This window comes from Luteimonas sp. Soil_C_16, assembly GCF_057657295.1.
The window spans coordinates 451277-564806 of record NZ_JBDGIS010000002.1; the positions used below are offsets into that span (position 1 = coordinate 451277).

General features: G+C 68.5%; 102 protein-coding genes, 1 pseudogene and 1 riboswitch (2 of these 104 cut by a window edge). Of the genes and pseudogenes, 63 read left to right on the forward strand and 40 right to left on the reverse strand.

Translation table 11 applies throughout. The features are described from left to right. The 6 genes from AC3A5T_RS05845 to cls all read left to right on the forward strand — a co-directional run. Nucleotides 1-260 carry the 3' end of a DUF802 domain-containing protein gene (locus AC3A5T_RS05845; protein ID WP_487627762.1) on the forward strand. It extends 2092 nt beyond the left edge of the window, so 260 of the gene's 2352 nt are visible here — the last part of the coding sequence; its start codon lies off the left edge, out of view; it ends in the stop codon at nt 258-260. Beyond that, nucleotides 257-901 carry an OmpA family protein gene (locus AC3A5T_RS05850; RefSeq protein ID WP_487627763.1) on the forward strand — a complete coding sequence of 215 codons (645 nt, stop codon included), beginning with the start codon at nt 257-259 and terminating at the stop codon, nt 899-901. The genes AC3A5T_RS05845 and AC3A5T_RS05850 overlap by 4 nt, the downstream gene beginning before the upstream one ends. Next, nucleotides 891-1502, forward strand: a complete 612-nt coding sequence (locus tag AC3A5T_RS05855) for a DUF2894 domain-containing protein (protein WP_487627764.1) — start codon at nt 891-893, stop codon at nt 1500-1502. The genes AC3A5T_RS05850 and AC3A5T_RS05855 overlap by 11 nt, the downstream gene beginning before the upstream one ends. A gap of 316 nt (nt 1503-1818) precedes the next feature. Further along, entirely contained in the window at nt 1819-2055 is a 237-nt protein-coding gene (rpmB, locus tag AC3A5T_RS05860; protein WP_096209782.1) for a 50S ribosomal protein L28, read from the forward strand. An 11-nt stretch (nt 2056-2066) separates the two neighbouring features. Continuing rightward, complete coding sequence (rpmG, locus tag AC3A5T_RS05865; RefSeq protein WP_096296520.1) at nt 2067-2231, forward strand: 50S ribosomal protein L33; 165 nt, start codon at nt 2067-2069, stop codon at nt 2229-2231. A gap of 380 nt (nt 2232-2611) precedes the next feature. Continuing rightward, nucleotides 2612-4036, forward strand: a complete 1425-nt coding sequence (gene cls, locus AC3A5T_RS05870) for a cardiolipin synthase (RefSeq protein WP_487627765.1) — start codon at nt 2612-2614, stop codon at nt 4034-4036. A gap of 13 nt (nt 4037-4049) precedes the next feature. Here the strand turns inward: cls and AC3A5T_RS05875 are convergent, their stop codons facing one another. Continuing rightward, on the reverse strand, nt 4050-4592 hold the full coding sequence (locus tag AC3A5T_RS05875; RefSeq protein WP_487627766.1) for a DUF924 family protein: 543 nt from the start codon (nt 4590-4592) through the stop codon (nt 4050-4052). Nucleotides 4593-4698: 106 nt separating this feature from the next. Here AC3A5T_RS05875 and AC3A5T_RS05880 point away from each other — a divergent pair, with 106 nt between their 5' ends. After that, a complete protein-coding gene (locus AC3A5T_RS05880; protein ID WP_487627767.1) occupies nt 4699-5118 on the forward strand; it encodes a hypothetical protein in 420 nt (139 codons plus the stop codon). 234 nt (nt 5119-5352) lie between these two features. Here AC3A5T_RS05880 and AC3A5T_RS05885 read toward each other — a convergent pair whose 3' ends face one another. Continuing rightward, a complete protein-coding gene (locus tag AC3A5T_RS05885) occupies nt 5353-6129 on the reverse strand; it encodes an AMP nucleosidase (protein WP_332078069.1) in 777 nt (258 codons plus the stop codon). A gap of 176 nt (nt 6130-6305) precedes the next feature. On the opposite strand from AC3A5T_RS05885, the gene AC3A5T_RS05890 reads away from it, so the two are divergent. Further along, complete coding sequence (locus AC3A5T_RS05890) at nt 6306-7691, forward strand: amidohydrolase (protein ID WP_487627768.1); 1386 nt, start codon at nt 6306-6308, stop codon at nt 7689-7691. Continuing rightward, nucleotides 7688-8989 (forward strand): amidohydrolase family protein, encoded by a 1302-nt coding sequence (locus AC3A5T_RS05895; RefSeq protein WP_487627769.1) that lies wholly within the window; start codon nt 7688-7690, stop codon nt 8987-8989. Before AC3A5T_RS05890 ends, AC3A5T_RS05895 begins: the two co-directional genes overlap by 4 nt. A gap of 162 nt (nt 8990-9151) precedes the next feature. Here AC3A5T_RS05895 and AC3A5T_RS05900 read toward each other — a convergent pair whose 3' ends face one another. Both AC3A5T_RS05900 and acs read right to left on the reverse strand, forming a co-directional pair. Then, complete coding sequence (locus tag AC3A5T_RS05900) at nt 9152-9817, reverse strand: response regulator transcription factor (RefSeq protein WP_332078066.1); 666 nt, start codon at nt 9815-9817, stop codon at nt 9152-9154. A gap of 10 nt (nt 9818-9827) precedes the next feature. Next, nucleotides 9828-11786 (reverse strand): acetate--CoA ligase, encoded by a 1959-nt coding sequence (gene acs, locus AC3A5T_RS05905; RefSeq protein WP_487627770.1) that lies wholly within the window; start codon nt 11784-11786, stop codon nt 9828-9830. Nucleotides 11787-12007: 221 nt separating this feature from the next. Between acs and AC3A5T_RS05910 the strand changes: the two genes are divergently transcribed. Further along, nucleotides 12008-13384 (forward strand): DcaP family trimeric outer membrane transporter, encoded by a 1377-nt coding sequence (locus AC3A5T_RS05910; RefSeq protein WP_487627771.1) that lies wholly within the window; start codon nt 12008-12010, stop codon nt 13382-13384. Between the two features lie 173 nt (nt 13385-13557). Beyond that, complete coding sequence (locus tag AC3A5T_RS05915) at nt 13558-15219, forward strand: MFS transporter (protein ID WP_487627772.1); 1662 nt, start codon at nt 13558-13560, stop codon at nt 15217-15219. Between the two features lie 77 nt (nt 15220-15296). Here AC3A5T_RS05915 and AC3A5T_RS05920 read toward each other — a convergent pair whose 3' ends face one another. Further along, nucleotides 15297-16205, reverse strand: a complete 909-nt coding sequence (locus AC3A5T_RS05920) for a LysR substrate-binding domain-containing protein (RefSeq protein WP_487627773.1) — start codon at nt 16203-16205, stop codon at nt 15297-15299. A 126-nt stretch (nt 16206-16331) separates the two neighbouring features. On the opposite strand from AC3A5T_RS05920, the gene AC3A5T_RS05925 reads away from it, so the two are divergent. Beyond that, complete coding sequence (locus AC3A5T_RS05925) at nt 16332-17234, forward strand: NAD-dependent epimerase/dehydratase family protein (protein ID WP_487627774.1); 903 nt, start codon at nt 16332-16334, stop codon at nt 17232-17234. A gap of 21 nt (nt 17235-17255) precedes the next feature. Here AC3A5T_RS05925 and AC3A5T_RS05930 read toward each other — a convergent pair whose 3' ends face one another. Genes AC3A5T_RS05930 through AC3A5T_RS05940 form a run of 3 tightly spaced genes read right to left on the reverse strand, consistent with a single transcriptional unit; the run spans nt 17256 to nt 19429 of the window. After that, nucleotides 17256-17816 (reverse strand): hypothetical protein, encoded by a 561-nt coding sequence (locus tag AC3A5T_RS05930; protein WP_487627775.1) that lies wholly within the window; start codon nt 17814-17816, stop codon nt 17256-17258. Between the two features lie 27 nt (nt 17817-17843). Then, on the reverse strand, nt 17844-18206 hold the full coding sequence (locus AC3A5T_RS05935) for an EF-hand domain-containing protein (protein WP_487627868.1): 363 nt from the start codon (nt 18204-18206) through the stop codon (nt 17844-17846). Between the two features lie 14 nt (nt 18207-18220). After that, nucleotides 18221-19429 (reverse strand): DesA family fatty acid desaturase, encoded by a 1209-nt coding sequence (locus tag AC3A5T_RS05940; RefSeq protein ID WP_487627776.1) that lies wholly within the window; start codon nt 19427-19429, stop codon nt 18221-18223. 141 nt (nt 19430-19570) lie between these two features. Between AC3A5T_RS05940 and AC3A5T_RS05945 the strand changes: the two genes are divergently transcribed. Together AC3A5T_RS05945 and AC3A5T_RS05950 are read left to right on the forward strand one after the other, a co-directional pair. Further along, nucleotides 19571-20377, forward strand: a complete 807-nt coding sequence (locus AC3A5T_RS05945; protein ID WP_487627777.1) for an ABC transporter ATP-binding protein — start codon at nt 19571-19573, stop codon at nt 20375-20377. Between the two features lie 163 nt (nt 20378-20540). After that, complete coding sequence (locus AC3A5T_RS05950; RefSeq protein ID WP_487627778.1) at nt 20541-22592, forward strand: sodium-translocating pyrophosphatase; 2052 nt, start codon at nt 20541-20543, stop codon at nt 22590-22592. Nucleotides 22593-22837: 245 nt separating this feature from the next. Here AC3A5T_RS05950 and AC3A5T_RS05955 read toward each other — a convergent pair whose 3' ends face one another. Together AC3A5T_RS05955 and AC3A5T_RS05960 are read right to left on the reverse strand one after the other, a co-directional pair. Beyond that, nucleotides 22838-23374 (reverse strand): hypothetical protein, encoded by a 537-nt coding sequence (locus AC3A5T_RS05955; RefSeq protein ID WP_487627779.1) that lies wholly within the window; start codon nt 23372-23374, stop codon nt 22838-22840. Between the two features lie 260 nt (nt 23375-23634). After that, entirely contained in the window at nt 23635-25194 is a 1560-nt protein-coding gene (locus tag AC3A5T_RS05960) for a M91 family zinc metallopeptidase (protein WP_487627780.1), read from the reverse strand. Nucleotides 25195-25388: 194 nt separating this feature from the next. Here AC3A5T_RS05960 and ppa point away from each other — a divergent pair, with 194 nt between their 5' ends. Both ppa and AC3A5T_RS05970 read left to right on the forward strand, forming a co-directional pair. Then, entirely contained in the window at nt 25389-25919 is a 531-nt protein-coding gene (ppa, locus tag AC3A5T_RS05965) for an inorganic diphosphatase (RefSeq protein ID WP_487627781.1), read from the forward strand. Nucleotides 25920-26043: 124 nt separating this feature from the next. Then, nucleotides 26044-27141 carry an HDOD domain-containing protein gene (locus tag AC3A5T_RS05970; RefSeq protein ID WP_487627782.1) on the forward strand — a complete coding sequence of 366 codons (1098 nt, stop codon included), beginning with the start codon at nt 26044-26046 and terminating at the stop codon, nt 27139-27141. 304 nt (nt 27142-27445) lie between these two features. Here the strand turns inward: AC3A5T_RS05970 and AC3A5T_RS05975 are convergent, their stop codons facing one another. The 3 genes from AC3A5T_RS05975 to AC3A5T_RS05985 all read right to left on the reverse strand — a co-directional run bounded on the left by AC3A5T_RS05975 (nt 27446) and on the right by AC3A5T_RS05985 (nt 33792). Then, nucleotides 27446-30313 carry a TonB-dependent receptor plug domain-containing protein gene (locus AC3A5T_RS05975; RefSeq protein WP_487627783.1) on the reverse strand — a complete coding sequence of 956 codons (2868 nt, stop codon included), beginning with the start codon at nt 30311-30313 and terminating at the stop codon, nt 27446-27448. A 200-nt stretch (nt 30314-30513) separates the two neighbouring features. Beyond that, nucleotides 30514-31383: a helix-turn-helix domain-containing protein gene (locus AC3A5T_RS05980; RefSeq protein ID WP_487627784.1), complete on the reverse strand. Its 870-nt coding sequence runs from the start codon at nt 31381-31383 to the stop codon at nt 30514-30516. Nucleotides 31384-31491: 108 nt separating this feature from the next. Then, a complete protein-coding gene (locus AC3A5T_RS05985; RefSeq protein ID WP_487627785.1) occupies nt 31492-33792 on the reverse strand; it encodes a winged helix-turn-helix domain-containing protein in 2301 nt (766 codons plus the stop codon). 203 nt (nt 33793-33995) lie between these two features. On the opposite strand from AC3A5T_RS05985, the gene AC3A5T_RS05990 reads away from it, so the two are divergent. Further along, nucleotides 33996-34763 (forward strand): RNase A-like domain-containing protein, encoded by a 768-nt coding sequence (locus AC3A5T_RS05990; RefSeq protein WP_487627786.1) that lies wholly within the window; start codon nt 33996-33998, stop codon nt 34761-34763. Between the two features lie 15 nt (nt 34764-34778). Beyond that, the gene (locus tag AC3A5T_RS05995; protein WP_487627787.1) at nt 34779-35084 is read left to right on the forward strand and encodes a contact-dependent growth inhibition system immunity protein; all 306 of its coding nucleotides are present in this window, start codon (nt 34779-34781) and stop codon (nt 35082-35084) included. 73 nt (nt 35085-35157) lie between these two features. Here the strand turns inward: AC3A5T_RS05995 and AC3A5T_RS06000 are convergent, their stop codons facing one another. Together AC3A5T_RS06000 and thiC are read right to left on the reverse strand one after the other, a co-directional pair. Continuing rightward, nucleotides 35158-35754 (reverse strand): DUF4136 domain-containing protein, encoded by a 597-nt coding sequence (locus AC3A5T_RS06000; RefSeq protein WP_487627788.1) that lies wholly within the window; start codon nt 35752-35754, stop codon nt 35158-35160. A gap of 123 nt (nt 35755-35877) precedes the next feature. Then, nucleotides 35878-37755, reverse strand: coding sequence for a phosphomethylpyrimidine synthase ThiC (gene thiC / locus AC3A5T_RS06005; protein WP_487627789.1), 1878 nt, complete (start codon nt 37753-37755; stop codon nt 35878-35880). A 117-nt stretch (nt 37756-37872) separates the two neighbouring features. After that, nucleotides 37873-37968: riboswitch (TPP riboswitch) on the reverse strand. A 144-nt stretch (nt 37969-38112) separates the two neighbouring features. Here thiC and AC3A5T_RS06010 point away from each other — a divergent pair. From AC3A5T_RS06010 to thrC, 4 genes are all read left to right on the forward strand, one after another. Beyond that, nucleotides 38113-38265 (forward strand): hypothetical protein, encoded by a 153-nt coding sequence (locus AC3A5T_RS06010; RefSeq protein ID WP_487627790.1) that lies wholly within the window; start codon nt 38113-38115, stop codon nt 38263-38265. A gap of 88 nt (nt 38266-38353) precedes the next feature. Then, complete coding sequence (thrA, locus tag AC3A5T_RS06015) at nt 38354-40873, forward strand: bifunctional aspartate kinase/homoserine dehydrogenase I (protein ID WP_487627791.1); 2520 nt, start codon at nt 38354-38356, stop codon at nt 40871-40873. Continuing rightward, nucleotides 40870-41823 (forward strand): homoserine kinase, encoded by a 954-nt coding sequence (locus AC3A5T_RS06020; RefSeq protein WP_487627792.1) that lies wholly within the window; start codon nt 40870-40872, stop codon nt 41821-41823. The genes thrA and AC3A5T_RS06020 overlap by 4 nt, the downstream gene beginning before the upstream one ends. Continuing rightward, nucleotides 41820-43121: a threonine synthase gene (thrC, locus tag AC3A5T_RS06025; RefSeq protein ID WP_487627793.1), complete on the forward strand. Its 1302-nt coding sequence runs from the start codon at nt 41820-41822 to the stop codon at nt 43119-43121. Before AC3A5T_RS06020 ends, thrC begins: the two co-directional genes overlap by 4 nt. Nucleotides 43122-43202: 81 nt before the next feature. Here the strand turns inward: thrC and AC3A5T_RS06030 are convergent, their stop codons facing one another. Continuing rightward, entirely contained in the window at nt 43203-43568 is a 366-nt protein-coding gene (locus tag AC3A5T_RS06030; RefSeq protein WP_487627794.1) for a BON domain-containing protein, read from the reverse strand. 134 nt (nt 43569-43702) lie between these two features. On the opposite strand from AC3A5T_RS06030, the gene AC3A5T_RS06035 reads away from it, so the two are divergent. From AC3A5T_RS06035 to AC3A5T_RS06105, 15 genes are all read left to right on the forward strand, one after another. Continuing rightward, a complete protein-coding gene (locus AC3A5T_RS06035) occupies nt 43703-44779 on the forward strand; it encodes a DNA topoisomerase IB (RefSeq protein WP_487627795.1) in 1077 nt (358 codons plus the stop codon). A gap of 554 nt (nt 44780-45333) precedes the next feature. Then, complete coding sequence (gene ilvC, locus AC3A5T_RS06040; protein WP_487627796.1) at nt 45334-46329, forward strand: ketol-acid reductoisomerase; 996 nt, start codon at nt 45334-45336, stop codon at nt 46327-46329. Then, nucleotides 46329-48101, forward strand: a complete 1773-nt coding sequence (gene ilvG / locus AC3A5T_RS06045) for an acetolactate synthase 2 catalytic subunit (protein ID WP_487627797.1) — start codon at nt 46329-46331, stop codon at nt 48099-48101. Before ilvC ends, ilvG begins: the two co-directional genes overlap by 1 nt. After that, nucleotides 48085-48321: an ACT domain-containing protein gene (locus AC3A5T_RS06050; protein WP_332078040.1), complete on the forward strand. Its 237-nt coding sequence runs from the start codon at nt 48085-48087 to the stop codon at nt 48319-48321. The genes ilvG and AC3A5T_RS06050 overlap by 17 nt, the downstream gene beginning before the upstream one ends. Beyond that, nucleotides 48312-49241, forward strand: coding sequence for an aminotransferase class IV (locus tag AC3A5T_RS06055; RefSeq protein ID WP_487627798.1), 930 nt, complete (start codon nt 48312-48314; stop codon nt 49239-49241). Before AC3A5T_RS06050 ends, AC3A5T_RS06055 begins: the two co-directional genes overlap by 10 nt. Nucleotides 49242-49243: 2 nt before the next feature. Further along, entirely contained in the window at nt 49244-50410 is a 1167-nt protein-coding gene (locus AC3A5T_RS06060; RefSeq protein WP_487627799.1) for a threonine dehydratase, read from the forward strand. Further along, on the forward strand, nt 50407-51948 hold the full coding sequence (locus AC3A5T_RS06065; RefSeq protein WP_487627800.1) for a 2-isopropylmalate synthase: 1542 nt from the start codon (nt 50407-50409) through the stop codon (nt 51946-51948). The genes AC3A5T_RS06060 and AC3A5T_RS06065 overlap by 4 nt, the downstream gene beginning before the upstream one ends. 43 nt (nt 51949-51991) lie before the next feature. Next, nucleotides 51992-53419, forward strand: a complete 1428-nt coding sequence (gene leuC, locus AC3A5T_RS06070; RefSeq protein ID WP_487627801.1) for a 3-isopropylmalate dehydratase large subunit — start codon at nt 51992-51994, stop codon at nt 53417-53419. Beyond that, nucleotides 53419-54012, forward strand: coding sequence for a 3-isopropylmalate dehydratase small subunit (gene leuD / locus AC3A5T_RS06075; protein WP_487627802.1), 594 nt, complete (start codon nt 53419-53421; stop codon nt 54010-54012). The genes leuC and leuD overlap by 1 nt, the downstream gene beginning before the upstream one ends. Continuing rightward, nucleotides 54002-55081: a 3-isopropylmalate dehydrogenase gene (gene leuB / locus AC3A5T_RS06080; protein ID WP_487627803.1), complete on the forward strand. Its 1080-nt coding sequence runs from the start codon at nt 54002-54004 to the stop codon at nt 55079-55081. The genes leuD and leuB overlap by 11 nt, the downstream gene beginning before the upstream one ends. Nucleotides 55082-55184: 103 nt before the next feature. After that, nucleotides 55185-57023, forward strand: a complete 1839-nt coding sequence (gene ilvD, locus AC3A5T_RS06085) for a dihydroxy-acid dehydratase (RefSeq protein ID WP_487627804.1) — start codon at nt 55185-55187, stop codon at nt 57021-57023. A gap of 247 nt (nt 57024-57270) precedes the next feature. After that, nucleotides 57271-58302 carry an OmpA family protein gene (locus AC3A5T_RS06090; RefSeq protein ID WP_487627869.1) on the forward strand — a complete coding sequence of 344 codons (1032 nt, stop codon included), beginning with the start codon at nt 57271-57273 and terminating at the stop codon, nt 58300-58302. 49 nt (nt 58303-58351) lie between these two features. Then, entirely contained in the window at nt 58352-58741 is a 390-nt protein-coding gene (locus tag AC3A5T_RS06095; RefSeq protein WP_487627805.1) for a DUF6180 family protein, read from the forward strand. A 111-nt stretch (nt 58742-58852) separates the two neighbouring features. After that, entirely contained in the window at nt 58853-59077 is a 225-nt protein-coding gene (locus AC3A5T_RS06100; RefSeq protein WP_232137571.1) for an AbrB/MazE/SpoVT family DNA-binding domain-containing protein, read from the forward strand. Further along, nucleotides 59074-59466, forward strand: a complete 393-nt coding sequence (locus AC3A5T_RS06105) for a type II toxin-antitoxin system death-on-curing family toxin (protein WP_487627806.1) — start codon at nt 59074-59076, stop codon at nt 59464-59466. Before AC3A5T_RS06100 ends, AC3A5T_RS06105 begins: the two co-directional genes overlap by 4 nt. Before the next feature lie 18 nt (nt 59467-59484). Here AC3A5T_RS06105 and AC3A5T_RS06110 read toward each other — a convergent pair whose 3' ends face one another. Together AC3A5T_RS06110 and AC3A5T_RS06115 are read right to left on the reverse strand one after the other, a co-directional pair. Then, a complete protein-coding gene (locus AC3A5T_RS06110; protein ID WP_487627807.1) occupies nt 59485-62652 on the reverse strand; it encodes an efflux RND transporter permease subunit in 3168 nt (1055 codons plus the stop codon). A 49-nt stretch (nt 62653-62701) separates the two neighbouring features. Beyond that, on the reverse strand, nt 62702-63850 hold the full coding sequence (locus AC3A5T_RS06115) for an efflux RND transporter periplasmic adaptor subunit (RefSeq protein ID WP_487627808.1): 1149 nt from the start codon (nt 63848-63850) through the stop codon (nt 62702-62704). Nucleotides 63851-63924: 74 nt separating this feature from the next. Between AC3A5T_RS06115 and AC3A5T_RS06120 the strand changes: the two genes are divergently transcribed. The 3 genes from AC3A5T_RS06120 (at nt 63925) to AC3A5T_RS06130 (ending at nt 66781) form a co-directional block, all read left to right on the forward strand. After that, the gene (locus tag AC3A5T_RS06120; protein ID WP_487627809.1) at nt 63925-64602 is read left to right on the forward strand and encodes a TetR/AcrR family transcriptional regulator; all 678 of its coding nucleotides are present in this window, start codon (nt 63925-63927) and stop codon (nt 64600-64602) included. A gap of 137 nt (nt 64603-64739) precedes the next feature. Continuing rightward, on the forward strand, nt 64740-65402 hold the full coding sequence (locus AC3A5T_RS06125) for a protein-L-isoaspartate O-methyltransferase family protein (protein WP_487627810.1): 663 nt from the start codon (nt 64740-64742) through the stop codon (nt 65400-65402). Nucleotides 65403-65419: 17 nt separating this feature from the next. Further along, nucleotides 65420-66781: a TolC family outer membrane protein gene (locus AC3A5T_RS06130; RefSeq protein WP_487627811.1), complete on the forward strand. Its 1362-nt coding sequence runs from the start codon at nt 65420-65422 to the stop codon at nt 66779-66781. 9 nt (nt 66782-66790) lie between these two features. Here AC3A5T_RS06130 and waaA read toward each other — a convergent pair whose 3' ends face one another. Further along, complete coding sequence (gene waaA, locus AC3A5T_RS06135; RefSeq protein ID WP_332078026.1) at nt 66791-68131, reverse strand: lipid IV(A) 3-deoxy-D-manno-octulosonic acid transferase; 1341 nt, start codon at nt 68129-68131, stop codon at nt 66791-66793. A gap of 50 nt (nt 68132-68181) precedes the next feature. Between waaA and lpxL the strand changes: the two genes are divergently transcribed. Then, a complete protein-coding gene (lpxL, locus tag AC3A5T_RS06140; protein WP_487627812.1) occupies nt 68182-69090 on the forward strand; it encodes an LpxL/LpxP family Kdo(2)-lipid IV(A) lauroyl/palmitoleoyl acyltransferase in 909 nt (302 codons plus the stop codon). 169 nt (nt 69091-69259) lie between these two features. On the opposite strand, the gene AC3A5T_RS06145 is transcribed toward lpxL, so the two are convergent. From AC3A5T_RS06145 to AC3A5T_RS06170, 6 genes are all read right to left on the reverse strand, one after another. Next, the gene (locus tag AC3A5T_RS06145) at nt 69260-70615 is read right to left on the reverse strand and encodes an O-antigen ligase family protein (protein ID WP_487627813.1); all 1356 of its coding nucleotides are present in this window, start codon (nt 70613-70615) and stop codon (nt 69260-69262) included. Beyond that, complete coding sequence (locus tag AC3A5T_RS06150) at nt 70590-71711, reverse strand: glycosyltransferase (RefSeq protein ID WP_487627814.1); 1122 nt, start codon at nt 71709-71711, stop codon at nt 70590-70592. The genes AC3A5T_RS06145 and AC3A5T_RS06150 overlap by 26 nt, the downstream gene beginning before the upstream one ends. Nucleotides 71712-71733: 22 nt before the next feature. After that, nucleotides 71734-71925, reverse strand: a complete 192-nt coding sequence (locus tag AC3A5T_RS06155; RefSeq protein ID WP_159682038.1) for a zinc-finger domain-containing protein — start codon at nt 71923-71925, stop codon at nt 71734-71736. A gap of 60 nt (nt 71926-71985) precedes the next feature. Further along, a complete protein-coding gene (locus AC3A5T_RS06160; protein ID WP_487627815.1) occupies nt 71986-72666 on the reverse strand; it encodes a pirin family protein in 681 nt (226 codons plus the stop codon). A gap of 76 nt (nt 72667-72742) precedes the next feature. Continuing rightward, entirely contained in the window at nt 72743-73459 is a 717-nt protein-coding gene (locus tag AC3A5T_RS06165) for a YceI family protein (RefSeq protein ID WP_487627816.1), read from the reverse strand. Between the two features lie 81 nt (nt 73460-73540). Continuing rightward, nucleotides 73541-74128, reverse strand: a complete 588-nt coding sequence (locus tag AC3A5T_RS06170) for a malonic semialdehyde reductase (RefSeq protein ID WP_332078020.1) — start codon at nt 74126-74128, stop codon at nt 73541-73543. Between the two features lie 95 nt (nt 74129-74223). Between AC3A5T_RS06170 and AC3A5T_RS06175 the strand changes: the two genes are divergently transcribed. After that, entirely contained in the window at nt 74224-75201 is a 978-nt protein-coding gene (locus AC3A5T_RS06175; protein WP_487627817.1) for a mitochondrial fission ELM1 family protein, read from the forward strand. 66 nt (nt 75202-75267) lie between these two features. On the opposite strand, the gene gph is transcribed toward AC3A5T_RS06175, so the two are convergent. Further along, on the reverse strand, nt 75268-75942 hold the full coding sequence (gph, locus tag AC3A5T_RS06180; RefSeq protein ID WP_487627818.1) for a phosphoglycolate phosphatase: 675 nt from the start codon (nt 75940-75942) through the stop codon (nt 75268-75270). Nucleotides 75943-76082: 140 nt separating this feature from the next. Here gph and AC3A5T_RS06185 point away from each other — a divergent pair, with 140 nt between their 5' ends. Next, entirely contained in the window at nt 76083-76382 is a 300-nt protein-coding gene (locus AC3A5T_RS06185) for a DUF2218 domain-containing protein (protein ID WP_332078017.1), read from the forward strand. A 42-nt stretch (nt 76383-76424) separates the two neighbouring features. Here AC3A5T_RS06185 and AC3A5T_RS06190 read toward each other — a convergent pair whose 3' ends face one another. Next, nucleotides 76425-78056, reverse strand: coding sequence for a Na+/H+ antiporter (locus AC3A5T_RS06190; protein WP_487627819.1), 1632 nt, complete (start codon nt 78054-78056; stop codon nt 76425-76427). Nucleotides 78057-78180: 124 nt separating this feature from the next. Here AC3A5T_RS06190 and AC3A5T_RS06195 point away from each other — a divergent pair, with 124 nt between their 5' ends. From AC3A5T_RS06195 to AC3A5T_RS06210, 4 genes are all read left to right on the forward strand, one after another. Next, nucleotides 78181-80199, forward strand: coding sequence for a M3 family metallopeptidase (locus AC3A5T_RS06195; RefSeq protein ID WP_487627820.1), 2019 nt, complete (start codon nt 78181-78183; stop codon nt 80197-80199). A gap of 245 nt (nt 80200-80444) precedes the next feature. Further along, the gene (locus AC3A5T_RS06200; RefSeq protein ID WP_487627821.1) at nt 80445-81179 is read left to right on the forward strand and encodes a hypothetical protein; all 735 of its coding nucleotides are present in this window, start codon (nt 80445-80447) and stop codon (nt 81177-81179) included. A 79-nt stretch (nt 81180-81258) separates the two neighbouring features. Then, a complete protein-coding gene (locus tag AC3A5T_RS06205) occupies nt 81259-81630 on the forward strand; it encodes an EF-hand domain-containing protein (RefSeq protein WP_487627822.1) in 372 nt (123 codons plus the stop codon). Nucleotides 81631-81716: 86 nt separating this feature from the next. Then, entirely contained in the window at nt 81717-82220 is a 504-nt protein-coding gene (locus AC3A5T_RS06210; RefSeq protein WP_487627823.1) for a hypothetical protein, read from the forward strand. Between the two features lie 73 nt (nt 82221-82293). Here AC3A5T_RS06210 and AC3A5T_RS06215 read toward each other — a convergent pair whose 3' ends face one another. The 3 genes from AC3A5T_RS06215 to AC3A5T_RS06225 all read right to left on the reverse strand — a co-directional run bounded on the left by AC3A5T_RS06215 (nt 82294) and on the right by AC3A5T_RS06225 (nt 85618). Beyond that, on the reverse strand, nt 82294-82725 hold the full coding sequence (locus tag AC3A5T_RS06215) for a PepSY domain-containing protein (RefSeq protein ID WP_487627824.1): 432 nt from the start codon (nt 82723-82725) through the stop codon (nt 82294-82296). Between the two features lie 129 nt (nt 82726-82854). Beyond that, the gene (locus AC3A5T_RS06220) at nt 82855-84285 is read right to left on the reverse strand and encodes a UdgX family uracil-DNA binding protein (RefSeq protein WP_487627825.1); all 1431 of its coding nucleotides are present in this window, start codon (nt 84283-84285) and stop codon (nt 82855-82857) included. 52 nt (nt 84286-84337) lie between these two features. Next, nucleotides 84338-85618, reverse strand: a complete 1281-nt coding sequence (locus AC3A5T_RS06225) for a putative DNA modification/repair radical SAM protein (protein WP_487627826.1) — start codon at nt 85616-85618, stop codon at nt 84338-84340. 165 nt (nt 85619-85783) lie between these two features. Here AC3A5T_RS06225 and AC3A5T_RS06230 point away from each other — a divergent pair, with 165 nt between their 5' ends. Genes AC3A5T_RS06230 through AC3A5T_RS06245 form a run of 4 tightly spaced genes read left to right on the forward strand, consistent with a single transcriptional unit; the run spans nt 85784 to nt 90053 of the window. Continuing rightward, the gene (locus tag AC3A5T_RS06230; protein ID WP_487627827.1) at nt 85784-86596 is read left to right on the forward strand and encodes a cytochrome c oxidase subunit II; all 813 of its coding nucleotides are present in this window, start codon (nt 85784-85786) and stop codon (nt 86594-86596) included. Next, nucleotides 86593-89133, forward strand: a complete 2541-nt coding sequence (ctaD, locus tag AC3A5T_RS06235; protein ID WP_487627828.1) for a cytochrome c oxidase subunit I — start codon at nt 86593-86595, stop codon at nt 89131-89133. Before AC3A5T_RS06230 ends, ctaD begins: the two co-directional genes overlap by 4 nt. A gap of 29 nt (nt 89134-89162) precedes the next feature. Further along, the gene (locus tag AC3A5T_RS06240) at nt 89163-89501 is read left to right on the forward strand and encodes a hypothetical protein (RefSeq protein WP_487627829.1); all 339 of its coding nucleotides are present in this window, start codon (nt 89163-89165) and stop codon (nt 89499-89501) included. Between the two features lie 12 nt (nt 89502-89513). Next, complete coding sequence (locus tag AC3A5T_RS06245; protein WP_487627830.1) at nt 89514-90053, forward strand: DUF2231 domain-containing protein; 540 nt, start codon at nt 89514-89516, stop codon at nt 90051-90053. A 665-nt stretch (nt 90054-90718) separates the two neighbouring features. On the opposite strand, the gene AC3A5T_RS06250 is transcribed toward AC3A5T_RS06245, so the two are convergent. Next, nucleotides 90719-91219: a CopD family protein gene (locus AC3A5T_RS06250; protein WP_487627831.1), complete on the reverse strand. Its 501-nt coding sequence runs from the start codon at nt 91217-91219 to the stop codon at nt 90719-90721. Between the two features lie 113 nt (nt 91220-91332). On the opposite strand from AC3A5T_RS06250, the gene AC3A5T_RS06255 reads away from it, so the two are divergent. The 3 genes from AC3A5T_RS06255 to AC3A5T_RS06265 all read left to right on the forward strand — a co-directional run bounded on the left by AC3A5T_RS06255 (nt 91333) and on the right by AC3A5T_RS06265 (nt 94608). Then, nucleotides 91333-92250 (forward strand): cytochrome c oxidase assembly protein, encoded by a 918-nt coding sequence (locus AC3A5T_RS06255; protein WP_487627832.1) that lies wholly within the window; start codon nt 91333-91335, stop codon nt 92248-92250. Nucleotides 92251-92405: 155 nt separating this feature from the next. Further along, nucleotides 92406-93584, forward strand: coding sequence for a mechanosensitive ion channel family protein (locus tag AC3A5T_RS06260; protein WP_487627833.1), 1179 nt, complete (start codon nt 92406-92408; stop codon nt 93582-93584). A 28-nt stretch (nt 93585-93612) separates the two neighbouring features. Then, the gene (locus AC3A5T_RS06265; RefSeq protein ID WP_487627834.1) at nt 93613-94608 is read left to right on the forward strand and encodes an aldo/keto reductase; all 996 of its coding nucleotides are present in this window, start codon (nt 93613-93615) and stop codon (nt 94606-94608) included. 58 nt (nt 94609-94666) lie between these two features. Here the strand turns inward: AC3A5T_RS06265 and AC3A5T_RS06270 are convergent, their stop codons facing one another. Beyond that, nucleotides 94667-95647, reverse strand: coding sequence for a bile acid:sodium symporter family protein (locus AC3A5T_RS06270; RefSeq protein ID WP_487627835.1), 981 nt, complete (start codon nt 95645-95647; stop codon nt 94667-94669). A gap of 168 nt (nt 95648-95815) precedes the next feature. On the opposite strand from AC3A5T_RS06270, the gene AC3A5T_RS06275 reads away from it, so the two are divergent. Next, nucleotides 95816-96895, forward strand: coding sequence for an endonuclease/exonuclease/phosphatase family protein (locus AC3A5T_RS06275; protein WP_487627836.1), 1080 nt, complete (start codon nt 95816-95818; stop codon nt 96893-96895). Nucleotides 96896-96936: 41 nt separating this feature from the next. On the opposite strand, the gene AC3A5T_RS06280 is transcribed toward AC3A5T_RS06275, so the two are convergent. The 4 genes and pseudogenes from AC3A5T_RS06280 to AC3A5T_RS06295 all read right to left on the reverse strand — a co-directional run bounded on the left by AC3A5T_RS06280 (nt 96937) and on the right by AC3A5T_RS06295 (nt 100041). Continuing rightward, a complete protein-coding gene (locus AC3A5T_RS06280) occupies nt 96937-97305 on the reverse strand; it encodes a hypothetical protein (protein ID WP_487627837.1) in 369 nt (122 codons plus the stop codon). Between the two features lie 86 nt (nt 97306-97391). Next, on the reverse strand, nt 97392-97952 hold the full coding sequence (locus AC3A5T_RS06285; protein WP_487627838.1) for a DUF6630 family protein: 561 nt from the start codon (nt 97950-97952) through the stop codon (nt 97392-97394). Between the two features lie 299 nt (nt 97953-98251). Then, nucleotides 98252-98758, reverse strand: a pseudogene (locus AC3A5T_RS06290) (pyridoxamine 5'-phosphate oxidase family protein); the annotation flags it as partial. Between the two features lie 80 nt (nt 98759-98838). Then, nucleotides 98839-100041 carry an MFS transporter gene (locus AC3A5T_RS06295; RefSeq protein ID WP_487627839.1) on the reverse strand — a complete coding sequence of 401 codons (1203 nt, stop codon included), beginning with the start codon at nt 100039-100041 and terminating at the stop codon, nt 98839-98841. Between the two features lie 186 nt (nt 100042-100227). Here AC3A5T_RS06295 and AC3A5T_RS06300 point away from each other — a divergent pair, with 186 nt between their 5' ends. Genes AC3A5T_RS06300 through AC3A5T_RS06315 form a run of 4 tightly spaced genes read left to right on the forward strand, consistent with a single transcriptional unit; the run spans nt 100228 to nt 104769 of the window. Further along, complete coding sequence (locus AC3A5T_RS06300; protein ID WP_487627840.1) at nt 100228-100848, forward strand: flavodoxin family protein; 621 nt, start codon at nt 100228-100230, stop codon at nt 100846-100848. Then, nucleotides 100848-101555, forward strand: coding sequence for a DUF72 domain-containing protein (locus tag AC3A5T_RS06305; RefSeq protein ID WP_487627870.1), 708 nt, complete (start codon nt 100848-100850; stop codon nt 101553-101555). Before AC3A5T_RS06300 ends, AC3A5T_RS06305 begins: the two co-directional genes overlap by 1 nt. Before the next feature lie 36 nt (nt 101556-101591). Beyond that, nucleotides 101592-104429 (forward strand): PAS domain-containing protein, encoded by a 2838-nt coding sequence (locus AC3A5T_RS06310; RefSeq protein WP_487627841.1) that lies wholly within the window; start codon nt 101592-101594, stop codon nt 104427-104429. Nucleotides 104430-104460: 31 nt separating this feature from the next. Next, nucleotides 104461-104769, forward strand: coding sequence for a hypothetical protein (locus AC3A5T_RS06315; protein ID WP_487627842.1), 309 nt, complete (start codon nt 104461-104463; stop codon nt 104767-104769). Here AC3A5T_RS06315 and AC3A5T_RS06320 read toward each other — a convergent pair. Together AC3A5T_RS06320 and AC3A5T_RS06325 are read right to left on the reverse strand one after the other, a co-directional pair. Further along, entirely contained in the window at nt 104766-105785 is a 1020-nt protein-coding gene (locus AC3A5T_RS06320) for a serine hydrolase domain-containing protein (RefSeq protein WP_487627843.1), read from the reverse strand. The two genes, AC3A5T_RS06315 and AC3A5T_RS06320, sit on opposite strands and share 4 nt — an antisense overlap. Before the next feature lie 46 nt (nt 105786-105831). Further along, the gene (locus AC3A5T_RS06325) at nt 105832-106737 is read right to left on the reverse strand and encodes an NAD(P)/FAD-dependent oxidoreductase (protein WP_487627844.1); all 906 of its coding nucleotides are present in this window, start codon (nt 106735-106737) and stop codon (nt 105832-105834) included. A 117-nt stretch (nt 106738-106854) separates the two neighbouring features. Between AC3A5T_RS06325 and AC3A5T_RS06330 the strand changes: the two genes are divergently transcribed. The 3 genes from AC3A5T_RS06330 (at nt 106855) to dinG (ending at nt 110471) form a co-directional block, all read left to right on the forward strand. After that, the gene (locus tag AC3A5T_RS06330; RefSeq protein ID WP_487627871.1) at nt 106855-107304 is read left to right on the forward strand and encodes an Rrf2 family transcriptional regulator; all 450 of its coding nucleotides are present in this window, start codon (nt 106855-106857) and stop codon (nt 107302-107304) included. Nucleotides 107305-107404: 100 nt separating this feature from the next. Next, a complete protein-coding gene (locus AC3A5T_RS06335; RefSeq protein ID WP_487627845.1) occupies nt 107405-108205 on the forward strand; it encodes a DUF2884 family protein in 801 nt (266 codons plus the stop codon). A gap of 103 nt (nt 108206-108308) precedes the next feature. Beyond that, the gene (gene dinG, locus AC3A5T_RS06340; protein ID WP_487627846.1) at nt 108309-110471 is read left to right on the forward strand and encodes an ATP-dependent DNA helicase DinG; all 2163 of its coding nucleotides are present in this window, start codon (nt 108309-108311) and stop codon (nt 110469-110471) included. 139 nt (nt 110472-110610) lie between these two features. On the opposite strand, the gene dinB is transcribed toward dinG, so the two are convergent. Further along, nucleotides 110611-111675 carry a DNA polymerase IV gene (gene dinB / locus AC3A5T_RS06345; protein WP_487627847.1) on the reverse strand — a complete coding sequence of 355 codons (1065 nt, stop codon included), beginning with the start codon at nt 111673-111675 and terminating at the stop codon, nt 110611-110613. 123 nt (nt 111676-111798) lie between these two features. Here dinB and AC3A5T_RS06350 point away from each other — a divergent pair, with 123 nt between their 5' ends. Beyond that, nucleotides 111799-111978, forward strand: a complete 180-nt coding sequence (locus AC3A5T_RS06350) for a hypothetical protein (RefSeq protein WP_487627872.1) — start codon at nt 111799-111801, stop codon at nt 111976-111978. 6 nt (nt 111979-111984) lie between these two features. Here the strand turns inward: AC3A5T_RS06350 and AC3A5T_RS06355 are convergent, their stop codons facing one another. Beyond that, nucleotides 111985-113530: the 3' portion of a bifunctional acetate--CoA ligase family protein/GNAT family N-acetyltransferase gene (locus tag AC3A5T_RS06355; RefSeq protein WP_487627848.1), read on the reverse strand. The gene runs 1157 nt beyond the window's last position; 1546 of the gene's 2703 nt are visible here — the last part of the coding sequence; its start codon lies beyond the right edge, outside the window — the gene reads right to left on this strand; the stop codon is at nt 111985-111987.

Here is a 113530-nt window from a genome sequence, read left to right on the forward strand (position 1 = left end):
GCGTCGGCGCGGCGGAGGTCGCGAGTCTCGGCGAGGCCTTCGGCGCCGCGGTGGACGTGTTCGGCGAATCGAACCAGCAGCTCGCGACGCGCCTGCAGGGCATCGAGGACGCGCTGGAGAAATCGCTGGCGCGCAGCGACGAGCAATTGGCGTATTACGTGGCGCAGGCGCGTGAGGTGGTGGACCTCAGCGTGCTGGCGCAGAAGCAGATCATCGAAGACCTGCAGCAGCTCGGCGCAACGCGCGCCGCCACCGCATGAGCGTCGAGCTGGAAGGCGATCACGAATCGTTCGCGCCGATCTGGGCCGCGTTCGGCGACCTCATGTCGGTGCTGCTGGGCGCGTTCGTGCTGATCCTGGTCGGCGTGATCGGCGTGCAGCTGCAGCTGGAACTCAAGCTGGATGCGGAGATCGCCCAGCGCGAGGCCGAGACGCAGCGCCGCCAGACGCTGGAACAGGCGCTGGCCGCGCCGCTGGCCGCGGGCCGCATCACCCTGGTCGACGGCCGCATCGGGATCCGCGGCAGCGTGCTGTTCGCCGACGCGTCCGACCAGCTGCAGCCCGAAGGCCGCGAGCTGTTGCAGAGCCTGGCCGGGCCGCTGACCGAGTATCTGGCCTCGCGGGACGAGATCCTGATGGTCAGCGGCTTCACCGACGACCGTCTGGTGCGTGACGGCAACCGGTTCTCCGACAACCTGGAGCTCTCGGCGCAGCGCGCCTTGAACGTGACCCGCGGTTTGATCGCCGCAGGCGTCCCGGCCGAATCGGTGTTCGCCGCCGCGTTCGGTGCGCAGCAGCCGGTGGGCTCCAACGCGGATGCAGAAGGCCGCGCGCAGAACCGCCGCGTGGAGATGGCGCCGGTGCCGCGCCTGCAGGCCGCTGCCCAGCCCGATGGCCGCTGATCGCATCGACATCGACGCAGTGCTCGACGGCTGGCGTGCGACCGGCGCCGATCGCGTGAACCCGTTGCGCTTCCATCGCATCGCGGCTTTGCATCGGCGCGCATCGACGCTCGACGGTGCGGCGCAAGATGGGCTCGATACGAAGTTGACCTCGCTGGTCGATGCGTATGCGCGCGATGTCGAACGCAGATCGCGCGACGCGCACGGTTCGGCGCCGACGCGAAGTGCGCTGGGCACACTGGTCGACGGCATGACGGCACGCGCAGAGAGCGCAGCATCGAATGCGGTCTATCCCGAGCTGCCTGCCGTCGATGACTTCCGCGCGCTGTGGTCGACGCTGCGCACCGGCAGCCAGGTCCGCAAGTCGCTGGCGGAGGTGCCGACCGGCGCCGGCCCACTGAACTCGGCCGCCCTCGCCCATCGCGCACTGACCCTGATGGGCGGCCTGTCGCCGGAGTACCTGCGCCAGTTCCTGGCCTATGTGGACACGCTGTCCTGGCTGGAGACCCTGCAGGACGCCGGCGTGCTGACCGGCAAGGAGACCGCGCCAGCGGCGGGCGCGAAGCCCCGGGCGAAGCCGCGGGCACGCAAACGCGGCTGAACGGACCCGCTCGGTGCCTGTGGGAGCGCCCTTGAGCGCGATGGGCATCACCAGGAACGTCGCATCGCGCCCAAGGGCGCCCCCACGCAGGGCACGCGGCACCTGCTTCGGCCAAGGCCTTGCGCAGCAAGGGGAATTTCAGCAGAATGGCCGGCTCGTTGCGTCCAGCCCATGGCGACATGGCCTGACCTGCCTTCCGGAAGCGCGATTCCCGGCAGTGGTGCAACGAGAATTCCTTCCCGTACCGCGCGATGGCCACGCCATCGGGGCCGCCATCTCCCTGGCTAAGGGCGATTCCAATACTTCGAGGTGCGTAATGTCCCGAGTCTGCCAAGTCACTGGCAAGCGTACGACGCATGGCAACAACGTGTCGCATGCCATGAACAAGACCCGTCGCCGCTTCATGCCCAACCTGCATGAGCGTCGTTTCTGGGTTGCCAGCGAAAACCGCTGGATCAAGCTGCGTGTATCCACCAAGGCCCTGCGCACCATCGACAAGAACGGCATCGACGTCGTCCTCGCCGAGCTTCGTGCCCGCGGCGAAAAGGTCTGAGGAGTTAGAACATGGCAGGCAAGCGCGACAAGATCCGTCTGATTTCCTCGGCCAACACCGGGCATTTCTACACCACGGACAAGAACAAGAAGAACACCCCCGGCAAGATGGAGTTCAAGAAGTACGACCCCGTCGTCCGGAAGCACGTGATCTACAAGGAAGGCAAGATCAAGTGACGCAACGACCCGCGCTTCAGCGCGGCTGACGTTGCGTCATCCCGGCGCAGGCCGGGATCCAGTGTCTTCAAGCAGAACCCGCCGCGAGGCGGGTTTTGTGTTTGTGCGGCCCGCGCGCAACGCGCGTGGCTGCCGGTAGGTCATCCCCGCGAAGGCGGGGATCCAGCGCCTCCCTACAGAGCCCGCCGCAAGGCGGGTTTTGTGTGTCTGGGATTCGAGAATCTGGTGAAGGGCTCCAAGGCCCGCGCAGCGCACGCCCCTCACCCCAACCCCTTTCCCGGAGGGAGAGGGGCTCACGGCGCCAGCGCGATTCGAGAACTGCAGGCCCGGAGAAACCGGTTCACCCATCCCCGCCACACCCGCATGCCACACTCGAACGCATGTCGAATCACGACCTGCACATCGGCCTGTGGATCCTCGTGGCCGACTGGCTGATCCGGATCGCGGCCCTGCTGTGGATCCCCGCACGCACACGTCCGTCGGCCGCGCGCAGCTGGCTCCTGCTGATCGGCTTCGTGCCCTTGCTCGGACTCCCCGCCTATCTGCTGCTCGGCCATCCGTGGCTGTCCAAGCTGCGGCGCGAGCGGCAGGCGCGGGCGTCGCGGCTGATCCGTCAGCGGCAGACCCCGTTGACCGCATTGCGCTGGTGCCCGCCCGATGCGTTCTCCGCGCCCGCCGATGCCGCGCGGCTGGTGGAACGGCTGGGCGATTTCATGCCGACCAATGGCAACGCGGTCGAACTGCTCGACGATTACGCAGGCGCCCTGCAGCGCCTGATCGACGACATCGACGCGGCGACGCGCGAGGTGCACCTGCTCTATTACCTGATGCGCGACGACACCGCCGGCCGCGCGGTCGCCGCGGCACTCGAACGTGCGGCACGTCGCGGCGTGCGCTGTCGACTGCTGCTCGACGCGGTCGGCGCCAAGCCCGGACTGCGCGCGTTCCGGCGCCCGCTGCGCGATGCCGGCGTCAGCGTGCAGGCCACACTGGCCGGTGGCCTGGCATGGCGTCGCAGCGCGCGGATGGACCTGCGCAACCATCGCAAGATCGCGGTCATCGACGGCCGTCTCGCGCTGACGGGCTCGCAGAACCTCGCCGACCCGGACTTCGTGCCCGGCCATCCCAACCGCGAGGTCGTCGCGCGCGTGCGCGGGCCGGTGGTCGCGCAACTGCAGGCGCTGTTCGCCAGCGACTGGTACATCGAGACCGGCGAAGTGCTGGAAGTCGACGCGCCGCCGATCGCGCCCAGTGGCCAGGTGCCCGCGCAGTTGTTGCCGAGCGGTCCGGCGTATCCGTTCGAGAACGCGCGCGATGTGTTCGTCGCGCTCGTGCAGCGTGCGCGCCGGCGTGCGGTGCTGGTCACGCCCTACTTCGTGCCCGACGAGGCGACGCTCGGCGCCCTGCGTGTCGCCGCGTTGTCGGGCGTGTCGGTGCAGCTGATCCTGTCGGCGACCAATAACCAGCGCCTGACCGCGTGGGCGCAGGCCGGGTTCTACGACGAACTGCTCGCCGCCGGCGTGCGCATCGCGCTGTACCGGCCGCACTTCCTGCATGCCAAGCATCTGAGCATCGACGACGACATCGCGCTCGTCGGATCGAGCAATCTCGACATCCGCAGTTTCATGCTCAATGCCGAGGCCGGGCTGCTGTGCTTCGACGCCGGCGTCGTGGCGAGACTGCGCGAGATCGAGCAGGACTATCTGCGCGAGTCGGACGTGCTGGAAGCAGACGCGTGGGCGCGCAGGTCGACCTGGCGGCGCAGCGTCGAAGGCATCGCGCGCCTGGCGGATTCGTTCCTCTGACTGTAGCGGCGCGCTAGAAGCCGCCGCCTTCGTCGAGCCAGGTCTGCTCGTCCGGCGTATTGACACGACCGAGCGCGCGGTTGCGATGCGGAAACCGCCCGAAGCGTTCGATGACGTCGAGATGCGCCTGCGCGTACTTGCGGTACTCGGCGTTGTCGACGTCGGCGAACAGCGCGACCGAACGTCGCTGATCGGCCAGGTCTTCGGAATGCTCGAACGGCAGATAGACGAAACCGCGCAGGTCGGCATCGAAGCTGCGGTCGTGGCCGGCGTCGATCATGCGCTGCGCATAGTGGCGCGCGAGGCTGTCGGTCGCGAAGGCGTGTCCGCTGTCGCGGAAGATGTTGCGCGGAATCTGGTCGAGCAGGATCAACAGCGCGAGTCCGCCCTCGGCGGTCTCGAGCCAGTCTTCCAGCTCGCGACGGCCCGCGGCGAAGTGCGCATCGCGGAAGCGCTCGTCGCATTCGCGGTCGAAGGCATCGCCACCCTGGAACCATTTCTGCATGCCGGCCTGTCGCCAGAAGGCGACGACGTCATCGGGTGTGATCGTATCCATGGCGCGCAGACTAGCGCGGCCGTCCAGACCGCGCACCACGTGTCGTTTCGCCGCCACGGCACCCTATACTCGGCGCGATCATCCATCCCATCCATCGGAGTGCTCCATGACGCGTCGCCCGATCCGCCTGCTGCCTGCCCTGCTCGTCCTGTCCGGTGTGATGCTGCTGGCCGCCTGCCAGCGTGGAGACGCCGACAAGGCGCTGCTCGAAGCGCCGGCCGTCGGCGACCTCTACGCTGCGCAGCTCAGCGAGTTTTCCGACTACGAGTTCACCGACGACGCCGAGAAGCCGATCGATCCGGCCTACGGCCTGATGAAGGTCGTCTCCGCCGATGCCGCTGGCGTGGTGGTGATCACCGAGAACGCGGCCTCGGCCGAGAAGTCGGTGTCACGCAGCGACATCAAGGGCGATCTTTCGACGATCGAATTCGACGAGAGCGAGCAGATCCAGATCGCCAAGGCCGATCTGATCAAGGCGCACGCCGATGGTCTGATCTATGCGGTGAAGCGCCCCGCGGCGAACTGAGTGAGTCGCGGTGGTGGTACGAAAAAGCCCGGCGGATGCCGGGCTTTTTTGTGGGCGCGCGTTCGATCATTGTGTCGAGCCCCTCTCCCTCCGGGAGAGGATGGGGGTGAGGGCACTTTTCGATGTCCCTCACTACCTGCCCTCACCCGAAACGGCTGCGCCGTTTCGAGTTCTCCCGGAGGGAGAGGTGCCCAAAGCCCGAACGATCTCACCCTCTGGAGACGCTGCCCGGCGCTACTCGTCGAACCGCAGATGCCGCACCGACTTGCCATGCCGGCGGATCAGCTTCAGTGCTTCGATGCCGATGTTGATATGCCGCTCGACGAAGTCCGCGCTCACCAGTGCGTCCGATGCTTCGGTCTTGACGCCTTCGGGAATCATCGGCTGGTCGCTGACCAGCAGCAGCGCGCCCGATGGGATGCGGTTCGCGAAGCCGGCCGCGAACACCGTCGCCGTCTCCATGTCGATCGCCATGCAGCGCATCGCGCGCAGGCGTTCCTTGAACGCGGCGTCGTGTTCCCAGACGCGGCGATTGGTCGTGTAGACGGTGCCGGTCCAGTAGTCGTGGCCGAGATCGCGGATCATCGTCGAGACCGCACGCTGCAGGGCGAACGCGGGCAACGCCGGCACTTCGGGCAGCAGGTAATCGCTGCTGGTGCCTTCGCCGCGGATTGCCGCGATCGGCAGCACCAGATCACCGAGCTGGTTCTTGCGCTTCAGACCGCCGCACTTGCCGAGGAACAGCACCGCCTTGGGCATGATCGCCGACAGCAGATCCATCATCGTCGCGGCATTGGGGCTGCCCATGCCGAAGTTGATCATCGTGATGCCGTCCGCCGTGGCGCTGGGCATCGGCCGGTCGAGACCGACCACCTGGGCGCCGGTGAGCCGGGCGAAGTGATGCAGGTAACCGCTGAAATTGGTCAGCAGGATGTGTTCGCCGAACTGGTCCAGCGGCACGCCGGTGTAGCGCGGCAGCCAGTTCTCGACGATCTGTTCTTTTTCTTTCATCGTCTTCTTCTCCGTGTACGCGGCCATTCTCGCATGTGGCCCGCGGCGCTTCGCGGAACACGCCGCCGGTCCCAGCGCGCGCCGCACGGCCGCGGGTACACTCGGACGCTGTCGCACGCCGCCTCGCCGGCGTGCCGGGGAAATCCATCCGTCCACACGCTTTCGGGGAGTTACCGATGTCCCGCCTGTTGTCTGCCGCGCTCGCGGTCGCGCTTTTCGGTGGCTGCGCCACCACGTCCACGTCCGGCAAACCTGCCGCGTCGTCCGATACCTCGCATGTCGGTGCGACCGCCTATGCCAGCACCTATGCGCCGATCGCATCGGCGCCGGTGCTGATCACCAACGCCACCGTGCTGGTCGGCGACGGCCAGCGCCTGGAAGGCGCGGACGTGCTGCTGCAGGACGGGCGTGTCGCCGCGGTCGGTGTCGGCCTCGACGCACCGGCGAACGCGCAGCGCGTCGACGGCACCGGCAAGTGGGTCACGCCGGGCATCATCGACGTGCACTCGCATCTGGGCGTGTACCCGAGCCCGGGCGCCAGCGCGCACAGCGACGGCAACGAGATGACCGCGCCCAACACCGCGCAGGTCTGGGCCGAACATTCGGTGTGGCCGCAGGACCCCGGCTTTGGCGCGGCGCTCGCCGGCGGCGTGACATCGCTGCAGATCCTGCCCGGGTCGGCGAACCTCATCGGCGGCCGCGGCGTGACGCTGAAGAACGTCGCGGCGACGATGGTCACCGACATGAAGTTTCCCGGCGCGCCCTACGGACTGAAGATGGCCTGCGGCGAGAACCCCAAGCGCGTCTACGGCCAGAAGGGCGGCCCGGCGACGCGCATGGGCAACGTCGCCGGCTATCGCGCGGCGCTGATCGACGCGGCCGAGTACCGCCGCAAGCAGGCCGGCGATTCGCCGGGCAAGCGCGACCTCAAGGTCGAGACGATGGCCGGTGCGATGGATGGCGACATCCTCGTGCACATCCATTGCTACCGCGCCGACGAAATGGCGCAGATGCTCGATCTCGCGAAGGAATTCGACTTCAAGGTCGCCGCGTTCCATCACGGCGTGGAGGCCTACAAGATCGCCGACCGTCTCGGCGCCGAGGGCGTCTGCGGCGCGCTGTGGGCCGACTGGTGGGGCTTCAAGATGGAAGCCTTCGACGGCATCCAGGAGAACATCGCGATCGTCGACCGCGCGCCCGGTGGCTGCGCGATCGTGCATTCCGATTCCGACGAGGGCATCCAGCGCCTCAACCAGGAAGCGGCCAAGGTTATCGCCAGCGCACACCGCGCCGGCATCGAGATCACGCCCGAACACGCGATCCGCTGGCTCACCGAGAACGCCGCGAAATCGCTGGGCGTGCTCGACCAGACCGGCACGCTGACCGCGGGCAAGATGGGCGACGCGGTGCTGTGGAACGGCAACCCGTTCACCGTCTACGCGCTGGCCGAACAGGTGTGGATCGACGGCGCGCACGTCTACGACCGCTTCGATCCGGCGCGTCAGCCGGTGTCGGATTTCATGCTCGGCCAGGGCGCCGCCGCCAATGGAGGTGCCCGATGAGCCGCCGTCTGCCGCGCGCCATGGCGCGCCTGATCGTCAGCGGCGCGCTGCTCGCCGCCACCCTGCCGGTCGCCGCGCAGTCGGTGCTGATCCGAGGCGCGACCGTGCACACCGCCGGTCCGCAGGGTTCGTTGCAGAACACCGACGTGCTGGTGCGCAATGGCCGCGTGGCCGCGGTCGGCGCAGGCCTGGCTGCGGGTGACGCGCAGGTCGTCGAAGCCAACGGCCGTCCGCTGACGCCGACGCTGTTCGGCGGCGTGACCGGCATCGGTATCGAGGAAGTGTCCGGCGAGCGCGGCACGCGCGATGATCGCCTGTCGCTCGGCGAGACCAGCGACATGGCCGTGCGGCCCGAGTTCGACGTCACGCTGGCGTTCAATCCCGACTCGATCGTGATTCCGGTCGCGCGCGTCGAAGGCATCGGCTTCACCCTGATCTCGGCCGGCAGTGCGAGTTCGATCATCGGCGGCCAAGGCGCGGTGATGCGTCTCGACGGCAGCGTCGATCCCGCCGGCCCGAAGGTGCTGCATCTCTCGCTCGGCGCCGACGGCGCGGAGCAGAGCGGATCCTCGCGCGCGGCGCAATGGATGCTGCTCGACCAGCTGATCGACGAAGCGCGTGGCCGCCTGCCGGCCGACTCGCACGTCGCCGCGCTGACGCCGGCCGGCAAGCGCGCACTGGCGCCCTATCTCGATGGACGCGGCACGATCGTCGTCGGCGTCAATCGCGCGGCCGACATCCGCCAGCTGCTGCGCTGGTCGAAGCGCCACAACCTGCGCATCGCCATTCGCGGCGGCGCCGAAGGCTGGCGCGTCGCATCGGACCTCGCCGCGGCGAACGTGCCGGTGTTCGTCGATCCGCTGGTGAACCTGCCGTCGGACTTCGACCAGATCGGCGCGACGCTCGAGAACGCCGCGCGCCTGCAGGCCGCCGGCGTGCGCGTCGGCTTCGCCCAGGCCAGCGACGCCTCGCACAACGCGCGCAAGCTGCGTCAGCTTGCCGGCAACGCCGTCGCGCACGGTCTGCCGTGGGATGCAGGCCTCGCAGGCCTGACGCGGGTGCCGGCGGAGACGTTCGGTGTCGGCGACTCCATCGGCACGATCGCGGTCGGTCGGACCGCGGATCTCGTGCTGTGGTCGGGCGATCCGCTCGATGTCACCAGCACCGCCGACCAGGTGTGGTTCGACGGCCGCGCGATCGAAATGCGCTCGCGTCAGACGGAACTGCGGGATCGTTACCTGCGTCCGGCGACGCCGGCGAACGAGGGTGGGTTGCCGCGGGCGTATCGGAAGCGGTGATGTCTGGAGCCCTCCCCTGCTCGCGGGGGAGGGTTGGGTGGGGGCGAACCTTCGGACCTCGCCGAGCTTGAGTTCAAGCTGACCTTTGAAGACCCTCGTAACACGCGAGCAGATCGTTTGCCCCCATCCCGGCCTTCCCCCGCAGCGCGGGGGAAGGAGCATTCACCGCGCGTCCGCCGGAATTCCGTCCAGATCCGGATCGACCGCGAGCTTGCCGGCGATCAGCACCGCCTGCGTGCGGTTGGACGCGCCGAGCTTGCGCAGCACGGCGGTCATGTGCGCTTTCACCGTCGCTTCGGACACGCCGAGCTCGTAGGCGATCTGCTTGTTGAGCATGCCGTCGCCGAGCATCTGCAACACACGGAACTGTTGCGGGGTGAGATCGCGCAGGCGCGCGGCGACGTCGTGTTCGCCCGGGGACACGCCAGCGGCGGACGCGGCGGCTTCCGGCACGAAACGGTCGCCGTCGAGGACCTGTGCGACGGCGCGGGCCAGCGTTTCGGCATCGGCGGATTTGGGCACGAAGCCCGATGCGCCGTGATCGAGTGCACGGCGCATCACCGCCGGCTCCTCGCGCGCGGACACCATCAGCACCGGCAGTTGCGGGAACTGCGCGCGCAGATGCACCAGCGCGCTGAAACCGTGCACGCCAGGCATGTTGAGATCGAGCATCAGCAGGTCGGCATCCGGTTCGGATTCGACCATGGCGTACAGCGCATCGACGTTGTGCGCTTCACGCAGGCGCGCGTTCGGCACGGCGCGGGAGATCGCGCCGCGCAGTGCCTCGCGGAACAGCGGGTGATCGTCGGCAATCAGCAGGGTGGTCATTGAGTGAGCTTCATGCCTGCGGGATGTACCGCTCCTTGACCAGGGCGTCGACGACCGACGGATCGGCCAGCGTACTGGTGTCGCCGAGCTGGTCGGGTGCGTTCTCGGCGATCTTGCGCAGGATGCGACGCATGATCTTGCCCGAGCGTGTCTTCGGCAGACCCGGCGCCCACTGGATGTGATCCGGCGATGCGGTCGGGCCGATTTCGCTGCGCACGTGCTTGACCAGTTCCTTGCGCAGGTCTTCGCTGTACTCCTCGCCGGCCTTGAGGGTCACGTAGGCGTAGATGCCCTGGCCCTTGATGTCGTGAGGAAAACCGACGACCGCGGCCTCGGCGACCTTCGGATGCGCGACCAGCGCGCTTTCCAGTTCCGCGGTGCCGATGCGGTGACCGGACACGTTGATAACATCGTCGACGCGGCCGGTGATCCAGTAATAGCCGTCCTCGTCGCGGCGGCAGCCGTCGCCGGTGAAGTAGCTGCCCGGATACGCCTTGAAGTAGGTGTCGATGAAGCGCTGGTGGTCACCGTAGACGCTGCGCATCTGGCCGGGCCAGGAATCGGTGATGACGAGATTGCCCTCGGCTGCGCCTTCGAGGACGACGCCGTTGGCATCGACCAGCGCCGGCTGCACGCCGAAGAACGGTTTGGTCGCCGAACCGGGCTTGGTGTCGATCGCGCCGGGCAGCGGCGAGATCAGAATGCCGCCGGTTTCGGTCTGCCACCAGGTATCGACGATCGGGCAGCGGCTGTCGCCGACCACTTCGTAATACCAGCGCCAGGCTTCCGGATTGATCGGCTCGCCGACGCTGCCGAGCAGGCGCAGCGACTTGCGCGAGGTCTTCTTGACCGGCGCTTCGCCTTCGCGCATCAGCGCGCGGATCGCGGTGGGCGCGGTGTAGAAGATCGTGACCTGGTGCTTGTCGATGACGTTCCAGAAGCGCGAGACGTCGGGATAGTTCGGCACGCCTTCGAAGATGAGCGAGGTCGCGGCGTTCGCCAGCGGGCCGTAGACGATGTAGCTGTGGCCGGTAACCCAGCCGACGTCAGCCGTGCACCAGTACACGTCCTCGTCGCGCAGGTCGAAGATCGCCTCGTGCGTGTAGCTGGCGAACAGCAGGTAGCCGCCGGTCGTGTGCAGCACGCCCTTCGGCTTGCCGGTGGAACCGGAGGTGTAGAGGATGAAGAGCGGGTCTTCCGCGTTCATGCGCTCCGGTTCGCAGGTGTCGGGCTGGTCGTCGACGACGGCGTCGTACCAGCGGTCGCGCGGCATCTGCATGTCGACCGCGCCACCGGTGTGGCGCACGACTAGCACCGTCTCGACGGTATTGGTGCCCGGCAGTTTCAACGCCGCATCGACGTTCGCCTTCAGCGGCACCGACTTGCCGCCGCGCAGGCCTTCGTCGGCAGTGATGATGAGCTTGCTGCCGCAATCGGCGACGCGATCGGCGATCGAATTCGGCGAGAAGCCGCCGAAGACCACGCAATGCACCGCGCCGATGCGTGCGCACGCGAGCATCGCGACGGCCGCTTCGACGATCATCGGCAGATAGAGGGTGACGCGGTCGCCCTTGCCGACGCCGAGGTTGCGCAGCGCATTGGCGAGCTTGCACACGCGCGCATGGAGATCGCGGTAGCTGACGTGCAGCGCTGCGGTGTCGGGGCTGTCGCCTTCCCAGATCAGCGCGGTCTTGTCGCCCTTCGTCGCCAGGTGCCGGTCGAGGCAGTTGACGCTGACGTTGAGCTCGCCGTCCTCGAACCAGCGGATGCGGAAGTCCTGCAGGTCGTAGCTGACGTTGCGGATCTTCGTCGGTGCCTTGAACCAGTCGAGGCGCTTGGCAGCCTCGCCCCAGAACGCGTCCGGGTCCTGCACCGAACGCGCGTAATCGCGCGCGTAGGCCTCGGCGGTGATGGTGTCGGGACCGGCGAAACCGGCCGGCGCCGGATGGATTTCTGCGGGGTTGGACATCGGGAAGCCTCCGGGAACACGTCCGGCCAGTGTGCCGGATTCACCGGAGCGCCACGCTAGACCTTGGTCTAACCGGGGCGCGGCGGAGTATCGACCAATGGGGAATGGGCGTGCTCCGCTGCAACGTGCAGTCTGCGTGAAATGGATCGTGCCGCATTGGGCGCTCCACCCGTTCCGCCTTGCACCACTTGTTCACGCCATCCCTTGGGAGGGGAGACCCGATGACACAGATCAAACAGGTACGTCCGCGCCTTCTGGCAGCCGCCGTACTCGCCGCGCTCACCCTGCCCGGCGTCGCCTTCGCGCAGAGCGCCAAGGAACGCGAGCTCGAAGCGCGCGTCGCCCAGCTCGAAGCGATGGTCCAGCAGCTGGTGACGCAACAGCAGCAGACCGAAACCGTGGTGACCGAGGTCCGCACGGCCCAGGCCGCGCAGCCCGCCGCCCCCGTCGCCGTCGCCGGCACCGGCGCCGCCGCGCCGATCCAGACGACGACGATCACGCCGACCGCCAATCCCGGCACCAAGTTCACCGTGGGCGGCATGATCCGCACCGATGCGATGGTCACCAAGACCACCGACGGCGACATCGCCAAGGGCACCGCGGGCCGCGATTTCTACGTGCCCGGCGCGATCCCGGTCGGCGGCAATGCGCCCGACACCTATTCCGATGCGCATCTGAAGTTCTCGCGCCTGTGGTTCGACGCCAGCACGGTGCTCGATTCGGGCGACAAGCTCGGCGCGCGCGTCGAACTCGATTTCTTCGGCGGCGCGCTCGGCAATTCGGCGGCCACCAATACCTACGGTGCGACGCTGCGCCACGCCTACCTGACCTACAACAACTGGCTGGTCGGTCAGACGTGGTCGAACTTCATGGACACCAACGCGCTACTCGACGCGGTCGATTTCGTCGGCCCGACCGACGGCGTCGCTTTCGTGCGCCAGCCGCAGCTGCGTTACACCAGCGGCCCGTGGGTGGTGTCGCTCGAAAGCCCGGAAACCACCGTGCAGCCCTTCGGCGGCGGCGCGCGCGTGATCGCCGGCGACAACAGCGCGATTCCCGACGTCATCGCCCGCTACACCCACAAGGGCGACTGGGGCCACGTCAGCTTCGCGGGCATGGCGCGGCAGCTCAAGTACGAACCGGTCATCGGCAACGACAACACCGACACCGGCTTCGGTGCGCAGGTCAGTGGCCTGGTCAAGCTGGGTGACAGCACCGACATCCGCTACCAGGTCAGCGGCGGCGAGGGCATCGGGCGCTACATCGGTCTGGCCACGGTGCAGCAGGACGTGATCGCCGACGGCGCCGGCAACATCAATGCGCTGGGCGGCTGGGCGGGCTACTTCGGCCTGCGCCAGGTGTTCACCCCGAAGGTCCGCGGCAACCTGTTCTATTCGCGCTCGCAGTGGGACAACGACACCGCGTGGACCGGCCTGGGCGTGACCCGCAAGGTGCATTCGGTGCACGCGAACATGATCTGGTCGCCGGTGCCCAAGCTCGACTTCGGCGTCGAGGCGATCTGGGGCGAGCGCACGCTCGAATCCGGCGCCGACGGCGAGCTGATGCGCCTGCACACGATGGCCCGCTACTCGTTCTGATCCACCCGACAGGGACGGCCACGCGCCGTCCCTGTTGCGTTTCACCGCCGCGTGCGAGCGGCCCCCACCCGCACCACCGTCTGTTCCGCGACCGCATGCAGCACGTCTGACCGGGTCGCCGGCATTCCGCCGGCCCCGCACACATCACGAACGCTTCGGAGGGGAAGCTTCCCATGTCCAGCACGACCGCCAACCCGGCACCCAAGCCCGCGCTGACGAAGGGCCATAAAAAGGTCATCTTCGCGTCCAGCCTCGGCACCGTCTTCGAGTGGTACGACTTCTATCTGTACGGCTCGCTCGCGATCATCCTGTCGCGCCAGTTCTTCAGTGGCGTCAATCCGACCACGGGCATGATCTTCACCCTGCTGGCGTTCGCGGCCGGCTTCTTCGTGCGTCCGTTCGGCGCGGCCTTCTTCGGCAGCCTCGGCGACCGCATCGGCCGCAAGTACACGTTCCTGGTCACGATCATCATCATGGGCGTGTCGACGTTCCTGGTCGGCGTATTGCCCAGTTACGCGACGATCGGTATCGCGGCGCCAATCATGCTGATCGTGCTGCGTCTGGCCCAGGGCCTGGCGATGGGCGGCGAGTACGGCGGCGCAGCCACCTACGTCGCCGAACACGCCCCGCCGGGCAAGCGCGGTCTGTACACGGCCTTCATCCAGACCACGGCGACGCTCGGTCTGTTCCTGTCGCTGGCCGTGATCCTGCTGTGCCGCTGGCTTCTGGGCGTCGAAGCGTTCGAGGACTGGGGCTGGCGTCTGCCGTTCCTGGGTTCGATCGTGCTGCTCGGCGTGTCGGTGTGGATTCGCCTGCAGCTGGCCGAGTCGCCGTTGTTCCAGCAGATGAAGGCCGAGGGCAAGGGCTCCAAGCAGCCGTTCCGTGATTCGGTCAAGGGCGGCAACCTCAAGCTGATGCTGCTGGTGCTGTTCGGCGCCACCGCCGGCCAGGCCGTGGTCTGGTACGCCGGCCAGTTCTACGCGCTGTTCTATCTGCAGAGCATGCTCAAAGTCGATCTGACGGTGTCCTACCTGCTGATCGCGGCAGCGCTGCTGCTCGGCACGCCGTTCTTCCTGTTCTTCGGCTGGCTGTCGGACAAGATCGGTCGCAAGAAGATCATCATGGCGGGCTGTCTGATCGCCGCGATCTCCTACTTCCCGATCTTCAAGGGCCTGACCCACTTCGCCAATCCGGCGATCGAAGAAGCCGTGGCCACGTCTCCGGCCCTGGTGGTGGCTGATCCCAGCACCTGCAGCTTCCAGTTCAATCCGACGGGTACGCGCAAGTTCACCAGCTCCTGTGACGTGGCGACCGCCGCGCTCGCGAATGCCGGTGTGCCCTACAGCGTGGAAGCCGCGCCGGCGGGCACGCTGGCCGAGGTGCGCGTGGGCAGCAACAGTGTCGCGTCGTACGAGGCCGAAGGCCTGGCCGGCGATGCGCTCAAGACCCAGCAGGGCAGCTTCGGCACCGAACTGCGCGGCGCGCTCAATGCCGCGGGTTATCCGGAGAAGGCGGACACCGATCGCATCAACATCCCGATGACGATCTTCCTGCTGTGGATCCTGGTGATCTTCGTGACGATGGTCTACGGCCCGATCGCGGCGTATCTGGTCGAGCTGTTCCCGACCCGCATCCGCTACACCTCGATGTCGCTGCCGTACCACATCGGTAACGGCTGGTTCGGCGGCTTCCTGCCGGCGATCTCGTTCGCCCTGGTCGCGGCCACCGGCAACATCTACTACGGCCTGTGGTACCCGATCGGCATCGCACTGATGTCGCTGGTGATCGGCACGATCTTCCTGCGCGAAACCAAGGACGTCGACATCACCAAGTAAGTGCGGCACCCGCGCGGGACCACGTCTCCCGCGCGTTTTACCCGGACGCCGGCCCGCAAGGGCCGGCGTTCTTCGTTTCAGCGATCCGACGGTCGCGACGCATCGGCCAGCGACGCAGCCAGATGCTCGACGAACGCACGGATCCGCGACGACACGCCGGAGTTGCGGTAGTACACGGCGTGCACCTGCTGGCGCACGTCGAGTGTCTCGCTCGCGAGCACCTCCACCAGCCGCCCTGCGCGGCGATCGTCCTCGGTGGTGAAGTCGGACAGGCAGGCGATGCCCGCGCCCGACACCGCGAGCGCGCGCACGGTCTCGCCACTGGATCCGGCGATCGTCGGCACGATCGTCAAGGCCACGCCACCGGGGCCGTGCAGCGGCCAGACGTTGAGATGCGGCAGGCCGGTGAAGCCCAGCACGGCGTGATCGGCCAGTGCCGCGACCGATGCCGGCGTGCCATGCGCATCGAGGTAGTCCGGCGCGGCGAGCACCCGCAGCCGGCTGTCCATCAGATGCCGTGCGACGAGACTCGAATCCTTCAGCGCACCGACGCGGATCGCGATGTCGGTCCGATGCTCGAGCAGATCGATGGTGCGATCGCTGCTGGTGAGTTCCAGCGTGATCTTCGGATAGGCGGCACGGAACGCGGCGACGCGGGGCACCAGCACGTGCAACAGGAACGACGTCGCCGCATCGACGCGCAGCACACCCGACGGTCCGTCGCGCAATCCGCGCATGCGGTCCTCGGCAGCGTCCATGCGCGCGAGCACGTCGCGTGCGTCGTCGAGGAACGCGCGCCCTTCCTCGCTGAGCGCGATCCGCCGCGTGGTCCGCTGCAGCAGCGTCGTGTCGAGCTTGTCTTCCAGTCGACCCAGTGCCCGGCTGATGCCCGAGACCGTCTGTTCGAGCTGGCGTGCGGCCGCGGTGATCGAGCCGCTGTCGACGACGGTCACGAATGCCTGCAGTTCGTCCAGCGTGGTCTTCATGGCGATGTGCCGCAGCCGATCAGGCCTCGATTATTGACCGGAAATCAAAAGATATCTCCCGAATCGCCGGTTTCTGACCGCAATCGACACGCGCAGACTGGCCGCCTTCCCACATCGAGATCTCTCATGGACCTCTTCATCACCGGCGTGACCGGCTTCATCGGCGGCTCGCTCGCCACCGCCCTGCTGCAGGATGGCCACACGGTCCGCGGCCTGGTCAGATCACCGGACGCCGCGGCGCGGGTCGAAGCGCTCGGCATCGTGCCGGTGCTCGGCACGCTCGACGACCGCGAACTCCTGAGCACCGAAGCGCAGCGCGCGGACGCGGTCATCAACGCCGCCAGCAGCGATCACCGCGGCGCGGTCGACGCGCTGCTCGACGGACTGCGCGGCTCCGGCAAAGCCTTCCTGCACACCAGCGGGTCCAGCGTCATCGGCGACGACGTCGCGGGCAACGCGCTGTCGCCGCACGTCTTCGACGAGGACACGCAGCTGATCGTCGAAGCCGGCAAGCAGGCGCGTCATGCGGTCGACACCGCGATCCGTGCCGCCGCCGGCGACGGTGTCCGCAGCGTCGTGCTGTGCAACACGATGATCTACGGCAGCGGCACGGGCCTGGCGCGCGACAGCGTGCAGATTCCGCCGCTGGTGCAGCAGGCGCAGGCCAGCGGCGTGGTGCGTATCGTCGGCAGCGGCGTCAACCGCTGGTCGAACGTGCACATCGAGGATGTCGTCGCGCTGTACCGCCTCGCGCTCGCGAACGCACCCGCCGGCGCGTTCTACTTCGTCGAGAACGGCGAAGCGTCCTACGCGGAACTGGGCGCGGCGATCGCGACGCGGCTCGGACTGGGACCGGTCGAATCCTGGACCGTCGCGCAGGCTGCGCAGGTCTGGGGCGAGGGCCATGCGCGCTATTCGTTCGGCTCCAACAGCCGCGTCCGCGGCCCGCGCGCGCGCTGCGAGCTGGGCTGGGCACCGCGCCACGACTCGGTGACGCGCTGGATCGAAACGGAAATGCCGCTGGATTGAAACCGGCGCAACGCGGTCCGATCAGCGTTCGCTCGGCACAATTTCGATGCGCAGCGCGTGCCACACCAGCCCGATGAACACGAGCAACGCGGCGAATGGATAGGCCGCCGCCACGCTCGAGACCAGTTGTGCGACGAGGGAATCGTCGCGCAGCGGTGCGAGCGAAAGCACCCACACATCCGCAACCACGACGAGCGCGCCCATCGCCAGCACGACGCCCCGCGCAAACGGGGACGCGAGCGTGCGCGACAGATGCCAAGCGGGCAGCAGGTACAGCAACGACAGCACGGCCGTCCACGGCGCCACCGCGTCCAGCAGGGCGCGCGACTGCGAGGCGTCGCCGGGATGTCGCATGTGGCCCCAGAACGGACTGAGGAATCCGATCAGATTCACTAGAAGCACCGTGCCGAGCAGCGCGACGAGCAACCAGCCGATGGCGCGGCGCAGATGCGCGAGATGCGTCATGTCTTCCTCCCTGGAGCGGACCGGATCGATCACCGCCCGAGGATAGCAACGTCGGTTCCGGCCGCCAGGACGCGAATGGTGCGCAGGCGCCATCGAGCGCACGCCGCTCGCATCCATCGCGCGATCGTGCGGGAGAACGCGCCGCTACTTCTGCGGCGGTGCCGCCAGCTCGCGCGCGTCGAGATAACCGTCGCGATTGGTGTCCTGCCGGTTGAACGTCGCGGCGAGCTTGGCCATGTGTTCGGCCAGCGTCACTGGCCGGCCCTTGCCGCCCGGCAGCTCATCGGCCGTCAGCACGCCATCGCCATTGCGGTCCATCTGGTCGAAACCGTATCGCATCCATGCCTGGTACTCGGCGAGCGAGACACGGCCATCGCCATCGGTGTCCATGTGCTTGAGATACTCGGACGTGCGCGTGACCTGCGCGCCGGCGGTGACGGCGATGAGCGCGCACACCGCACACAGCAAGCGGCCGGCCCGCTGCAGGACCGGCCGTCGTCTTGCGATCACAGCGTGCGGTTTCAGGCGTGCGCGCTCTGCAGCGAATAGCCCTTGAGCCGGGCCGAATACTCCTGCAGCGCGCGGATGCCGCTGGCCTCGGCCTCGCGGCACCAGACCTGCAGGTTGTGCAGCGCTTCGCTGGCGTTCTGCGACCGTGCTTCGAGCAGCGCGGTCAGGCGCGCGCGATGTTCGACCAGCGTGCGGATGCGCGGGCGCTGGTCGACCCACTGCTGCAGTTGCTGGCGCGCGTCGGGCTGCAGCCAGCGACCATCGTCGACCAGTCCCTTGCGCAGCTTGCGCGGCAACAGCGCGCGCAGACGCGCACCGGCGGCCTGCGCTTCTTCGCGCAGCGCGGGCTTGAGCACGTTGCGCTGGTAATCGGTCATCGCCTGGAACCGGTGCGCGAGCAGCGCGCGCATGGTGTCGGTGTCCGGCACGTGGATATTGGGACGGATGTCGAGCGACGGCGCGACGCGCAGCACCTTCGCCAGACGCACCGACGCCAGGCCCTGGATGACTGCCCAGCCGATGTCGAACTCCCACTTGCGCAACGCGAACTTCGCCGAACTCGGGAACGCGTGGTGGTTGTTGTGCAGCTCCTCGCCACCGATCCACACGCCCCACGGCGTCAGATTGGTCGCGGTGTCGGTGGTCTCGAAATTGCGGTAGCCCCACCAGTGACCGAGGCCGTTGACGACACCCGCGGCCCAGAACGGAATCCACGCCATCTGGATCGCCCACACCGCGACGCCCTTGAAGCCGAACAGCACGACGCTCAGCAGCAGCAGGAAGGTCGGACCGAGATTGGCGTGCGGCGTGTAGAGCCTGCGCTCGATCCAGTCGCTGGGTGCGCCCTTGCCGTACTGCTCGATGTCGGCGCGCTGCGCGCGGGCTTCGCGGTAGAGCTCCACGCCCTGCCAGAACACGGTCTTGATGCCCTTGAAGCGCGGGCTGTGCGGGTCGTCTTCGGTCTCGCACTTCGCATGGTGCTTGCGATGGATCGCCACCCACTCGCGCGTGATCATCGACGTGGTGAGCCACGTCCAGAAGCGGAAGAAGTGCGCGATCACGGGGTGGAAGTCGACACCGCGATGCGCCTGGCTGCGATGCAGATACAGGGTCACCGCGAAGATCGTCAGCTGCGTCACCACCAGCAGGTAGACGAGCATCGCCCCCCAGCCGAATTGCAGCAGGCCGCCGGACAGGAACTCGAGAATCGTAGAAGACATGGGCGCGTCAAAAAGGCGTGAACCCATGCATCATGGCGGCATCGCTGCCCCCTTTCCATCCCTCCGACCACGTATGGATGACCTCGCGATTCAGACTCGCTACGCGCGTCGCATTCATGCGACGGTGCAGCGCGCATCCGCATGAATCGGAGCCCTGCGTACCTGCTGGAGCTGGATCGCGCCACGGTGCGTCGCGGCGACCACGTCGCCCTGGATGCGCTCGACCTGGCGATTCCATCCGGCCGGCACACCGCGATCCTCGGCGCGAACGGCAGCGGCAAGTCCACGCTGATGCAGCTGTTGACCCGCGAGGTGCATCCGCTCGCCCATGCGGACGGTCGCGCGCCGGTGCGCGTGCTCGGCGCGCATCGGTGGGACGTGCGCAGCCTGCGCGGACAGCTCGGCATCGTGACCCAGCGCCTGCACGAAGATCTGCGCACGCTGCCGTTGCTGACCGCGGGCGCGGTCGTCGCCGGCGCGCGCCTCGGTGCGATCGCCGACGCCGGTGCAGCCGATCCGGCGCTGCATGCACGGGCACTCGCGGCGCTGCAGCAGATGCAGGCGGCGCATCTCGCCCGGCGTCGCTACGCCACGCTGTCTGCAGGTGAAGCGCGTCGCGTGCTGCTGGCACGTGCACTGTTCCACGCGCCGGCCGCCCTGCTGCTCGACGAGCCTTCGAGCGGACTCGACGTCGTGGCCCGCGCGCAGTTGATGACGCGGATCGGCGCGATCGCGCGCGCCGGCACCACGCTGGTGCTGGTCACCCATCATCTCGAAGAACTGGTCCCGGAGATCGGCCACGTCGTGCTGCTGCGCGCGGGCCGCGTACTCGCCGACGGCCCGCGCGAGCAGGTGCTGACCGACGCGTTGCTGTCGCAGGCCTACGACGCACCCGTGCGCATCCGCACCGATGCCGACGGCACGCTCGCGCTGACGATGGCCGGCTAGGCATCACCGCGACTGGCGCCGGTCGCCCTATCGCGCGCATCGCCTGCCTCGGAGCATCGGGTCTCACCCCAGTGCACCGGCCCGCGCGCGCTGTGCGATAGTCGGCGCGCATCACCGCATCACCGCTGTCCGTCTTGGCATACCGACTCTGGGAGGGGTTTCCATGCTCGAGCAACACGGTTTGTGGCTGGCACTGGGCTGTGCCGCCATCGCGATTCTCTACGGCGTGATCTCCGCCGGCTGGATCAACCGGCAACCTGCCGGCAACGCACGGATGCAGGAAATCGCAGGCGCGATCCAGGAAGGCGCCCGCGCGTATCTCAATCGACAGTATCTGACGATCTCCATCGTCGGCGTCGTGCTGTTCGTGCTGATCGGCGTGTTCCTGGGCTGGGCGACCGGCATCGGCTTCCTGCTCGGCGCGGTGCTGTCGGGCGCGGCCGGCTACATCGGCATGAACGTGTCGGTGAAGGCGAACGTGCGCACGGCCGAAGCCGCGCGCCGCGGCATCGGACCGGCGATGGACGTCGCATTCCGCGGCGGCGCGATCACCGGCATGCTGGTCGTGGGCCTGGGCCTGCTCGGCGTGGCCGGTTACTGGATGCTGCTGCCGCACTTCGGCATCGCCGGTGAGGCCGCGTTGCATGCGCTGGTGGGCCTGGCGTTCGGCAGTTCGCTGATCTCGATCTTCGCGCGTCTGGGCGGCGGCATCTTCACCAAGGGCGCCGACGTCGGCGCCGATCTGGTCGGCAAGGTCGAGGCCGGCATTCCCGAGGACGATCCGCGCAATCCGGCGGTGATCGCCGACAACGTGGGCGACAACGTCGGCGACTGCGCAGGCATGGCGGCCGACCTGTTCGAGACCTACGCGGTCACCGTCATCGCGACGATGCTGCTCGGCTTCCTGATGGCGCCGACCGTCGGTGCGAACGGCGTGCTGTATCCGCTGGTGCTCGGCGGCGCATCGATCCTGGCATCGATCGTCGGCACGTTCTTCGTCAAGGTGCAGGCGGGCGGCTCGATCATGGGCGCGCTGTACAAGGGCGTGATCGTCTCGGGCGTCATCGCCGCGGCGCTGTTCTGGCCGATCACCACGCAGCTGATGGCCGACAACACGCACGGCGCGACCAACCTCTATCTGTGCGCGCTGATCGGCCTGGTGCTGACCGGCGCGATCGTCTGGATCACCGAGTACTACACCGGCACGCAGTACGCACCGGTCAAGCACATCGCACAGGCGTCGACCACGGGGCACGGCACCAACATCATCGCGGGTCTGGGCGTGTCGATGAAGTCGACCGCCATGCCGGTGATCGCGGTGTGCTTCGCGATCTGGGCGTGCTTCTCGTTCGCGGGCCTGTACGGCATCGCGATCGCGGCGACGGCGATGCTGTCGATGGCCGGCATGATCGTGGCCCTCGATGCCTACGGGCCGATCACCGACAACGCCGGCGGCATCGCCGAGATGGCCGAGCTGCCATCGGAGATCCGCGACATCACCGACCCGCTGGATGCGGTGGGCAACACCACCAAGGCGGTGACCAAGGGCTATGCGATCGGCTCGGCCGCGCTCGCGGCGCTGGTGCTGTTCGCCGACTTCACCCACAACCTGGAAGCGAAGTATCCGGGCACCGAGTTCCGCTTCGATCTCGCCGACCCCGCGGTGATCATCGGTCTCTTCATCGGCGGGCTGATTCCCTATCTGTTCGGCGCGATGGCGATGGAAGCGGTGGGCCGCGCGGCAGGCGCGGTAGTCGAAGAGGTGCGCCGGCAGTTCCGCGAGATCCCCGGCATCATGGCCGGCACCGCGAAGCCCGACTACTCGCGCGCGGTCGACATGCTGACGAAATCGGCGATCAAGGAAATGATCGTGCCCTCGCTGCTGCCGGTGCTGGTGCCGGTGGTCGTCGCGCTCGGCATGAACGCGCTGATGGGACCGGGCGCCGGCATCCGCGCACTCGGCGGCCTGCTGATCGGCACGATCGTCACCGGCCTGTTCGTCGCGATCTCGATGACCACAGGCGGCGGCGCTTGGGACAACGCGAAGAAGTACATCGAGGATGGCCACCACGGCGGCAAGGGCAGCGAAGCCCACAAGGCCGCGGTGACCGGCGATACCGTCGGCGATCCCTACAAGGACACCGCGGGCCCGGCGATCAATCCGTTGATCAAGATCATCAACATCGTCGCGTTGTTGCTGGTGCCGTTGCTTTAGTGAAGCGCCCTACTTCGCAATGCATCTAGCCCCTCTCCCTTTGGGAGAGGGGTTGGGGTGAGGGCTGTCGCAGACGCCGAAGCACACAATCGCGCGTGGTTCCCAAACTTTGCGTCCATCGATCGATGCACCGATGGGTGTCGCTGCGCTCTACCCATCCTGCGAAGCGTGTTTGCCGACGCAGGCTTTCGGTGATCCGGGCGATACATCCGATTGATGCGTCCCACGGCGCCATCGCTCGGCGGCTATTTCTCGAACGTCCCTGTCGCCATATCGAACCACGGCGTGCACAGCACCTGCTGGTCCTCGGCGTAGCCGAAGTCGGCCTGCCAGACCTGCACGTCGCCACTGTCGTCGGACGCGAACAGACGCGCGTCGTCGGCGATGCCGACACCGACGCACCACTGCACCTGCGCGGGCGTTGAGGCGAGCCAGTTAGAGAAGCGGAAGGTGGCATCGACGCCCGCGCCCGGCTCGACGCGGCGCGCGAGCGGCGTGGGCGGCACGGTCGGCGCAGGTGTCGGCAACGCGCGTGCGACGTGCGAAAGCGTTGCGCGCGTGCCGGCGTGTTCGCGCAATGACGGCACGCCGACAGCGCCGGATGGCTGGCGCTTCGTCAGCACCGCATGGCGATCGCCACGGTCGAACACGACCAGCGGCACCGTGCCCGTGTTGCGGATCCGGTAGTCGACACGCACACCCTCGCCGTCACGCGCGAACACCGCCTCCAGCACGACGCCTTCGGCATCGACGTGGGCGCGCGCGGAATCGCTGGGGGGCATTGCGGACCTCGGAACTGGACGTGGGGAGTCGCTGGACACCGCCGGTGCCGGCAGTACGGCGCAGGCAAAACACGCGGCGGCAACGGCGCTGCGGACCGCAGCATGGTCCCGCAAGCGTGAGGGCGGCGCACTGATGCGCGCGCGAGGTGTCTCGATCATCGGCGCGTTGATCCCGTCGGCGTCTCACGACGCCCGATGCAGGCGCCATGAAAGAAAAGGGGCGGTGCACGCATGCACCGCCCCCGCATCATTGTCAGATGTCAGAGCGCGTAGCTCGGACGGTCGGGCATGCCCAGCTCGCGACGGATGCCGTTCTCGGTCAGGTGGATCGGGTTGTGGGTGATCGCGCCGGTACCGTCGAAGTCGTACGGCCTGGCACTGGTCTCCAGTCCCACGGCCTGTCGTTCGGCATTGGGCACCTGGCCGTTGTCAGGACCCGTGCCGCGATACGTGCCCTGCAGGAAGGTGCCGTTGACGCCGTTGTAGGCATGCGACATCTCGTGGAACAGCACCACCGACGGCGCCGGGAACGCATCCATGTGGAACGACGGGTTGTAGCTGATGGTCACGTCACCACCGGCGCCCGGGCGGCCGTTGACGATGTCGGCGTCGTTACTGAAGGTCTGGGCGTAACCGTTGTCCTCGTTCGACAGTTCCTGGATCGTCACGGTGTTGCCTTTGGCCTCGGCGGCCTTGTCGAACTCCGCCATCATCTGCTGGCCGTTCGGCGAGGCGCGCAGGAAATCCAGTTCGGACTGCATGCGCTGCACGAAGGCATCGGAGCCCTGCACGCGCACGCCGCGATCGCCGACGGTGTTGTCGATCTCGACGTTGACGACGGTCGGGCGCGCGCCCGTTGCCGCATTGACGATGTCGCTGGCTTCCGAATAGACCGTGGTCTGCGCGTTGGCGCCTTCGATCGTGTCGCTGCCGGCGCCGGCATAGACCGTCGTGCGGCCGTCGCCGACATTGACCACATCGTCGCCGCCACCGGCGGAGAGAATGTCGAACGTGCCGCCGCCATGGATCACGTCGTCACCGCGGCCGCCTTCGATGTAGTTGGTGCCGCTGCCGGCGTGGATGGTGTCGCTGCCGTCGCCGCCGTAGATCACGTTGACGCCGCTGCCGCCGAAGATCTCGTTGGTGCCGCCGGTGGTGTGGATGTCGTTGCGGCCGCTGCCGGTGGCGCGGATGGTGTCGTCGCCGTCGCCGCTGCTGATGCGGTTGTCGCCGTCGCCTTCGACGTTGATGTCGTTGTTGCCGTCGCCTGCATCGACGACGACGTTGACCTGGACGTTCGGCGCGACCTGGATGGTGTCGTTGCCGGCGCCGGTGCGCAGGGTCAGCTCCTGGCCTTCGGCGAGACGCACTTCGTAGCTCTCGCCATTGACCGACACGTCCAGCGTGCCATCGTCGCGCTGGCTCACGCCGACGTTGTCGTCGCCGGTGCCGGTGGTGAACACCACCTGGTCGCGGCTGATGTAGCCCTGCGCCTGGGTGCGCTCGCGGGTCACGTCGACCTGGGCGTCGCTGTGCAGCTTGTCGCTGACGACCGGCTTGCCGTCCGGCGTGCTGCCGGTGGTGCGTCCGGTGGAGTTGGTGCTGCCCCCGTCGATGCCGATCGCACCATTGGGCGCGCGCTCGGGCGCTTCCCGCGTGGCGATGTCCGGACCGTCGTCCAGACCCCCGATGTCGGCATGGTCGTCGACGCCGCCGGCAGCCGGACCGTCATGCGTATGCGTGTCGTTCGGGGCCAGCGGGTTCTGCCAGTAGCCTTGCGCGGCGGTGGCGGTCGGGGACAGCGAATCGAGCGTGGTCATCGGAACGGGCCTGCGTCTGCGGAAGTCGGTGTCCATATGTACGCCCCCGTATGGCACGACCATACTGGGGCGTACCCTTGGTCGATGGTCGCGCCCGACGTTGCATCGGAAACCATCGCCCGCGATCAGCGCTGCGCCGCAACATCGTTGGCCGTAAAATGGGCGATCTTATCGACCACTGGAAGTGCATCGCTATGGGCCTTGGCTCCGTCTCCACCGGCAAGAACCCGCCGGACGAAATCAACGTCATCATCGAAATCCCGAAGGACGCCGAGCCGGTCAAGTACGAGGTCGACAAGGAAAGCGGCGCGATCTTCGTCGACCGCATCCTGTCCACGCCGATGCGCTACCCCTGCAACTACGGCTACGTGCCGAACACCGTTTGCGGCGATGGCGACCCGGCCGACGTGCTGGTGGTGCTGCCGCTGCCGCTGATCCCGGGCTCGGTGATCCGCTGCCGTCCGGTCGGCGTGCTGAAGATGACCGACGAGGCGGGCAGCGACGAGAAGATCCTCGCCGTGCCGGTGGACAAGGTGTTCAGCGGTTATGCCCACGTCGACGACCTCGACAAGGTGTCGGCCCACTGGCTCGAGCGCATCGGGCACTTCTTCGAGCACTACAAGGATCTCGAGAAGGGCAAGTGGGTGAAGATCAGCGGCTGGGGTGACGCGGCGGAAGCCAAGGCGTTGCTCAACGACGCCATCGCCGCCTACAAGGCCGAGTAATCGCTGCGACGGCGTTTCCGCCGTCACAGTTTGCGACACGCCGCCGAAACCCGCGCGGCGTGGTTGCTAACATCGCCGCGAGCCGACGCCACGGGGGTGCTGCGGCCATCCGGGGACGTCCTGCGTGCGCATTCTTTTCGTGGGTGGCGAGGACGGCCTGCCGTCCGATCTCGTTGCGCTCGTCGCGGACATGGACGCGACGTGGCAGGTGCAGCGCGCGTCCGATGGCGCGACCGCCCTGGCGTCGATCGCAGAGGCGCCACCGGACGTGGTGCTGGTCGCGCCGATGCTGCCCGATATGCCGGTCGACGCCCTGCTCGGCCGGATCCGCACGCTGCACCCGGAAGCCTCGCGCATCGCGGTCGTCAGCGGCCAGCCGCCGGCGCGCCTGCTGTCGCTCGCGCACCGCTTCCTGCCCATGCCGGTCGGCGAGGCCCAGCTGCTCGAGGCGATCGCCAGCCTCGAAGAACTGCGCGAGTTGCTCGACAACCCGATGCTGCGCGAGCGCATCGGCCGGATCGACAGGCTTCCATCGCCGCCGCAGACCTATCTCGCGCTGGCGAACGCGCTCGACTCCGACGACACCAGTGCCGCCGACATCGCGCAGCTGATCTCGGGCGATCCCGCCATCGCGGCCCGGGTCCTGCAGCTGTGCAACTCGGCGTACTTCTCGTTCGGCCGCACCATCACCGACCTGCGCTCGGCCGTGACCCGGCTGGGCATGGTGACGATGCGCGATCTGGTGCTGACCAGCGAAGTGTTCGCCTATGCCGCGCGCAGCGACCTGGATCGCCCGGCGATGCAGCAACGTGCGTTGATGGCATCGCAGCTCGCACGCCGCATGCTCCCGGAATCGAGCACCGAACTCGGCGCCACCGCGGCCCTGCTGGCCGACATTGGTCTGCTGTTGCCGGGCGTCCGCGACGAACGCGCAACCGTCGACGGCCAGCCGTCCGACGCGTCGGGCCACACCGAAGCGGGCGCCTATCTGCTCGGGCTCTGGGGACTGCCGATGCCGATCATCGAAGCGGTGGCGTTCCAGCGCGACCCGGTCCGCGCCGGCACGCGCAGTTTCTGGATCACCGGCGCCGTCCACGTCGCGACCGCACTCGCCTCGGGCGAGCCGGTGCGCGAGGAGTACCTGCAGCGCACCGGCGTCCTCGACAGGCTCGACGACTGGCGCGCGCATGCCGACCGGTTGCGTGGCCTGGGGCAGGCGTAGGCAGTCTGACAATCGGCGACGAGGCGTTCGGATACGGAACGCAGAGCGATTTGATCGGCGCTTGTCCCTGCCCCCGCGCCAGGATGTGACCTAAGGCGGCGCACAGCCGGCATTCGAGGGTCGCCACATCGACGCGGCGCCCGCTTGCGCTCGAATCCGCGCGTCGACCGGCTTGCATCGAAACAGAAAAAGCCGCCCTTGGGCGGCTTTTTTTCAGCTGGAAGAGCGGTCCGCAGAACGACAGCGCCCCACAGAACTACGGCCCCTTTCGGGGCCGTAGCGGATCACACAGGGCTTCGATGTATCAGAAGCGCTGGTTGTACTGCATGTACAGGAAACGACCGATGTCGTAACCGCCGTAGTAGGCCGAGCCCGAAGCCGGGTTCGAGTACATCGGCGCCGAGTAGTGCTCGAACACGTTGTTCGCACCGACCGAGACCGTCGCATTCCACGGCGCGGTCCAGCGGAACTGGACGTCGTGGAACGTGTTGGAGCCGATCTCGTTCTGCGGCGAGATGTTGCCGGCCAGATCAGGTGCGGTGTAGTTCGGCAGGCTGCAGAAACCTTCGATGTCGGTGGTCAGGCAGCTTTCCTTGACGCCGGAGTAGTAGCGCGCCGTCCAGGTGACGCCGAAATCACCCATCTCCCAGCCCAGCGTGGCGTTGGAACGGATACGGAAGTTGATGCCCGCGCCACCCGAGAAGCCGTTGGCCTGCGACGGCGGCACTGCATCGTTGCTGTCCTGCTTCAGCTCGTTCTTCGACACGTATGTGTTGAGCCACGACGCGCGGAAGTTGCCGTAGTCGGTCTGGAACGCGTAGTTGATGTCGAGGTCGTAGCCCTCGGTCTCCTGGTAACCCGCGTTGACGCCGGCATAGAAGAACGAGGTGATCGTACCGTCAGCCGCACGCGTGAAGCGCGAGCCCGTCGGATCAGAGCAGCGCGCTTCGATGCCACGCGCGTAGCAGTCGTCGAGCACGGTCGTCGGCGCATCGCCGATGATCGTGTTGTCGATGCGGATGTTCCACCAGTCGAGCGCGACGTTCAGGCCTTCGACCTGCGACGGGCTGTAGACCAGGCCCAGCGTCTTGCTGACCGACTCTTCCGGCGTCAGACCCGGGTTCGAACCCGAGGTGAAGGCGCGATCGGACTGGTCTTCCTGCGTTTCGGAGAAACCGCTCGCGGTGTTGGCGCGCTGGCGGAAGTCCGCCGGCACGTCGGCCAAGCAGCGTGCGGAACCGGCTGCGATACCGAACACCGAGTCGCACGGGTCGGCGTAGAACTCGAACGACTGCGACTCGCCACCGAACAGGTCGGCAATCGTCGGCGCGCGGAAGCCCTGCGACCAGGTACCGCGCACCAGCAGCGATTCGATCGGCTTCCACACGAAACCGGCCTTGCTGTTGGTGGCATCACCGAAGGTGTCGTAGTCCGAGTAACGCGAGGCGAGATTGATGCTCAGTTCCTGCGCGAACGGCACGTCCGACAGCAGCGGGATCTGCAGCTCGGCATAGACTTCGTCGAGGCTGTAGGAACCGCCGGTCGGGCCCGAGGCGAGGTCGGTCGAGTCGCCGGTCTGCGCGAGCGCGTCGGGCGAGAACGAACCGCGTTCCTGACGGTGCTCGACACCCACCGCGAAGCCGAGATCGCCGGCCGGCAACTCGAAGATCGAGCCGCTGAGGTTGGCGAAATAGCTGCGGGTTTCGGTCTCTGACAGCGCCTGGCCCGGCTTGTACAGGTAGGCCTGCACATTCGGATCGGCGAGGCTGTTCTCGGACGGGTAGCCGAACGGAATCAGCGGATTCCACGGCGTGCAAGCGCCGGGGCCGGTACCGAGGGTGATCGGATTGGCCGCGGTGCCGCACTGGACGACGCCGTCGGAGTTGCGGAACGACGCCCCGGTCGCGCGGGCGACATTGAGAGTGTTCAGGTTGCCCGTGCTGATCTGCACACCCTTGTTCTGGTTGTACAGGTGGCCGACGTCCCAATCGAAGATGCGGTTGTCGCCAAACTCGAACGAGCCCTTGACGGTGTTGCTGATGCGGAACGTCGTCAGGCTGTTGCGGACTTCACGCGGCACTTCCCAACCACGACGCGCGTAGTTGACGTCGACGCCGACCGGATTGAAGACGCTGTCGGCCGACAAGCCATCAGCACTGTTGTCGAAATCGGCGCTGCGGAACGGATAGCCGGCGTTACGCGCATAGGAATCACGATCCGAGTACAGCACGTCGGTTTCGAGCGTGATGTTGTCGGTGATGTCGACGATGGAGTTCAGGAAAGCGGACTTGCGCTCGATGCCGCTATAGACCGTCGACTGCTGGCTCGGGAACGTCTGGTCGAGCGCGGCATTCACCGGGCGATAGCTGGAGAACTGGGTCGGATCCAGATTCGGCACGTCGCGACGCAGCGTGTAGTTGACGCCACCGAACGTGAACTGGCCTTCCTTACGCGTGCCCGACGCGCCGCCCGGGATCGGCGCGCTCTTGGGGCCGGTCGGGAACGTGTCGCGCGAGAACCAACGGTCCGGCGCGAACACCGGATCTTCCTTCGCGTATTCGGCGCCGAAGGTCAGCGAGGTGCGCTCGCCCTTCGAACCGACCACGATGTCGTAACGCTCGACCGCACCGTCGCCCTCGCCCCACTGGCCGTAATAAGCGCCGACTTCGGCACCGTCGAAATTGCGACGGGTGATAATGTTGATCACGCCGGCGACCGCGTCCGAACCGTAAATGGTCGAGGCGCCGTCCTTCAGGATTTCGATGCGCTCGACCATCGCGGTCGGGATCGCAGACACGTCCTGCAGGCCACCGGTGGTGATGCCCAGGCGACGACCGTTGACCAGCACCAGCGTGCGCTGCGGGCCGAGGTTGCGCAGGTCGATGTAGGTGCCACCCACTGCCTCACCCGAGCTCAGCGGCGCGGCGCGGCTGATGGCCGGCGAACCGGCCGAGGTGATGTTCTCGAGGATGTCGGCAACCGAGCTGTAACCCTGGGTCTCGAGGTCCTGACGGGTGATCTGCAACACCGGCTGGGCGGTTTCCAGATCGACCTGTCGGATGCGCGAGCCGGTGACTTCGATGCGGTCGAGGGTGGTCGGGGCTTCCGAGGTCTGCGCCTGAGCGAAAGCGGCACCCGGCACGATCGCGGTCAGGATCGCGGCTGGCAGCAAGCCCTTCCGCAGTGCGGGAGTGCGAAAATTCTTCAAAGTCTCTCTCCAGAGTGTGTGTGTTACTGAGGCGTTAAGACGCCATGGGCACGTTACGTCTGGAACGACTTGGACTGCCTTGCCACTGTCACTCTCTCACTTTGCCGAATCGGTCGTTTGGGCAATCGACGCAGCCAGACCGCTGCCGAAGTCATCCGCCAGTGTTAAGCCGATGCGTGGGCTTCGTTGTGTCCGTTCAGCCGAGGGGCGCGGCTAACGGCCCGATAGCGGCTCGCCGGTACGCCGTGATGGTTTTTGAACGCACGAGCGAAGCTGCAGCAATTGTCGAAACCGGTTGCCGCAGCGACCTCACCGACCATCATCGATGTCGTGCGCAACAGGAGCGCGGCGCGCTCCAGACGCAAGCGAACCGATAGCGCCTGCGGGCTTTCGTCGTACAGGGCGTGGAAGGCCTTGGAGAAATACCAGCTCGAGAAGCTGGTCAGATCGGCGAGCTCGCTGATCCTGACCACCCGATCGGCATTCCCTTCGAGAAACAGATGCGCGCGCTGCATGCGACCGAACACCTGCCGCTTGCGGCTCCTGGAACGGCCTGGACAGCGCCGTACACGCGTCGCCAGTTCACGCTGGACATTGGCGAGCTGCAGCAACAGTGGGCGGACCGTCAGTGCCCGACCATCCGCATGCGCGGCTTCGCGCCAAAGCCTGAAGAGCGTCAGCAGCTCACGTGCGTTCAGTTGCCCCCGACCTGCGTAGAGGCTGCTGTCGCTCAGCGACTGCAAGGCGTCGAGAGCAGCGGTGTCGAGCGCAATCCCGATACACAGTCCGTTCGCACCGCTTTGCACGAGCGGTGCGGACTCTTTCTCGAACGCCATCCAGTCGCCGCGTGTCAGACGGAAGCGCCCTTCCCTCGACTCGATCCACGCGTCGCCTCGCACTTGGATCCAGACGTTGAATACCGGCGCCGACATCTGAACGCCGCCCAGACGGGCCGTCCCGATGCATTGAGCGGCATCCGCCACGACGTCCAGTGCCAACATCTGGCCTCGCGCAGCCCACAGACAGTTCGACATGCCAACACCCCATTGAACGAGGCGGATGTTGTGCTGCCGTGCGCAATCTTTTGCCCGAATTCGATACTAGACTTTGCCGAAATCAGTACGAATTTTTTTACGAAAGAATCACGAAATAATTTTCTTCAATTCAATTAGCCACTTGGACAGCTTCACGTTGTCTCGGACGAGTCTGGGTGCCGTGGTAAATCCGATGTCGCTGTCGTCTTCTGAGGCGAGAGCGATGTACCAAAAACGGCCTACCGTGGAAAAACCGTTGGTTGCACCGTAGATGGCGGAATCCACACACTCGTCCCCAATCTGTTCAAGTCCCTCCTGTCGCGCCGCATGCTGTACTACACGGGACCTGCAATCGGGCGTCGCGTCCAGGTAGACGAGCGTGCCGCCAGTCGCGAGTGACCAGCTGCGATATCGCCACCGGGACGGTACGGTTTCGCTCAACCGGACGATCGATGCGGCGTCTAGACGAGGCGATGCACTCCAGAGGCCATTGGCATCCAGCCTTGAGTACAGGACGCGCCTGTTCACCGGATCGAACCGGACCTGGGACGCGTCCTCGATGCGGCCCTGCACACGCCAGGTGCGACGATCGTAGGCCACGAGTGAAGTCCCGCCATCTGCGTGATTTCCCTCGACCACGTAAAGGATGCCGGGCGGGCCATACGCCGCTTGCGCTGGATGGGTACTGGGCAGATCGAGACGCTCGACGCTTCCGCTGACGGGTTCGATCTCCAGGATCATGGGGGCGTTGGCATCGTCCAGTGCGGTCACCAGAAGATGACTGCCATCCTCTGACCAAGCGGGCGGCTGGCGCGTATCCGGGCGCACGCGCTCGATGGGGCGGAGCGACTCCGGCGCATCGAGACGCGCCCACCAGAGTTCGAACCGGCCTGCGCGATCGGACGTAAAGACGAGTTGCTTGCCATCCGGCGACACGATGGGCTGCGCGTCCCGCCCTGAAGAGGGGAACAGGCGACGCCATTCGCCGTTCGTCGCGTCCACGCGATACAAACCGAACTGGGGCCTGCGGTGGACGAACGCCATCATGCCGCTGGCCGCAGAGATCGTGGGCGACTGCGCATCCTCGATCCCGAGGTCGACGATCGATCCATCCTCGATCCGGGCCGAATACAGCCTCGCCTCCCCGTCCACCCGCAGACCGAACACCATGGCGTCACTGTCGCGCCCCCAGCTCCATCCTCGAAACTCCGCGCCTAGGTGGGTAATCTGCTGCGGCGTCCCTCCATCAACCGGCACGCGCCACAGATCACCCATCTGTGGATTGCGGATGAATCCGATCCACCGGCCATCCGGAGACACCTGTGGCGCGAAATCGATGTCGCCGGGCGCGCCCGGATAATCGAGATCCCGCCAGTGCCCGCCGTCGGGATCGAGGATCCGCAAGCGTGCGTCCCCGTCTACACCGGTCATCGTGCCGAACAGGAGTCCGCCGCCATCGGGCAGCCATTCGAAGCTGAGCAGATCGCTGCGGTCGCAACGCGCGATCTCGCGTTCATTGCCGACGCCAGCAGCCGGCACCAGCAGCACGCGGCAGGCGCCATCCGCGTCCCATCGTGCAAACGCTATTTCGCGGCCGTCCGGCGACCAAGCAGGCAGTTCATCACGCGCGCCCGGCGGGGGACGCGAAATGGCGCGTGGCACCGCACTCGATGTGGTCTGCACCATGATCGTGGACTGCTGGGTCGCGTCACCCACGCCAGACGCCGCGTACGCCACCATAGAGCCATCCGGTGACAGCGAAGGCGAGAGCTCGAAGCCGGACGCATTGGTAATCAGTCGGTAGGGCAGGCTGACCGGCGAAGGGCCTGGGCTGCGAGCCGTGGTTCCGGACGTGGTTCGCATCGCCTCGAGCGTCATCCACACACCGATCCCGCACAGTGCAACGCTTGCGATTGCCGCGCACGCGAGCAACCAGCGACGACGGTGACGGGTGGCTGGCCGGGACTTCGGAACTGCGGGCAGCGCTAGGTCCGCGATGTCGTCATCGGCACTTGGTGGAACGCCGGCCACTCCGGGCATCGCCGGACGACTGGGCGCGATGACCTCGACGGGCACGGTCAGGCGATAGCCGCCCTTGGCGATCGTTTCCACGTAACGCTTGCCGGCTTCCGCACCAGCCGAACCGGTGCCGAACGCCTTGCGCAACTGGGTGATGGCCTGGGTCAGGACATCATCGGTCGGCATGGTGTCCCGCCATACCTCGGCAAGGAGCTCGTGCCGCCCCACGACGGCACCAGGCACCTGGGCCAGCATTCGCAAGACCCCGATCGTCTTCGGTGTCACCCGGCGCGGACCACGCGCGCCGAGCATCAGGATCTCGCGCGTCGCGAAATCGACGACGCCGTCGCCCACGCGAAGACGCAGGGGCGTCGGCTCGTCGGGCGACATCGGGTTTGGCATCGGACCACCAGTTTGCAGGTGAGCGAGGTTAGCCAAGGCAGGCTGAATGAAGTGCAGTCTGGAGCCAGATTCCGCACAACGCGCGGGCCACAGGTCATGGACGGTCCCCGCGACCTCGGGTCCGCCCGAGGCTGTCGGAAGCGCGGCGGCGCTCTAGTGTCCTGCGATCCCATGACAGGACACCAATTCCGATGGATGTGACCGCCACACCGTTCGTCCCGTCCCAGGCCAACTGGTCGGCGACGGCCCCGCGGCCCGAGGGCGCTGGCGCTTCGGACGGACTCGCTGCAATGGGCCGCGATGCGCTCGACAGCCACATCGCCGCCCGACTGGATGCCGGCGAGCTGACCGGCTTCCTGGCCGAGACCGGTGACGCGGTGACCCTCGCCGAACGCAGCCCGGTGTTCGACGACGAACTCGCCCAGTTGCTCGGTGACATCCGGGATGCGCTGAATGCGTTGCCGGCGCAGGCGCTGTCGCGCGTCGAGCGGGACGCGGTCGAAGCGACGGTCGGCCGGATCGAGACCTATCTCGGTAGCGTCGAGTCGCCCGAAGGCCCCGACGCGCCTGCCGAAGTCCCGGGCGGCGGACTTGAGGCACATGAGGAGGCCGGCGGGCATCTGATCGAGCGTCACGTCGGCAAGAGCGAGCAGTGGCTGCTCGACCGGGTGAGCCGCGACAACATCAGCGCGGCGTCCAGCTTCCGCAATCTGCCGGAGGCGGAGCGTTTCGTGTCCGCGACGATCGCCGACCACCAGGCCCGCGTCGATGCTTGGGCCGACGGCAGCGGCGGCAACCGTCTGGTCATCGACACCACGTTCGACGCCAGCACCGGGATTTCGGTCAGCCGTGGCGACACCAGCGCAGTCGATGTGTTCTCGGTACGCCTGGTCCTGGAGCGTTCGAACCAGCTCGACATCGGCTATAGAATCGTGACCGGCTATCCCAACAAGCCCTGACGAGTCGACGCCCCGATGAGCGCCTATCCGACGCTGGAAAACTTCTTCACCGCCTACTTCCACCAGGACTGGGCGATGGAACACGACACGCCGGAAGCGGTGATCGCCTATTACCGCGGCAGCGAGGCACCGGAGCAGGTGTCGCGCGCGCGCGCCGAGGCCGAGGCGCTGCTCGGAGAAGGGCTCGACGAAGTCGCATTGGGCCATCGGATCACCGCGCTGGGCAGCGAGTACGATCCGACCCGCGACGGCGCCACCTGGCGCGGCTGGCTGCAGCGGCTCGCGCAGGACCTGGGCGCGGACCGCACCGACGCGGACTGAAGCCTGCATCGCACGCACAAAAAAAAACGGGCCGCAAGGCCCGTTCATTTTTCACCGCGGAAATGCGCCCCGCTTACATCGCCTGGGCGCGTGCGCCGGACTGGTGCGGATAGTTCGCGAAGATCTCGGCGATCGTCGAGTTGATCCGCTGTGCCCGCTGATCCGGCTTGTTATTGGAAACGCGGCCGACCGCGATGCCTTCCCACACCAGACGCTTCGCGCGCGCATCGACCAGGTCGATGTTCATCGTGCCCTCGGTGTAGCGGTACACGCTGGTGCGCTCGTTCCAGTACGGCACCGCGAAGTAGCCGCGCGCGCGGTAGCTGTAGTAGTAGGCGTAGTCGACCGTCGGATAGCTGCTGACGTCGGTGCGGCGTTCCATGTAGGCATTGATGTTCACCCACAGGTCCGGATTGGATTCGCTGTAGCGGTAGCCACGGCGTTCCATCTCGGCGCGCACCGCCGCCTTGGCGATCTCGCTGGTCTGGGTTTCGTAGCCTTCCTTCTCGATCGCCAGCGGCGTGTAGAAGGACCAGGTGCGGTACGCCGAGAAGTCGGCGCGCGGATCGGCCTCGGTGGTGATGCGCGGGCCGGTGGCACAGCCGGCGAGCAGCACGAGGCCGCACAGCGCCACGAGCCAGGCGGCGATGCGGGACGTCGAAGTCTTCATATCGGATCTCCCTGTTCTGGGGCGGATCGTGACGCGCTGTCCCGATACCGTTACTGAACATACGCGGTGCGGTGTCGCGCGGATGCGACGGCCGGAGGAACGGTTCATCCGGCCGCCGTGCATTCAGCCCGGGCGGTAGACCTCGGCGCCCTGCGCGCGGAACTCCGCGGACTTTTCCGCCATGCCGGCCGCCAGCGCATCCCCGGTGTCGACGCCGTGCTCGGCCGCGTAATCGCGCACGTCCTGGGTGATCTTCATCGAGCAGAAGTGCGGGCCGCACATCGAGCAGAAGTGCGCGGCCTTGTGCGCGTCCTTCGGCAGCGTCTCGTCGTGGAAGGCTTCGGCCTTCTCGGGATCGAGGCCGAGATGGAACTGGTCCTGCCAGCGGAACTCGAAGCGCGCCTTGCTGAGCGCATTGTCGCGCACCTGTGCGCCCGGATGGCCCTTGGCGAGATCGGCCGCATGCGCGGCGATCTTGTAGGCCATGATCCCGTCGCGCACGTCCTCGCGGTTCGGCAGGCCCAGGTGCTCCTTCGGCGTCACGTAGCAGAGCATCGCCGTGCCGTACCAGCCGATCATCGCCGCGCCGATCGCGCTGGTGATGTGGTCGTAGCCCGGCGCGATGTCGGTGGTCAGCGGGCCGAGCGTGTAGAACGGCGCCTCGCCGCACTCGCGCAGCTGCTTGTCCATGTTCTCCTTGATCAGCTGCATCGGCACGTGTCCGGGACCTTCGATCATGGTCTGGATGTCGTGCTTCCACGCGATCTTCGAGAGTTCGCCCAGCGTCTCCAGCTCGCCGAACTGCGCGGCGTCGTTGGCGTCTGCGATGCAGCCGGGGCGCAGGCCGTCACCGAGCGAGAACGCCACGTCGTAGGCCTTCATGATCTCGCAGATGTCCTCGAAGTGCTCGTAGAGGAAGCTCTCGCGGTGATGCGCGAGGCACCACTTGGCCATGATCGAGCCGCCGCGCGAGACGATGCCGGTCACGCGCTTCGCGGTCAGCGGCACGTAGCGCAGCAGTACGCCGGCGTGGATCGTGAAGTAGTCGACGCCCTGCTCGGCCTGCTCGATCAGCGTGTCGCGGAAAATCTCCCAGGTCAGCTCCTCGGCGCGACCGTCCACCTTCTCCAGCGCCTGGTAGATCGGCACCGTGCCGATCGGCACCGGCGAGTTGCGGATGATCCACTCGCGCGTCTCGTGGATGTGCTTGCCGGTCGAGAGATCCATCACCGTGTCGCCGCCCCAGCGGATCGACCACACCAGCTTCTCGACTTCCTCGGCGATGCCGGAACTCACCGCGCTGTTGCCGATGTTGGCGTTGATCTTGGTCAGGAAGTTGCGGCCGATGATCATCGGCTCGCTTTCGGGGTGGTTGATGTTGCTGGGCAGGATCGCGCGGCCGCGGGCGATCTCGTCGCGCACGAATTCCGGCGTGATCACCTGCTGGATGTGCGCGCCGAACGCCTCGCCCGGATGCTGCTGGCGCAGCAGCGCGTCGCGCACCAGTTCGAGGCGCTGGTTCTCGCGGATCGCGACGTATTCCATTTCTGGCGTCACGATGCCGCGGCGTGCGTAATGCATCTGGGTCACGTTGGCGCCGGCCTTCGCTACGCGCGGCAGGGTGCGCGACGGAAAGCGCACGTGCGCGAGCTTCGGATCGTGTTCGCGACCACGGCCGAATGCCGAACTCAATGCCGCAAGCGTCTCGGTATCGCCGCGCTCCTCGATCCAGCGCGCGCGCAACGGCGCGAGACCTGCGGCGAGATCGATCGTCACGTCCGGGTCGGTGTACGGACCTGACGGGTCATAGACCGTGATCGGCGGATTTTCCTCGCCGCCGAACAGCGTCGGCGTGCGCGTCTGCACGATCTCCCGCATCGCGACGCGCAGGCCCGGGCGCGAGCCCTCAACGTGGATCTTGCGCGAGCCGGGGATCGGGCGCGTCACCGATCCAGAGAGCTGATCGGTCTGCTGCAGCAGCGTGGAGGGCACGGCATTCATGGCATTCGTCCTGTGGTGGCGACGGGAACCCGAAGCGGGTTCTCTTTCTCGCGGACGAAGCGGCGGCGCGGACCCGGCGCACCCACAACCGCGTGCACACGCGGAAGACGGTTCTGCGGCAGGTCCTGCGAAGCTTCCCTACGCCGGTATCAGCCGGATCAGGTTCGAAGGGACTGTCTCAACCGACTGATGCCGGTACCCCCGCTTCGGTGCGGATTAGAGCATGAAGCGCGCGCGTGCCCCAACAGCGTCAGTCGGCTTTCGCGCATCACGCATTGCGTCCGGCGCGTGCGCACGCGCCGATCGTTACCGCGAAAACCGTTGACACTCCGCGCAGCGGCGTGATTCCCTGCGGAAATGACGCACCGCACCAACCACCGCACCACCCGCCTGATCGCCACCCCGGCGACCGTCGGCGTGCGTGCGGGCGCGGCGTCCGTCACCACGCGCGGCACCATTACCGGCACCGGTACCACCGGCCACGGGATGTGGACGCGCGCCGCCAGTTGATCTGACCGTCCGCTCCGCATCCCGACCCGGGGTGCGGACGCCACGTCCCACGCCCTGCCGGCTGCGGAGCTCCATGAGGAGTTCTCCGATGTCCGCTGTCGCGCCACTCGCTTCACCTGCCCCCGCGGCATCGCCCGCGCTCGCATGCCACGTGCACAAGTTCGGCGGCAGCAGCCTGGCCGATGCCGCGCATATCGGCAGGCTCGCCGCGCTCGTGCCCGCCGACGCGCGCCTGCGGCCGGTCGTGGTCTCGGCGATGGCCGGCACGACGAATGCGCTGGTCGCACTCGGCGATGCGGCCGCTGCCGGGGTGGACTGGAAGCCCGGCTGGGAGGCACTGCGCCAGCGCCATCTCGAGACGGCGGACGCGTTCGAATCCGAAGCGGGCGGCCCGCTGCACGTCACGCTGGAGAAGGAGTTCGCTGCGCTGGCGTGCGATCTGCACGACCACGCATCCGGTGTCGATCCGCACGCGCACGACGCGCGCCTCGCGCGCATCCACGGCTGTGGCGAACAGCTTTCGTCGCGGCTCGCCCAGGCCGCGCTCGGCCCGGACTGGCACCGGCTCGACGCGCGCGAGGTGCTGGTCGTCCACGCCGCTGAGATGGGCGCCGTCGTCGACTGGGATGCCAGCCGCGCACGGCTCGCGACCTGGCGGCTCGCCCACGGCGCCCGCGACGTCGTGATCACCGGCTTCGTCGCGCGCGATGCCGACGGCCACGACACCACGCTGGGCCGCAACGGCAGCGACTATTCCGCGGCGATCTTCGCCAACCTGTTCGATGCCGACGCGCTGACGATCTGGACCGATGTGGATGGCGTGCTGTCCGCCGATCCGCGCCTGGTCCCCGACGCCGTGTGCCTCGACGCGATGTCCTACGCGGAGGCCTGCGAACTCGCCTACTTCGGCGCCAAGGTGCTGCATCCGCAGACGCTGGCGCCGGTGCAGTCGCGCGGCACGCCGGTGCGCATCCGCAACAGTCGCAATCCCGCAGCGCCGGGCACCTTGATCGCGCTGGAGGCCGCCCCCGCGGCGTCGCCGGTCAAGGGCCTGAGCCTGGTGCGCGATGTCGCGGTGCTCGAACTCGTCGGCAACGGGCTCGTCGGCGTGCCCGGCATGGCCGAGCGCATGTTCGCCGCGCTGCACGGCGCCGGCGTGTCGGTGACGATGATATCGCAGGGCTCGTCCGAGCATTCGATCTGCTGCGTGGTGCGCGCCGAGCAAGCGACGCGGGGCCATGACGCGATCACCGCAGCCTTCGCCGATGCGATCGCCGAAGGCCAGGCACAAGGGGTCGCGGTGACGACGGACCTGTGCGTGCTCGCAGCAGTCGGCGACGGCATGGTCGGCAGCCAGGGCGTCGCGGCGCGCCTGTTCGATGGACTCGCGCAGGCCCGCGTCAACATCCGCGCCATCGCCCAGGGCGCGAGCGAGCGCAACATCTCGGTCGCGATCGCACAGGACGACGCGACGCGCGCCTTGCGCGCCGCGCACGCCGCGTTCTGGCTGTCGCCGCAGACGGTGTCGGTGGGCGTGATCGGCCCCGGCAACGTCGGCCGCGCGCTGCTGGCGCAGCTGGCCGAGGTGATCCCGTCGCTGCGTGCGCGCGCAGGCGTCGATCTGCGCCTGCGTGCAGTCGCCAGTAGCCGGCGCATGCATCTGAGTGATGCGGCCCTCGATCCGGACGCCGCAGGCGCGCTGCTCGACGACCACGCGGACGCCTGTGATCTCGACGCCTTCGCCGCGCACGTCCGCGCCGACCATCTGCCGCACGCGATGATCGTCGACTGCAGTGCCAGCGATGTTGTCGCGGCGAAGTACGCGGACTGGCTCGCCGCCGGCATCCACGTCGTCACCCCGAACAAGCACGCCGGCAGCGGCGACTGGCAGCGCTATGCGCGGATCGCCGAGGCACGCGTCGCCGGTCACAGCCGCTTTCTGTACGAAGCGACGGTCGGCGCCGGCCTGCCGGTGATCGTGACGCTGCGCAATCTGCTCGATACAGGCGACACGCTGCACGCGATCGACGGCATGCTGTCGGGCACCTTGGCCTGGCTGTTCAACAGTTTCGACGGCAGCCGGCCGTTCTCCGACCTCGTGCGCGAAGCGCGCGCGCTCGGCTACACCGAGCCGGACCCGCGTGATGACCTGTCGGGGCTGGATGTCGCCCGCAAGCTGGTGATCCTCGCCCGCGAAGCCGGCCGGCCGCTGTCGCTGGCCGATGCCGACGTCGAAAGCCTGGTGCCCGAAGCGCTGCGCGAGGTGCCGCTGGACGTGTTCCTCGAGCGCCTGTCCGAACTCGATGCGCCGATGCAGGCGCGTCTGGATGCAGCGCGCGCGGACGGGTGCGGGCTGCGCCACATCGCCCGGCTCGGCGCCGGCAGCGACGCGAGTGTTGGCGTGCGCGCACTTCCCGCCGATCATGCGTGCATGCATACACGTCTGACCGACAACCTCGTCCAGTTCACCACGGCCCGCTATGCTGAAAATCCGCTGGTCGTGCAGGGCCCGGGCGCCGGCCCGCAGGTCACCGCCGCCGGCGTGTTCGGCGACGTGCTCGCGATCGCGCACGCACTCGGTGCGCGCACCGGCTGGCGTCACGCATGAGCGACAGACTTGCATCCGCGCGCGCGTTCGCGCCCGCGAGCGTCGGCAACATCGGCGTGGGCTTCGACGTGCTCGGCCATGTGATCGACGGCCCGCGCGATATCGCCCACGTGCGTCGCATCGACACGCCCGAGGTGCGCATCGAGTCGATCGGCGGCGCGGTCGAAGGTGCCGATCGCCTGCCGCTGGCAGCGGCCGACAACACCGCCGGCCGTGCATTGCAGTCGCTGCGCGCGGCGTTGTCGCTGCCGTTCGGCTTCGCGCTGACGCTGGAAAAGGGCATTCCGCTCGGCTCCGGGCTCGGTGGCTCGGCCGCCTCCTGCGTCGCGGCGCTGGTCGCGGCCAATGCATTGCTGGACGTCCCCTTGTCGCGCGAGGCGCTGTATCCGTTCGCGCTCGACGGTGAATCGGTCGCGTCCGGCGCGCGGCACGGCGACAACGTCGCGCCGATGCTGCTCGGCGGCGTCACGCTGTCGACCGCCGATCGGCTCATCGCACTCGACGTGCCCGACTGGCTGTTCGCAGTGGTCGTGCATCCGGAACAGGTACTGGAAACGCGCCGCTCGCGCGCGGTGCTGGCGGACCCGTACGCACTGCACGATGTGGTGACCCACAGCACGCATCTGGCGCTGTTCCTGACCGGCCTGCAGCGCGGTGATCGCGACCTCATCCGCGCCGGCCTGCACGACGTGCTGGTCGAACCACGCCGCGCGCCGCTGATTCCCGGCTTCGCTGCGGTCAAGGCCGCAGCCCTTGCGCATGGCGCGCTGGGCGCGAGCATTTCCGGCGGCGGACCCAGCGTGTTCGCGTGGTTCGATTCGCGCGAGGCGGCGGAGCAGGCTGCACCTGCAATGCGCGCAGGCTTCACTGATGCCGGCATCGAAGCGCAGGCCCATGTCTCGCCGGTCGCAGGTCCGCGCGCCGATCTGCTCGATGGAGACGCCGCATGAAGTTCGTCAGCACCCGCGGCGACGCACCCGCCGTCGGCATCGACGATGCGCTCGTCGCCGGTCTGGCGCCGGATGGCGGCCTGTACGTGCCCCAGTCGATTCCGACGATCGATCTCGTCACCCCGCGCACGACCCTCGTCGACACCGCGGTCGCCACCCTCGCGCCGTGGTTCTCCGGTTCGCGGATCGATTCGCAACTCCCAGACCTCTGCGCGACGGCGTTCGCATTCGACGCGCCGCTGCGTCCGCTCGCAGGTCCGGGCGACCATCTGCTCGAGCTGTTCCACGGTCCGACCGCGGCATTCAAGGATTACGCCGCCCGCTTCCTCGCCGGCGCGCTCGGCGCACTGCGCGATCCCGCGGCGCCGGACACGACGATTCTCGTGGCGACATCAGGCGATACCGGCGCGGCCGTCGCCTCCGCATTCCATCGCCGGCCCGGTTTCTCGGTCGTGATCCTGTACCCGGACGGACGCGTGTCGCCGCGACAGGCGCACGGTCTGGAATGCTGGGGCGACAACGTGCATGCATACCGCGTCGACGGCAGTTTCGACGACTGCCAGCGACTCGCGAAGCAGGCCCTGTCGGATCCGGACCTGCGCGCACGCATCACGCTGGGCACCGCCAACAGCATCAGCCTCGGCCGTCTGTTGCCACAGGCCGCGTACTACGCACACGCCGCCGCGCACCACCACGCCGCGACCGGCGAGGCGTTCAATCTGATCGTGCCGACCGGCAATCTGGGCAATGCGTCCGCTGCGTTCGTGGCACGGGCGATGGGCGCGCCGCTGGGCGAGATCCGACTGGCCTGCAATGCGAACGACACGCTGCCGCGGTTCTTCGACGGCGCGGACTACGACGCGCAACCCACGCGCGCCACACTCGCGAATGCAATGGATGTCGGCGCACCGAGCAACTTCGAACGGCTGCGCCACTGGCATGCCGACGACGCCGCATTGCGCACCGCGTTCGTCGCGCGCTCGGTGGACGACGCGACCATCCGTACGACGATCCACGAAGCGCCTGCGCGCCACGGCATCGTGCCGTGCCCGCACACGGCCACGGGCCTGCATCTGCTCGAAACCCTGCGCGCGGACGGCGACACGCGCGACTGGGCGGTCGTGGCGACTGCGCACCCCGCCAAGTTCGACACCATCGTCGAGCCGCTGGTGGCGCGTCCGGTCGAGCTGCCGCCGGCACTGGCCGAGTGCCTGGCGCGTCCGGCGCACGGCGTCGACCTGCGCAACACCTACGACGCACTCACCCGCGTGCTGGTCGGAGACACGGACCGCTCCTGAGCGGCGATGCCTGCGGCCACACATGAAAAAAGGGCCTCTACATGGGAGGCCCTCCGGTTGCAGTGCTTGACGGAACCGAGGTCAGTTCTTGTGGTCGGCGTGCCCGACCTTCAGCTGCGCGCTGTCGACGCGCTGGACGCCTTCGATCTCGCCGGCGATCGCCTTGGCGCGATCGATCTGCGCCTGCGACTCCACGTCGCCCGACAGGCTGACGATGCCGTTGGTGGTCTCGACACCGATGTCGAGGCCGGCAACGTCGCTCGACGCGAGCAGATCGGCCTTGACCTTGGTGGTGATCCACGTATCGGACACGGGCTGGTCGGAATCGGTCTTCGCAGCAACGGTCTGGTCGCCGCGTTCCTGCATCTGCTGCGCAACAGCCGTGCCCGAGATCAGCATCGTGCCGGCAATCGCGGCGCCCATCAGGGTCTTGTGCATCGTCTTCATGGCGGTGTTCCTCGTGCATTCGTGTGGGCGGAGTGTGCGAACCGCTGCGTGCCGAAGGGGTGAAGCGCCGCCTGTTCACGAGTCCCTGATCCCGCGCTTGTTATCAGCCGCTCATGAAGCTGACGGGCAAATCCGTGAACGATGACGACAACGCGCGCGCTGCGCGCCTCGCGGGCCTGCGCTGGGTCAGCGACGACCTGCCGGGACTGAGCCGGCGCCGCGCAGGCAAGGGATTCAGCTATCGCGATCCCGATGGCAAGGCCGTGCGCGATCGCGCGACACTCGACCGGGTGCGCATGCTCGCGATCCCGCCCGCGTATCGCAACGTGTGGATCTGCGCGCTGGAGAACGGACATCTGCAGGCCACCGGTCGCGACGCGCGCGGACGCAAGCAGTACCGCTATCACCCGGACTGGAGCGAGGTGCGCGGTCACGGCAAGTTCGACCGCATCGTCGCCTTCGCGACCGCGCTGCCGCGTCTGCGTCGTGCCCTGGGGCGCGATCTCAAGCTGCCGGGCATGCCGCGCGACAAGGTGCTGGCGATCGTCGTCTCGCTGATGGCGCAGACCTTCGTGCGCGTCGGCAACGACAGCTACACGCGCAGCAACGGCTCGTTCGGTCTGACGACGCTGCGCAACCGCCACTTCGAACTCGTGCGAGGCGGTCGCGCGCGGCTGAAATTCCGCGGCAAGAGCGGACAGGAGCAGGAGATCGAACTCGACGACGCCAAGCTGACCGCACTGGTGCGCAAGGTGCAGCAGCTGCCGGGCCAGGCCTTGTTCCAGTACGTCGACGACGACGGCGAACGCCATGGCGTCGACTCCGGCATGGTGAACGACTATCTGCGCGAGGCGATGGGTGGCGCGTTCACGGCCAAGGATTTCCGCACCTGGGGCGGCACGCTGATGGCGTTCCGCCGGTTCGCGGCAATGCCGCTGCCCGAAGGCCGGAAAGGCGGCGAGCCCAGCGAGCGTGCACTGGCGACGCAGGAGAAGATCGTCATCGCCGACGTCGCCGATGCGCTCGGCAACACCGTCGCGGTGTGCCGCAAGGCCTACATCGATCCGGTGCTCTACGAGGCTTGGCGCGATGGCGGACTGCAGCGCGCGGCGGGCAACGCGCGCGGCGAACGCCAGTGGGAAGCGGCCGCGCTGAAGCTGTTGCGTCAGCGGCATCGCAAGCGTCCGGCGGGCAAACCGTTGTCGAAGTAACTGTTGACACGTCCGACACGGGCGTGTTTTTCTCGACTCCATGACGCAGCGCAACAACCACCGCCAGACCGCCACCGCCGCACGCCTCCGCGTACGCGACGTGCGCCTGCCGGTCGCGCTCACCTCGGCCATTCTCCTCGTACTCGTACTCCTTATTACCGTCCGGAATGGCGCGGGGATGGGGTTCGTGTAGCAAGACGACACCCCACAAGGTCGAAAGAACCTGAACCCCGCGCCGAAAGGCGCGGGGTTTTTGTTTGGCCCCTTGCAAAACCTCCCGCACCAGAGCCCGTCCCGCCATGCATCGCCATCCCGCCGACGCCCGCAGCCACCAGCAAGCCACGCCGAAAAGCGCAGCGCGTGCGTCGGCCGCGTGTCGGGATACATGCGCCGCCACCGCCACCGCCTCCGCGACCGCAGACGCGGTGCATGCGACGGCCGGTCGGGACGGGGCAACGCCCTCGCCCGCCGGCCGTTTCCACATCCGGGCCTCACGCGTCACCGCGTGAGCCGCCCACCTCCCCTTTCCACCCGCAGATCGGACACCACCACCCATGAGCAATGCCAACCCCACCATCGCCATCGTCGGCTACGGCAGCCAGGGCCGCGCGCACGCGCTGAACCTGCGCGATTCCGGCTTCGACGTCGTCGTCGGCCTGCGTCCCGGCGGCCCGACCGAGCAGAAGGCGAAGGCCGACGGCTTCACCGTCAAGACGCCTGCCGACGCAGTCGCCGACGCCGACCTGGTCGCCGTGCTGACGCCCGACATGGTGCAGAAGCAGCTGTATGCCGACGTGCTGGCGCCGCACATGAAGCAGGGCGCCTGCCTGCTGTTCGCGCACGGCCTCAACGTGCACTTCGACATGATCGCGCCGCGCGCCGATCTGGACGTGGTGCTGGTCGCGCCGAAGGGCCCGGGCGCGCTGGTGCGTCGCGAGTACGAGATCGGTCGCGGCGTGCCCTGCATCTACGCCGTGCACCAGGACCCCACCGGCAAGGCCGAACAGCTGGCACTGACCTATGCCGCGGGTCTGGGCGGCGCGCGCGCGAACATCATCAAGACCACGTTCAAGGAAGAAACCGAGACCGATCTGTTCGGCGAACAGGCGGTGCTGTGCGGCGGCGCCTCGTCGCTGGTGCAGGCCGGTTTCGAGACGCTGGTCGAAGCCGGTTATCAGCCCGAGATCGCGTACTACGAAGTGCTGCACGAGCTGAAGCTGATCGTCGACCTGTTCTACGAGGGCGGCATCACCCGGATGCTGGAATTCATCTCCGAGACCGCGCAGTACGGCGACTTCGTCAGCGGCCCGCGGGTCATCGATGCCAGCGTCAAGGCGCGCATGAAGGAGGTGCTGACCGACATCCAGAACGGCACCTTCACCCGCAACTGGCAGGCCGAATACGACGCCGGCCTGCCGAATTACAAGAAGTTCCAGCAGGCCGACAAGGACCATCCGATCGAGCAGGTCGGCAAGCAGCTGCGCGCCAAGATGACCTGGCTGGGCGAGCAGACCGGCGCGCCGGCACAACCGCAGAGCGAGGCCGCCTGATGAACGGCGCCCGCTGGCTGGTGCAGGCGCTGGAAGCCGAGGGGGTCGACACGATCTTCGGCTATCCGGGCGGCGCGATCATGCCGTTCTACGACGCGCTGCACGGCGCATCGTTGAAGCACGTGCTGGTCCGCCACGAACAGGGCGCGGCGTTCGCCGCGAACGGGTTCGCGCGGGCCAGCGGGCGCGTCGGTGTCTGCGTCGCGACCTCCGGCCCGGGCGCCTCGAACCTGGTGACCGGCATCGCCGACGCGATGCTGGACTCGGTGCCGATGGTCATCATCACCGGCCAGGTGGCGACACCGCTGATGGGCACCGATGCGTTCCAGGAACTGGACGTGTTCGGCATGACCCTGCCGATCGTCAAGCACAGCTTCCTGCTGCGCAGCGTCGACGAACTGCCCAACATCGTCGCCGAAGCCTTCCGAATCGCGCGCTCCGGCCGTCCCGGCCCGGTGCTGATCGATCTGCCGAAGGATGTGCAGATCGGCGATGCCTCGCATCTGGGCGCACATGTGCCCTCGACCGCCGACGTCATGCCGGCCTGCGCCGACCACGCGCTGCACGAAGCGGCCGCGCTGATCTCGCAGGCCGAGCGCCCGGTGGTCTACGGCGGCGGCGGCATCATCCTGGGCGATGCGCTGGAAGCGTTCCGCGAGTTCGCCGATCTGACGCAGATCCCGACCGTGCTGACGCTGCGCGCACTGGGCGCGCTGCCGCCGGCGCATCCGGCGAATCTGGGCATGCTGGGCATGCACGGCAGCCGCGCGGCGAATCTGGCGGTGCAGGAATCGGATCTGCTGATCGTCGTCGGTGCGCGCTTCGACGATCGTGCGACCGGCAAGCTGGCCGAGTTCGCACCGCTGGCGCGCATCGTGCATCTGGATGGCGACAGCTGCGAAGTCGGCAAGCTGCGCGCGGCGGACGTGTCGGTGTGCGGCGATGTCGCCACCAGCCTCTCGCGCCTGGGCGCGCCGTGCGCGGCGCAGATGCAGGGCCGGCATGCGGCCGCACGCACCGCGTGGCGTGATCTGTGCGCGCAGCGCCGCGAGAAATTCGCCGCGCGTTACGACGCACCCGGCGACAAGGTCTTCGCCCCGGCGCTGCTGAAGCGCATGAGCGAACTGGCGCCCGATGCGACCGTCGCCTGCGATGTCGGCCAGCATCAGATGTGGGTCGCGCAGCACTGGCGCTTCGACCATCCGCGCAAGCACCTGACCAGCGGCGCGCTGGGTGCGATGGGCTTCGGCCTGCCGGCCGCGATCGGCGCGCAGATGGAAGACCCGTCGCGGCGCGTGGTCTGCGTCAGCGGTGACGGTTCTTTCATGATGAACGTGCAGGAGCTGGCGACGCTCAAGCGCTACCGCGTGCCGGTGAAGATCATCCTGCTCGACAACTCCGCGCTGGGCATGGTGCGCCAGTGGCAGGAGCTGTTCTTCGAGCGCCGCTATTCCGAGATCGACCTGTCCGACAACCCGGACTTCGCGCAGGTCGCGCGCGCGTTCGGCATCCAGGCGCTGTCGGTCGATAAGGCCGCCGATGTCGAATCCGCCCTGGCCGCGCTGCTGGCTGCCGACGGTCCGGCGCTGCTGCACGTCGCCATCGACACCGCCGCCAACGTCTGGCCGCTGGTGCCGCCCAACCACAACAACGCGCAGATGCTCGATGCCGACGAGGCCACCTCGCTCGACATCGGCGATCCCGTCGCGCCTGTCACCGAACCCGCTGCCGCCACGTCCGCCAAGGAATCGAGCCATGCGTTACCAGTTTGAGATGACCCTGCGCCGCGCCGAAGGCGCATTGGTGCGCGTGCTGGGCACGACCGAACGCCGCGGCTTCCGCCCGGTGTCGTTCGAGGGCGACGCGCACGCGGACGGCGACCGCTGGAACCTGCGCATGACTGTCGAAGGCGACCGCGCCGCGATCGCCCTGCAGGGCCAGCTGGCCAAGCTCTACGACTGCCTGTCGGTGGAGGTGTCGCCGTGTCGTTGAACGTCACTGCCGACGCCGCACCGGCGCAGGCGCCGTCGATCGCGGAGACCGCAACGTCCACGCGCCCGCAGGCCTGGTTCGACGGCGCGATGTGCGACATCGACGCGCTGCAGGCCGGCCTGACCACGCACGCGATGCACTACGGCAGCGGCGTGTTCGAGGGCATCCGCAGCTACGCGACCGCCGACGGCGCCGCGGTGTTCCGCCTGCCCGAACACATGGCGCGCATGCGCGAAGGCGCGGCGCTGCTGGGCATGCGCTTCGATCCCGCGCAGGCTACCGAGGCGGTGCTGGCGACGCTGCGCGCGAATGGCCATCGCGATGCCTACATCCGCCCGCTGGCGTGGTTCGGCGAAGGCGGCTTCGGCCTGGATGTCGAAGGCCACACCGAACACCTGATGGTCGCGACCACCGCGACCCAGGTGCATCTCAACGGCACTCGCGCGCGACTGGGCATCAGCAAATGGCGGCGCAATCCCGCGGCTTCGCTGCCGCCGCTGAAGCTGTGCGGCGCCTACGTCAATTCCATTCTGGCCAAGCGCGAGAGCAAGTCGCGCGGTTTCGACGAAGCGCTGTTCACCGATGCCGACGGCTACGTCGTCGAATGCACCGGCGCCAATGTCTTCATCGTCAAGGCCGGACGCGTCACCGCGGTCCAGCATCGCGACGCGCTGCCGGGCATCACCCGCGACACGCTGGTGACGCTGAGCGGTGCCGAGTCGCGCGCCGTCACCGTCGAGGAGCTGTACGACGCCGACGAAGTCTTCGCCTGCGGCACCGCGGCCGAAGTGGCGCCGGTACACGGCGTCGAGGACCGCAGCTATGGCGACAACCCGGTCACCCGCGAGCTCGCCGCGCTGTATGCACGCGTCGTGCGCGGCGAGGCGGAAGTCGCGCGCGGCTGGCTGACGGCAGTCTGAGCATGTCCGAACCCGACGTAGGCCACGTCCCGCGCGCGACCGCCAGTGATGTGCTGGCGGCGCAGGCGCGGCTGCGTCGGCATCTCGACGTGACGCCGATGCATTACGCCGAACGCTTCGGCTGCTGGCTGAAGCTCGAGAACCTGCAGCGCACCGGGTCCTACAAGGTGCGCGGCGCTTTGAACGCATTGATGGCTGCGCGCGAGCGGGGCGACGACCGCACGGTGATCACCGCCTCGGCCGGCAACCACGCGCAGGGCATGGCGTGGGCGGCGTACCGTCTGGGCGTGCCGGCGATCACGGTGATGCCGAAGAACGCACCCGCGACCAAGGTCGCCGGCGTCGCCCACTGGGGCGCGACCGTGCGCCTGCATGGCGAGACCTACGACGAAGCCAAGGCCTTCGCCGCCGAACTGGCCGCGCAGAACGGCTTCCGCCTGCTGTCGGCGTTCGACGATGTCGACGTGATCGCCGGCCAGGGCACGGTCGGACTGGAAATCGCCTCGGTGTTGATGCCGGACGTGGTCATCGTGCCGATCGGCGGTGGTGGCCTGGCGTCGGGCGTCGCGCTGGCACTGAAGTCGCAGGGCGTGCGCATCGTCGGCGCGCAGGTCGAAGGCGTGGATGCGATGGCGCGCGTGCTGCGCGGCGATCATTCGCCGTTCTCGCCCGTCGCGACGCTGGCCGACGGCGTGCGGGTCAAGGATCCCGGCCTGCTGACGCGCGCGCTGCTGACCGATCTGCTCGACGACGTGGTGATCGTGCGCGAGGCCGAACTGCGCGAGACACTGGTGCGTCTGGCGCTGGAAGAACATGTGATCGCCGAAGGTGCCGGCGCGCTGGCACTGGCCGCCGGCCGCCGCGTCGCCGGGAAGCGCAAGGTGGCGGTGGTGTCGGGCGGCAACGTCGATGCAGGCGTGCTGGCGCAGCTGCTGTCGGACGTGCGTCCGCGCCCGCCACGCAAGCCGCGCCGTCGCATTCGCGAAACCGCGCCCGAGGTGCCGGCCATTGCGGCCTTCGCACCCGCCGTGCACATGGCGACGCCGCGTCGCCGCAACGACCTCGCTGCATCCGCGCCGTCCGGAGGCGGCGAACCGCGACTTCGACGCACGACCGCCGCCCGCATCGAACGCACGCCACACGAAATTCTCGAGGAACTCCCCGCATGACCGCCTCCGACACCATCCGGATTTTCGACACCACCCTGCGCGACGGCGAACAGTCGCCCGGTTGCAGCATGACCCCGCAGCAGAAGGTGGTGATGGCGCGCGCACTCGATGCGCTGGGCGTCGACATCATCGAGACCGGCTTTCCGGCCAGCTCCGAATCCGACCGCGAGGCCGCACGGCTGATCGCGCGCGAGGTCCGCCGTCCGACGCTGGCCGTGCTGTCGCGCTGCCTGCCCGCCGACATCGAGGCCTCGGCGCGCGCGCTGGACGGCACCGCGAATCCGCGCCTGCACGTCTTCATCTCCACCAGCCCGCTGCACCGCGAACACAAGCTGCGCATGAGCCGGCAGCAGGTGCTGGACATGACCGCGACCAGCGTCGCCCACGCGCGCCGGCTGATCGGCGACGTCGAATTCTCGGCCGAAGACGCGACCCGCACCGAAGACGATTTCCTGGCCGAGGTGATTGCCGTCGCGATCGCCAACGGCGCGACCACGATCAACGTGCCCGACACGCTGGGCTACGCGACGCCGGAGGAAACCCGCGCGCTGTTCCAGCTTCTGATCGAGACGATTCCCGGCGCGCGCGACGTGATCTTCAGCGCGCACTGCCACAACGATCTGGGCCTGGCCGTCGCCAATTCGCTGGCCGCGATCGAAGGCGGCGCGCGTCAGGTCGAGTGCACCATCAATGGCATCGGCGAGCGCGCCGGCAACTGCGCGGTCGAAGAATTGGCGATGGCGCTGAAGGTGCGCAACGCGTTCTACAACCTGGACACGCAGATCGACACGCGCCGCCTGGTCCCGACCTCGCAATTGCTGCGTCGCCTGACCGGCATGGCCGTGCAGCGCAACAAGGCCATCGTCGGCGAGAATGCATTCGCGCACGAATCCGGCATTCACCAGCACGGCATGCTGCGCCACCGTGGCACCTACGAGATCATGAATCCGTCCGACGTCGGCTGGCCCGATTCAAAGCTGGTGCTGGGCCGCCACAGTGGTCGCGCCGCGGTCGGCCATCGCCTGCGCGCGCTGGGTTACACGCTGGAAGAAGCGCAGCTGGAACAGGTCTTCGCCGCGTTCAAGGATCTGTGCGAGCGTCAGCGCGTGGTCGAGGACGACGATCTGGAAGCGCTGATGCACGGCGACGTCGATGGCCAGGGCTGGCGTCTGGCCTCGATGACCGTCAGCGATCGCGGCCAGCGCGCGAGCGCCCAGGTCGAACTGTCCGATCCCGATGGCGGCAAGGTCAGCGAAAGTGCGCTGGGCGATGGCCCGGTCGATGCGCTGTTCGCAGCGCTTGCCACCGCGACCGGCGTCGAGCTGGCGCTGGAGAGCTACCAGGTCCACAGCGTCGGCATGGGCCGCGACGCGCGCGGCGAGGCCAGCGTCAGTGTGCGCCACGGCGACGAGATCCACGAAGGCACCGGCACCAGCCGCGACATCATCGAGGCCAGCGCACTCGCCTGGCTGGATGTCGCCAACCGTATCCTGCGTAGCGCACGCGCCGCGCCGGCGCCGCAGGCCGCGCACGCCTGACGCTTCACGCATTCCCTTTCGCATTCCGGACACACCGCCAGCAATGACTGCCAGACCGCCACGCACCCTGTTCGACAAACTGTGGGACGCGCACATCGTGACGCCCGAGTCCGCCGCCGCGCCCGCCGTGCTGTACATCGATCTGCACCTGATCCACGAAGTCACCTCGCCGCAGGCCTTCACCGAACTGCGCGCGCGTGGCCTCGTCCCGCGCCGCCCGGACCGCACCAAGGCGACGATGGACCACTCCACGCCGACGCTGCCGGCCGGTCCCGACGGCCGCCTGCCTTACGCCAGCGAAGCGTCTGAGAAGCAGGTCGACACGTTGGCGCGGAACTGCGCGCAGTTCGGCATCGAGCTGTTCGACATGAGTTCCGACCAACGCGGCATTGTCCACGTGATCGCGCCCGAACAGGGCTTCACCCTGCCCGGCATGACCATCGTGTGCGGCGACAGCCACACCTCCACGCACGGCGCGTTCGGCGCGCTGGCGTTCGGCATCGGCACCAGCGAAGTCGGCAACGTGCTGGCGACGCAGTGCCTGCTGCAGCGGCGGCCGAAGACGATGTCGATCACCGTCGACGGCCCGCTGGCGCCCGGCGTCGGCGCCAAGGACGTGACCCTGCACGCGATCGGCGTCATCGGCGTCAACGGCGGCACCGGACACGTCATCGAGTACCGCGGCTCCACCATCGAGGCGATGGACATGGAGCAGCGCATGACCCTGTGCAACATGTCGATCGAGGCCGGCGCGCGCGCCGGCATGGTCGCGCCGGACGACACCACCTTCGCCTGGATCGCGCGCACGCCGCGTGGCCCCAAGGGCGCCGAGTTCGATGCCGCGGTCGCGCGCTGGCGCGAACTGCGCACGGACGACGGCGCGCGTTTCGACACCGAAGTCCGCATCGATGCCGCCGACATCCGTCCGACGCTGACCTGGGGCACGCACCCGGGCACCGCGATCGGCGTCGACGTGCCGGTGCCGGCCGCGACCGATGCGGCCGAGAAGAAAGGACAGGATTACATGCGCGTCGTCGCCGGACAGTCGCTGGCCGGCATGCCGGTCGACGTGGTGTTCGTCGGCTCGTGCACCAACGGCCGTCTGCGCGACATGCGCGAGGTGGCGGAGGTGCTGCGTGGCCGCCGTGTCTCGGCAGGCGTGCGCATGCTGGTCGTGCCGGGCTCGGAGATCGTCAAGCGCGAGGCCGAGGCCGAAGGCATCGATGCGATCGTCCGCGAGGCCGGCGCCGAATGGCGCGAGCCGGGATGTTCGATGTGCATCGCGATGAACGGCGATCTGGTGGCGCCCGGCCAGTTGGCCGTGAGCACCAGCAACCGCAACTTCGAGGGCCGTCAGGGCCCGGGTGCGCGCACGCTGCTGGCCTCGCCGACCACGGCGGCCTGGGCTGCGGTACGCGGCGTCGTCGCCGATCCACGCGAACTGTTCGACGACCGCCGGGAGGTGGCCTGATGTCCGCCGCTCATATCCCGGAGTTTCCGGTGCGCTCGGCCAGCGTGGTGCTGGCCCATAGCAATATCGACACCGACCAGATCATTCCCGCGCGCTTCCTGTCGACGACCGAGCGCAAGGGTCTCGGCCGTTTCGCGTTCAACGACTGGCGCTGGCGCGACGACGGCAGCGCGAATCCGGATTTTGCCTTCAACCAGGCGCACAACGCTGGGCGCGCGGTGCTGCTGGCCGGGCGCAACTTCGGCTGCGGGTCCTCGCGCGAACACGCGCCGTGGGCGCTGCGCGATCTCGGGCTGCAGGTCGTGGTCAGCAGCGAGATCGCCGACATTTTCCGCAACAACGCATTGAAGAACGGCGTGCTGCCGGTCGTGCTGCCCGAGGCCGTGGTGCAGGACCTGATGACGCGTCCCGACGACGTGCTGACGTTCGACATCGTCGCTCGCGAACTGCGCACACCGGACGGCACCGTCCACGCGTTCCCGCTCGAGGCGTTCGCACGCACCTGCCTGCTCGAAGGCGTCGACGAAATGGGCTTTCTGCTGGCGCGCGGCGCCGACATCCGCAACTACGAGGACACGCACCATGCACGCTGACATCGTCGTTCTGCCCGGAGACGGCATCGGCCCCGAAGTGACCGCGGCCGCGGTCGACGTGCTGCAGGCCGTCGCGCAACGTTTCGGCCATCGTTTCTCGCTCCACGAACACCTGATCGGTGGCGCCGCCATCGACGCCACCGGCAAGCCGCTGCCCGACGCCACACTGGCCGCCGCGCGCGACGCCGATGCGGTGCTGCTGGGCGCGGTGGGCGGGCCGAAGTGGTCCGATCCCAACGCGAGCGTGCGCCCCGAACAGGGCCTGCTGGCGATCCGCAAGGCGCTGGGCCTGTACGCGAATCTGCGTCCCACCAGGCCGCATCCAGCCGCGATGGGCGCCTCGCCGATCAAGCCGCATCTGCTGGCCGGCGTGGACCTGCTGGTGGTGCGCGAACTGACCGGTGGCATCTATTTCGGCGACAAGACCCGCGATGCCGACAGCGCCAGCGATCTGTGCCGCTACACAGTGAGCGAGATCGAACGCGTCGTGCGCCGCGCCTGTCTGCTGGCGCGTGGTCGCCGCGGCCACTTGACGTCCGTCGACAAGGCCAACGTGCTCGAGACCTCGCGGCTGTGGCGCGATGTTGCCAGCCGCATCGCGCGCGATGAATTTCCCGACATCACCATCGAACACCAGCTGGTCGATTCGATGGCGATGCATCTGCTGTCGAAGCCGCGCGCCTACGACGTGATCGTGACCGAGAACATGTTCGGCGACATACTGACCGACGAGGCCTCGATGCTGGCCGGCTCGCTGGGCCTGCTGCCGTCCGCATCGCTGGGCGAAGGCTGCGTGGGCATGTACGAGCCGATCCACGGTTCGGCGCCGGATATCGCCGGCAAGGGCATCGCCAATCCCTACGGCACGATCCTCAGCGCCGCGCTGCTGTTGCGCTATTCGCTGGGCCTGTCGCAGGAAGCGGCGTGTATCGAGCAGGCCGTGGATGAGGCGCTGGAGGCGAGCGTGTTCACGGCCGACCTGGCATCCGACGGCACCGCGGTGTCGACGCGTGAGGCCGCCGCCGCGGTGCTCGCTCGCATCGCGGCGCCCGCGCGGATCGCCGGATAGCGCGCCGGATCGACGCGGCATGGCATCACCCCGCCGCGTCGATCGCGTACAACCACTCCACACACGCCGCCAGCCCCGCGCCCGCCGCACCTGCGAGTCATTGATGCCCGAGTACCGTTCCAGAACCTCCACCTTTGGTCGCAACATGGCCGGCGCTCGCGCGCTGTGGCGCGCGACCGGTATGCAGGACGACGACTTCCACAAGCCGATCGTCGCGGTCGCGAATTCGTTCACCCAGTTCGTGCCCGGCCACGTGCACCTCAAGGACATCGGCCAGCTGGTCGCGCGCGAGATCGAGCGCGTCGGCGGTGTGGCGAAGGAGTTCAACACCATCGCCGTCGACGACGGCATCGCGATGGGCCACGACGGCATGCTGTACTCGCTGCCGAGCCGCGAGATCATCGCCGACTCGGTCGAGTACATGGTCAATGCGCACTGCGCCGACGCGCTGGTGTGCATTTCCAACTGCGACAAGATCACGCCCGGCATGCTGATGGCCGCGCTGCGCCTGAACATCCCGGTCGTGTTCGTGTCCGGCGGCCCGATGGAAGCCGGCAAGACGAAGCTGTCCGAACACGGACTCGATCTGGTCGATGCGATGGTCGTCGCCGCCGACCCGGACGCCTCCGACGAGAAGGTCGCCGCCTACGAGCGCAGCGCGTGTCCGACCTGTGGTTCCTGCAGCGGCATGTTCACCGCCAACTCGATGAACTGCCTGACCGAAGCACTGGGCCTCGCCCTGCCCGGCAACGGCTCGATGCTGGCGACGCACGCCGATCGCGAGCAGCTGTTCCTGCAGGCCGCGCGTACGGTTGTCGAACTCTGCCATCGCTGGTACGGCGCCGAGGATCCCACTGCGTTGCCACGCGGCATCGCGACCTTCGAGGCATTCGAAAACGCGATGACGCTCGACATCGCGATGGGCGGCTCGACCAACACCATCCTGCATCTGCTCGCCGCCGCGCAGGAGGCCGAAGTCGCCTTCGACCTGCACGACATCGACCGCCTGTCGCGCCGCGTGCCGCAACTGTGCAAGGTCGCGCCGAACATCCAGACCTACCACATGGAAGACGTGCACCGCGCCGGCGGCATCGTCTCGATCCTCGGCGAACTCGCACGCGGCGGTCTGCTGCATGTCGACCAGCCGACGGTACACAGCCGCACGCTGCGCGATGCCATCGCGCGCTGGGACATCACCGTTACCGACGATGACGCGGTGCGCACGTTCTTCAAGGCCGGTCCTGCCGGCATTCCGACCCAGACCGCCTTCAGCCAGGCGACGCGCTGGGAAACGCTTGACGACGATCGCGCGGGCGGCTGCATCCGCGACGTCGCGCACGCGTATTCGCAGGAAGGCGGCCTCGCCGTGCTGCGCGGCAACCTCGCGCCCGATGGTTGCGTGGTCAAGACCGCGGGCGTGGATGCGTCGATCCACGTGTTCGTAGGCACGGCAAAAGTGTTCGAAAGCCAGGACGCCGCGGTGAAAGGCATCCTCGCCGACGAGGTGCAGGCGGGCGACGTCGTGGTGATCCGCTACGAAGGCCCGAAGGGCGGGCCGGGCATGCAGGAGATGCTGTATCCGACGAGCTACCTGAAGTCGAAAGGCCTCGGCAAACAATGTGCGCTGCTGACCGACGGACGCTTCTCCGGCGGCACCTCGGGCCTGTCGATCGGACACGCATCACCAGAAGCCGCAGCAGGCGGCACGATCGGACTGGTGCGCGATGGCGACCGTATCCGGATCGACATTCCACAACGGCGCATCGAGCTGCTGGTCGACGACGTCGAACTGGCCAATCGCCGCAACGCGCAGGACGCACTCGGCTGGAAACCTGCGCAAGCGCGCCCGCGCAAGGTCACCGCCGCGTTGAAGGCGTATGCGCTGCTCGCGACCAGTGCCGACAAGGGCGCGGTGCGCAATCTGGCGATGCTCGGCGACTGAAAAACGCATCCCTAACGGGTCCCTGCCTACCATCCTGCAACCCGCAGGCGCGGATGCAGGATCGACACAGATGCAGGCATTTCGGATCGGAATGATGTGGTGTGTGGTGGGCGTGGCACTCGCAGGCTGCGCAAGAAGTCCGACGCCCGTGCCGGCGCAGGACGACGCGCCGGTAACGGATGCGGTCACGGGCCTTCCCGGTGATGCGCAGAATGCATCCATCGCGTCGGATCCTGCAGTGCCCGACATGCCGGTGATTCCACCGATCGTCGTGCCCGAGATCGTCGGCGTCACGCCGGCCCAGCGCGCACTGGAAGGCTCGATGGCCGCGATCCTCGATCCGGTCGCCGGCATCCGCGTCCGGCCCGCGCGCTGCGATGTGGGTGGCACGCTGATCGACGGTGCTGGCATCACGCGCATCGACGAGACGGGCGCCCTCGTGCGCAACAGCGATGCCGGGATCTTCAAGCTGAATCCTGACGGCAGCGGCACCGCGAACTTCGAGGGCGGCCTGATCACCGTCAACGCCGATGGCAGCGGCACGATCAACGGCACCGCGGAGCCGGACGGCAGCGAGGCGATCGTGCGCGTCGAAGCCGACGGCTCGGGCACCTACAACGGGAAATCCGGTCTGATCCGTCTCGACGGCAAAGGCGGCGGCACCTGGAATGGCGAGGGCGGCCTGATCACATCGAACGGTGACGGCAGCGGCAGCTGGAACGGTCCCGATGGCCTGGTGCGCATCGAGGCCGACGGGTCCGGCACCTGGAACGGTCCGCACGGCCTGATCACCAACAACGGCGATGGCACCGGCACCATCGGCCCGCCCGCGCGTCCGGTGAAGATGCCACCGATGCCGCGCGTCGCGCCGGCCGGCCGCTTTCCGACGCTGCAGACATTCGCGCCGCCCGGTGCGCCTTGCGGCTACGTGGTCACGCTCGACGAGCGCGTGCTGTTCGACTTCGACAAGTCCGACATCCGCCCCGATGCCGCGCACACGCTCGACGTGTTCGCCACCGCGCTGCAGTCGGTCGAACACCGCGGAATGGAAGTCCGTGGCCACACCGATGCGAAGGGCGACGACGCCTACAACCAGTCGCTGTCCGAACGCCGCGCCGAGGCGGTGCGCGCCGCCTTGCAGACGCGCGGTGTCGCAGGCGACATCGGAGCGCGTGGCTTCGGCGAATCGCAGCCGGTGGCACCCAACACGCTCGACGGCCAGGACAATCCCGGCGGCCGTCAGCTCAACCGGCGCGTCGAAGTCTTCATCCGCGCCTGAGCGCAGGCCTCACACGCCACCGCCAGACTCCATGAAGAGGACGCTGTCCATGAAGCATCTGTCTTTGATCACTGCGCTGTCTGTCGTTGCACTCGCGCCGATGGCGCCTGCATCCGCATACGACTTCAGCCTGGGATGCGACGTCGACCGGTTCCCGGCCACGCAGCTGAGCGTCATGACCTGCCATGCCGCGCTCGCACGTGGCGCCGCCGCGGTCGGCTACGTGACCCGCGACCAGACCGACCAGGGCACGCTGGCGACGCACGTCTCCGGCCCCGCGGGTAGCGGACGCGCGCTGGTGTCGTATTGCCTGAGCGCCGGCGACCACACCGCGTTCGTGATGCAGGCCTTCGGCTACAGCGGACCCGACAGCCGCACCACCGATGCGATCAAAGCGCGCGTCGCGTCGGAAGTTCGGAAGGCGGCGGGTGGTCGCTGAACGAAGCGCATCACACGCCGGCCACAGCTGCTGAACGATGGGCCGGCTCCGTCTTGACACGAGACAAGCGCCGGCGCGTAATTACATCCGTACTAACGCCGGAGTCTCCGCATGACCGCGCTCAAGCTCACCCGCATCGGCAATTCGGTCGGCGTCGTGCTGCCGAAGGAAATCCTGTCGAACCTGCGTTTAGAGGCAGGCGATTCGCTGCATCTGAGCGAAGCGCCCGGTGGCTATCTCATCTCGGCATACGACGCGGAGTTCGAGCGCCAGATGGAGGTCGCGCGCAAGGTGATGCGCGAGAACCGGGACGTGCTGCGCCAGCTCGCCAAGTGAGCGCGGTCATCTGGCTGCAGCCGCTCGTCGTCGAAGCCATTCACCTTGCGCAACTGTCGGAACACGGCGGCGCCAGCGGCATCCGCGATCGCAGCCTCTTCGAGACGGCACTGGCGAAGCCACTGCAACTTGTGAGCTACGGTGATCCACCGCCGGACATCCATGCACTCGCGGCGGCATACGCGCACGGCATCGCGCATCTGCATCCGTTCGTCGACGGCAACAAGCGCACGTCGCTCGTCGCCGCATTGCTGTTCCTGCGACTCAACAGTGTCGATCTCGACGCGTCGCAAGAGGATCGCTATCTGACCTGGATGGCCTTGGCGGCAGGCGAACTCGACGAAGGTGCGCTCGCCGCCTGGCTGCGCGATCACGCACGACCGATGTGAGTCGCCTGCGCGCGCCGGTCAGGCGCGTGCGTCGTCGTCCCGCTTCACCTTGAACCACGCCGCGTACAGCGCCGGCAGGAACGTCAACGTCAGCAGCGTGGCCACGGTGAGGCCGCCCATGATCGCGACGGCCATCGGGCCGAAGAACACGCTGCGCGACAGCGGAATCATCGCCAGGATTGCGGCGAGCGCGGTCAGCACGATCGGGCGGAAGCGGCGCACCGTCGCGTCGATCACCGCATCCCAGCGCGCGTGGCCGGCGGCGATGTCCTGTTCGATCTGGTCCACGAGGATGATCGAGTTGCGCATGATCATGCCGGCCAGCGCGATCGTGCCGAGCATCGCGACGAAGCCGAACGGCACGCGGAACACCAGCAGGAACAGGGTCACGCCGATCATGCCCAACGGCGCGGTCAGCAACACCAGCGCGGTGCGCGAGAAGCTGCGCAGCTGCAGCATCAGCAGCGAGACGACGACGAACAGGAACAGCGGCAGTCCCGCCTTGATCGAATCCTGGCCCTTGCCCGAATCCTCGACGGTGCCGCCGGTTTCCAGGCGATACCCATCCGGCATCGACGCGCGGATGCCATCGAGCGTCGGCAGGATCTGCGCGACGACCGTCGGCGCCGTCACGTCGCCACGGATGTCGGCACGCACGGTGATCGTCGGCAGCCGGTCGCGGTGCCAGATGATGCCGTCCTCGAACGTCGGCTCCAGCCGCGCGATCTGGCCCAGCGGCACCGACTGCCCGTTCGACGTCGGTATCGCCAGGCTTTCGAGCATGTCGAGCTGACCGCGTTCGTCGTCCGGACCGCGCATGACGATGCCGATCAGTTCGTTGCCTTCGCGATAGGTGCTGACCTGCAGGCCCGACAGCGAACTCGACAGGAACTGCGCGAGGTGCTGCGAACTCACGCCGAGCACGCGCGCGCGCTCCTGATCGACCACCAGACGCACGATGCGGCTGGGTTCGTCCCAGTCCAGATTGACGTTGGCGACGTTCGGATTCGTGCGCACCTGGTTGGCGATCGCATCGGCGATGCCGCGTACGCGTTCGACATGCTCGCCGGAGACACGCAGCTGCACCGGGTAGCCGACCGGCGGTCCGGTCTCGAGCCGCGTCACGCGCAACTGCAGTTCGGGGAATTGCGGCGCGACCTCGTCGGTCAGCCAGACGCGCATCGCTTCGCGTGCCTCGACATCGGTGGTCGCCACGACGAACTGGGCGAAGTTGGCCTGCGGCAGTTGCTGGTCGAGCGGCAGATAGAAGCGCGGCGAACCGGTGCCAACATAGACGACGCGATTGTCGACACCCGCACGCTCGGCGAGCAGTGCATCGAGACGCGCAGCCGCGGCTTCGGTCGCGCGCAGCGAGCTGCCTTCGGCGAGTTCGACATCGACCATCAGCTCCAGTCGCGTCGAGTCCGGGAAGAACTGCTGCGGCACGAAGCGGAACAACAACAGCGACGCGACGAACAGGGCCGCCGTCGCACCGATGACGATCCAGCGATGGGTCAGCGACCAGTCCAGCAACCCGCGGAAGCGCCGGTAGAACGGACGCTGGTAGGGATCGTGGTCGTGCGCCTGCGGAACCTTCGGCGCCAAGGCGAACGCGAAGCGTGGCCAGCGTACGGCCATGCGGCTGCGCGTGTCGCGCCAGCGCGCGGGCAGCGAGCCCGGGCGCGGCGGCTGCGGGTTCGCGAGATCGGGCAGCATCTTCTCGCCGAGCAGCGGGATGAACAGCACCGCCGCGATCCACGACACCACCAGCGCGATCGTCACCACTTCGAACAACGAGCGCGTGTATTCGCCGGTACTCGACGCGGCGGTCGCGATCGGCAGAAAGCCGGCTGCGGTGACCAGCGTGCCGGTCAGCATCGGAAACGCGGTGTGCGTCCAGGCGTAACTCGCCGCCGCGAGCCGACTGTCGCCCTGCTCCATGCGGATGGCCATCATCTCCACCGCGATGATCGCGTCGTCCACCATCAAGCCCAGCGCGAGCACCAGCGCGCCGAGCGAGATCTTGTGCAGGCCGATGTCGAACTGGTCCATCGCGATGAAGGTCATCGCCAGCACCAGCGGAATCGACACCGCGACCACGAGACCGGTGCGGAAACCCAGCGAAACGAAGCTCACCAGCAGCACGATGATCACCGCCTCGGCCAGCACCTTGACGAACTCGCCCACCGAATCGCGCACCGCGCGTGGCTGGTCAGAGACCTTGCGCAGTTCCATGCCGGCCGGCAACGTTTCCTGTAACCGCGCGAACTCGTTTTCGAGTCGCGTGCCGAGTTTGAGGATGTCGCCGCCGTCATGCATTGCCACGGCGATGCCGATTGCGTCCTCGCCCATGAAGCGCATGCGCGGCGCGGCGGGATCGGCGAAGCCGCGCTCGACGGTCGCGATGTCCCCCAGGCGCACGGTGCGGTCACCTGCGCGGATCGGGAAGTCGCGGATCGCATCCACCGATTCGAATGCGCCATCGACGCGCAACTGCACGCGTGCACTGTCGGTTTCGAAGAAACCCGCCGGCACCAGCGCGTTCTGTTCCGCCAGCGCCTGCTGCACGGCCGCCATCGGAATGCCGAGCGTCGCCAGTCGCGTGTTGCTGACTTCGATCCAGACTTTTTCGTCCTGCAGACCGACCAGTTCGACCTTGCCGACATCGTCGACAAGCTGCAGCTCGCGCTGGATGCGGTCGGCATAGTCCTTCTTGATCGCGTAGTCGAAGCCCTCGCCCGTCAGCGCATAGATGTTGCCGAAGGTGTCGCCGAACTCGTCGTTGAAGAACGGGCCGACGATGTCCTGCGGCAACGACGGCCGCAGATCCGCGACCTTCTTGCGCACCTGGTACCAGAGATCGGGAATTTCGCTCGAGCGCATCGAATCACGGGCGAAGAAGATCACCTGCGACTCGCCCGGCCGCGAGTACGAACGCACGAATTCGTAGTCGCCGGTCTCCATCAGCTTGCGCTCGATGCGCTCGGTGACCTGCTGCGAGACCTGCTCTGCGGTCGCGCCCGGCCACTGGGTCTGGATCACCATCGCCTTGAAGGTGAACGGCGGATCCTCGGACTGGCCGAGCCGGCCGTACGAGAAGATGCCGGCCACCGCGACGACCAGCATCATGTAGAGCACCAGCGTGCGGTTGCCGAGCGCCCATTCGGAGAGGTTGAAACGGCTCATTGCTGCACCGCCTGCATGTGCGACGCGCGCTCTGCCAACGCAAGCCGGTTCATTCGGCTGCCGCCGGCTGCGCCGCCTGCACCTGCACAGGCCGGTTCTCGCGATCCACCGGCGTCACCCGCTGGCCCTCGCGCAGCAGATGGCCGCCGGCCGCAACCACGAGTGCATCGGCCGCGAGACCCGACAGCACCGGCACGCTGCGTGCGCCGTAGGGACCGGTTTCGACCGGCACCGAGCGCACGACGCCCTCGGCGCGATCGACCACCCAGACCGCCTTGCCGCCATCCACGCCCGGCTGGATCGCGGTCAGCGGCACCTGCAGATCCGTGTCCGATGTCGCGGCGGCGAGATACACGCGGGCGCTCTGTCCAAGTTCGAGGCCTTCAACCGCATCGTCGGCGATCGCGACGCGCGCGGCGTAGGTGCGCGCCTGCGGATCCGCGGCCGCGGCGATCTCGCGGATCGTGCCCGGCACGCGCACGCCCGGCCGGTTCCACAGTTCGATCTGCGCCGGCTGGCCGATCGCGAAGCCGGCGATGCGCGATTCCGGCAACGCGATCGCGACTTCGCGGCCGTCGTCGCCGGCGAGCATGAAGATCGCCTGGCCCGCGGCGACCACCTGTCCGGCTTCGGCCTCACGGCTGGCGATGACGCCATCGCGCGGTGCGCGCAGTTGCGTGTAGCCCGCCTGGTTGCCGGCAACGTCCGCTTGCGCGCGTGCGGCGCGCAGTTGCGCCTGCGCCGCGGTGTAGGCCGCGTCCTGTGCGTCCATCTGCGAGCGGCTGATCAGCTGCTGGTCGACGAGCGCGGCGTAGCGCGCGCGATCGGTTCGGGTGCGCGCGTACTCCGCTTCGGCCGAGGCGACCTGCGCCTGCGCCGACTGTTGCTGCAGCCGCAGATCGCCGGGATCGATCTCCGCCAGCACCTGGCCGCGGCGCACGTGCGCGCCGGCATCGACATCGCGTCTCAGGAGTTGCCCGCCCACCTGGAAGGCCAGCGCGCTTTCCTCGCGGGCGCGGATTTCGCCGGGGAACGCGGACGCGCCGCTGTCGGCAGCCGATGCCGGCGTGACCACGAGCACCGGACGCGCCGCCGGCTCGGGCGCCGCGTTGTCACCGCAGGCAGCCAGGACCAGCGTGCAGGTGACGAGCACCGGCAGCACCAAGCGGGAGAGGCGGATCGGGGTCAGGCGGCACATGGCGACCGTCCAGCAGTGGGGATACGGAGCCGTATCGTATATTTTCAGAACTGATTGGTATAGTATTCCCCGCCATGTCGACGCGTCCGTCCTCGCTGCCCCATACCCCGACGCCCGAAAAGGCGCCGGCGGGTCCCGGCCGTCCGAAGGATCTGGCCAAGCGCGCGGCGATCCTCGAAGCCGCCGAGCGCATGTTCCTGCAGCAGGGCTTCGAAGGCGTGAGCATGGACCAGATCGCGGCCGAGGCCGGCGTGTCCAAGCTGACCGTCTACAGCCATTTCGGCGACAAGGACACCCTGTTCACCGAGGCCGCGGCGCGCTACTGCGAGCAGCAAATGCCCGATTCGGTGTTCGAGCCCGCGCCGGCCACGCCGCTGCGCCAGCGCCTGCTGGAAGTCGCCGAGGCGTTCTTCGCGATGGTGTCCTCGCCCGAGGCCGTCGCCGGCCACCGTCTGCTGTGTACCCCACAGATGGTCGAAAAGCGCCTGCCGCAGCGGTTCTGGAAGGGCGGTCCCGAGCGCGTGCAGTCGTCGTTCGCGGCGATGCTCCGGCGCCGGATCGAAACCGGCGATCTCGATCTCGACGAGGCCCTCGTGCCGACGGCGGCGGCGCAGTTCTTCGTGCTGCTCAAGGGCGACCTCCACCAGCGCATGGTGTTCGACTGCGACGACGCCGGCCAGTGCGCCGGCCAACGGCGCGCGCACCTGGAAGCCTCGGTGGACATGTTCCTGCGCGCCTACGGGCGTCGCTGAACGCGGTCACACGTGCCCGCTGCATGCCGTCTGGGCCGATGACTTCCGGCACTGCGTCCACTGCAACACCCCCGCGATGATGAACCCGCCCCCGCACCGCTAGAATTGCGGGCTGGCGAACGAAGGAACCCGCAACAATGACGATCGATTACGCCAAGGCCCGTGCGGCGATGGTGGAACAACAGGTCCGGCCCTGGGACGTGCTCGATGCGCGCGTGCTCGAAACGATCTCGCGCCTGCCGCGCGAATCCTTCGTGGCCGAGTCGCGCCGCGCACTGGCCTATGCCGACCTCGAACTCCCGCTCGGCCACGGCGAGCTGATGCTCAAGCCCGTGGTCGAAGGCCGTGCGCTGCAGGCGCTGAAGCTCGAACAGGGCGACGAAGTGCTGCAGATCGGCACCGGCAGCGGTTATCTCGCCGCGTGCATGGGCTACCTGGCCCGTGACGTCGTCAGCTTGGAGCGTCACGACGACCTCGCCGACGCCGCCCGCGGTCGTCTGCAGGCGCAGGGCATCGCGAACGTCGAGGTGATCACCGCCGACGCCTTCGCCTGGAACACGGACCGCCGCTTCGACGCGATCTGCGTGTGCGGCGCGGTCGACGTGATCCCCGAGCGTTTCGTGCAGTGGCTGCGTCCCGGCGGCCGCATGTTCGTCGTCCGCGGTCGCGCGCCCGCGATGGAAGCCGTGCTGGTGCGCCGCGAAGGCGAGGCTGTCAACGCGACGCGCATCGAATCGTTGTTCGAGACCGGACTCACCTACCTCGCAGGCGCCGCGCCGGTGCCGCAGTTCTCTCTCTGATCGTCCAAGGATCCTCCATGTTCCGCCGCCCCCTGTTCCTGTCGCTCGCACTCGCGCTGACGTCCAGCCCGCTGCTGGCCGCCGATCTCGTCCAGACCTACGAGCTGGCCCGTACCAATGACCCGACGCTGTCGATCGCCGAATCGCAGCGCCTGTCGACCAAGGAAGGCGCGGTCCAGGCCCGTGGCGCATTGCTGCCGCAGATCAACGGCAGCGCCTCGCTGACCGACAGCCGCGTCGCCGGTGTGTCGGGCCGCGCTCGTACGCGCAGCGTCGGCGTCAATGCCGGCCAGGTGCTGTTCGACTGGGGCCAGATCTCGACGCTGCGCTCGCAGCGTGCGCTGAGCACGGCGGCCGACTTCCAGCTCGACGCCGACAACGACTCGCTGATCACGCGCACCGCCGCGGCCTATTTCGACGTGCTGGTCGCGAACGAAACGCTGGCCGCTGCCGAAGCTGCCGAGACCGCGTTCAAGCGCCAGTTCGACTTCGCCGACAAGCGCCTCGAAGTGGGCCTGGCCCCGATCACCGACGTGCACGAAGCCCGTGCCCAGTACGACAGCGCGCGCGCGAACACGATCGTCCAGCGCAACGCGCTGCAGGATGCCTACCAGGCGCTGGCCGAGATCACCGGCTCGGAAATCCGCGACCTGCGCGGCCTGCCCGACGATTTCACCCCGCAACTGCCGGAAGGCCGAGACGCGGAAGCCTGGGTCGCCACCGCGATCGACCAGAACCCGCAATTGCAGGCGCTGCGCTATCAGGTGACAGCCTCCGAATACAACGTGACCGCGGCGAAGTCGGCCCACCTGCCAACGCTCGATCTGGGCGCCAGCTACGGCAACAGCGATACCTGGGGCCGGGACAATGTTGACTCGCTGACCCGCCAGGGCGAGACCAACAGCATCGGCCTGACGCTGACCGTACCGATCTTCAGCGGTGGCATCACCCAGTCGCGCGTGCGCCAGTCGATCGCCCAGCGCGACATCGCCGGCGACCAGTACGAAGCGCAGCGTCGCGCGATCGAACGCAATACCCGCAGCGCCTACCAGAACCTCGTCGCCGGCATCACCGAGGTCGAGGCCCGCCGTCTCGCCCTGGTCTCGGCCAACAGCGCCTACGAGGCCTCGCAGGTCGGCCTGGAAGTCGGGACGCGTACGGTCATCGACGTGTTGATCAACCAGCAGAACCTGTTCTCGGCGCGTCAGGCCTATGCCTTCGCCAAGTACAACTTCCTGCAGAGCCGCCTGCTGCTCGAACAGGCGGCGGGTACGCTGGACATCGGCAACCTGCAGGACGTGAACCGCCAGCTGACCGTCGACGTCAACAGCGTCGGTGCGTCCACCGGCGCCGGCGCGGCGACTCCGCCGCCGCAGTAAGCGGTCCGGTCAGATCGACGACGGCGCGGATCGCAGGATCCGCGCCGTTTTCGTATCCGGCACCGGCAGATCGGACTCGATCAGCGCCAGCGTGCGCGCCAGTGCGCCGCGGCCATTGGCGACGAGCGCACGGCCGGCCGCGGCCATCGCCTCGCGCGCGTGCGCATCGGCCAGTAACGCCGCGATGTGATCGTGCACCGCGTCGGCGTCCGCGCCGATGCGCAGCGCCTCCGCGCGGCCGAGCTGCTTCGCGATGTCGGCGAAGTTCTGCAGATGCGGACCGGTGACCACGGGCGTGCCCACCGCGGCCGGCTCGAGCAGATTGTGGCCGCCGATGTCCTGCAGGCTGCCGCCGACGAAGGCGACATCGGCGCAGGCGAAGAACAGGCCGAGTTCGCCGAGCGTGTCGAGCACGAAAACATCGTCGCCAGCATCGGGCCAGGTGGTCAGCGCGCGCGTGGCCACGCGCCAGCCCGCGTCGACGCCGAGCTGCATGGCGCTGCGGAAACGCTCGGGATGGCGCGGCGCCCAGATCAGCAGAAGGTCGGGCCAGCGCGTGCGCAGGCGGCGGTGGATGTCGATGACCGCGGCTTCCTCCTCGGGATGCGTGCTCGCCGCGATCCACACCGGCCGCGCGCCCGCACGGCCACGGAAATCCGCGACCAGCGTCGCGATCTTCGCCTCATCGAGAGTGATGTCGAATTTCAGGTTGCCGGTGTCGATTACCGCCTCGCGCAGCGCACCGAGCTTCACGAAGCGCTTGCCGTCGTCGGCCGATTGCGTGGCGACGCGGCGCACCGTGCGCAGCGCACGCCCGACCAGCGGGCGCAGCACGCGATAACCGCGCAGCGAACGCGCCGACAGCCGCGCGTTGACGATCACCGTCGGCACGCCGGCATCGCGGCAGCAGAACAGCAGGTTCGGCCACAGCTCCGTCTCGACGATCAGGCCGATCTGCGGGCGGAAATGGCGCAGGAAACGCCGCACCGCGCCCGAGAGGTCGTAGGGCAGATAGACGTGCTCGACGCGATCGCCCCACAGCGCGCGTACGCGCTCCGAACCGGTCGGCGTGATCGTGGTCACCAGCAGACGGCGCGCGGGGTCGCGCGCGAGCAGCGCATTGATCAGCGGCGCGGCCGCGTTGACCTCGCCGACCGACACCGCGTGCACCCACACCGGCGCGGTCAGCGGCGGCGTGCGATAGATGCCGTAACGCTCGTCCCAGCGCAGCAGATAGGCCGACTGTCGGAAGCCGCGCCAGATCAGGTGATAGACCGTGATCGGCGCGAGCACGACGAGCAGGGCCGAGTAGAGGCCGCGCAGCAGTCGTTCTGTGGTGTCGGCCCGCATCCGCACAGGATAGCGGATGCCTGCACGGCGCCACCTTCTACAATGGACCGATGTCGACGACGCCCCTGCCCCGCCCGCCGCTCGCGCCCCGCCATTGGCCGGCGTGGATCGGCATCGGCCTGATGGCGCTCGCGGCGCGGATTCCGTGGCCACTGCAGCGCGTGCTCGGTCGCGGTCTCGGCAATACGTTGCGCATGGCGCTGGCGAGCCGCCGCCGCGTGGCCGCGCGCAATCTCGAACTGTGTTTCCCGGATCTCGACGCGTCCGCGCGCGACGCGCTGCTCCGTCGGCATTTCCATGCGCTGGGCATCGGCCTGTTCGAGTTCGCACGCGCCTGGTGGGGCTCGATCGCACCGTTGCAGCGCGGGCTGATCGTCGAGGGCGTCGAACACGTCGAAGCCGCGCGCGCGGCGGGACGCGGCGTGATCGTCGTGTCCGGGCACTTCACCACGCTGGAAGTCTGCGGGCGCCTGATGTGCGATTACGTGCCGCTGGCCGGCATGTATCGCCCGCACACGGCGCCGGCGATGGAGTGGGCGGTGCGCCGTGGCCGCGCGCGGTACGCCGCGGCGATGTTCCCCAAGCGCGACGTACGCGGCGTGGTGCGGCATCTCAAGCGCGGCGGCCTGCTGTGGTACGCGCCCGACCAGGATCCCAGCGGCGGCGATGCGGTCTACGTGCCGTTCTTCGGCCGCCCCGCGCACAGCTTGACCTCGACCCATTCGCTCGCGCGCCTGTCCGGCGCGGCGGTGGTGTTCTACCGCCACGTGCGCCGCGACGATGGCGGCTACACGCTGACGCTGTCGCCGGCGCCCGAGCCGTATCCGACCGCGGACGCGACCGCGGACACCGCGACGGTGATGGTCGGCATCGAAGACATGGCCCGCGCCGCGCCCGACCAGTACCTGTGGATCCACCGGCGCTTCAAGCGGCAGCCGGATGGTGAAGCGCTGTACTGAGGCGAAGGCTTCACCACTCGGAAGACGGGTCGCGCGCAGCGACACCCATCGTCACGAACCGACAGACCATCGCCTGCAGATGCGCGCGTCCGCTTCGACGACTGTGGTCGCGAGCGCGCGCATCACCGAGATGGGGTTCGCTGCGCTCGACCCGTCCTACGGATCTCGCTCAGCGCAGCACGCCGTCTTCCGGCCGCGCCGGTTCCACGCGTGCCAGCAGACTGCCGGCGTAGAGGGCCGACAGCAGCAGCGTGAAGCCGCCCCAGAACGTCGAATAGAACGCGAGATGGGTGTTGAGCGGGAACACCGTGACCACCAGCGCGAGCATCGCCGGGCGTGCCTGTTCGCGCGCCTCGGGCGTGGCGAAGCGCCAGGCGCGCGAGGCCATCGCGACGCCGGCCAGCCACATCAGCAGGCCGATGAGTCCGGTCTCGCTGCCGATCTCGAGCACGATCTGGTGGGCATGGAACGCAGGCCCGTCGCCCCAGGCGGCCATCTCGTCGGGGCGGGGATCGCACCCGGGGAACGCTTCGCGGAAGCCGCGTGCGCCGACACCGTTGATCGGGTTCTCGCGAATCATGCACAGCGACGCGTCCCAGATACGGGCGCGGCCCGCGAGTGCGTCGTCGACGGCGGAGGCATCGGTCGAGAGTCCCATCGCGGTGCGCTCGACACGCTCGCGGACCTGCGGCGAAACGAGTGCCGCCACCACGGCGACGACGACACCGGCTGCGAACACCGCCAGCAGGCGGCGCCAGCCGAGCAGGCGCCAGCCCGACAGCAGCAGCACCAGCGCATAGGTCAGCCACGACGCGCGTGAGCCGGCGAACAGCAACACGATGCCGATCGCCGCACTCGCGATCACCCAGCCACTGGCGCCGAAGCGGCGACCGGCCCAGTACAGACCGAATGGCGACAGGCTCGCCAGCACCACGCCGAGTTTCAGATTGCAGGGGCCGAGCACGCCGCCGAGCCGGTCCGCGGCGGCGACCTGTTCGAGCGTGCACATCGGCCGGTTGCTGATCAGCTGCTTGAGCTGGTCGATGCCGAAGAACAGCGGACTGGTGCCGAACACGACTTCGGCCAGGCCGTCGAGCGTCCACACCGCGACGATCACGGCGAGTCCGCCGAGCGTGATGCGCCGGCCGCGACGCGTCGCGACGGCGGAGGCCACCAGCCACAGGAACGGCAGATAACGCAGATCGACCAGCGCCTCGCGCAGCGCGCGTCCGACATCGACCGAATCCACCGCCGACAGCAGTTGCGGCAACCAGTAGGCGAAGAACAGCACGCTGGTCAGGGCCCACGCGGGCGCGCTCAGCAACGCCGCGCCGCCACGGAACCGGGCGGCGAGCAGATGGATGATCGCGGCCAGCGCGCCCAGCACCATCACGCCCTCGGCGTAACCGGGCGCAGGCCACAGGATCACGAAGGCCAACACCCAGTGCGGCGCCCAGCGCCAACCGACGGGCCGCGGTGCGCGCGCGCCGGTCGTCGGCTCAGTTGTCGTCGTCGAACTCGTCATAGACCGCGAGGGTCGCCTCCTGCATCGCACGCAGCGTGCCGGGCATCGTACCGGCTCGCGCCGGCGCTCGCGTGACCAGCGCGCGCGCGGCCTGCGCCAGCGCGGCGCGATCGAACGGTGGCACCGCGCCTTCGGGCTGCAGCTGCGCGAGCAGTTCGCCGACGCCGCCATGCGCCCAGCCCACCACCGGCCGCGCGCACGACAGCGCCTCGAGCACGGTGCGGCCGAAGGCTTCGGGTTTGCGCGAGAGTTGCAGCACCAGATCGCTGGCCGCGTAGGCGCGCGCGATCGCATCGGTGGGCGGAGTCATCGCCAGCGCGTCGCCGCAGCCCAGCGCCTGCGCTTCGCGTTCGAGCTCGGCGATGTAGGTTTCGCGACCCGCCTCGCGTGCGCCGGGCATCCACAACCGCGCATCGAGACCGCCGGCGCGCAGGTCGGCGAGCAGCGCGATCGCATCGTGATGGCCCTTCAGCCGCGTGCCGCGCCCGGGCAACAGCAACAGCGGGCCGTCACCGCCGAGCTGCGGCCAGCGCGCGGCGACGTCGGCCCGCGCCGCCACATCGGGGTGCGGCGCGGGCGGAAACTGCGCGGGATCGATGCCACGCGGGATCACCCGCAGGCGTTCGCGCGGCGTCGCCGGGTAATGCCGCAGCAGGTAATCGCGCACGGTGTCCGACACGCAGATCACCCGTTCGCCGCGCGCCATGATCGCGCTGTAGCGCGACGGCGAATTGAGCCCGTGCATCGTGGTGACGAAATGCGGACGGCGCGCCGCGGGCATGCCGCGCAACGCCCACCAGCCGATCCAGGCCGGCAGTCGCGAGCGGGCGTGCACGATGTCGGCGCCGGTCTCGGCGAACAGGCGGCGCAGGCGGCGCACATGGCGCAGCACCCCGAGCGATTTCGCGCCGATGTCGAGCGTGACGTGGGTCGCGCCGGTCGCTTCCAGCGCAGTCACGAGGCGACCGCCGGCGGAGACGACGATCGCGCGGTGGCCCGCCGCGACCAGCGCCTGCGCGATCTCGATCGTGGAGCGCTCGACGCCGCCCGACGACAGCGCGGGCAGCAATTGGATGACGGTCAGCGGTCGACGCATGCGGGCGCCTGACGCGCCGGGATCAGTCGACGAGGACGAAGTGCGCGCCGCAGTACGGGCAGTCGGACTCGCCGTTCTCGGCTTCGATCGGCAGGTAGACGCGCGGATGCGAGTTCCACAGCGCCATCGAAGGCAGCGGGCAGCTCAGCGGCAGATCGGCGCGGCGCACTTCGTAGCGCTGGGCGGCGTTGGCTTGCGTCGGGGCTGCGGTCATGACGGCGGGTTTCATCAACGTGGAGGCCGCCATTCTACCGCGCGGCCGTGCAGGACGGGCTCAGCCCGGCAGGGTGATCAGCAGCGCTTCGGCGCCCGCGGCCGTAGCGACGAGCTCGGCGTGGATGTCGGCCTCGTAGACGCCAAGCGCATCGCCGGCCGCCAGCGCGTGGCCGTCGACGGTCACGCCACCGCGCAGGATCTGCAGCCAGTGCCGCTGCGTGGCCTCGAGCGTTAGGTCCAGATGCGCGCCGGGCGCGAGACGCGCACGGCGCAGCCAGGCCTGCTGGCGGATCGGCAGGCTGTTTCCTTCAGCTTCGGGCGCGGCCAGCAGTGCCCATCCCTCGGCGCCGGCGGCGCGGGTGGTGTCGATTGCGGGCGGCAGATTAACCCGGTCGGGCTGGATCGCGATGCGCAGGACGCGCGCGCCGTCCGCGCCGGCGGTTTCCATCGGCATGTCGCTGGCGTGGCCGGCGCCGGTCCACGCCAGCGCGCCGGTTTCGAGCGTGATGCCCTCGCGGACCAGCGCGCCCTCGAGCACCAGAGTGAGCAGTTCCATGTTCGCAACGCGCTGCGCGGGCACGGTCGCGCCGGGCGGCAGGTGTTCCTCGTTGAGCTGGCGCAGCGCGCCGAAGCCCAGCCACTCGGGATCGTGGAAATCGCCGCTGGAGAACGTGCACAGGCGCGTGCGGGCGCCGAGCGTGGTGCGGCCGCGCTGGTCGGCGGGACGATGGACTTTCATGACGGTGGATCCGGAACGCGGAAACGAAAACGCCGGCGCACAGGGGACCCGTGCGCCGGCGTCGTGACGCGGAATCTTACTGTGCGGCAGGCGCGGCCGGGGCGGCGCCCTCGGCGACGACGGCCTCGGTGGTGATGCGCAGTTCGACGTCGTCGCTGACGTTCGGCGCGTACGCACCGACGCCGAAATCGCTGCGCTTGATCGTCGCCACGGCATCGAAACCGGCGGCGGCGCGCTTGGCCATCGGCTGCTCGCCGAACTTGTTGATCGTGACGTCCAGCACCACCGGCTTGGTGATGTCCTTGATCGTCAGGTCACCGGTGACCTTGAGCTTGTTGGTGCCGGCGCTCTCGACCGCGGTGCTCTTGAAGGTGGCGTTCGGGAACTTGGCCGCGTCGAAGAAGTCGGCGCTGCGCAGGTGGTCGTCGAAATCGCCGACGTGCGAGTTCAAACCCGACAGCGGCAGCGTGACCTCGACCGACGACGCGCCGACGTTCTCGGCGTTGTAGACGATCTGGCCGGAGACTTCGCCGAAATGCGCGATCGGGTTGGAGAAGCCGAAATGGCTCCACTGCGCGATCACGTCGGTGTGCTTGGGATCGAGCACGTAGGTGCCCGAGACGCCGGTGATGGCGTCGGCGGCCGGCGCGGTGTCGGCCGGTGCAGCGGTCGCCGGCTGCGCGGGCGCAGATGCGGCGGGTGGGGTCGCGTCGGCCGGCGCCGCGTCCTGCTGGGCGCAGGCGGCGAGGGCAAGGGCGGCGGCAAGCGGGAGCAGCAGGTGGGCGGTACGCATGGACGGATCCTCGAGCGGGTGGTGGGTGGTACGGACGGATTCGAAGCCCGCGGGTCGGCTGGCGACCACGCGGGATGACACTCAGACGATGCGCGCGGCCTCGTCGAACGGCAGGCGCGGCGAACGCGGGAAGATCGTCGATGGATCGCCGATGCCGAGATTGATGATGAAATTGGACTTGATCGCGGTGCCGGCGAAGAACGCCTCGTCGACCTTGGCATTGTCGAAGCCCGACATCGGGCCGGCATCCAGACCCAGCGCGCGCGCGGCCAGGATCAGATACGCGCCCTGCAGGCTGCCATTGCGGAACGCCGGCACCTCGCGGTTCTCGCGCGGACCGTCGAACCAGCTCTTGGCATCGGTGTGCGGAAACAGGAACGGCAGCTTCTCGTGGAAGTCCTCGTCGTGGGCGACGATCACGACGACCGGCGCGGCCATCGTCTTCTCGTAATTGCCCTCCGAGAGCGCCGGCCCGAGCTTCGCCTTGCCTTCCGCCGACTTCACGAACACGAAGCGCGCCGGCGACGAATTGGCCGACGTCGGTGCGAACTTCAGCAGGTCGTAGAGCTGGCGCAGCGTGTCGTCGCTGATCTGCCCGCTGAAGCCGTTGTAGGTGCGGGCGGTGCGGAACAGCTGGTCGAGCGCGGCATCGGGCAGAACATCGGTCATCAGGCAACCTCGATCGGATGGGGCCAGGCAGGGCCGCAGTGTAGAGTCCTGCGGCGGCGCGACGCGTGCGTCGGCCGGAACGGATGATCACATACGTGGAACGTCGACCAGGCGAAGAGCGGGATTACGGAAGGATCTGGGCGCTCAGCGATGGGCGCGCCGGCAACGCGCGTCAGGCCGAGGCGCTGGCGGCCGCGCTGTCGCCGCAGGCCGAGGCACTGCATCTCGATCCGCATGCGCCGTGGCGCTGGGCCGCGCCGCGTCTGCTGCCGTTTGCGTCACACGCCTTCGGCAGCGATTACGCGGCACGCCTCCGCGCCGCACCGGACATCGCGATCGGTTGCGGCCGCCAGGCTGCGCTCGCAACGCGACTGGCCGGGCAGCGCGGCGCGCGCACGGTGCAGATCCTTGATCCACGCATCGATCCGCGGCATTGGGATCTCGTCGTCGTGCCCGAGCACGATGCGCTGCGCGGCGACAACGTGCTGGTCGCGCGGGGCAGCCTGCATCCGGTCGACGACGCCTGGCTGGCCGCCGCGCGCGATGCGCATCCTGCGATCGGCGCCCTGCCCGGCCCGCGGATCGCCGTGCTGCTGGGGGGCGATTCGCGGCATGGGCGTTTCGACGTCGCCGCGTTCCACGCCCTGGCCGACCGGCTCGACGCGATCGTCGCGCGTGGGGGCGGCAGCCTGTTGCTGACCGGGTCGCGGCGCACATCACCGGCCGTGCGTGCGGCGCTGCGGGCGCGTTACGCCGGACGCGCCGGCTGCGTCTGGGCGGACGATGGCGACGGCGCGAATCCGTATGCGGGCCTGCTGGGCTGGGCGGACCGCATCGTCTGTTCGTCGGACTCGGTGAACATGCTGTCGGAAGCCTGCGCGACGCGTGCGCCGGTGTTCGTGTTCGCGCCCGGGCCGCTCGACGGCGCGCCGCAGCGCTTCGTCGATGGCCTGATCGCCGATGGCCGCGCCCGTCCGTTCGGGGATGCGCTGCCGGCGTTCGATGTCACGCCGCTGCACGAGACCGCGCGCATCGCAGCCGAGGTGCGTGCGCGGTTGTTCGCAATGCAGTGAGGGCTGGCGTTTGGCGCTTCGTAGGATGGGTAGAGCGCAGCGAAACCCATCGAGTAAGAAAAGGCGTCAGCGCAGGTCGAGCAGCTCCTCGAACCGGTCGATCACCGCAAGCGCGCCGCAACCATGCAGATCGAAGTCGCGCCGATAGCCGTAGCCGACCAGCACCAGTGGCGCGCCGGCCGCGATCGCCGCGCCGGCATCGGCTGCCGAATCGCCGACCATCAAACACTGCGTGATGTCGACGCCGAAACCCTGCGCCAGATGCAGCAGCGGCAACGGATGCGGCTTGCGCTCGGGCAGGTCGCCGGCGCCGAGCACCGCGTCGAAACAGCCGTCGATGCCCAATGCCGCGAGCAGCGGCGGCACGAACTGCGCCGGCTTGTTGGTGCACACCGCCATGCGCACCCCGGCGGCCTGCAGTGCCTGCAGCGTCGACGCCACGCCGGGATACAGGCGCGGTTCGAGCAGCAGGCAGTCCTCGTAGTGACGCATGAAGCGCGGCATCACCGCGTCGGCCGTCCGCGTGTCGCCGGCGTGCTGCAGCGCCGATGTGATCAGCTGGCGCGCGCCGTCGCCGATCCAGCTGCGCACCGTGGCCTCGTCGACCTGCGCGTGGCCGAGCTCGGCGAGCAGGCGGTTGACCGCCGCAGCGATGTCGGACGCGCTGTCGACGAGGGTGCCGTCGAGATCGAACAGCACGACGGGCCAGGGAAACGCGTGCGGAGCGGCGGCTTCGGCCATGGAACACCTGCAGGAAACGGGGGCCGCACAGTGTGCGGCATCGGCATTGCAACGCTGCGTTGGCCGCCGGGGGTTCACCGCGCCATCGGCTTGGGCCTATGCTCGCGGCCGCGGCGACGCGCCGCTCGCAGGAGTCCACGATGTCGATCACCACCACCGCGACCACCGCGTCCAACGATGCCCCGCGCCTGTTGCGCTCCCTGTGCAACCACTGGCGGCACAAGTTCGAGATCACCCGCGACGACGAGGGGGGCCACGCCTTCATTCCGTTCCAGGGCGAGGACAACGGTGCCGACTTCTTCGTCGAAGACGACACGCTGCGCATCGTGCTGACCCAGCCCACCGCCGAAGACAGCGAGCGCTACCAGACGGTCATCGAGAACCACCTGCAGCGCTTCGCGCGCGACGAGACGCTGGCGTTCGACTGGCAGCCGGGCTGAGTGTGCTTTGAAGCCCCCCCGCATGCGGGGGAGTGCTCAAGGTCACCGGTACCGCGCTTCCATCAGATCCAGATCGCGCACGAGCTTGCGTGCGACCTCATCGGAGATCTCGCGATGCCGCGCGAGCGCGTAGATGCGTTCGCGCTCGGCATGCACGCCGGCCAGGCGCAGCGCACGCTCGGCGTCGTCGGCGCGGCGCAGTTCGGCTGCGTCCACACCCAGCGTGCCGTCGCGGCGCAGCCGCTCCTCGTACAAGGCCATGACCCGCACCGCGGCGCTGGCGTAGAGGTCGGGATTGGCCTGCGCGGCAGGTAACGCGTGCTGCGCGCGTTCGACGGCGGCCACGGCGGCAATCGCGGCCTCGTGGCGGGCGCGATCGAGTTCGCGGTCGTCCTCGTCCTCCTCCGGCACTTCCAGTCCGCGCAGCAGGCGCGGCAGCACGAAGCTGCCGAGCAGCAGCGACAGGATGATCACCGCGGCGGCGAGGAAGATCGCCAGATCGCGGGTGGGGAACGGCGTGCCGTCGTCGAGCAGCAGCGGCAGGGTCAGCACACCGGCCAAGGTGATCGCGCCGCGCACGCCGGCCAGCGACATCGCCGCGACCAGGCGCACGCGCGGCCGGGTGTCGTGGCGACCGCTGCGGTACAGACCGATCCGCAGCGAGACCCAGACCCACGCGAATCGCAGTGCGAACAGGCCGCCGTAGATCGCGAACACGTACACCGCCAGCCACCACGGATCGACGTGGCCGGCCTCGCGCACCGAGCGCACCGCACGTTCGACGATCCACGGCAGCTGCTCGCCCAGCAGCACGAAGATGATGCCGTTGAGCGAGAACTGCACCGTGTCCCACACCGCGGCGCGCTGCACGCGCGTGGTGGCCAGCGCGCGGCCGCTGAGTTCGACGTAGCTCATCGTCACGCCGGCGGCGACCGCGGCGAGAATCCCCGATGCGCCCACCTGCTCGGCCAGCAGATACGCACCGAACGGGGTGAGCAGGCTGATCAGGATCGGCGTGCCGGCCTCCTCGCCGAACACGCGCGAGACCATCGCGTGGCCGCGGTTGATGCCGATCGTCTGCAGCACGCCCACCGCGACGCCCGCCAGCGCCAGCCACAGGAAGGTCAGCGACGCCGACATCAGCGAGAACGTCCCGGTCAGCGCCGCGGCGACGGCGAAGCGGAAACACACCAGGCCGGACGCGTCGTTGAGCAGCGACTCGCCTTCGAGGATGTGCATCACGCGTTTAGGAATCGGCGCGCGCGCGGCGATCGACGACACCGCCACCGGATCGGTCGGCGACAGGATCGCGGCGAGCGCGAACGCGACCGCCAGCGGCATCACCGGAATCATCCAGTGGATCAGCAGGCCCGCGCCGATGACTGTGAACACCACCAGCCCCAGCGCCAGCTGCAGGATCAGCCCGCGGTCGCGGAACAGGCCGCTCTTGGGAATCCGCCAACCGTCGAGAAACAGCAGCGGCGGCAGGAACAGCACGAAGAACAGGTGTGGATCGAGGGTGACGCCTTGGCCGAACACGCCGGCGATCGTCGCGCCCAGCGCGATCTGCACCAGCGGCAACGGCAGCGGCAGCCAGCGCGGCAACACGCGGGTCAGGTAACCGCTGGCGACCACGGCCAGCAGCATCACCAGGACGACTTCGATCGAATGCATTACGGACGCGGCGCGGGACGAGGCCGCCACCATAGCGCCGAAGCCGCCACGCGGTGCGCACACACGGGCCGTGCATCCGGGCGTGCCTAGAATCGGGCTCCCTCCTCCGCTCGATGGCCGCACGATGGACAACCCGCTGCTCGATCAGACCGGCCTGCCGCGCTTCGACGAGATCGAACCGGCGCATGTGCAGCCCGCGATCGACGCGCTGGTCGCCGAGGCCGAAGCCGCGCTGGCGCTCGCCGGGCGTGCGCAGCCGGTGACCTGGGACACCGTGGTCGCGCCGCTGGAGGACGCCACCGAGCGTCTGGGCCGGGCCTGGAACCAGGTCGGCCACCTCAATGCCGTGGTCAACACGCCCGCGATGCGCGAGGCCTACAACGCCGCGCTGCCGAAGGTGACGCGTTTCTTCAGTGCGCTGGGGCAGGACCAGGCCCTGTTTTCGGCCTACCAGGCGCTTTCCGACCAAGCTGACGCACTGGGTCTGGACGGTCTGCAACGACGCGTGCTCGAACATGCACTGCGCGATTTCCGGCTCGGCGGCGCTGCGCTCGACGATGCCGCGCGTACGCGCTTTTCCGACATCCAGCAGGCACTGGCGACCCTGTCGTCCGAGTTCTCCGAGCACGTGCTGGACGCGACGGACGCCTTCGCGGTGTACGTCGAAGACCTCGCCGAACTCGACGGCCTGCCCGAGGAAACGCTCGCCGCCGCGCGCGCCGCGGCCGAACGCGACGGGCGCGAAGGCTGGAAGCTGACGCTGCAGATGCCGTCCTATCTGCCGATCCAGACCTATGCGACCAATCGCGCATTGCGCGAGCGTTTCTATCGCGCCTACGGCCTGCGCGCCTCCGAGTCCGGCCCCGAGGCGCTCGACAACGGACCGCTGATCGCCCGCATCCTTGCGCTGCGCGAGGAAAAAGCCCGTCTGCTCGGCCACGCGAACTATGCCGAACTCTCGCTCGCGACCAAGATGGCGACCGCGCCCGACGCGGTGCTGGACTTCCTGCGCGATCTCGCCGCGCGTGCGCGTCCGCACGCCGAGCAGGACCGCGAACAACTGGCGGACTTCGCGCGCGAGCAGCTCGGCATTCCGTCGCTCGAACCCTGGGACATGTCGTTCGCCAGCGACCGCCTGCGCCAGGCCCGCTACGACTACTCGGCGCAGACGGTGAAGCGCTACTTCACCGAGGACCGCGTGCTGGCCGGCCTGTTCGACGTCATCGGGTCGCTGTACGGCCTGCGCGTCGAACGCGACGACGCGCCGGTGTGGCACGAGGATGCGCGCTTCTATCGCCTGGTCGATACCGACGGCGCCTTGGTCGGGCAGTTCTATCTCGATCTCTATGCCCGCGAGGGCAAGCGCGGCGGCGCGTGGATGGACGACTGCCGCAACCGCCGCGCGACCGCCGACGGCGTGCAGACGCCGCTGGTCTATCTGGTCTGCAACTTCGGCCGCGGCACCGGCGGCCGCCCGGCGACGTTCACCCACGGCGAAGTCACCACGCTGTTCCACGAGATGGGCCACGGCCTGCACCAGTTGCTGACGCAGGTGGACACGCTGCCGATCGCCGGCATCAACGGCGTGGAGTGGGACGCGGTGGAACTGCCGAGCCAGTTCATGGAGAACTTCTGCTGGGAGTGGGACCGCGTGCAGGCGATGACCGCGCACATCGACACCGGCGAGCCGCTGCCGCGTGACCTGTTCGACCGCATGCGCGCCGCGCGCAATTTCCAGAGCGGCCTGCAGACGCTGCGACAGATCGAGTTCTCGTTGTTCGACATGCTGCTGCATTCGGATTTCGACGCCGGCCGCGACGATGTGCTGGCGCTGCTCGAACGCGTGCGCGACGAAGTCGCCGTGACCCGCACGCCTGACTGGCACCGATTCCCGAACCAGTTCAGCCACATTTTCGCGGGCGGCTACGCGGCCGGTTACTACAGCTACAAGTGGGCCGAAGTGCTGAGCGCGGATGCGTATGCGGCGTTCGAGGAAGCGACCGATCAGCTGTCGGAAACCGGCCGGCGCTTCCGCGACGAAGTGCTGTCGCGCGGCGGCAGCCGGGATGCGATCGAGAACTTCCGCGCGTTCCGCGGCCGCGATCCGGATATTGCGGCGTTGCTGCGGCATAGCGGCATGTGATGCCCTTCTGCCGAAGGTGGCATGCAGCGGCGTCCCTCTCCCTGAGGGAGAGGGGCCACCTGCAACGCAAGTGGTGGGGTGAGGGAACGACACCCGCAGTTGCCCCCTGACCATTCGCTCCCACCCGACCCTTCCCCGCAAACAGGGGAGGGCAGATGCACCGGCCCCGCCCATCGCGCACTGCCACGACACCCTCACGCCGCCGATGCGAGCATCCGCGCCGGTTCCCGCCGGAAAACGCCGCCATGCGCCTGCTCGTCCTGCTGTGTTCGATCGCGATGCCGGTCATCGCCTGGCTGTCGCAGACCGGTGTCTTCGGGCCCGACCAGGGCACGATCTCCGACCGCTATCCCACACTGCTGGTCGCAGCCGGCTACGCGTTCTCGGTCTGGGGCCTGATCTTCCTGCTCGATCTGCTCTACGCGATCTGGCAGACGACCGGCACGCGCCGCACCGACCCGCTGCTCGGCCGCATCGCGCCTATCGCCGCGCTCGGTTTCTTTCTCACCGCAATCTGGATGCCGCTGTTCTCCGCCGGGCTGTTCTGGGCCTGCGTGGTGGTGATCTTCGGCGCGTTGATGAGTCTGGCCTGGTGCGCCGTCCAGCTGTCGCGTCCCGGCAATGCGAGCCGCTACCGGCTGGCCTGGCTGGCGCTGTCGATCCATGCCGGCTGGCTGTCGCTGGCGGCCTTCCTCAACGTGGCGCAGACGATCGTCGCCTACGAGCTGCTGTCGACCAGCCGCATGCTCGGCTGGAGTCTCGCGCTGTGGGTGATCTCGGCGGTCGTGCTGCTCGTGCTCAACCTGCGCATGCGCGGCAACATCGCCTATCTGGCGATCGCGCTGTGGGGCCTGTTCGCGGTGTGGTTCAAACAGACCGAGTGGCCGCTCACCGGCGCGGTGACGTCCGCCTGGGTCGCGCTGGGCATCGGCGTGGTGCTGGCGATCCAGACCGTCATGCTGCGCCTGCGCCACCGCTGAATCCGTCGCCGGCGCGTTCACGCGTCATGCGGGCGCACGTTGCGACCCTGTCGCCCCAGGACACGTCACAGGGGGTTCCATGATCCGCTCATCCATCGTCGTCGGCCTGCTCGCGCTCGCCGCCGCGCCCGCCTTCGCCCAGGTCACGACCTCGCCGCTGCAGCAGGCCGATGCGCAGACCAGTGTGTCGTCGCAATCCGGCCGGCAGACCGGTGTGGTCACCATGGACCGCGACGACGGTCGCCAAGTCATCGTCCGGTCCTACGAGCCGCGCTCGGCGCAGGCCGACCAGTACCGCGTCGACTTCGCCGCCCTCGATGTGGATGGCGACGGCTACATCAGCCGGGCCGAAGCCAAGGCGCACCCGACGCTCGACGCGGAGTTCAACGCGATCGACAGCAACCGCGACGGCCGCCTGAGCCGCGAGGAACTCGCGGGCTGGCTGCGCTGATCGGTCGCACCCCGGACCGACGCATCGCCATCCCGCTGCGCTAGCCTATGCCGCCGCCGGCAACCAGTCGGCGACGGAGTGTTCGCGTGCATCAAACTTCCCATGACGACATCGAGGCGCCACGTCCGCGTGGCCCCCTGCTGGTCGGCGCCGTGTTCGTCCTGATGATCGGCATCTTCATTGGCGCCCTCAGCGCGACCGTGCTGCTGCGCATGAGCATCGGCTCGGCCGGCGATCTCAAGGCGCGCGAGGCGATCGGCCTGCATGCGCTGCTCGAAACGCCCGGCGGCCTCGCGGCGCCGGACGTCTCGACCGAGCGGGCGACCGCCGCCTTCGCGCACAGCTTCATCGTCAGCACTGCGGCGATCGATGCGGTGTCCTCGCTCGACGAACGTGCGCGCCTGGTCGACATCGCGCGCTGGATGGTCGCGACCGATGCGCTGTCCAACCGCGAGGATGCGGTGTCGCGCTGGGCGATGATCGCCGCGCGCTGCGTCGATGCCAACGCGGACGCGCCCAAGGATGCGGCGAACTGCGTACGCGACGAGATGCCGCACGACGTGCCGATTCCGGATCACGCCCGCGACTGACGCATCGTCTCCGGATTCCGGACAGCAAAACGCCCGGCCGAGGCCGGGCGTTCTTGTATCGCGACGCGAATGATCAGTCGCGCGACTGGCTGACGATGCGACCGTCCTGCGGATCGATCTTCAGATCCATGCGCTGGCCCTGCGCGTTGTCGGCCTCGGCCTCCCACATGCCGTCGTCGAACTTGACGTCCTCGATGCGGGTGAAGCCGCCGGCGGTCAGCTTGGCGCGGATGTCGGCCTCACCGAGGCTGGTCGCGCCTGCGGTCTCCGGATAGACGCGGCCGGTGGCCGGATCCAGACGCACGTCGATCTTGGTGCCGTTGGCGTCGGTGACGTCGGCCTTCCACACCCCGTCCTTGAATTCGACGTCGTGGATGTCGGTGTAGCCGCCTTCGGTCAGTGCGGCGCGCACCTGGGTGCTGGTCATGGCGTCCTGGGCGACGGCGGCGCCAGCGGCGAGCGAGAGGGCCAGAACAAGGCCACGGATGGCGGTGGTGTGCTGCATCGTGACGCTCCTGCGTTTGGGGTGCGCGGAGTGTTCGGCGATGGCCGCGAAATGCAGGTGAACGGGCGCGGCGCCGCGCAGGATCGGTTCACGCAGGCCCGCAATGGCGCCGTTCTCGGAATCGTGCGATCAGGCCGCGAGCAGCTGGCGCAGGTCGTCGACGAAGCCGGCATAGGCCGCCGCCTGGGCCTGCGGGTCGCCCTGCCGCAGCACCCACGAGGGATGCACGGTGGCGAATGCGCGCACGCCATCGTCACGCGTGCGCCAGATGCCGCGTTCCTCGGTCAACCGCACACCGGGGCCGAACACCGCGCGCGCCGCGCTCGCACCGAGGCAGACGATGCGCTCGGGTTTGACCTGCGCGATCTCCGCGCGCAGCCAGCCGTTGCAGGCTTCGATGTGGGCGACGTCCGGCCGTTTGTGCAGGCGACGCTTGCCGCGTGGTTCGAAGCGGAAATGCTTGACCGCGTTGGTCAGGTACAGGGTGCTGCGGTCGATGCCGAGCTCGTCCAGTGCGCGCGAGAACAGACGCCCCGCGGGACCGACGAACGGACGCCCGGACAGATCCTCTTCATCGCCCGGCTGTTCGCCGACGATCATCGTGCGTGCGCTGGACGGGCCTTCGCCGAACACGATCTGCGTCGCCGGTTGCCACAGCGGGCAGCGCCGGCAATCACGTGCGGATTCGCGCAGTGCCTCGAGCGTGCCGGCCACGATCGGCGCCGGCGCCGGCGCTGCGGGAATGCGGCGACGCGGCGCTTCGTGTTCGCGCTCGGCCATCTCGCGCACGCGCAGGCCGGCGTCGCGAACGAGATCGGGGAGCAGCGCGGCTTCCGGCAGGTGCTTCCAGTACTTCTGCGGCATCTCGGCGCGCATCATCGTGGTGTTGAGCCGCGCCGGATTGAAGATGTTCGCGTAGTAAGTGCGCCACAGGTCTTCGCGCGCATCTTCGGACGGCGCATCGGCGCGCACACCGCCGTCGGCGAACGCGAGCGCCTCGCCATCCCAGATCGCGGTGCGGTACGGCGTCACGATCGCCCAGCGCATGCCGGCGAAGCGGCGCGCGAAGAACGGCGCGACGCGATCGACGACGTGGTGATCCGGTTCGAACCAGGCGATGTAGCGGTCGGTGTCGCCGGGCACTTCGCGGAAGCGCACGAAGGCCTTCATCTTGTGGCTGTCGCGGCGCACGGCCTGCGCCATCGTGGTCGCGCGATGCACGTCGGGATCGGACGCACGCTGCAGCAACGCACGCTCACCTTCGGCGATGCGCCAGAGCATGCGGTAGAGCAGACCGTGCCGGTCCTCGGCCCGGTTGCAGAGCACGGCGCCGGCGAGCGACAGGAATTCCGACGGCACGCGCGTGGCGGTGCGGTGCGCGGGCAGCGACACGAGATCAAGCCCGCCGAGCAGTGAGCCCTGGGCGCCGCCGCTCCAGTCGAGTCGTTCGGGTGGCAGGCCGGCGCACAGGGCAGCACGCGCGGCGGCACGCCAGGCGTGGGCGTCCCAGGGCGGGTCGATTCTCGCGGTGACGCGCGCGTGGGCGGGCGCGGCGCTCACGGAAGCTCAGCGCTCAGCGATCCGGCGCGATCCGTCATGGCAGCGGCGCGACTCAGAACAGGCTCGCCTGCCGCGGCTGCGGGGCGAGTTCGGCGCGCAGCCGAACAGGGTCGTCGAGACGCTGGCGCGGATGATGGCCGGGGGTGATCACGAACGGCATGATCTTCTTCAGCGGCACGCGCAGACGGGCAAGATCGTCGAGGCGCAGCGCGCCGTGCGGGCGCGCCGAAATGATGCGCTCGACATTGCGCGTGCCCAGGCCCGGCACGCGCAGCAGCATTTCGCGCGGCGCGCGGTTGATGTCGACGGGAAAGCGCGTCGGGTTGCGCAGCGCCCAGGCCAGCTTCGGGTCGACGTCGAGATCCAGCATGCCGGGCGTCTCGGCGTCCACGTCCTCGGCGCTCGTCGCATCGGGCGTGATCTCGTCGACATCGAAACCGTAGAAGCGCAGCAGCCAGTCGGCCTGATACAGCCGGTGCTCGCGCAGCAGCGGCGGCGACTGCAGCGGCAGATTCTTCGCGGCATCGGGAATCGGGCTGAAGGCCGAGTAGTACACCCGCCGCATCCGGTAGGTGCCGTACATGCGGTTGCTGGTTTCCAGGATGCTGCGGTCGTCGGCCGAATCGGCGCCGACGATCATCTGCGTGCTCTGCCCCGCCGGCGCGAACCGCGGCGCCTTGACGCGGCGCACCGTCACCGCCTGGCGCTTGACCCGGCGCGCGTCCTTGTCCTCGTCGATGCGCCACTTGAGTTCGCCCATCGCGCCATGGATGCCGGCATGAGTCTTCTCCGGCGCCAGCGCGGTCATGCCGGCCTCGGTCGGCAGTTCGATGTTGATGCTCAGGCGGTCGGCATAGCGCCCGGCCGCGGCCAGCAGTTCGGGCGCGGCATCGGGAATCGTCTTGAGGTGGATGTAGCCGGCGAAGCGATGGTCCTCGCGCAGGCTGCGCGCGACCTCGACCATCTGCTCCATCGTGTAGTCGCCGCTGCGGATGATGCCGCTGGAGAGGAACAGACCTTCGATGTAGTTGCGCTTGTAGAAATCCAGCGTCAGCGTCACGACTTCTTCGGGCGTGAAGCGCGCGCGGCGCACGTTGCTCGACACGCGATTGACGCAATACGCGCAGTCGAACACGCAGAAGTTGGTCAACAGGATCTTCAGCAGCGACACGCAGCGACCGTCGGGCGTATACGAGTGACAGATGCCCATGCCCTCGGTACTGCCGATACCGCCGGTCTTCGACGAATCGCGCTTGTTCGCACCGCTCGACGCGCAGGAGGCGTCGTACTTGGCGGCGTCGGCGAGGATCGCGAGCTTGTCGGTCAGGTTCACGCGCCTACGATGCCTGCAAAGTGTCTCAATCCATGAGACTGCGACGTGGCCGTCGCCCCTGCCGTGAGGGGTTCGCCAAGGCCGCGTCGTGATGACGCATTCACGGAGCGTGGCCGCGCGGATCGGTAGCGTGGCCGCGGGCCTGTCGACCGGCAGGCCCTGTACATGCACGACGGGGCTGCAGCAATCGACATCACGAACCGGCTCCGCCGCATCGCTGGCGTTCTCACCGTCGCCGCCCTCGCGGCGCTCGTCACCGCCTGCGCGGGTCCGCAGTCCGCGCTGGATCCTGCCGGCCCGGCCGCCGCCGAGATCGCCCGCGGCTGGTGGCTGATGGCCGGTGCGTTCACGGGTGTCTGGGCACTGGTGCTGGTGCTGCTGTGGCTTGCGGTGCGACGTCGCGACGCCGACAGCGCGCTGCGCCGGCCCGAGCGTCTGGTGGTCTGGGGCGGGCTGGCGTTTCCGACCGTCGTGCTCGCCGCGCTGCTGGTCTACGGCAGCCTGACCAGCGCGCGCGTGACCGGCGTCGGTGTCGAGCCCGATGCCGTGGTCGAAGTCACCGCGCGGCAGTGGCAGTGGCATTTCCGGTATCGCGACGCCGATGGCCAAGTGATCGGCGAAAGCGTCGACGAGCTGGCCGTGCCGCTGGGCGCGATGGTCGAGTACCGCATCACCAGCGACGATGTGATCCACAGCTTCTGGATCCCGCGCCTCGGCGGCAAGATGGATGCGATTCCCGGCCGCGTGAATACCTTGCGCCTGCGCGCCGACCAGGCCACGCCGATGCGCGGCCAGTGCGCGGAATTCTGCGGTCTCGAACACGCGCGCATGGTGTTTCCGGTGCGCGTGATGGACGCCGACGCGATCGAAGACTGGCTGGCCGCACGCGAGCCTGCTCCCGCCATCGAAGCCCCCGCGCCCGGCCATCCCGCCGGCCGCGCACCCCCGCGTCACGGCGCATCCGAGGACGTGCTGTGAGCAGCCTGACCCCCGACCACACGATTCCCACGCCCGGCGACCATCTGCGTCATGCCGAGCGCATCGCCCTGCTCGAACGCGTCTGGGCCAACGGCCGCGGTCTCGCCGGTCAGCTGACCGCGGTCAACCACACGACGATCGCATTGCGTTTCATCGTCACCGGCCTGGTCTTCCTGCTGATCGGCGGCATGCTGTCGATGTTCATCCGCCTGCAGCTGTCGTGGCCGGGCCTGAACGTGCTCGACCCGGAGCGCTACGCGCAGTTCGTGACCATGCACGGCACGACGATGATGTTCCTGTTCGCGGTGCCGATCATGGAAGGCTTCGCGATGTACCTCATCCCGAAGATGCTCGGCACACGCGATCTGCCATTCCCGCGGCTGTCGGCGTTCGGCTGGTGGTGCTACCTGTTCGGCGGCATCTTCCTGTATTCGAGTTTCATCTTCGGCAGCGTGCCCGACGGCGGCTGGTTCATGTACACGCCGCTGACCGATTCGACGTATTCGCCGGGCAAGGGCGCGGATTTCTGGCTGATCGGCGTGACCTTCGCCGAGATCGCGGCGGTTACCGCGGCCGTCGAACTGATCGTCGCGATCCTGATCACCCGCGCGCCGGGCATGGACCTCACGCGCATGCCGCTGTTCGCATGGGCGGTGCTGGTCACGGCCTTCATGATCGCGTTCGGTTTTCCGCCGCTGATCCTCGCGAGCCTGCTGCTGGAGATCCAGCGCGCGTTCGATTTCGCGTTCTTCGAAGTCGCGCGCGGCGGCGATCCGCTGCTGTGGCAGCACCTGTTCTGGCTGTTCGGCCATCCCGAGGTCTACATCATCTTCCTGCCGGCGGCAGGCGTGGTGTCGACGATCGTGCCGACCTTCGCGCGCCGTCCGATCGTCGGCTACACCTGGGTCGTGCTGGCGCTGGTCGCGACCGGATTCCTGAGTTTCGGCCTGTGGGTGCACCACATGTTCGCGGTCGGCATTCCGCTGCTGGCGCTGGCGTTCTTCAGTGCGGCGAGCATGGCGGTCGCGATTCCGACGGGCATCCAGATCTTCGCGTGGATCGCCACGCTGTGGGCCGGCAAACCCTGGTTGCGCGTGCCGATGCTCTACATCATCGGCTTCTTCATCACCTTCGTCTGCGGTGGCCTGACCGGGGTCATGCTCGCGTTCGTACCGTTCGACTGGCAGGCGCACGACACCCACTTCGTCGTCGCCCATCTGCACTACGTGCTGATCGGCGGGATGATGTTCCCGATGTTCGCCGGGCTGTACTACTGGCTGCCGCTGGCGAGCGGACGCATGCCGTCCGAATCGCTGAGCCGCAGCGGCTTCTGGCTGGTGTTCATCGGCTTCCATCTGGCGTTCCTGCCGATGCACATCACCGGCCTGGTCGGCATGCCGCGGCGCGTGGACAGCTACGCGATGGAGCTCGGCGTGCAGTGGCTCAACCTGCTCTCGACGGCGGCAGGCTTCGTGCTCGCCGTCGGCATCATCGCGATCCTGATCGACGTCGCACTGTGCTTCCGCCTCGGACGCCGCGGCACCGAGAATCCCTGGCAGGCCGGCACGCTGGAATGGGCCTTGCCGCACCCGGCGCCGAAGTACAACTTCGCCTCGATCCCGGTCGTCGACGATCGCAATCCGCTGTGGCACGACCCGGGCGTGGTCGACGCGACGCGGCGGACCGATGGTCTGCTCGGCGAGGCCATCGAGGGCCGTCGCTGGATTCTCGGCACCGGCATCCAGTCCGCGCAGCCCGAACAGGCGATCCGGCTGTCGAACTCGACCTGGTTCCCGCTGTTCGCGGCATTGACGATCGCGGTGCTGCTCGGCGGCTTCATCACGTCGCAGTACTGGCTGTCGATCCTGATGCTGCTGCCGCTGATCGGCCTATTCCTGCGCTGGCTGTGGACGGTCAACGGCCGCGAAACCCCGCTCGAGATCGAAGTGGCGCCGGGCCTGCGCCTGCCCACACAGGCAATGGCACGCAACGCGCCGGGCTGGTGGGCACTGGTCGGCACGCTGATGATCGTCGGCTCGCTGTTCGCCTCGCTGGTCTTCGCCTACTTCTATCTGTGGCTCAACGCGCCGGCCTGGCCCGGCGGTGGCGCCACGCTGACGGCATCGACACCGATGCTCGCCGCACTCGGCGCGTTGCTGGCGGCCGGTGTCGGCGCGTGGCGCATGCCGATCGCCCTGCGTGCCGGGCATGCCCGCGCTGCCGTGATGTGGAGCGCGTTCGCGATCCTGTCCGCCATCGCCTGCCTCGCCCTGCAGTTGCCCGCGATCGCCGAGGCCGTCGGCGCGCCGCAGCGGCATGCCTACGGTTCGGTCGTGTGGACGCTCGCCGGCTTCCAGGCGCTGCACATGGCGGTCGCGGTGCTGATCGCCGGCTTCGTCGCGCTGCGCATCCACCATGGCCATGTCGATGCGGTGCGCAGTCTCGAGGCACGCATCGCGACCGGCTTCTGGCGCTATGTCGTGGCGCAGGGCCTGATCGTCTGGGCGCTGCTGCACCTGTTCCCGAGGTTCGCGTGAGCGCGACGCTGCCCATCGGACTGACCCGCATGTCCATGCCGCTGGTGGTGTGGGCCGTGCACTTCGTCGTGGTTTACAGCCTGCAGGGGCTCGCCTGCGCACGCGCCTTGTGGCGCACGCCGGTCGCGGGTCTGGAAACGATGACCTGGGTGCTGTGGGCGCTGACCGTGCTCGCGCTGGGTGTCATCGCCCTGTTCGGCGCGCGCGCACTGCGCGCCTGGCGCACCGCACGCGCACAGACCGATGGACGCACCGAAACCGCGCGCCTGCGTTTCCTCACCGCACTGTCGGCGCTCGTCGCCCTGATCGCCGTCATCGGCGTCGTCTTCACCGCCCTGCCGGTCGCGCTGCTGCCGACCTGCGCCTGACCCGGATCTCCGATGCGCAAGGATCTACGCCAACCCGTTCCCGATACGCAGAGCCACACCGTGGAAAGCGTGCTGGCGATCGCCAAGCACCCCATCCATCCGATGCTGGTGACGTTCCCGATCGCGTTCCTGTCGATGGTCGTGGTCACCGACATCCTCTATCTCTGGCTCGGCGCGCCGTTCTGGGCCGAACTCTCGTTCTGGTTCAACGTCGGCGGCCTCGGTTTCGGCGTGCTGGCCGGCATCGTCGGCACGATCGACATGATGTCGATCCGTGTCGTGCGCCGGCACGTCTCGGCATGGAACCACTTCATCGTCGCGGTGATGGTGCTGGCGATGGCCGCGCTCGGCGTGTGGCTGCGGCTGCCCGGTCACACGGAGGCGGTGTGGCCCTGGGGTCTGCTGTCGTCGTCGACGATGGCGGTGCTGGTGGGCGTCGCCGGTTGGCTCGGCGGCACGCTGAGCTTCCGGCATGGCGTGGGTGTGTATGGGGATGAGGAGACGGAGGCGGAGAGTGGGCGGGATGCGGTGGAGAAGCCGCCGGCGGAGTAGCGTTCGCCCTTCGCTAATACTCGTCGCTGCTGAAATTGGCTTCTGCCGCTGCGCGCGCCACTTACGGGCTGAAGCATGCTTCGCGTGTTGCCGTTGCTTCCGCCATCGTAATGCCGCCCAGATGAGTGCAGACCCGTAGGGCGCCGCACATGGATGTGCGGCGTTTTTCGACCGAGCCAGGATGGCGAGTCGAAAAATCCCGAAACGAATGACTCGCCGGATTTGCTTCGTCGGGGCAGGCCCTTTTCTTTGGTTCCGTTTCTTTGACTCGCATCTTCGATGCTCGCCCCTTCGGGGCCGGCTTCGCCGTTCGCACTGCGTGCGTAGGGCCAGCAAAAGAAATGAACCCGCTCGCCGCAAGGCGAGTGGAAGCGTTTGACGTTGCTTCTCGCCGTAGGCGTAAGACCAAGATCAAACGCTTTCGTCCGCTGACGCGGCCGAGTTCATTTCTTTTGGTTGACGCCAAAAGAAACGGAACCAAAGAAAAACGTCTCCCCGACAAGTCCGAAGCCCGCGGCTTGGAGTCCGCAGGGATTTTCCGACTCGGCATCCTGCCTCGGTCGGAAAACGCCGCCCATCCATGGGCGGCGCCCTCTGGGTAAGCAGCTATTCAACGCGTCACGTTTCAGGGAAGTGCCAGAGCGAATCAAGAGCAGAGCAAAGCGCTACAGCCTCGCGGCGTCATCCTCGAGCCCGGGCACCACATCCTCCACACCCACATTGCGCGATGGCGGCGCCGGCAGATCGCCGAGCGTCTGCGGCTTCGCGCCTGTCAATCCGGCGATCAGCAGCAGCAACACCAGCGGCACCCAGCCGATGACGCGGAAGAACGTCGGTCCGTGCCGGCAGCGGTCGTGGCCCAGCTCGTAGAGCAGCAGCCCCATGTACAGATGCAGCAGCACCGCCGCCGCGACCACGACGAGCTTGAGCACCAGCCAGGCACCGCTGGGATTCCAGGCGATCAGGATGCCGCCGAACGTGATCGTCAGCAGCGCCGCCGGGGTCATGATCCGGAAGAACAGCGTGTTGGTGACCGGGTTCCAGTACGCGGGGTCGGAATCGATCTCGCGGCGGTGTCGGGCGACGAACAGGCGTGGCAGGAAGAACAGGCCGGTGAACCAGACCGTCATCGCCAGGATGTGCAGGACCTTGAGCCAGAAGTACACCGGCGCTCCACGAATCGTCGAAGCGCGCAGCCTACGCGCAGGCGCATCAAGTCCGTGTGGCGTCGCGTGCACCTCGACGCAGTGTCCAGCTGCCGGCTGCTAGGGTCGGTCGCATGTCGCGTGTCACCTCCCTCGTCCCGGCCGCCGCCGGTCTGGCGCTCCTGCTGGTCGCATCGACGACCGGCGCGGCGATGCCGGACGGTCCACCGCCGCCGCTCGGCTATGCATGGACGCTGTCGGTGTGGACGCTGCTGCCGCTCTCACTCGCGGCGCTCGTGTACACCGTGGGCTTCGTGCGCATGCGCCGGGCAACTACAGGCACCGTCAACACGGGCGCAGCGCGCGGCGCGCTTACCTTCGCGGCCGGTCTGCTCGCGCTGGGCTTCGCGCTGGTGTGGCCACTGGACACGTTCGCGGCCTATGCGCTGTCGGCGCACGTCGCGCAGCACATGACCCTGCTCGCATGGGCGCCACCGCTGCTGTTGATCGCACGGCCCGGTGCGGTCGCGGCCTATGCGTTGCCGAGGGCGGTCGCGTCATGGCTTGCACATGTGCTCGCACCGGTCGGCAGATGGGCGCATGCACAGCTCGGCGCCGCGACGCTCGTCCATGTCGGCACGATGTGGCTGTGGCATCTGCCCGCGGCGACGTCGGCCACGCTGGCCAGCGAACCGCTGCACCGGATGATGCTCGCCAGCGTGCTGCTCGCCGGTCTCTGGTTCTGGAGCGCGGTGCTGCACCGGTTGCGCACGCGCGACGGCGGCGCGACCGGCGCACTCGTCGCGCTGGTCACCGCGATGATGCTGATGGGGTTCCTCGGCGCGCTGCTGACGTTTTCGCCGCGGCTGCTGTATCCGTCCTATACCGATCGCGCCCTGCTCGCCGGCCTCGATGCGCTGCGCGACCAGCAGCTCGCCGGGCTGCTGATGTGGGTGCCGAGCGGGCTGCCGTATCTGGTGGTCGGCATGTGTCTCGTCATCGCATTGCTGCGCACCGTGCAACGCGCCGCACCGGATCGCCCCGCCGCCTGAGCCGTCCGACCGTGGCGTCCTTCAGGCCGCGCGGCGTCGCTCGTCGCGGGATCGCGCGGTGTGATCCGCACGGCGAGCCCGACGCGTCGGCACCATCGATTAACGATGCGTGGACCCGCGTCGCCGCACACTGACCCGCCGTCGACGAGACCGCCATGCCCTCCGAATGGACCCATCTCGCCGCCATCGCGTGGCCGCTGCTGGTTGCGTTGATCCTCGGCATCGTCGTGCACTGGAGCCTGCGTGCGCTCGCCCGCGTCGCCAGTCGACGTGCCCACGAGCACATGCGTGCGCGCATCGCCCAGGTCGTCGCCGTGCCGGCCGCGGTCGCGCTGCCGCTGCTGTTCCTGTCGCTGGCACTCGATGCCACACCGATCGATCCGGACCTGCTCGGCCAGCTGCGCCACTGGATCGCGATCGGCGGCATGTTGTGCCTGACCTGGCTGGTCGCACGCGTCGTCGGCGCGATCGAGGCACGCATCCTGCTCGAGCATCCGGTCGACGTGGAAGACAATCTCGCCGCGCGGCGCATCCAGACCCAGGCGCGGGTGATCAGCCGTGTGATCCAGGCGGGCGTGGTGCTGGTCGGCGTGTCGCTGGCGCTGATGACGTTTCCGCAGGTGCGCCAGGTCGGCGCGGGCCTGCTGGCATCGGCCGGCATCATCGGCCTGATCGCCGGCGTCGCCGCGCAGCCGGTGTTCGGCAATCTGATCGCCGGTCTGCAGATCGCGCTGGCGCAGCCGATCCGGCTCGACGACGTGGTGATCGTCGAAGGCGAATGGGGTCGCATCGAGGAGATCACGTCGACCTACGTCGTCGTGCGCATCTGGGACGAGCGCCGTCTCGTCGTGCCGCTGCAGTGGTTCATTTCCAATCCCTTCCAGAACTGGACGCGCACCAGCGCGCAGCTGCTGGGCACGGTATTCCTGTGGCTCGACCACCGCGCACCGATTCCGGCGATCCGCGACGAACTGCAGCGCATCTGCGAGGCCGATCCGCGCTGGGATCGCCGCGTCTGCGTGACCCAGATCACCGAGACCGACAAACACACCATCGAGGTGCGGCTGCTGGTCAGCGCGCGCAATTCCGGTGAACTGTTCGACCTGCGCTGCGCCGTGCGCGAAGGCATGCTGGCCTTTCTCGATGCCCACCATCCGCAGGCCTTGCCGCGCGTGCGCAACGAGGTGACCGATGGCGATGCACGTCGCGCGGCGACGCATGCGGTCGCGCCAGTGGACCACGCCAGCACCCGCTCGCCCGGCGCCGAAGCCGCCACGGAGACAGCACTCGACGCGCATCTCGACACGGGCTTGCCATCTCGGCCGGCACAGTGAGCCCTCGCATTCACGACGGAGACCCGCGATGAAGACCCGCACCCTTGGACTCGGCGGCCCTACCGTCTCCGCAATCGGACTCGGCTGCATGGGCATGAGCGCGTTCTACGGTGGCCGCGGCAGCGATGCCGACGCGATCGCCGTCATCAAGCACGCGCTCGACCAGGGCATCACCCTGCTCGACACCGCCGACATGTACGGCCCGCACACGAATGAAACGCTGGTGGGCCGCGCGATCGACGGTCGCCGCGACGACGTCTTCATCGCGACCAAGTTTGGCATCCAGCTCGATCCGTCCGATCCGCATGCGCGTGGCATCAACGGTCGGCCCGAGTACGTGCAGCAGGCCTGCGAGGCCAGCCTGAAGCGGCTCAACACCGAGACAATCGATCTGTACTACCAGCACCGCGTGGATCCTGAAGTGCCGATCGAGGACACCGTTGGCGCGATGGCGCGGCTGGTCGAACAGGGCAAGGTGCGGCACCTGGGTCTGTCCGAAGCCTCGGCCGACACGCTGCGGCGCGCAGCCAAAGTGCACACGATCGCCGCGCTGCAGAGCGAGTACTCGCTGTGGTCGCGCGATCCCGAGACCAACGGCACGCTGACCGCCTGTCGCGAGCTCGGTATCGGCTTCGTGCCGTATTCGCCGCTGGGCCGCGGCTTCCTGACCGGCACGATCCGCAACGTCGAGGACTTCGACGAGGACGACTACCGCCGCCATTCGCCGCGCTTCCAGGGCGAGAACTTCGACCGCAATCTCGCGCTGGTCGAATCGGTGCAGGCGATCGCCCAGGATTACGGCGTCACCCCGGGCCAGCTCGCACTCGCGTGGGTGCTGTCACAAGGCGACGATCTGGTGCCGATCCCGGGCACCAAGCGCATCGGCTTCCTCGACGAGAACATCGCCGCGCTCGACATCCATCTGACCGAGGACGATCTGGCCCGCATCGATGCGATTTTTCCGCCGGATGCCGCGTCGGGCACCCGCTATCCCGCAGCGGGCATGGGCGCGTTGAACCGCTGAGTGCGCTATTCGAGCCGGGCGCGCACCTCGGGGCGCGTCCGGCTTCACATCCGGCAACTCAGCGCGCGGCGGCCTTCGCCGTGCCCTCGGCGTAACGTCGCGCCACGACCGCGCAGACGATCAGCTGGATCTGGTGATACAGGATCACCGGCAACACGATCGCGCCGAGTCCGCCGCTGGCGAACATCACCTTGGCCATCGGCAGGCCGGTGGCGAGACTCTTCTTCGAGCCGCAGAACACGATCGCGATCTCGTCGGCGCGGTCGAAGCCGAGCCGGCGGGCGATCCAGGCGATCAGCGGCATCGCGATACCCAGCAACAGCGCGCAGACCACGGCGACCGCGACCAGGGTCCACACTGGCGTCTCGCGCCACAGACCCTCGATCACCGACGCGCTGAAGGCGGTGTAGACCACCAGCAGGATCGTGCCCTGGTCGGTCCAGCGCAGCACTGCGCGACGGCGCTCGACCCAGCCGCCGACGACCGGCCGCAGCAGATGTCCGGCGACGAAGGGCAGCAGCAGAAGCAGCATGATCTTGCCGACCGCGGTGAACGGATGCGCCATGGCACCTTCGGCGCTGCCGACCAGCAGCGCCATCAACAGCGGCGTCAGCGCCACGCCGAGCAGGCTCGACAGCGACGCGCTGCACACCGCGGCCGGTACGTTGCCGCCGGCCATCGACGTGAACGCGATCGACGACTGCACCGTCGACGGCAACGCGCACAGGAACAGCACGCCGACGTAGAGCTCGGGCGTCAGCAGCCAGCCCGACAGCGGTTTGCCCAGCAGGCCGATCAGCGGAAACAGCACGAACGTGCACGCGAGGATCGTCAGATGCAGGCGCCAGTGCAGCGCGCCGGCGACGATCGCCGCGCGCGACAGGCGCGCGCCATGCAGGAAGAACAACGCGGCGATCGCGATATTCGTCACCACGTCCATGACCGCCGCCGCACGGCCCTGCACCGGCAGCAGCGACGCCAGCGCGACGGTCGCCAGCAGCAACAGGGTGAACGGATCGATGCGCGAACGCAGGGACATGCGACAAACTCCGACGTCGGTTGCCACCGGCTGCGGCGCGGCGGGCCGGTTATGGTCGCAGTCGTCGCCACCCGCGGCCAGCGGCGGCGACGCAACGGCGCGCCCGGGTTCACACGATGGCAGCGCGCGCGTGTTCATAGTGCGGCTCCTGCCGCCGCCTCACGCCTGATGCTGACCCTCACCTTCGCCTCAGTCACCGCACTGCTGGCCGTCGCGACCCTGATGCCGACCATCCGCAGCGGCGCGTGGTGGATCCGCGGTTTCGATTTCCCGCGTCTGCAGCTGTTGCTGCTGTCGGCGCTGATCCTGGTGCTGCAGCTCGTGTTCCATCCAATCGACGATCCCTGGACGATCGCGATCGTCATCGTCAATGCGGCCTGCATGCTGTGGCAGGCGTGGTGGATCATTCCGTACACGCGCATGGCGCGTGTCGAGGTCGAGGACGCGCCGGCCGATGCGCCCGTGCGCATCCGGCTGATGGCCAGCAACGTACTGACGACCAACCGCAACGCCGACCCGCTGATCGCGGTGGTGCGCGCGCAGACGCCCGACGTGCTGATCGCGGTCGAGACCGACGCCTGGTGGGAAGCGCAGCTGGAAGTATTGACCGACGCGCTGCCGCACGTGCTGCGCTGCCCGCTCGACAATCTCTACGGCATGCACGTGTACTCGCGCCTGCCGCTGCACGATGCGGAAATCCGCTATCTGGTCGAGGACGACATCCCGTCGATCCACGCGACGCTGGCGCTCGACGGCGGTCAGCGCATCACCCTGCATGCTCTGCACCCGCGCCCGCCGAGTCCGACCGAGTCCGACAGCTCGGTGGATCGCGATGCGGAACTGGTGATCGTCGGTCGCGCCGCCCACGACGCGACGCTGCCGGTGATCGTCGCCGGTGATCTCAACGACGTGGCCTGGTCACGCACCACGCGGCTGTTCCGCAAGCTCAGCGGCCTGCTCGATCCGCGCATCGGCCGAGGCATGTACAACACCTTCCACGCGAAGCTGCCGGGCCTGCGCTGGCCGTTGGACCATCTGTTCCACAGCAAGCACTTCACGCTGGTGCGCATGCAGCGGCTGCCGGACATCGGCTCGGACCACTTTCCGATCCTGGTCGAACTCGCGCTGTCCCCGGGCGAGAACGACGCCGACGCCGGCCTCGATGCCGACGCGGACGATCATGCCGATGCGAACGCAGCGGTGGCGCAGTCGGCCGCCACGGACGCGGCACCGGATATCCAGCGCTGAGGCATCGGCGCAGGGCGCCCCGACCCGGCGCATGCGCCGCGTCAGCGCTCCAGACGTGCCCGCAGATCGCGCAGGTCGCGCCGGGCGATGTTCTTCAGCGTTTCCTGGCGCCAGGCCTCGGCCGCTTCCTCACCGGCCGTCGCCAGACGACGTTCGTACTCGGGCTGCATCTGTTCGCGACGCAGTTCGCGAATGCGGCGGTATTCGGTCTTCAGCGCCGACATGCGGCGGATCGGGCGGTCGGTGGGGATCGGCTGCAGCCACGCGGCCCGCTGGTCGGTATCGAGTACCGCGCTCGGCGGCTCGACGCTCGCACTCGCATCCGGCCCCGTTGCCCAAGCCGGCGCCATGCACACGGCGGCCAGCGACAAGGCGCAGCCCCATGCGGTGTAGACGGTTCGGCTGTCCATCGCACCCTCCCATGCGGTGACGGACAGCGGCACCGTAGCAGGGATTCCGCGAACGGAGTGTTCAAACCGCGCGTTCAGCCAACGCGTCAGCCGGCGCCGGGGCGCACGTCCAGTCCGAGCGCGTGGCCGATGACGCGCATGCCCTCGTCGTCGTCGCGCGGCGCCATGACGCCGGCGACGCTGTCGTCGCCCGTGTCCCAGGTCCACAGCGTGTAGCCGGCCACGCGCAGCTGGTCGTAGGCGGTGTCGAGCAGAGCGTGGGTGGAGGCGCTGCCCAGCGCGACGTCGTCGGTCGGATCCTCGACGCCCCAGTCGATTTCCACGCGGAAACGTTCGGCCAGCGTGCCGATCGCATCGATCAGGGTCGCGCGCTCGTCCTCGGGCACGCGAAAACTCGCGCGCCAGTCGGTGGCGGATTCGAGCGCGGCCTGCACGGCGTCCTGCACGTCGTCGTCGCCGAGCGCTTCGCGGAATGCCTGGAACTGCTGGGTGGCCGCGTCCTCGTCGCCGGGATTGATGCGCAGCAGCCACTGCCATGCGATCGCTTCGAGATCGCCCTCGTGCGCATCGTCCTCGCCATCGTCCCGCTCGGGCGCGCCGAAGGCGAAGTTGTCGTCTGGATCGAACTCGTGTTCGTGCGCGGCCATGGCAGGACTCGATAGATCGGGCGGCGTAGTGTGCCGCGGCAACCGGGCCGCGGCACACCGGAGCGCCATCGGCGCGGGCCTGCGGCTCAGCTTCGCGCAGCGGTCTTCTTCACCGCGCGCTTGCCGGTCCTGGCGGTGCGCTGCGTCGCGGCCTTCTTGGCCGCGGTCGCCTGCTTCGCAGCCGGCTTCGGCGTCGCGGTCTTGCTGGCCGCCTTCTTCGTGGTCTTCTTCGCGGCCTTCTTCGCACCGCCGCGGGCATCGGCGTGCGACGGCGGCAGCTTCGAGGTCTTGTTGGGGCCGCGCAGATTGACGATGCGGTTCTCGCCCATCACTTCCTCGCGCTTGGTCACGCGCGCGACGGCGAAGGCGATGGCCTTGCCGATCAGCGAACCCGGGCCGTCCCAGTACTCGGCGGTGTGCGCCTGCACTTCGATCAGGGTCAGCTTCGGATCGTTGACGCCGCGCGGGAAGTAGGCCTTGAGCGCATCGTTCCAGAACGCCTCGATCTTCGCCGGGTCCTCGTTGACGTGGGCATCGCCGGTGATTGACACATAGGTGTTGCGGCCCTTGGACGCGTAGGCCAGGTTGACCTTGGAATTGCGCGCGATCTCGGCGACCTTCGGACTGTCGGAGGCGACGAAGAACCACACGCGCTCACCGTCGAACTGCGCCTTCTGCGTCGACAGCGGCCGGCTGACCAGATAGCCGCCCGGACCCACGGTGGTGAACATCGTGATGTCGATGTCCTCGATCAGTTTCGCGATCGTCTGCGCGTCCTTCGCGCCCTTGCTGCTTCGCGTTGCCATGTGTCGCACTCCCGTCAGGAATCAGCGCGCAGTGTCGGCAGCGCGGCGGGCGACGGACGTGAAGGCGGCGCGCCGGTGCGTCAGCAGGTCGAGGGCGCCTCGGGCCGGCGACGCCGTTCGACGCGACGCGCCCAGGCGTAGATCAGCAGACCCGCGGCTGCGGTGGCGGCGCCGACGTAACCGGTCGACGTCCAGCCCAGTCCGGCGCTGATCGCAATGCCGCCGAGCCACGGGCCGAGCGCGTTCGCGGTATTGAACGCGGCATGGTTGGACGCGGCGGCGAGCGTCTGCGCGTCGCCGGCGACATCCATCAGCCGCGTCTGCAGCACAGGGGCCAGCGCGCCCATCGTGCCGACCGCGACGATCGCCGGCAGGATCGACCACGGCGCGGCGGTCGCGAGCGGGAACAGCAGCAGCACCAGCAGCGACCAGCCCAGGATCACCGGCACCGCGCGGAACTGCAGGCGATCGACCAGCCAGCCGCCGGCGATGTTGCCGAGGATCGCGCCGACACCGAAGGCCGCCAGCGCCACCGGAATCCACGACTCCGCCACGCGGGTCACGTTGATCAGCGTCGGCGCGAGATAACTGAAGACGCAGAACATGCCGGCGAAGCCGATCGCGCCGATCAGCAGCGCGTACCAGACCTGCGAGGTGTTGAACGCGCGCAATTCGCGCATCGGCGTCTGCGCAGGCTCGTCGGGATCGGGCGCGAGGAAGCGCGCGACCAGCACCACGGTCAGCACCGACAGCACCGACACCAGCGCGAACGTCCAGCGCCAGCTCAGCTGCTGGCCGAGCCAGGTCGCCAGCGGATTGCCGACGAGGATCGCGATCGACAGCCCCAGCAGCACGCGGCTGACCGCGGCGCCGCGTTGCGCGGGCGGACTGACCGACGCGGCCACGAGCATCGCCACGCCGAAGTACGCGCCATGCGGCAGGCCGGCGACGAAGCGCGCGACCAGCATCGTCGCGTAGTTCGGCGCCAGCGCGCTGGCCAGATTGCCGAGTGCATAGAAGCCCATCAGCGCCAGCAGCAGGCGACGACGCGGCAGACGCGCGCCGAGGATCGCGAGCAGCGGTGCGCCGACGACGACGCCGATCGCGTAGCTGCTGATCAGATGGCCGACCGCGGGTTCGTCGACGCCGAAGCCGCGCGTGAGGTTCGGCATCAGCCCCATCATCGCGAATTCGCTGGTGCCGATCGCGAAGCCGCCCATCGCCAGCGCGAACAGGATCAGGGTGCGGGTGCGGCGATCGGGAAGCGCCGGTGCGGGGGCCATGGCCGGTCTCCGGTACAGGACTGACCATTATTGTGCATCGCAACATCGCCGTCACCGGCACGCGTCGACCACAGCGTTGCAGTGGCACCGACGGTTCAGCGACGCAGGCCTGAACGCGACGCGATGACGGCGACTGGACGCTCTGCCTTGGACAGTCCACGTCCCCTGTCCGTTGCGAGTCCGCGCATGTCCATCACCGCGTTCGGCCTGAACTGCACTCTCAAATCCGGCGATGCGCCGTCTTCCACACAGAAGCTGCTCGACCAGGTGCTCGAGGCACTCGCCGGCCACGGCGCGACGACCGGCAGCGCGCGCGTCGCCGACTACGACGTCAAACCGGGCGTGACCGCCGACGAAGGCGATGGCGACCAGTGGCCCGCGCTGCGCAAGCGGATCATGGACGCGGAGATTCTGGTCGTGGCGACGCCGATCTGGATGGGCCACCCGTCCAGCATCGCCCAGCGCGTGCTGGAACGGCTGGACGCGGTGCTCGGCGAGATCGACGACGACGGCGTGTATCCGACGTTCGGCAAAGTCGCTGTCGCCGCGGTCGTCGGCAACGAGGACGGCGCCCACCACGTCTGCGCGCAGCTCTACCAGGGGCTGACCGATGTCGGCTTCACGATTCCCGGCGGCAGCCCGCCGTACTGGGTCGGCGAGGCGATGGGCTCAGTCGACTACAAGGATCTGAAGCAGACGCCGGACAAAGTCACCGAGACCATCGCCACCATCGCCTCGAACGCGATGCACCTCGCCCGGGTGCTGCAGGCCCAGCCCTACCCGAAGCCGAAGCGCGGCGACGCGTGATCCGCATCGGCTGCGCGGGCTGGTCGATCGCGTCGCGCGATGCGGCGCTGTTCGGCGCCGGCGACAGCATGCTGGCCCGCTATGCCACGCGTTTCAATGCGGTGGAGATCAATTCGTCCTTCTACAAGCCGCATCGCGCCACGACCTACGCCCGCTGGGCCGACAGCGTGCCCGCCGGCTTTCGCTTCTCGATCAAATTGCCGAAGACGATCACCCACAACGCGCGGCTGGCCGGCTGCGGCGCCGCGCTCGATGCGTTCTTCGAAGCAGCAGGCGCTCTCGGCGACAAACTGGATTGCGTGCTGGTGCAGCTGCCGCCGAGTCTGGCCTTCGACGCCCGCACCGCAACCACGTTCTTCGCGATGCTGGCGCGACGCTGGCCCGGCCGCGTGGCCTGCGAGGCGCGACACGCCAGCTGGCTCACGCCGCAGGCCGATGCGCTACTGGCGCGGCACCATGTTGCGCGCGTGGCCGCCGATCCCGCCCGTCACGGTGATGACGCGCGGCCGGGCGGCAGCGCGCGCTTCGGTTACTGGCGCTGGCACGGCCAGCCGAAGATCTACTACAGCGACTACGACGCCAAAGCGCTCGACGCGATCGCGATCGCCGTGCGCGCCGGGCCAAACGATGCCTGGGTGGTGTTCGACAACACCGCCGCCGGACACGCGATTCCCAACGCCGCCGCACTGCAGACGCGCCTGCGCTGACCTCCTCATCACGTCACCACGACACCCTGTGGCAGGATGCGCCGTCCTCACACTGCCGCACCCTTCGTGACGTCCGACGCGCCCGCCACCCAGCCCGAATTTCTGCCCGGATCGAGCGTGATGGCGCAGCGCATCGCGGCGAACGACTGGTCGACGACGTCGATCGGTCCGATCAGCGGCTGGCCGCAATCGCTGCGCACCGCGATGGGCCTGATGCTCGAATCGCGCTTCGCGATGTGCCTGTGCTGGGGCCCGGAGCTGACGCTGTTCTACAACGATGCTTACGCACCGCATCTCGGCGCCAAAGAAGCGCAGGCGCTGGGGAAACCGCTGCAGGTGATCTGGTCCGACGTCTGGGACGACATCCGTCCCCTCGTCGACAGCGTGTTCGACGGCAAGCCGACGCTGCATGAAGACATGCCGCTGACGATGCAGCGCAACGGGTTTCCCGAGGAGACCTATTGGACTTTCTCGTATTCGCCGGTGCGCGACGAGCAGGACCGGATCGTCGGCCTGCTCAACATCACCACCGACGTGACCCGCAGGGTGACGACCGAGCGCCGACTGCAGGCCGACGTGGCGCAGATGGGCCGCATGTTCGAACAGGCGCCGACGTTCATGGCGATGCTGACCGGCCCCGAGCATGTGTTCGCATATCTCAATCCCGCCTACCAGACGCTGATCGGTGATCGTGGGGATGTGCTCGGCAAGCGCGTCGTCGATGCGCTGCCCGATGCGGTCCGGCAGGGCTATCTGACCCTGCTCGACGAGGTCTATCGCAGCGGCAAGGCGTTCTCGGCGGACGGTGCGCAGTACATCGTGCAGACCACGCCCGGTGGCGCCTCGGCCGAGCGTTACGTAGATTTCGTGTTCCAGCCGATCAACGACGGTCAGGACGTCGTCGGCGTCTTCGTCCAGGGCGTCGACGTGACCGCCCGGCATCTGTCCGACCTCGCGCTGCAGGCGCGCGAGGCGGAGCTCCGCAGTCTCAACAGCAACCTCGAACGCCAGGTCATCGAACGCGCACGCGAACGCTCGCTGACGTGGCAGGTCACGCCCGATCTGCTCGCCGTCGTGGATCCCGACGGCATCATCGAAACCGTCAACCCGGCCTGGGAACAGCTGCTGGGCTGGCCGGTCGATTCGCTCGTGGGCCATCGCTGGATGGACCACGTCAGCCCCGACGATCACCTGGTGACGCAGTCCGTGCTCGACACCCTGCGTGCCGGGAAGCCGGTGCTGCGCTTCGAGAACCGCTGGCGCACGCGCGCCGGCGGCCTGCGCACGCTGTCGTGGGTGGCGACGCCCGAGGGCGGGCGCTACTACTGCAGCGCGCGCGACGTCACCGACATCAACGCCGCCGCCGACGCGCTCGCCCGTTCGCAGGCGCAGCTGCGCACGCTGTTCGAAACCAGCTACCAGTTGCAGGGCATGTGCACGCCCGAGGGCATCGTCACCGACGCCAACCGGCCCGTGCTCGACGCCATCGGCGCCGGTTTCGAGGATCTGGTCGGCGTGCCGCTGTGGGACACGCCGTGGTTCAGCGGAACGCCCGGCATGCCGGCCCGGATCCGCGCGATGTTCGAACGCGCCGCGGCCGGCGAGACCGTGCGCGACGAGATCCAGCTGGATCTGCCGGGCGGGCGGCGCAGCCACGATCTGTCGCTGCGACCGATCCGGGAAGACGGCCGCATCATCGCCGTGGTGCCCGAAGCGATCGACACGACCGATCGACGCAATGCCGAAGAAGCGCTGCGCCAGTCGCAGAAGCTCGAAGCGATCGGCCAGCTGACCGGCGGCGTGGCCCACGACTTCAACAATCTGCTGACCCCGATCGTCACCGCACTCGATCTCGCCTCCGATCCCGACGCGAAGACCGAACGCCGTGCGCGCATGCTCGGCGTCGCCCGCCAGTCCGCAGATCGCGCGGCCACGCTGGTGCAGCGCCTGCTGTCGTTCGCGCGCCGGCAGCCGCTGCAGACGCTGGATGTCGACGTCGCGACGCTGGTCTCGGGCATGGCCGAACTGGTCGACAGTTCCAGCAGTCCGCGCGTGCGTCTCGTGCTCGACATCGCCGACGATCTGCTGCCCGCGGTGGCCGATCCGAATCAGCTGGAAATGGCGATCCTCAATCTCAGCGTCAACGCCTGCGACGCGATGCCCGAAGGCGGCACGCTGACGCTCGGCGCGCGCAATGCCCGCGTGTCCGACGACGCGCGCATCGCGCCCGGCCGCTATGTCGTAGTGTCGGTTGCCGACACCGGCGTGGGCATGGACGAGCAGACGCGCCAGCGCGCGATCGAGCCGTTCTTCTCGACCAAGGGCATCGGCAAGGGCACCGGCCTGGGCCTGTCGATGGCGCACGGGCTCGCCTCGCAGCTCGGCGGCCGCCTGACGATCGACAGCACGCCCGGCGCCGGCACCACCATCCATCTCTGGCTGCCGGTGGGTTCGCACCCCGGCGCCACATCCGAAGACGAGGACACGACCGTGAGCATCATTGGGGACAACCGCGGCACCGCACTGGTGGTCGACGACGAGGATTCGGTGCGCATGTGCACCTCCGACGCGCTCGAGGACATGGGCTATCGCATCGTCGAGGCCAGTTCCGCCGAGGAGGCGCTGCGCGCGCTCGACGATGGCCTGACGCCCGCCGTGCTGGTCACCGACCATCTGATGCCGGGCATGACCGGCGCCGAACTCGCACGCACCGTACGTGCACGTCTGCCGGAGACCGCGATCGTGATCGTGTCCGGCTACACCAGCATGGCCGACTTCGATCCGGGCCTGACGATCCTCAGCAAGCCGTTCCGCCAGCACGAGCTCGCGGCGAGCGTGGAATCGGCGAACGCGGCGATCCAGAACGCGGCCTGATCGCAGCAGTGGCGGTCGTCCACGCGCCACGATGCCCTTCCCCGCGCTCCGGCTTCAGCCCTACGGCAACCGTCACGGCGGAAGCGGCGTACGCGCGTGGGCGATCATCGGCGACACGCTGTCGGTCGAATTCGTGGACGGCGCGGTCTACGACTACCGCCGGCAGGACATCGGCCCGCGCCTGTTCACTGCGGCCTGCGCCGCAGCGCGCGCAGGCCGCGGCCTGTCGAGCTGCATCAGCCGGCATCTGCGCGAGCGCTACGCCGCGCGCCATGCCGACCGCGCCGCATGGGCGACCCACCGCCGCCCCGCGCCTGCCTCGACGCACCGCAGACGCTAGACTGCCTGGCTTTCGATGATCCGGCCCAGCAGGGCGTGCAGCTGCGCGAGGTGACCGGAGCCGGCGACGGTGGTCTCGTCGGAGGTCATCGCCACGGTGAGATTCAGCGACGGCACGATGTAGAGCATCTGCCCACCGTGACCCCACGCGTAACGCACGTCGTGCCCGCCGACCCGGCGCGCGAACCAGCCGTAGCCATAGCCGTCGCCGGTGTAGACCGAATGCGTGCGCACGACCCACGACTGCGCGATCCAGCTCGCCGGCACCAGTTGCGCACCCGACGCCGCGCGGCCGTGGTTGCGGTAGAGCTCGCCGAACGCCAGCAGCGAACGCGGCGTCATCGCCATCTGGTTGCCGCCGAAATGCAGGCCCTGCGGATCGGTATCCCAGGACGCGATCGCGAAGCCGGCCTGCGGGCCCAACCATTCGCGCGCGAGCGTACGTACCGGCTTGCCGCCGACCTTGGCGAGCACCGCCGATAGTAGATGCGTGGAGCCGGTCGAATAGATCATGCCGCCGCCCGGCGTATCGACGAAGGGCTGCGCGAGTGCGTCGCGCACCCAGTCGCGCTGCGCGACCCAGCGTCCGTAGCCGCGACCGGACGTGGACTGCAGCCCGGCCTGCATCGACAGCAGATGGCCGATGGTGACCCGGGCCAGGCGCGGGTCGGGATCGCGTGGTAGTCGATCGGCCAGCAGCGGCGCGACCGGCTGGTCCGCGCCGTCGAGCAGGCCGCGCTCGATCGCGATGCCGACCAGCGCCGACATCACCGTCTTCGAGGCCGACTTGATGTTCGCCGGCCGTGTGGTCGATGCGCCCCGGTAGCCGCGCTCGGCGATCAGTGCGCCGTCGCGTGCGACCAGCACCGTGCGCAGGGGCGTCATCGCGCGGGCGTCGTCGAGCACGGCGTCGAGCGCGGTGCCGCGTGCGGCCGCGGGCGTCTGCGCGGCCGCGGGCTGAGCGCTCATGCCGCCGACCAGCAGCGAAGCGAGCAACAGGGACAGGATGCGATGCATGGTTCGAGTATCGACGTAGCGCTGCAACCCGCGATGAAACCCGTGCTCAGGCGGCGTCGGCTGCGATCAGGGCCTGATGCGCGCCGACGCCCGCGAGCAGTCCCGACGCCACTGCGAGCGGCACGCTGTGCATCGGCTGGCTCAGATCCCCTGCCGCAAACACGCCGGGCACGCTCGTCTGCTTGAACGCGTCCACGCGCAGATGCGGACCCAGCGGACCCGTGTCCTGCGCGCAGCCGAGCATCTCGGCCAGACCGTCGACCGGTTCGACACGCGAGCCGACGAACAGCGCCTCGATCGCGATGCTGCGGCCATCGGCCAGACGCACGCCGTCCAGCGCCGGCGCAGTACCGAGCAGCTCGACGACCGGCACGCGTTCCAGCGTCACGCCACGGTTCGCAAGCTTGCGCGCGTCGTCAGCGTCGGGCTCGAAGCCGTTCTCGAGAAAGCAGGTCGTCGGGCCCCAGTCGGGCAGCATCCGTGCGCGATGCAGGCCCATCGCATCGCCGGCGAAGACACCGAGCGCGCGCCTGGCGACTTCGAAGCCGTGGCAGTACGGACAATGCAGCACGCTGCGGCCCCAGCGCGCCTGCAGACCGTCGAGCGGCGGCAGCACATCGCGCACGCCGCCGGCCAGGATCAGCGTGCGGGCTTGCACCGTCTGTCGGTCCGCGAGCACGAGCGAGAACCCGTCCGCATCCGCGCCCGCTTCGAGAGCCTCCCCCGCGATGACCGTCGCCCTGGGATAGCGCAGCAGCTCCGCGCGGCCCTGCGCCAGCAGCGTGGCCGGCGGCGTGCCGTCGTGGCCGAACACGTTGTGCACGGCGTCCGCGAACCGGTTGCGCGGCTGGCCTGCATCGACCACCAGCACCTGGCGCCGCGCCCGCGCCAGGGCCTGCGCCGCCGACAACCCCGCGCTGCCCCCCCCCACGATCACCGTGTCGTATCGCATCGCACACCTCATGTCACTTCAATTGTTCCATGATGCGCCGGCCGCCGACATCATGCAACTCGATAAGTGTCGAGATGTGACTACGGTATCGTGATCGCCCGCTCCGTTGCCTGCCCCATGCGCCCCGACAGCCGCCTCAGCCGCATGCTCCACGTCCTCATCCATCTGGCGGACGCCGACGGCCGCGCGACGTCGGACGAGATCGCGGCGATGCTGGGCACCAACCCCGTCGTCGTGCGCCGGACCATGGCCGGACTGCGCGACCATGGCTACGTGCGATCGGAAAAAGGTCATGGCGGCGGCTGGTCGCTCGCGACGCCGCTCGCCGACATCAGCCTGCTCGACATCCACGCAGCGCTGGGCTCACCCGCCCCGTTCGCGTTCGGCCTGGCGAACGACGACCCGGACTGCCTCGTCGAGAAAGCCGTCAACGCCCATCTCAGCGACGCGATGGCCGACGCCGAGGCCCTGCTCCGCGCACGTCTGGCCGCGGTGACGCTGGCCGACATCGCCGCCGATTTCCAGAAGCGCCTGGCGAGCGGCGGACGCCGCCGCGGCGCGCGCTGACCCTCGAATCCGGCGCAACACGCGCCACCGTGACTTCAAGCACGCGATGCCGCGTCGCGATGGGCCGATGCTCGCGGCCATGCAATCGGGAATGCTGCCCATGTCCGTCCATCGCGCCGCGCTCGTCGCAGGCCTGCTCGTCGCGTCGCTCACGGTGCACGCGTCGGACGACGACACCACACCGCGTCTGTCCTCCGACCAGTGCGATATCTCGACGCCGTACAACGTGCTCGTCGATACCGGCGGCGTATGGCTCTATCGCGACAGCGGCGTGCCGAAGGAGATCTTTTTCCACGACGGCACGCTCAGCGTGGACCGCGCGGTGCAGACCGTCAGCGCCGCGGATGCCGCGCGGTTGCGCCGGCTGGAATCGGGTGCGCGCACGCTGATGCCACAGGTCACCTCGGTCGCGCGCGAGAGCACCGGCATCGCGTTCGATGCATTGGCCGGGGTGGTCGAAGTGATGACCGGCAGCGCGCGCAAGGTGCGCCAGGTCGAGCGCTACCGCACCGACACGCTCGGCTACATCGACGCCACGCTCGGCACCGGGCGCTGGGACCAGGACGTGTTCGGCGACGGCTTCGAATCGCGCATCGAGGACGCGGCCGAACGCATGACCGGCAGCCTCGGTCGCAGCGTGATGTGGCAGGTGTTCACCGGCCGCGCCGACCGCATGGATGCGCGCGCCGAACGCATGGAAGCCGATCTCGACCACAAGATCGAAGCCCGCAGTGCTGCGCTCGAAGCGCAGGCCGACGCGTTGTGCACGCACGTGCGCGAACTGCAGTCGATCCAGGCCGCACTCGACTACCGCCTCGACGGCCAGCGGCTGGTGATGCTGGAAGACGCGCCGCGCGGCGACGGCGATGCGTCGGTGTCCAGGACACGGTCCACACGCTGAACGCCCTGCGACACGCTCGCGTTTGCATACCGCCGGCAATCGCGTCCAGAGCGTTCAGCATCCCGATCTCGGTCCACGCGACGCGGCGTGGGACAATGGGCGCATGGGCGATTCCGACTCCACCTCGCCGGCCACACCCGCGGCCGACGCGCCGCCGCGCGCGCTGAACGACGCGCTCAAGGACGACATCCGCGCCGCGTACGCGAAGCTGCAGGCGAACACGCCGGGCTTCAGCACGCGCCGTTCGCAGAGCGCGATGATCGGCCTGGTGTCGCGCGCGCTCGCGACCTCGGGCGGCATCGGCGTGGCCGAAGCACCGACCGGCGTCGGCAAGTCGCTCGCCTACCTGACCGCGGGCGTGCCGATCGCGCTGGCGACGAAGAAGAAGCTGGTGATCAGCACCGGGACGGTGGCGCTGCAGTCGCAGCTGGTGGAACGCGACATTCCGGCATTCCTCGCCGCGACCGGTTTGGAGGCCCGCGTCGCGCTGGCCAAGGGCCGCACGCGGTACCTGTGCACGCGCAACGCCGCCGAACTGCACGCCGAGCACAGCCAGGGCACGATGCTGCTCGATGGCGCCGGGCCCGACGAGGGCGGCGACTACGAGCGCCAGCTCTACGACCGCCCGCTGGCGCCGCATGAAGTGGACGCTGCGCGGCGCCTGCTCGAAGCGCATGCGGACCGGCAATGGGACGGCGATCTCGACACGGCGCCCGAACCCGTGTCGCCTGCATTGCGCACGCGCATCACCACGCCCGCATCGAGCTGCGCCGGGCGCCGCTGCAGCTTCGCCCAGCAATGTCCGGTGCTGAAAGTCCGCACCACCGTGCGCGAGGCGCAGATCGTCGTGACCAATCACGCGCTGCTGCTGTCGTCGCTGGCGATGGGCGACATCGAGAACGGCCAGCCGCTGCTGGCGCCGCCAAGCGAGATGCTGCTGGTGCTCGACGAGGGCCACCACGTGGCGAACGTCGCGATCGACCAGGGCGCGGCGCGCCTGCCGCTGGCCGACATGGCCAAGCGCACCAGCCGCATGCAGATCCTGATCGCCGGCAGCTATCGGCTGGTCGACAAGGAACGCGTCGGCACCTTGCTGCCGAACGAGGCGATCGAACTCGCATCGCGTGTGTCGAAGGGGCTCAAGGCGTTCCAGCTCGACGTGGACCGCGTCTGGCAGCCCGAGCCCGGCGATCGCGACCCGATGTGGCGCGCACCGCTCGGCCGTCTGCCCGACGACTGGGCGCCTGCGATCGAAACCCTCGGCGACGACACGCGAGCCCTGTTCAACTGGGTGCATGCCGCGCAGCAGGCCGTCGCGCGGACCAAGCAGGAAGACCCGGCGCGCGAGAAGCTGCAGCGCAGTCTCGGCATGGCGCTGGAGATGGTCGAGCAGCAGCACGAGCTGTGGGCCGGCTGGCGACGCGAGGACCGCGACGGCGCACCGCCGATGGCGCGCTGGGTGACGGCGACACGCGACGGCGATCTCGCCCTGCACTGCTCGCCGGTGTCGGCCGCGCACGTGCTGCGCACCCTGCTGTGGAAGGAGATCGATTCGGTCGTGATGACATCGGCCACGCTGACCGGCGGCGGCGACTTCCAGTCGTTCGCGATCGACACCGGTCTGCCGGATCACGCCGAGACCGCATCGCTGCCGTCGCCGTTCGATCTGCCGAACCAGGCGCAGCTGGTGGTGCCGCAGTTCCCGGTGGCGCCCGACGATCGCGAAGGTCACCCGAAGGCCGTCGCCGAATGGCTGGCGCGCGAGCTCGACTGGAACAAGGGCAGCATGGTGCTCTTCACTTCGCGCTGGAAGATGGAGAAGGTCGCCGAACTGATGCCGGCCTCGCGCCGCGGCGCGATCCAGGTGCAGAGCAGCGGCAACAAATCGCAGGTCGTCGCAGCCCACCTCGAACGCGTCGCCGCCGGCAAGGGCTCGGTGCTGTTCGGCCTCAACTCGTTCGGCGAAGGTCTCGACCTGCCGGGTGAGGCCTGCACGACGGTCGTCATCACCCAGGTGCCGTTCGCGGTGCCGACCGATCCGCAGACGGCGACGCTCGGCGAGTGGCTCGAAGCGCGCGGGCAGAATCCGTTCAACCTGATCGCGATTCCGCATGCCCTGCGCACGCTGACGCAGTTCGCCGGCCGCCTGATCCGGACCTCGACCGATACCGGCCGCGTGGTCATCCTCGACTCGCGCCTGCTCAATCGCCGCTACGGCAAACGCATCCTCGATGCGCTGCCGCCGTTCAAGCGTGTGATCGGCTGAGCGCAGCCCGCAACACAGCGCACATTCCGCTTTTGATTTGGAAACCTCTCCCTCTGGGAGAGCGCCTGCCCCGGACTCGATCCGGGGTCGACGCGCATCGCGCGTCGGGTGAGGGTTGGTGTTAGTCCGAACTCCCCACTCACCCCTCGAACAACCCCGCCTGCACCGGCAGCTCATCCGGCTCGCGGAATCCGCCGATCCCCACACCGACCAGTCGATACCGCGTCGACGCCGGCAACTCCACACGTTCGCGCAACGACAACGCGATCCGCGTCAGTTCCGCCTGCGACGCGGGCGGCGCATCCGGCGTGAAGCTGCGCGTCAGAATGCGGAACTGCGAGGTCTTGAGTTTGAGCACCACGGTGCGTCCGACGCGCGCGGTCTTGCGCGTCGCCGCCCACGTCTTCTCCGCGAGCTGCTCGATCATCGGCGCCAGCGCTTCGAGCGGCAGATCGGTCTCGAACGTGTCCTCCGACGAGATCGACTGCACCGGCTGGTCCGGTTCCACCGGCCGGTCGTCGATGCCGAGTGCGCGCTGGTGCAGGCGCGCACCGAACGTCCCGAAACGTCGCTCGAGCGTCTCGCGCGACAGTCCGCGCAGATCGCCGACCGTGGCGACACCGAGTTCGGCCAGCTTCTTCTCCATGACCTTGCCGACGCCGGGAATCAGGCCGACCTTGAGCGGCAGCAGGAAGGCGTCGATCTGCGCCGGCTTCACCACGTACAGGCCATCGGGCTTGTTCCAGTCCGAGGCGATCTTGGCGATGAACTTGTTCGGCGCCACGCCGGCCGACGCGGTCAGCTGCGTCGCCTCGCGGATCTGCGCGCGGATCGCCTGCGCGGTCGCCGTCGCGCTGGGCGAGGGAATCTTCGGATCGGTGACGTCGAGATAGGCCTCGTCCAGCGACAGCGGCTGCACCAGATCGGTATGCGCGTGGAAGATCTCGCGTACCTGCCGCGACACGGCCTTGTAGCGGGCGAAATCCGGCGGCACGAACACCGCGTCCGGGCACAGGCGCTCGGCAGTGACGGCCGGCATCGCCGAGCGCACGCCGAACGGCCGGGCCTCATACGATGCCGCGCAGACCACCGAACGCGCGCCGCGCCAGGCCACGACCACCGGTCGCCCGCGCAGCGACGGATCGTCGCGCTGTTCGACCGAAGCGTAGAACGCGTCCATGTCGATGTGGAGGATCTTGCGCACCGCTGCATTATCGTCGTTCCGGTCGCACTGACTGCGTCCGATCCACGATTCCTGCACGCGGATTCGACCTACTGCTCACGATTGCCGGCGCAGGCTTTCCGTTCCCATCGATGGAGCAGTGTCATGCCCCGCGGCGACAAATCGTCCTACACGGACAAGCAGAAACGACAGGCTGAACACGTGGAGGCTTCGGAGCGCAACAAGGGCCGGTCGAAGGCGGATGCCGAGCGCATCGCCTGGGCCACGGTCAACAAGCAGGATGGCGGCGGCAAGCAATCCGGCTCGGGCCGCAAGGGCCATTGAAGCTGCTCAGGCGTCGGTGCCTTCGACCGGCAGTCGCACGATCGCGACCGTGGCATCGTCCGGATCGGTGGTGATCGAGAATCCCAGTTGGCGGCACATCGCCAGCATCGTGGTGTTCTCGCGCAGCACCTGGCCTTCGACGACGCGCAGCCCCTGCCAGCGGGCGTATTCGATCATGATCCGCATCAGCCGCCAGCCGAGCCCGGCGCCCTTGAGGTCGGAGCGCACCATGATCCCGTACTCGCCGGTGTCGTAGTTCGCATCGGCGAGCAGACGTACCGCGCCCAGCATCTCGCCGGTGTCCGGGTCGATCGCCGCCAGCGCGATCGAGCGCGCGTAGTCGAGCTGGGTGAGCCGCGCGATGAACTCGTGGCTGAAATGCCGCACGGCGCTGAAGAAGCGCAACCGCAGATCCTCGGTGCTGACCTGCTCGAAGAAGCGCCGGAACATCGCCTCGTCTTCGGGGCGTACCGGCCGCACGAAGGCCGTGTTCCCGTTCGACAGCGTGATCGTGCGCGCCCATTCCACCGGATACGGAAAGATCGCGAAGCGCGGATGGCCGCGTCCCTTGTGCAGGCGCTTGACCGGCGCGAGCGCAATGCGTGCATCCACCGCGATCACACCATCACGATCGGCGAGCAACGGATTGATGTCGAGTTCCAGCAGTTCGGGAATGTCCGCCGCCATCTGCGCAAGCTTCACCAGCACCAGCGCGACGGCGCGTTCGTCGGCCGCGGGCACATCGCGGTACGCCTTGAGCATGCGCGACGCGCGCGTGCGTCCGATCAGTTCGTGCGCGAGGCGCAGATCCAACGGCGGTAGCATCAGGGCCTTGTCGTCGATGACGTCGACGGCCGTGCCGCCGCGGCCGAACACGATCAACGGACCGAAGGTCGGATCGTCGGCGATGCCGGCGATGAGTTCGCGCGCCTTGGGCCGCACGGCCATCGCGTGCACGGTGACGCCGTCGATCCGAGCGCCGGGCTGCAGCGTGCGTGCGCGCTGCAGGATGTCTTCGGCGGCCTGACGGACGGCCTGCGGCGTCGTGAGATTCAGACGCACGCCGTCGACGTCGGACTTGTGCGGAATGTCGGCCGCGTCGATCTTCACCGCGACCGCGATGCCACGCGCGAACAACAGTTCCGCGGCGGTGACCGCTGCATCGGCGTCGCGTGCGCGCGAGACTTCGGCGACCGGAATGCCATAGGCGCCGAGCAGACGCGCGGTCGCCACCGGGTCGAGCAGACGATTTCCGGAGGCCAGTGCCGCATCGACGACAGAACGCGCCGCCGGCAGATCGACGACGAAATCGTCCGGCAGGCTCGGCGGTGTCTCCATCAGCGCCCGCTGCGCCTCGTGGTGACGCGCGAGATACATGAAGCCGCGCACCGCATCCGCCTCGCTGTCGTAGACCGGAATGCCGGCATCGCCGAGCGTCTTGCGCGCATCAGGCTGATCGCCATGCCAGACCGCGAGCACCGGCTTGCGCGCGCCGGTGCGCGAACGCGCCTGCACGGTGCGCACCACAGCGCTCGCGACTTCATCGGGATCC

Bases quoted from the DNA above. Each gene is read 5' to 3' on its own strand.
- AC3A5T_RS06150 (WP_487627814.1), bottom strand. From the start codon at position 71,711: ATGCGTCGACCGCTGACCGTCATCCAATTGCTGCCCGCGCTGTCGTCG.
- AC3A5T_RS05855 (WP_487627764.1), top strand. From the start codon at position 891: ATGGCCGCTGATCGCATCGACATCGACGCAGTGCTCGACGGCTGGCGT.
- AC3A5T_RS06240 (WP_487627829.1), top strand. From the start codon at position 89,163: ATGTCCATGCCGCTGGTGGTGTGGGCCGTGCACTTCGTCGTGGTTTAC.
- AC3A5T_RS05915 (WP_487627772.1), top strand. From the start codon at position 13,558: ATGTCCAGCACGACCGCCAACCCGGCACCCAAGCCCGCGCTGACGAAG.
- AC3A5T_RS05995 (WP_487627787.1), top strand. From the start codon at position 34,779: ATGAGCGCCTATCCGACGCTGGAAAACTTCTTCACCGCCTACTTCCAC.
- AC3A5T_RS05960 (WP_487627780.1), bottom strand. From the start codon at position 25,194: ATGACCACGCTCGATTCGCTGTCCCCGACCGCCACCGCCGCGCAAGGC.
- AC3A5T_RS06320 (WP_487627843.1), bottom strand. From the start codon at position 105,785: ATGCATCGCATCCTGTCCCTGTTGCTCGCTTCGCTGCTGGTCGGCGGC.
- AC3A5T_RS06130 (WP_487627811.1), top strand. From the start codon at position 65,420: ATGTTCCGCCGCCCCCTGTTCCTGTCGCTCGCACTCGCGCTGACGTCC.
- rpmG (WP_096296520.1), top strand. From the start codon at position 2,067: ATGGCAGGCAAGCGCGACAAGATCCGTCTGATTTCCTCGGCCAACACC.
- AC3A5T_RS05880 (WP_487627767.1), top strand. From the start codon at position 4,699: ATGACGCGTCGCCCGATCCGCCTGCTGCCTGCCCTGCTCGTCCTGTCC.
- ilvC (WP_487627796.1), top strand. From the start codon at position 45,334: ATGAGCAATGCCAACCCCACCATCGCCATCGTCGGCTACGGCAGCCAG.
- ilvD (WP_487627804.1), top strand. From the start codon at position 55,185: ATGCCCGAGTACCGTTCCAGAACCTCCACCTTTGGTCGCAACATGGCC.
- AC3A5T_RS05850 (WP_487627763.1), top strand. From the start codon at position 257: ATGAGCGTCGAGCTGGAAGGCGATCACGAATCGTTCGCGCCGATCTGG.
- AC3A5T_RS06020 (WP_487627792.1), top strand. From the start codon at position 40,870: ATGAGCGACAGACTTGCATCCGCGCGCGCGTTCGCGCCCGCGAGCGTC.
- thrA (WP_487627791.1), top strand. From the start codon at position 38,354: ATGTCCGCTGTCGCGCCACTCGCTTCACCTGCCCCCGCGGCATCGCCC.
- ilvG (WP_487627797.1), top strand. From the start codon at position 46,329: ATGAACGGCGCCCGCTGGCTGGTGCAGGCGCTGGAAGCCGAGGGGGTC.
- AC3A5T_RS06050 (WP_332078040.1), top strand. From the start codon at position 48,085: ATGCGTTACCAGTTTGAGATGACCCTGCGCCGCGCCGAAGGCGCATTG.
- AC3A5T_RS06095 (WP_487627805.1), top strand. From the start codon at position 58,352: ATGAAGCATCTGTCTTTGATCACTGCGCTGTCTGTCGTTGCACTCGCG.
- AC3A5T_RS05900 (WP_332078066.1), bottom strand. From the start codon at position 9,817: ATGACCACCCTGCTGATTGCCGACGATCACCCGCTGTTCCGCGAGGCA.
- waaA (WP_332078026.1), bottom strand. From the start codon at position 68,131: ATGCGGGCCGACACCACAGAACGACTGCTGCGCGGCCTCTACTCGGCC.
- AC3A5T_RS05910 (WP_487627771.1), top strand. From the start codon at position 12,008: ATGACACAGATCAAACAGGTACGTCCGCGCCTTCTGGCAGCCGCCGTA.
- AC3A5T_RS06155 (WP_159682038.1), bottom strand. From the start codon at position 71,925: ATGACCGCAGCCCCGACGCAAGCCAACGCCGCCCAGCGCTACGAAGTG.
- AC3A5T_RS06265 (WP_487627834.1), top strand. From the start codon at position 93,613: ATGAAGACCCGCACCCTTGGACTCGGCGGCCCTACCGTCTCCGCAATC.
- AC3A5T_RS06165 (WP_487627816.1), bottom strand. From the start codon at position 73,459: ATGCGTACCGCCCACCTGCTGCTCCCGCTTGCCGCCGCCCTTGCCCTC.
- dinG (WP_487627846.1), top strand. From the start codon at position 108,309: ATGGGCGATTCCGACTCCACCTCGCCGGCCACACCCGCGGCCGACGCG.
- AC3A5T_RS06010 (WP_487627790.1), top strand. From the start codon at position 38,113: ATGACGCACCGCACCAACCACCGCACCACCCGCCTGATCGCCACCCCG.
- AC3A5T_RS05895 (WP_487627769.1), top strand. From the start codon at position 7,688: ATGAGCCGCCGTCTGCCGCGCGCCATGGCGCGCCTGATCGTCAGCGGC.
- AC3A5T_RS06125 (WP_487627810.1), top strand. From the start codon at position 64,740: ATGACGATCGATTACGCCAAGGCCCGTGCGGCGATGGTGGAACAACAG.
- AC3A5T_RS06190 (WP_487627819.1), bottom strand. From the start codon at position 78,056: ATGCATTCGATCGAAGTCGTCCTGGTGATGCTGCTGGCCGTGGTCGCC.
- AC3A5T_RS06090 (WP_487627869.1), top strand. From the start codon at position 57,271: ATGCCGGTGATTCCACCGATCGTCGTGCCCGAGATCGTCGGCGTCACG.
- AC3A5T_RS06145 (WP_487627813.1), bottom strand. From the start codon at position 70,615: ATGACGAGTTCGACGACGACAACTGAGCCGACGACCGGCGCGCGCGCA.
- AC3A5T_RS06215 (WP_487627824.1), bottom strand. From the start codon at position 82,725: ATGCAGCACACCACCGCCATCCGTGGCCTTGTTCTGGCCCTCTCGCTC.
- AC3A5T_RS05930 (WP_487627775.1), bottom strand. From the start codon at position 17,816: ATGGATGCGAGCGGCGTGCGCTCGATGGCGCCTGCGCACCATTCGCGT.
- leuD (WP_487627802.1), top strand. From the start codon at position 53,419: ATGTCCGCCGCTCATATCCCGGAGTTTCCGGTGCGCTCGGCCAGCGTG.
- AC3A5T_RS06000 (WP_487627788.1), bottom strand. From the start codon at position 35,754: ATGAAGACTTCGACGTCCCGCATCGCCGCCTGGCTCGTGGCGCTGTGC.
- AC3A5T_RS06255 (WP_487627832.1), top strand. From the start codon at position 91,333: ATGTCGCGTGTCACCTCCCTCGTCCCGGCCGCCGCCGGTCTGGCGCTC.
- AC3A5T_RS06100 (WP_232137571.1), top strand. From the start codon at position 58,853: ATGACCGCGCTCAAGCTCACCCGCATCGGCAATTCGGTCGGCGTCGTG.
- AC3A5T_RS06185 (WP_332078017.1), top strand. From the start codon at position 76,083: ATGTCGATCACCACCACCGCGACCACCGCGTCCAACGATGCCCCGCGC.
- AC3A5T_RS06195 (WP_487627820.1), top strand. From the start codon at position 78,181: ATGGACAACCCGCTGCTCGATCAGACCGGCCTGCCGCGCTTCGACGAG.
- AC3A5T_RS06275 (WP_487627836.1), top strand. From the start codon at position 95,816: ATGCTGACCCTCACCTTCGCCTCAGTCACCGCACTGCTGGCCGTCGCG.
- AC3A5T_RS05875 (WP_487627766.1), bottom strand. From the start codon at position 4,592: ATGGATACGATCACACCCGATGACGTCGTCGCCTTCTGGCGACAGGCC.
- AC3A5T_RS06285 (WP_487627838.1), bottom strand. From the start codon at position 97,952: ATGGCCGCGCACGAACACGAGTTCGATCCAGACGACAACTTCGCCTTC.
- AC3A5T_RS06325 (WP_487627844.1), bottom strand. From the start codon at position 106,737: ATGCGATACGACACGGTGATCGTGGGGGGGGGCAGCGCGGGGTTGTCG.
- AC3A5T_RS06205 (WP_487627822.1), top strand. From the start codon at position 81,259: ATGATCCGCTCATCCATCGTCGTCGGCCTGCTCGCGCTCGCCGCCGCG.
- AC3A5T_RS06280 (WP_487627837.1), bottom strand. From the start codon at position 97,305: ATGGACAGCCGAACCGTCTACACCGCATGGGGCTGCGCCTTGTCGCTG.
- AC3A5T_RS05945 (WP_487627777.1), top strand. From the start codon at position 19,571: ATGAATCGGAGCCCTGCGTACCTGCTGGAGCTGGATCGCGCCACGGTG.
- AC3A5T_RS06200 (WP_487627821.1), top strand. From the start codon at position 80,445: ATGCGCCTGCTCGTCCTGCTGTGTTCGATCGCGATGCCGGTCATCGCC.
- AC3A5T_RS06030 (WP_487627794.1), bottom strand. From the start codon at position 43,568: ATGAAGACGATGCACAAGACCCTGATGGGCGCCGCGATTGCCGGCACG.
- AC3A5T_RS06120 (WP_487627809.1), top strand. From the start codon at position 63,925: ATGTCGACGCGTCCGTCCTCGCTGCCCCATACCCCGACGCCCGAAAAG.
- AC3A5T_RS06245 (WP_487627830.1), top strand. From the start codon at position 89,514: ATGCGCAAGGATCTACGCCAACCCGTTCCCGATACGCAGAGCCACACC.
- AC3A5T_RS06310 (WP_487627841.1), top strand. From the start codon at position 101,592: ATGCGCCGTCCTCACACTGCCGCACCCTTCGTGACGTCCGACGCGCCC.
- AC3A5T_RS05940 (WP_487627776.1), bottom strand. From the start codon at position 19,429: ATGTCTTCTACGATTCTCGAGTTCCTGTCCGGCGGCCTGCTGCAATTC.
- lpxL (WP_487627812.1), top strand. From the start codon at position 68,182: ATGTCGACGACGCCCCTGCCCCGCCCGCCGCTCGCGCCCCGCCATTGG.
- AC3A5T_RS06315 (WP_487627842.1), top strand. From the start codon at position 104,461: ATGCCCTTCCCCGCGCTCCGGCTTCAGCCCTACGGCAACCGTCACGGC.
- AC3A5T_RS06110 (WP_487627807.1), bottom strand. From the start codon at position 62,652: ATGAGCCGTTTCAACCTCTCCGAATGGGCGCTCGGCAACCGCACGCTG.
- AC3A5T_RS06230 (WP_487627827.1), top strand. From the start codon at position 85,784: ATGCACGACGGGGCTGCAGCAATCGACATCACGAACCGGCTCCGCCGC.
- AC3A5T_RS06060 (WP_487627799.1), top strand. From the start codon at position 49,244: ATGTCCGAACCCGACGTAGGCCACGTCCCGCGCGCGACCGCCAGTGAT.
- AC3A5T_RS05950 (WP_487627778.1), top strand. From the start codon at position 20,541: ATGCTCGAGCAACACGGTTTGTGGCTGGCACTGGGCTGTGCCGCCATC.
- AC3A5T_RS06295 (WP_487627839.1), bottom strand. From the start codon at position 100,041: ATGGCCCCCGCACCGGCGCTTCCCGATCGCCGCACCCGCACCCTGATC.
- AC3A5T_RS06260 (WP_487627833.1), top strand. From the start codon at position 92,406: ATGCCCTCCGAATGGACCCATCTCGCCGCCATCGCGTGGCCGCTGCTG.
- leuC (WP_487627801.1), top strand. From the start codon at position 51,992: ATGACTGCCAGACCGCCACGCACCCTGTTCGACAAACTGTGGGACGCG.
- ppa (WP_487627781.1), top strand. From the start codon at position 25,389: ATGGGCCTTGGCTCCGTCTCCACCGGCAAGAACCCGCCGGACGAAATC.
- AC3A5T_RS05890 (WP_487627768.1), top strand. From the start codon at position 6,306: ATGTCCCGCCTGTTGTCTGCCGCGCTCGCGGTCGCGCTTTTCGGTGGC.
- AC3A5T_RS05985 (WP_487627785.1), bottom strand. From the start codon at position 33,792: ATGTCGCCCGACGAGCCGACGCCCCTGCGTCTTCGCGTGGGCGACGGC.
- AC3A5T_RS06170 (WP_332078020.1), bottom strand. From the start codon at position 74,128: ATGACCGATGTTCTGCCCGATGCCGCGCTCGACCAGCTGTTCCGCACC.
- thrC (WP_487627793.1), top strand. From the start codon at position 41,820: ATGAAGTTCGTCAGCACCCGCGGCGACGCACCCGCCGTCGGCATCGAC.
- AC3A5T_RS06115 (WP_487627808.1), bottom strand. From the start codon at position 63,850: ATGTGCCGCCTGACCCCGATCCGCCTCTCCCGCTTGGTGCTGCCGGTG.
- rpmB (WP_096209782.1), top strand. From the start codon at position 1,819: ATGTCCCGAGTCTGCCAAGTCACTGGCAAGCGTACGACGCATGGCAAC.
- thiC (WP_487627789.1), bottom strand. From the start codon at position 37,755: ATGAATGCCGTGCCCTCCACGCTGCTGCAGCAGACCGATCAGCTCTCT.
- AC3A5T_RS06270 (WP_487627835.1), bottom strand. From the start codon at position 95,647: ATGTCCCTGCGTTCGCGCATCGATCCGTTCACCCTGTTGCTGCTGGCG.
- AC3A5T_RS05980 (WP_487627784.1), bottom strand. From the start codon at position 31,383: ATGTCGAACTGTCTGTGGGCTGCGCGAGGCCAGATGTTGGCACTGGAC.
- AC3A5T_RS06065 (WP_487627800.1), top strand. From the start codon at position 50,407: ATGACCGCCTCCGACACCATCCGGATTTTCGACACCACCCTGCGCGAC.
- acs (WP_487627770.1), bottom strand. From the start codon at position 11,786: ATGTCCAACCCCGCAGAAATCCATCCGGCGCCGGCCGGTTTCGCCGGT.
- gph (WP_487627818.1), bottom strand. From the start codon at position 75,942: ATGGCCGAAGCCGCCGCTCCGCACGCGTTTCCCTGGCCCGTCGTGCTG.
- AC3A5T_RS05955 (WP_487627779.1), bottom strand. From the start codon at position 23,374: ATGCCCCCCAGCGATTCCGCGCGCGCCCACGTCGATGCCGAAGGCGTC.
- AC3A5T_RS05885 (WP_332078069.1), bottom strand. From the start codon at position 6,129: ATGAAAGAAAAAGAACAGATCGTCGAGAACTGGCTGCCGCGCTACACC.
- leuB (WP_487627803.1), top strand. From the start codon at position 54,002: ATGCACGCTGACATCGTCGTTCTGCCCGGAGACGGCATCGGCCCCGAA.
- AC3A5T_RS06330 (WP_487627871.1), top strand. From the start codon at position 106,855: ATGCGCCCCGACAGCCGCCTCAGCCGCATGCTCCACGTCCTCATCCAT.
- AC3A5T_RS05925 (WP_487627774.1), top strand. From the start codon at position 16,332: ATGGACCTCTTCATCACCGGCGTGACCGGCTTCATCGGCGGCTCGCTC.
- AC3A5T_RS06335 (WP_487627845.1), top strand. From the start codon at position 107,405: ATGTCCGTCCATCGCGCCGCGCTCGTCGCAGGCCTGCTCGTCGCGTCG.
- AC3A5T_RS06300 (WP_487627840.1), top strand. From the start codon at position 100,228: ATGTCCATCACCGCGTTCGGCCTGAACTGCACTCTCAAATCCGGCGAT.
- AC3A5T_RS06350 (WP_487627872.1), top strand. From the start codon at position 111,799: ATGCCCCGCGGCGACAAATCGTCCTACACGGACAAGCAGAAACGACAG.
- AC3A5T_RS05990 (WP_487627786.1), top strand. From the start codon at position 33,996: ATGGATGTGACCGCCACACCGTTCGTCCCGTCCCAGGCCAACTGGTCG.
- cls (WP_487627765.1), top strand. From the start codon at position 2,612: ATGTCGAATCACGACCTGCACATCGGCCTGTGGATCCTCGTGGCCGAC.
- AC3A5T_RS05920 (WP_487627773.1), bottom strand. From the start codon at position 16,205: ATGAAGACCACGCTGGACGAACTGCAGGCATTCGTGACCGTCGTCGAC.
- AC3A5T_RS06160 (WP_487627815.1), bottom strand. From the start codon at position 72,666: ATGAAAGTCCATCGTCCCGCCGACCAGCGCGGCCGCACCACGCTCGGC.